This is a genomic window from Pedobacter africanus, assembly GCF_900176535.1.
GTDB lineage: Bacteria > Bacteroidota > Bacteroidia > Sphingobacteriales > Sphingobacteriaceae > Pedobacter > Pedobacter africanus.
On the sequence record NZ_FWXT01000003.1, the window covers coordinates 519043 to 634385 of the forward strand.

Consider the following 115343-nt stretch of genomic DNA (forward strand, 5'->3'; position numbering starts at 1 on the left):
TTCTAATTGGTATAGGGGCATTTTTCTTCTTTAAGAAAGAAAGGCCCAAAGACTATAACCAGCAATATTCAAAGTATATAGAAGCCTATACCTCTGGTACGGTCTCCAAAAAGAGTTTCATCAGGGTTCACCTGGCCAATGAAGTAAAAACAGTAAGTGATGTAGGGGTAGCCGATAGCCGCGACCTGTTCAGCTTCTCTCCTTCTGTAAAAGGAAAAACCTATTGGATAGACGCCCAGACCCTGGAATTCAGGCCAGAGGAAAACCTGAAATCAGGCGAAAATTACGAGGCCACCTTTAACCTGGGCAAATTACTGGAAACAGAGGCTGGTTTGGAAGAATTTGAATTTGATTTTAAGGTAATTGCACCCGGCATGCATTTAATGCAAAATGGACTGGTTTCCCAAAACAATACCTCGCTTGATTACATGAAGCTGAGCGGTGAGATCACCACCTCAGATCAGGAAGATACCAAGCAGATTGAAAAGGCCCTGGAAGTGGATTTCTCTGCACCGCTTAAGGTGAAATGGCAGCACGATCCGGCCAGGAATACCTCTGTTTTTACGGTCGACAGTATCAAAAAAACAGGTAAAGAAAACCAGCTGAAGTTGAACTGGTCGGGTAGTCCTATTGGTGCCGAAGGTAAAGGTACAGAGACGGTTACAGTACCAGCATTTGGTGTATTTAAAGTGCTGGACATCAGGGCTGTGCAGGACCTTGAAGATTTTGCCCTGGTACAGTTTTCAGAGCCGGTAGGTGTTGGGCAGGACCTGAACGGCCTGATATCCTTAGCTGCCCAGTCAGATTTGCGTTATACGATAGACGGCAGCCAGGTGAAAATCTACGCTCCTGTTACACTTGAGGGTAATTATACCCTAACTGTTAATGAAAGTGTAGAAAATATAAATGCCAAAAAGCTTCAGGCTGGCAAGACGGCCAATATCATTTTTGAAAATAAGCTGCCCTCTGTAGTTATAGCCGGCAGCGGTACCATCATCCCGAATTCAGGAAAACTGGTATTGCCTTTTGAAGCGGTAAATTTAAGGGCCGTGGATGTAACGATCATCAAGATCTACGAAAACAATATTCCTCAGTTTTTCCAGACCAATAATTATAAAGATGGAGGCGAACTTCGCCGTGTAGGTAAGCCTGTGATTCAGAAAACCATCCGGCTGGATGAAGATAAAGCACTTGATTTGCATAAAAAGCACCGTTTTACGCTTGATCTGGATAAGATCATCCGTACAGAACCTGGGGCGATGTACCGCGTTACCATCGGCTTCAGGCATACCTATAATGTATACAAATGCGCTGAAGTGGATGATGCTGCTGAAGGCGGTGGCGACGACTACGAACGTTATGGAGAGAAAATTGATGAAGACGATGAATTTTGGGAGCGTTACAACAGTTATTATCCGAACAATTACAGGTGGGAGGACAGAGATAACCCTTGTACCCCATCCTATTATACCAACGAGCGCTGGGCCAGTCGCAACCTGATGGCATCCAATATAGGATTGATTGCCAAGCGCGGAAACGACAACAGCATGTTAATCGTAGCTACAGATTTGCTGACAGCCAAGACGCTAAGCGGTGTAACCCTGGAACTGCTGGATTACCAGCGTCAGGTGATTCACACCGTAAAAACGGATGGCGACGGAATGGCTTCTTTTGAACTGAAAAGAAAACCTTTCCTGCTGGTGGCCAAAAATGGTGATGAGCGCGGCTACCTGAAACTGGACGATGGGAACTCCCTTCCGCTGAGCCGTTTTGATGTAGGCGGGGATGTGGTTCAGAATGGATTGAAGGGCTATATTTATGGAGAGCGTGGCGTATGGCGCCCCGGCGATTCGGTATTTCTTTCCTTTGTAATGGAAGACAAGCTGAAGAAACTTCCGGGAAATTACCCTGTTACATTTGAATTGTATAACCCTCAGGGGCAACTCATCAAAAGGACCATTAATGGTAAACCTTTAAATGGTTTCTATGCTTTTAGAACTGCTACAGAAAGCACATCCCCTACCGGCAACTGGCTGGCAAAAGTTAAGGCGGGCGGAGCTACTTTCTCTAAGACTCTAAAAATTGAAACCGTAATGCCGAACAGGCTGAAGATCAATTTTGATATCGGCAGCCGGACCTACCTGGGCTCTGGCGGGCCATCCACTGCTGCCCTATCAGCCAATTGGCTGTTTGGTGCCCCTGGCAAACATCTGAAAGCTAAAGTAGATGTGAACCTGAATACCATGCAAACCACCTTTAAAGGTTTTGAGGCTTATACTTTTGACAATCCGACAGTGGTGTTCCAGTCGCAGGTAAAAACCATTTTTGAAGGTTCGCTCAACGAGAATGGCATGGCAACGGTGAATACCAATTTAAATGAAAACAACAGTGCGCCTGGTATGCTGAAGGCCAATTTTACCACTAAGGTATTTGAGGCCGGGGGTAATTTTAGTATCGACAACTTCAGCATCCCTTATCATGTATACAGCAATTATTATGGCATAAAAACACCTGATGGTGACAAAATGAGCGGAATGCTGCTTACAGGGCAAGACCATAAGATTGATGTGGTGAATGTAGATCGTAATGGAAAATTGCTGGCGGGTAGTAAATCTGTTGAAGTGGAGCTGTATAAGGTACAATGGCGCTGGTGGTGGGAGCAGGATAACGAAAACTCCTATGCCAACTTTACCCAGAACTCCTACAATAAACTGATTAAAAAAGAATACATCAGCTTGTCTAACGGGAAAGGCAGCTGGAAAATAAGAATAGATGAACCTGAATGGGGCCGTTACCTCGTATTGGTAAGAGATATTAACGGCGGCCATGTAACGGGTAAATCTGTTTATATTGATTGGCCAGGATGGGCGCAGCGCGAGCAAGGCAGCAACCCTACCGAGGCTTCGATGCTTTCCTTCACTGCCAATAAAACCAAGTTCCAGGTGGGTGAAGAAGTCGTGCTGACCATACCTTCGGGCAATGGCGGCCGCGCCCTGATCTCGATCGAGAACGGCAGCAAGGTTTTGAAAACTTTCTGGACAGATACCAAAGCCGGGCAAACGCAGTTTAAGTTTAAGGCCGAAAAGGAAATGGCACCGAATGTTTTTGCCAACGTTACCCTGCTGCAGCCGCATGCGCAAACCGTAAACGATCTGCCGATCCGCATGTATGGGGCCATTCCATTATTGGTGGAAGACCCTCAGACGATCTTGAAACCCCTGATAAAGATGGCCGATAAACTGCGGCCTGAGACGGAGAGCAGCATTACCGTAAGCGAGCAGAACGGTAAGGCCATGACCTATACCATTGCCATAGTAGATGAAGGCTTACTGGACCTGACCAGATTTAAAACTCCTGACCCGCACAGCGTATTCTATGCCCGTGAAGGTTTGGGGGTTAAGACTTGGGATTTGTTTGATTATGTCCTTGGTGCCTGGGGTGGTAACCTGGAGCGCATTCTGAGTATTGGTGGTGATGGCAGCATCAATAAAAACCTGAACCCGGCTAAAGCCAACAGGTTTGTACCGGTAGTAAAATATATGGGGCCTTTTGCCTTGGGCAAGGGTGCTTCGCAAACGCATAAATTTAAACTGCCGCAATACATTGGCTCGGTCAGGGCAATGGTAGTGGCTGGTCAGGACGGTGCCTATGGTAAGGCTGAAAAGGCGGTTCAGGTGAAAAAGCCGCTGATGCTGCTGGCCACGGTACCAAGAGTGATTGGTCCGGGCGAAAGCTTTACCCTGCCTGCAACTGTGTTTGCTACTGAAAAGAACCTGAAAAACGTAACCCTGCAGTTACAGCCGCAGAATTTGCTGGTGCAGGGGCTCCGGACGCAGCAGCTGGTGTTTAAACAGCCAGGAGAGCAGATGGCTTATTTTGAGGTCAAGGCGCCTGAAATGACGGGTATTGCGAAAATTAGGTTGGTTGCCCAAAGCGGTACAGAGAAAACAGCCTATGATGTGGAACTGGATATCCGTAACCCTAATCCATTCGTAACCAATGTAACTTCGGCAGTGATAGAGCCCGGACGTAACTGGGGTACCACTTATGTTCCTGTAGGAATGGCGGGTACAAATTCTGGCAGTGTAGAGGTTTCGTCCATTCCGCCTATCAATCTTAAAAAGCGCCTCAGCTACCTGGTGCAGTATCCGCATGGTTGTGTAGAGCAGACTACCTCCGGAATCTTCCCGCAGTTGTTCCTAAGTAAGCTGACGCCGTTAACCGAGCAGCAGAAAGCCGGTGCTGAGCGAAATCTGAAAGCAGGGATCACCAGACTGCGTAATTTCCAGACCGCCGATGGCGGCCTGGGTTACTGGCCGGGAGCCGGTACATCCGACGAATGGGGAAGCACATATGCAGGTCATTTCCTGGTAGAGGCACAAAATGCAGGCTATACAATGCCGGTTGGAATGCTGGATGAACTGCTGCGTTACCTGAAATCGAAAGCAGCGAACTGGTCGCCCAACAGCAATAACTTCTACGGTGGTGACTTGTCACAGTCTTACCGCCTCTATGTATTGGCACTGGCAAAAAGGGCCGATATGGGCGCAATGAACAGGTTGCGTGGGTTTCAATATCTTTCAGTCAGTGCAAAATGGCGTTTGGCAGCGGCGTATAAACTGGCCGGACAAACGGATGCGGCAAATAACCTTATCCGTGGACTTGCCTTTGAAGTACAGCCATATAACCAACTTGGAGGCACTTATGGATCAGACATCAGGGATGAAGCCATGATCCTGGAAACCCTTACCTTGCTGGGCCGAAAGGCAGAAGCCGGAAAACTGGTGCAGTCGCTGGCCATAAAACTGGGTAAAGACGATTGGTACAGCACCCAGACAACGGCTTACAGCCTGCTGTCCATAGCCAAATTCTGCGGGGCAAATACTGCTTCCAGCAACCTGAAGTTCAATTACACCATAGAGGGTAAAAAAGGTAGTGTAAACTCCAATCAGTTCCTCAGCAGTACTGCTTTATCCTTTAAAGGAGGAAATGGCGTGGTGATCAGCAATGCGGGCGACAGGGTATTGTTTGTACGTTTGATACTGGAAGGGCAACCGGCGGCCGGACAAAATAACTTCCTGCCAAATAACCCTGAAGTGCTGGACATGAGCATCAGCTATAAATTGCTGAACGGCAAGCCGCTCAATCCGGCTTTACTGAAACAAGGCACAGATTTTTATGCGGAAGTGGTGCTTAAAAATCCAGGCCGTATGGGCTATTATGAACAGATGGCCTTAACACAGATTTTCCCTTCAGGCTGGGAGATCATCAATACCAGGGTAAACGACAATGAGAGCATTATTGCTTCTTCTCCTTATACTTACAGGGATATCAGGGATGACCGGGTATTTACCTATTTCAACCTGAGAGAGAACGAAACAGTAACCTATAAGGTATTGCTCAATGCCTCCTATATCGGCCGGTATTATTTGTCTGCCGTACAATGCGAGGCCATGTATAACAACAGCATTAGTGCTACCGAGGCTGGTCAGTGGGTTCAGGTTGTCAAATAATTTATAGCCTTGGCCAGACATTAATTAATAAGTATTTGACAAAGCCGGCAGAGAACCTTAAGAATGCAGTAACCTTTTCCATAATTATTGATTTATTACAGATCAATAATTATGGGAAAATGTTACCTGAAAAGATCACAATAAGCGTAAAGGAATGCTGAAAGCACATAAAACTATACTTTTTACAGATCTGTCCTTTCTGGCTTTGATACTGATATTCCTGTTTGCATTACCTTCGAAGCTGTTCAGGGCGCCTACTTCTTATGTGGTTGAAGCGATAAATGGCGAATTGCTGAGTGCTGCGATTGCCAGTGATGGGCAATGGCGCTTTCCTCTGGCTGATAGTGTTCCCGAAAAGTTTATGCGGTGCATTGTTGCTTTTGAAGATAAACGTTTTTACGATCATCCGGGCGTGGATGCCCTGGCCATGGCCAGGGCAATGCGGCAAAACCTGAAGGCTAAAGCTGTGGTTAGCGGGGGCAGTACGCTTACGATGCAGGTGATCCGTTTGTCGAGGCGTGAAAACCGGACGCTATTGCAGAAGCTGATTGAGCTGCTGCTGGCGCTGCGGCTGGAACTTACCAATTCCAAAACCGATATCCTGAAACTGTATGCCGCCAATGCACCCTTTGGCAGCAATGTGGTTGGACTGGAGGCCGCCTCCTGGCGTTATTTCGGGCGCAGACCCGAAAGTTTGTCCTGGGGCGAGATGGCCACGTTAGCGGTCTTGCCTAACAGCCCCTCTTTGGTTCATCCAGGCAAAAACTCGCCTCGCCTGATCCAGAAAAGAAATGATCTGCTCGACAAACTGGCCGTTCTGGGTTTTATAGACCAGGTTACCGCTAACCTGTCCAAACTGGAACCCATTCCGGGAAAACCCCAGGCCTTACCCCAATACGCCCCTCACCTGCTCAACCGCTTCAAAAAAGAGTATGCTTCACTGGCTAAACGTAAAACGGGGACCAGGGTTACTTCCACAATTGATTATGATCTGCAATTGAAGATAAACGCATTACTGAAAAGGTACAATAACCGGTACAGGGCCAACGACATCAATAACATTTCAACTCTGGTGCTGGATGTGAAAAATGGTTCCGTACGCAGTTATGTAGGCAATATTTATCAGCCAGAGAACAAGGAACTGGAAAGTCATGTAGATATGATTACAGCGGCACGTAGTCCGGGTAGTACCTTAAAACCGCTTTTATATGCCAGTATGCTGAACGATGGATTTATCCTGCCCCGCACCCTGATTCCCGATATCCCTACGCAGATAGGTGGTTATTCTCCACAAAATTATGACCTGGGTTACGATGGTGCCATTCCGGCAGATAAGGCGTTGAGCCGTTCGCTGAACATACCTGCAGTTAAGCTGTTGCAGAACTATAAATACCAGCGCTTTTATGATAAGCTAAAAAAAATGGGCTTCAGTACGTTGAACAAGCCTGCCGATCATTATGGCTTGTCACTGATCCTGGGCGGTAGTGAAGTGACCATGTGGGATCTGGCGCGCACCTACATGGGTATGGCACGTACCTTAAACCATTTTAATGATTACCGCGGAAAGTACAATCCACACGATTATGACAGTCCGGTGTATATTAACCAGAAGCGGGACACCCGTTTTGATGAATATGAACTGCAGTTAAATTCGGTACTCGACTTTGGCTCGATATGGAATACTTTTAATGCGATGGAAGAAGTAATGCGGCCTGGCGAGGAAGGTTTATGGGAACAGTTCTCTTCTTCGCAGCGGCTGGCCTGGAAAACCGGGACCAGTTTTGGGTTCAGGGATGCCTGGGCCATTGGATTGAATCCCGATTACGTAGTATGCGTATGGGTGGGCAATGCCGATGGCGAGGGTCGGCCTGGATTAACGGGGATCGATGTGGCTGCTCCGGTGATGTTCGATATTTTTAAGCTGCTGCCGAATAGCAAATGGTTTCAGGCTCCTAAAAATAAACTGAAGAAAATGCGGGTATGCCGGCAAAGCGGCTATAAGGCAGGCGAGTATTGTAAGGAGGTAATTGAGGAACTGGTTGCGCCTGCAGGAGAAAAAACAGCGCTTTGTCCCTACCACAAGCTGGTCCATCTTGACCGTACCGGAACCTATCGGGTAACGGATGCATGTGAGGCACCTGCCGATATGCAGCATATACCCTGGTTTATCCTGCCTCCGGCGATGGAGTATTATTATAAGATCAAGAATAGCGATTATAAATCGCTGCCCCCTTTTAAGCCTGGCTGCGAAAGCACTGAACAGCATTATGTGATGGATATGATCTATCCAAAGAACAACGCCAGTATTTACGTACCGGTCGAGTTTGATGGAACAAGAGGTAAAGTCGTGCTAAATGCTACCCATCGCAATGCGGATGCGAAAATTTACTGGCATATTGACGGTGAATACGTGGCTACCACCAAAACCTACCATCAACTGGCAGTAAGCCCTGCTCCGGGAAAACATACACTCACATTGGTAGACGAAAACGGGGAAAGGCTGGTTCAGACCTTCCTTATTCTGGATAAGAATTAGCGATTGTTGTGCAGCAATTTTCGTTCGGCCGCACCAAGGGTAACCAGGTATTGGGCAATCATATAGGTTGCCATGATCCAGGTACCTGCGTAATGGAATGGGGCAACAAATTTGTTGTAGGCCAGTAGGGCATCAGACAGCATAAAACATATGGCGCCAAAAAGGATGAGCCTGAAACTAAACGTGTTGACCCTTTGGTTACGGAAACAGGCCATCATCGCCATCATACTGATGGCCAGCACATAGATCATCACCGGGAGTTTCATGGCAGCCAGGTGTGGGCGAAGAAAAAAATAAAAGCTGATGCTGACAATAGCACAGCATAGAATGGCTATCCTGGCCCCTTTCTTGTCCAGTTCAGGCACAGATTTGAAGTCGAGATAAAAGGCGCTGGTATAAAAAACATGACAAAGCAGGAAAGCTACAAGTCCATATATAAAATAAGACTCCTGCTTTACAGCATACATGAGCAATACGTCGCCTGCCAGGGCAAAGATCAGTCCGGTAAAAATACGTTTATGGAAACGCCCTTTTAAGCGGGTGCTCCGGGCAAGCATCAGCAGCAGGGAAATTACGATGGCTGGCTTGCTAAGACAGGCCAGATATGGGCTGCTGATAAATCCTGAAGCGATCTGCAGGATAAAAATCAGTGCAAACAAGAGGTTAAAACCCAGGTATTTTTTTAGCATTTCACAAATCTATATAAAAAAACAGCAGTTACAACATGGTTATAACTGCTGCTCTATATAGATGGATACTATAGTATCTGTAGCTTAAAAAGCTTAGTAGCTTTTTTCCGTACGGTTGTTGCGTCTGAAGCCATTACCAGCACCAGCTCCGGTGTTTGGTTTTTCCTGCGCTTCAGCCACTTTAATACGGTTACCGTTGTAGTCGCCGCCGTTCATGCATCTGATGGCTTCTTTTGCTTCTTCCTCTACAGGCATTTCCACAAAACCAAATCCGCGACTTTGACCCGTCTCCCGATCTTTGATAATCCTGAGTGATTTTACCTGACCGAAATCACCAAATACGGCTGTCAATTCATCTTCCCCTACTTCTAAAGGAAGGCCTGTAATAAATATCTTCATTAATGTTTAAAAATTTGTACAAAAATAAGCATTTTTTTGGTTAAAATTTAATGTAAGTGTCAGCTATAAGTATAATTAGGATAATTTATCCCTGAAAAGGTCCATGCTTCTTTTCCACGCCAGCCTGGCTGCGGCCTCATTGTAGCGGGTTGGCGAAGTATCATTGTTGAACGCGTGGTTTACACCTTCGTATATAAATAATTTATAATCAATGTTGTGCTGCTTTAAAGCAGTTTCATAGGCAGGGATCCCTGCGTTGATCCTTTCATCCAGGCCGCCATAGTGGAGCATCAGGCTCGCTTTGATCTTGCCGGCGTCTTCAGCTTTGCCCTGTGCACCATAATAAGCAACAGCGGCCAGTAATTTTGGATCAGCAATGGCCAGTTTATTGGCCATACCCCCGCCCCAGCAAAATCCTATGCAACCTGTTTTACCATTTCCGTCTTTCCTGCTGCGTAAATAGTCGAGGCCCAGCAGATAATTCTGCAGGTTCTTTTCAGGATCCAGCTTACCGATCAGCTCGCGGCCTTTGTCCTCATCTGCCGGAGTGCCCCCAAAAGGTGATAGTGCATCAATCCCCAGGGCAATAAAACCTTCGGTAGCTACTCTTTTGGTCACTTCAATGATGTGCGGGTTTAATCCCCGGTTTTCATGTATAACTACTACACAACCCAATTGGGTTGTGTTTTTGGGTTTTGCCAGAAATGCTTTTATATCACCGTCAGCACCCTTATAGGTAATTGTGCCTGTTTCAAGCTCCTCTTCGTTAACACTGGCTGCTGCTGCTGCTGCGTAATTGTTCTCCAGTAAGGGCAAAACAGATAAAGCAAGGGCAGTGCTTCCGGTGAGGACAGCAAGTTTTTTCATGAAATCTTTTCTGCTGATACCACTATGTGTGTATTCGTCGTATAGGTTAATGATTTTCTGATCCATATACTGTGAGGTTATGCATTTTTAAACAAAAAAAGCTTTATTTGGTTTGCCCCTTGCAAAAAAAAATCTGTTAGAGGAAAAATGGCAAGCATTTTGGGTATGAAATATAGTTCCTGATTTTAAGGGGATAACACAGCTAAGATTTGCATTTAATTATAACAAAATTGTAAATTTTATTTTAAAAAGTAATATATTCAAACTTGGTTGACTTCAAGTTTTGTTTTCTGTGTTTATGATCTTAGCTTTGGGAACTTTTACGAATTGACAAAATTGTTAATTTAGTCAGTAAAAAATGATGGGAGTTTATTAAAGACAGAACAGGTAATTTCCCATGTTAAACAAAATATCAACTAAAAAGTTCTGTGATCTAAACATACAAGTACCAGCATGCGCAAAAAATTACACGATAGGATAGCAGCTTTTAAAGATGCTACGGCAATTAAGGAAAAAGGTTTATACCCATATTTCCGTGCAATAGAATCAGGTCAGGACACAGAAGTAATGATAGATGGGAAGAAGGTGCTGATGTTTGGCTCTAACTCCTATCTTGGGCTGACTAACCACCCTAAAATTAAAGAAGCCTCCAAAGCTGCAATTGATAAATATGGCACAGGATGTGCCGGTTCAAGATTTTTAAACGGTACACTCGACATTCATATTGAACTGGAGCGCAGACTTGCTACCTATGTAGGGAAAGAAGCTGCAGTATTGTTTAGCACCGGTTTCCAGGTAAACCTGGGCGTCATCTCCTGCTTGCTTGACAGGAACGATTACCTCATTCTGGATGAATATGACCATGCTTCTATCATCGATGGAAGCCGGCTATCCTTCTCGCGCTCCATAAAATATGCGCATAACGATATGGACGACCTGCGCAAAAAACTGAGCAGGCTCCCTGAAGATGCTGCAAAACTGATTGTTGCCGATGGAATATTCAGTATGGAGGGTGACCTCGTGAACTTACCTGAGATTGTAAGCATAGCAGATGAATTTGGCGCAAACATCATGATGGACGATGCCCATAGCTTAGGGGTGATCGGGCTGAACGGAGCAGGTACTGCTTCTCATTTCGGACTCACAGATAAGGTTGACCTGATTATGGGTACTTTTAGTAAATCGCTGGCCTCTTTGGGCGGTTTCATTGCAGGAACAGAAGAGACCATTGAATTTGTAAAACACCGGGCGCGCTCTTTAATGTTCAGTGCAAGTATGCCTCCTGGTGCTGTGGCTAGCGTAATTGCCGCGCTTGATATCATTGAAGCTGAACCTGAGCGTATCGATAAGCTTTGGGCCAATACCAATCATGCCAAGAAACTGCTTGTGGAAGCAGGATTTGATATCGGACATACAGACAGCCCGATTATTCCGGTTTATATCAGGGATAACGACAAGACTTTCCTGGTGACCAATATCCTGAACCAGAACGGCATTTTTGTAAACCCTGTGGTATCTCCTGCGGTGCCATCTGATTCTTCATTGATCAGGTTCTCGCTGATGGCCACCCATACTTTTGAACAGATTGAAGAAGCGGTAGAAAAACTGTCGGCCGCGGCCAAAGAAGTACAGGTAAAGTCGTTTCAGGAAACCATTTAAGTGCAATACCCTCAACCAAACCATAAACCAAATGAAGCACATTGTTGCCGTTAGCTCCAAAAAACAGCTAGCAACATTTATTGATTTTCCGCATGAGTTATACAAAGCAGATCCAAACTATGTTCCGGAGCTGTTCATTGCGCAGCGCGATCTTTTAAGCCCAACGCATCCCTTTCACAAACACTCTTCACTGCAGTGTTTTTTACTTTATGAGGGAGAACGGGTTATTGGCAGGATCGCGGCTATCCTGAACAACAGTCATAATACCATGAACAACGCCAGCGATGGTTTTTTTGGTTTTTTTGATTGTATAAATGATCAGGATTCGGCAAACCTTTTGCTGGATACAGCTGCTAAATGGCTGGAAGATAAAGGGGTTAAAGAAAAGATGATTGGTCCTGTAAACTTTTCTACCAATGAATCCTGTGGTTTATTGATACAAGGCTTTGATATGCCGCCAGTGGTGATGATGCCTTATAATGCCAGCTACTACCCTGCTTTACTGGAAGGTTGGGGCATGCGGAAGCAGGTAGACCTGATTGCCTGGAGATTTAACGGCGATAATTATGACGATCGTTCTGTACAACTTATGGGTCGTTTGGAAGACCGTCTGAAACGCAATAACATCGTGATACGCAAGATCAACCTGAAGAATTTTAAGCAGGAAGCGGCTGCCTTGCGGGAGGTGTACAATAAGGCCTGGGATAAGAACATGGGTTTTGTTCCTTTAAATGATGAGGAGTTTGATTACCAGGCCAAAGACCTGAAGCTGGTTTTAGACCCTGATTTTTGCCTGGTAGCCGAACAGGATGGCAAATTGGTAGGCTTCGGGGCTGCCATTCCGGATATGAACCAGATCCAGATCAAAATTAAGAAAGGAAGGCTTTTGCCTACCGGGATCTTTAAATTGCTGTTCGGAAAGAAAAAGGTAAAAGGCATCAGGATATTGCTGCTGGGCGTAATTGATGGTTACCGTAAAATGGGTATTGAAGCCTGCATTTACGGCAGGATCATTAAAGCCTATCGTGAAAAAGGCATGGAGTATGCCGAGGCTTCCTGGACCCTGGAACACAATGACCTGGTAAACAATGCCATCATTGCCATTAAGGGCGATCCTTATAAAAAATATAGAATTTACGAGAGAGCGCTTCGAGCGCCTGAAACGCTGAGCGCATAGCGCATGTACGCATAAAATAAATGAGCAAGAAAAAGGTATTGATTACTGGTGCAAGTGGATTTGTGGGATACCACCTGATTGAAGCTGCTTTGAATGCAGGCCTGGAGGTATATGCGGCTGTCCGCAAAAGCAGCGAGGTGTCACATCTCAAAGCATTTGATGTACATTACACAGATCTGGACTACAGTTCTGTAGCCAGCCTTAAACAGGAACTGGAAGAAAAGCAATACCATTATATCATCCACGCAGCAGGCATTACAAAGGCTAAAACAAAAGAGGTATATGACCAGATCAATGCCATGTATACCAAAAATCTGGCAATAGCGGCAAATACTGCAAATATCCTGCTCGAAAAATTCATCTTTGTAAGCAGTCTGGCTGCATTGGGCCCCTTGGAAGACTTATCTGCCGAAATACAGGACAGCAGCATTGCCCACCCGGTAACCCATTACGGCGCCAGTAAAAAGCTGGCTGAGCAATACCTCGCTGATTTTAAAAATCTCCCGCTACTTATTATCCGGCCTACAGCAGTTTACGGGCCAAGGGAAAAAGATCTCTTTATTCTTTTCGACAGCATAAATAAAGGACTTGAACCCCATATTGGTCGTTTTAAACAGCAATTGAGCTTTGTTTACGTGAAAGACCTGGCCAGAGTCATCATCAAGGCCTTGAGCCTCCCTATGGTTCAGCAGCAATACAATATTTCAGATGGTGCAGTTTACGACCGTTATGCACTTGCCAGCTGTACCAAAAAGGCCCTGAACAGGAAAACCTTTAAGTTTCATTTACCCGTAATGCTGGTTTCGGGAATGGCAGCTTTTATGGATTTTATTTATGCGGGAAGCAAAAACACCCCAACACTGAACAAGGAAAAAATGGCCGAACTCACTGCCGTCAACTGGGCCTGCAATATCGAAAGGGCGAAGGCTGATCTGGGTTACGAACCCGAATACGACCTGGAAAAAGGTGTCATGCAAACCGTTAAGTGGTATAAACTGAATAATTGGTTATAAAGTATTTTTTGCTTAAAATTGTTGAGCATATACCCTGTGATTAACAATTTTACTGTCTAAATGGCCAAAGAAATTAAGGTAATTAAATGCCCGCAATGTGGCAGCACTGCCAAAACTGAGCTTAAACCGGATTTTTATCGTTGCAATAACTGTCATACCGAGTATTTTCTGGACAATGATGATGTAACCATCAATTACAATCACAATTTTAACCACAACCTCAATTTACCCTTTAATAACGACAGCAGTAAAAAGGTTATCAAAGTAATTGCCCTTATTATTGGGGTATTTATTGTACTGACCATACTGATCAATGTGATCTCTGCCATCTTTAGTCCCAAATCTGTTGCCACCACCTCTTCCGTTTATTCTACCGGACCAGCCCCGGCCGAAGAAACCGGCTTTTCGGCCAGCAGATATAGTCCTGACCTTTTTATACAAGCAGGCAGCGATGCCGCAATAGCTATTGTAGCTGAAGACAGGCGTTACAAAGCAAAATCTGAAGTGCAAAAGGATGGTGTTTATATTGCATTTTATACGCCAGGCAAAGGGCTGGTTGCAGAACATAAAGTTGAGGGAACACATGTCTCTACATCAGATATTAAATTCCGTACCTTCAGTGATGGTAATCTGTATGTGATTGCCAATAAAAGCACCCTGTACGTGGTAGATAAAAGCACTTTAAAATTAACAGATGCCGGCAAAAAGTTTTTCAGCGCTAAAGAAGAACTCCAGGTAGGTGTAGCTACAATCGAGTTTGTTTACGAGGACAATGGTGATGGTCTGATACTGCTCACCAATGATGGAAAAAAATTGTACTACTATCCGTTGGTTCAAAAGCTCTATAATGAAAATAAGTATTATGAGGCCAGAAAAGGCTTCAGCTCGCTTTTGCCGGGCGCAAAAGAAAAGGTGATCCATGTTTTTACCCGAAAAAGCAGCGATTATCCGGAAGACAAGCTGCAGCTCATTAAGATCAGATATAAAGACAATGGCGCCGGGCCAAAAGATGTGGTCGACAACCTGAGCTGGGGCAAGGATTATGGTGGTTCGGGTATCTTTACCGACAGGGACCCTTATAAAAAGGTACTCTTTAGCGACTATACCAGGCAGGCCGACCGGATTTTGGACTGGAAGGACCTGACACCGGGCAGGCTGTATTTTGAGCCAGAGGTGATGTTTGATGATGGCAGCGCATTGCTCATCTCTTTTAAACCTGATGCCAATCCAAACAGCGGCTATAAACTCCAGCAGCTGAACAGCCAGACGGGAGCTGTAGAATGGACGGTCGATGAATCAAAGGGCTCGGAAATTAAAAGGATGATCAGGTATAAAAATGGTTTTATCGGAGTTACCAACGATGAAGAGCTCCTGCAGTTTGACGCTAAGGGTAAATTGACAAGCACTTATAAAATTGAATAGTTTATGGGATTAGGGGATTTTTTTAAAAAACAGCTCAGTACTGTTATCGAATGGAAAGACCAGCAGCCAGAGTTACTGCTCTATAAATTTCCTGCACCTACCGATGAGGTTAAAAATGCAAGTAAGTTGATTGTGGCACCGGGACAAGGTTGCATCCTGGTATATGAAGGTGAAATTAAAGGTTTTATTTCTGATGAAGGCCTGTTTGACCTGCAAACAGACAACCATCCTTTTATTACCAATCTGCTCAAATTGCGGCAACTGTTTGAAAGTGAGCACAAGCTGCGCATATATTTTTATCGGAAGGCTGATATTTTAAACCAGCCCTGGGGCACGCCATCGCCTGTAAAATACCTGGATGGTCAATATCACATTCCTGTTGAACTCGGCGCCTACGGAAATTATTCCATGCGGATTGCGGATCCTTTATTGTTATTCAGGGATATTATCGGTTCGAGGAATGAATATACCACTGCCGATACAAAAGCCTTGCTCCTTTCACGTCTGCCACAAACGCTGATCTCTTATTTGGCCCAGTCGAAATTATCGTATTTGGATATTGACGCACAGCTGGACCGGCTTTCTTCAGATTTAAAAGCGCAATTGAATGCTGGTTTTTCGGACTTGGGCCTGGAGTTAAAGGATTTTAGGATTCAGGGAACTTCCTTTGATAAGGAAACCCAGCAACGGATAGGTAAAATTGCAGACATTACCGCCGAAAGCCGTGCGGCTGCCGAAGGTGGGTTAAGCTACCTGGAAATAGAAAAATTAAAAGCATTACGCGATGCCGCAAGAAACGAAGCCGGCCTGGCGGGCGCAGGTTTACAACTGGGCTTTGGAATGGACCTCGGTAAAACGCTGAATGATAAAAAAGAAGAACTTACCGCGTACAGCACAACAACCGACCCTGTTGTGCAGTTACAGAAATTAAAATTACTCCTGGATGAAGATATCCTGACCCAGGAAGAATTTGACGCCAAAAAGAAAGAAATACTGAGTAAAATGTAGTGTTAGCCAGCTGGGTTTTCCATTTGTTTGATGATTTTGTTCACTTCAGTCTCTGTAGCCCTTAATTTGGTCTGGCAAAATTCTATCAGCTCTGATGCCCGCTTTACTTTTTCTGCAAGTATATCTACCGATACCGATTCGGTTTCTATCTCCAGCGCAATTGCGGTCAGCTCCTTATAGGCCAATTCATAGGTCAAATCCGTTGTCTTCATTTATAGCGGTTTTAGCTTTTACTATTGTTTTAATTTCTGATGCGGCCAGACGTACGGTAAGTTCGCTGCCTGGCTCAATCTGATCGGCATTGGCGGCAATCCTGCCGTTTACTTTAAGGACGGCAAATCCTTTGTTCAATATGTTTTGCGGGCTCATTAGCCTGACCACCGATTGAAAATGGCCAATATATCCTTTTTTATTGGCAAAATAGATCCTGTTGTAGGACTGTAGATTACTGATGATATTGCTGAGATCTTTTTGCCGGTTGGAAATGACAATCTTAGGATTGGTAAGCACCAGCCTGGATAAGTTCAAAATACTCCGGTGCTGTTCGTTCAGCAGTTCCTTGGTGGTATTGATGGTTTGCTGCTTAAATTTTACCAGCTGGTCTTTATGGTAATTGATGAGCTGGTAGGTTTTGATGAGCATCATTTTTTGCATGCTCAACAGGCTTTCTTCAAAAGCCCTGTTATGTGCAATGATCAGTTCTGCCGCTTTTGTAGGCGTTTTTGTTGCCGTATGTGCCATTAAATCTGCAATGGTCTCATTTTTCTGGTGTCCGATACCGGTAATGACCGGGATAGGAAATTTAGCGATGGCCCGGCTCAGGTCATAATTGTCGAAGATCAGGAAATCGGTTTGTGCCCCTCCGCCCCTGATGATGAATAAGGCATCGTAGGCTTTTCCGGACTGGAACACTTCTACTATTTTTGCCAGGAACTGCCTGGCATTGGCTTCTCCCTGTACCAGAGTAAAATAATCGTCTACCTGGAAGCGGTAACCAAAAGAATTGTTATCTAATGTATGTTTAAAGTCCTGATAACCTGCCGAAGTAGCTGAAGAAATTACCGCAATATGCTGGACCACCTTATTCAGGCTCAAGCTGTTGTTGCGGGTAAGGTACTGTTCTCCGGATTTTCGTATGAATTCTGGGTTTTCACGGAGCAGACGTTCCAGTGTTTCTTTACGTTGCTGCTCAAACAGCCCCAATGTGAAATTGGTATCAATATCCAGGAGGTTGAGCTGCAGACCAAATGCAGGGGTATACTGTACGGCAACCTGTACAAGTACATTGATATCGTTACGGAACCTCTGCCCTGTTACCCTTTCAAAATTGGCAATGTTAATGGAAGCATTGCCCCAGGCCCTGCCCATTATTTTTGTTATGATCCTGCTGGATGACCGGTCTTTTTCTACCAGCTCAAAGTAATGGTAGTTACGCTGCGCCTTATAGGTGTGACTGGTCACATCCGCTATTACCCAAAAGGTCCTGCCGCCGAAAGCGCCTTCAAGCGTTTGCCTGATCTGCTCAGTCAGCTCAGAAAGCCGGATAGCGGCGGGCTTAGATGGATACGAGTGAACTTCCATTGACATCAACATTAAGCACGTGTTTTGCTCCGCACTTCAATGCAAAGTTATTCTTTTGGTGACCTACCGGAAAATCAAAACATACCGGATACTCATATTCTCTTATTTTTTCGGAAATGAGTTCATATACTGTCTTTCCAAACTCATCACCGGTATCGTCAGGTTTAACTTTAAAGCCCCCTATGATCAGTCCCTTTAAATTGTCTAGTTTACCGCTGCGTTTCAGGTTCCAGAACATCCGGTCTATGCTGTACAGGTACTCGCCTGTATCTTCTACAAAAAGTATTTTGCCTCCGGTATGGATGTCCGATTTGCTTGCAGCGAGGGTTTCGATAATGCTGAGGTTGCCGCCGATTAGCGTAGCCTCTGCCCTGCCATATTTATTATAGGTTGATGGGGAGCCTGTGTACTTTACAGCCTGGCCGCTTAATACCTGTTTGATAGAGAGTATAGTTTCAATTTGTATGGGCTCTGCAAGGGTCCAGTCTGACGGAAAACTGTTGCACATTTTGGAATGTATGGAAGCCACATTGAGCTGGCGGTTTAAATGACAATGAAATACGGTAATGTCGCTAAAGCCGATGATCCATTTGGGGTTTTGTTTAAATCTGCTGAAATCAAGCCGGTCAATGATCCTGACAGCGCCATAGCCGCCACGGGCACACATGATTGCCTTAATGTCCGGATTGTCCAGCATTCCCTGAAAATCCGCCGCCCGTTCGTCGTCTGTGCCACCCAGACTGAAATCCCTTTTCCCTATGGTATTGCCGGTAAGCACTTTAAATCCCCAGCTTTCCATCAACTGTACTGAAGGCAGAATTTCCTCCGCTGTAATGTAACCTGCCGGTGAGGTAATGCCAATGGTATCGCCAGGCCTAAGGTATGGAGGGATCATAATCTCTTTTACAGATTCAGGCTCATTGCCCCAGGTATTAAAGGTACTGAGGCTTGCACCGGTTGTAAGAACGAATGATAGAAAGTGTTTACGGTTCATTTTTCTCGGACTGTTTGGACAGACAATTATAAGGCTTATTGCCGATAATTTTTGGAAATTTACTCAATCGTTTTCGTAATTTTTTTGGTGAAACGAGCAGTTTTTCAGGCAAATTGTATTTTAAGAAAGGTATATTTAGCTACAAACTTGGGTGGTCTTGACAGAAATGCGGTTACAGGCCCAATAATTATTTTAACCAGATATAATGACTAAAAGACTCATTTTTTTTTGCTGTTTTTTAAGTTTGCATTCGATTGCACAAACTCAAAAAGTAAGCTTTATAAACAATTCCAACCAGAAAAAAGTTGAGGTGCTGGTAGATGGCAGGCGCTTTACCAGTTTTCTTTATCCAGACAATCTGGAAAAGCCCATTCTTTATCCTTTACAAACAGCCAGCGGCCTTACCATAACCCGTGGCTTTCCTTTGGAAAAACGTGGCAACGAGCGCACGGATCACCCTCATCATGTGGGTTTGTGGCTGAATTATGAAAGTGTGAATGGCTTGGATTTCTGGAACAATTCGTACAATATTCCCGCAGATAAAAAAATAAAATATGGCTGGATCAGAAATGTGAAAATCGGGAAAATACAAAATGGAAATACCAGTGGGACTTTAAATTATACTGCCAATTGGGAAAGACAGGACAAAAAGATTTTGTTGAAAGAGGCCACTATTTTTGTGTTTAGCGGCACAGCCCAAACCCGGACCATCGACCGCACGACTACTTTAACTGCCCAAACGGATACGGTTTATTTTAAAGACATTAAAGATGGTATGCTGGGCTTAAGGGTAACCAAAGAACTGGAATTGCCATCCGATAAGGAGGAATCGTATACAGACAATAACGGAGTCGTTACTAAAGTCCCTTCCGCAAAAAACGGGGCAAATGGCAATTACCTGACCAGCGAAGGAAAAACAGGCAACGATGCCTGGGGAACCAGGGGCAAATGGTGCATGATGTATGGGCAGAAAGAAGGACAGCAGGTATCTGTTGCCATCATTGATCATCCTAAAAATCCCGGCTACCCTACTTACTGGCATGCCCGCGATTACGGCCTGTTTGCAGCCAACCCCTTGGGACAAGCCATTTTTAGCAAGGGAAAGGAAAGTCTGAACCTGACTTTAAAGCCGGGAGAGTCGGTTACTTTCCGTTACAGGATTGTAATCGCTTCAGGTAAAAAACAGACAGCACAAATGCTGGACCAGCAGGCAGCCGATTTTAGCAAATAGTATTTTAATTTTTTTAGCCGAATAAATAATTTAACCAAGAACAAATAACCACTAATGAAAACCACACAATTACTAATTTTAACCGGTTTGGTAATCGGCAGTACATTTAATGCTGTACAGGCCCAAAGCGGAAAATGGACCAGCCTTTTTAATGGCAAGGATTTGAAGGGATGGAAACAGCTGAACGGAAAGGCTAAATACGAGGTTGTAAATGGTGAGATTGTAGGTACTACAGTTCACGATACACCCAACTCCTTTTTGGCTACGGAAAAGAATTATGGCGATTTTATCTTTGAGGTAGAACTGCTGGTAGACAATTCCATGAACTCCGGCATACAGTTCAGGAGCTTGAGTAAAGCCGATTACAAAGAGGGCCGGGTGCATGGCTACCAGATGGAGGTAGATCCTTCTGACAGGGCCTATAGCGGAGGAATTTACGATGAGAGCCGTCGTGGCTGGTTATATCCCATGGATATCAATGCTAAAGGTAAAACAGCTTTTAAAAAGGGAGAGTGGAACAAATACCGCATTGAGTGTATTGGAAACTCCATCAGGACATTTGTAAACGGCATTCCAACTGCAAACCTGGTGGATGATGCAACTGCTTCCGGTTTTATTGCACTGCAGGTCCATGCCATTGGTAAAAACGATGAGGCGGGTAAACAGATCAGGTGGAGAAACATTCGCATCCAGACAGAAAACCTGAAACCAAGCAAGACAGACAATATTTTTGTAGTAAACATGATCCCTAATAACCTGTCGGCCGCCGAAAAGGCCAATGGTTATAGCTTGTTGTGGGACGGCAAGACCACAAAAGGTTGGATAGGCGCCTATAAAACTGCTTTTCCGGAAAAGGGCTGGGAAATTAAAGACGGTGTGCTGAGTGTGGTGAAGTCTGATGGTGCTGAATCTACCAATGGTGGCGACATTGTAACCGTAAAACAGTATGGTGCCTTTGAAATGAAGTTTGACTTCAAGCTTACCGAGGGTGCCAATAGCGGAGTGAAGTATTTTGTCACGCTTACCGAAGGGAATAAAGGTTCTGCAATAGGACCGGAGTACCAGATTCTTGATGATGAGCGCCATCCTGATGCCAAACTGGGTAAAAACGGAAACAGAACACTGGGCTCGTTATACGACCTCATCACCAGCAAAAAAATACCAAATGCCCAAAGGAAAATCGGGGAATGGAATAAAGGTGTGATCAGAGTCTATCCGGACAACACGATCCAGTATTTCCTGAACGGCTTTAAAATTCTGGAATATGTGCGCGGGTCGGATGAATTCAATGAATTGGTTGCGGGCAGTAAATATAAAAACTGGAAGGACTTTGGAATGGCGCCAAAAGGCCATATCCTGCTTCAAGATCATGGAGATAATGTTTCTTTCAGAAGTATCAAAATAAAGGAACTCTAAAACTATAACATCATGTTAGATTCAAGAAGAAAATTTATCAGGCAGTCGGCCATAGCCGCTGCCGGAACCTATCTGGGAACAATGGGTTTAAGTGCAAAGAGTTATGGAAATATCATCGGTGCTAACGACCGTGTAAGGGTGGGCATAGTGGGGTTTTCGGACCGTTTTAAGGATTCCCTGCTACCCTCCTTTTTAAACCACCATAAAGAGCTTAATTTTGATATTGTGGCGGTATCTGACCTATGGAATTACAGAAGAGATTTGGGTGTTGAGCATTTGAAATCGAAATTTGGGCACGACATTACAGCTTGTAGAAACAACGATGAGCTTTATGGCTTGAAAGACATTGATGCTGTAATCGTAAGTACGGCCGATTTTCAGCATGCCACCCATTGTGCTGAAGGTGTAAACAACAAATGCGATGTATATTGCGAAAAGCCATTTGCTGAAACAATGGAAGATGCACGCATGGCCCTGAAAGCAGTTAAAGCATCTAAGCAGATTGTTCAGATCGGCTCGCAGCGCAGAAGCGGTAACAATTATATGGCAGCTGAGCGGTTTATTAAGGAAGGTAAGTTCGGTAACATTACCATGGTAGAATTGAGCTGGAATGTTAACCAGCCAGGGCGTTGGCGCAGGCCCGAACTGGTAGCCAAACTAAAACAGGAAGATACAGACTGGAAGCGCTTTCTGATCAATCGACCGTTTGAGGAATGGGATCCACGCAAATACCTGGAGTACCGTTTATTCTGGCCCTATTCATCGGGAATGCCAGGTCAGTGGATGTCACACCAGATCGATACCGTACACTGGTTTACCGATTTAAAACACCCAAGAAGTGTAGTGGCCAATGGTGGTATTTACCAGTGGAAAGATGGACGCCGGAACTGGGATACGACTACAGCGGTATTTGATTATGGCAAGGCAAACGACCCTGATAATGGCTTCCAGGTAATATTTACTTCGAGAATGCATAATGGGGATGAAAGTCCTGCCGAGATTTATTATTCCAATGGTGGTGAGCTGAACCTGAACACCAATATGGTTTCGCCTAAAGGTGGCTTAAGTGCCAAAGCAGCAGCAGCAATGAACATGAAGCCTAACCTGTTGCCCGAAATGAAGCTTACCGATAATACAGAGAAAGTAGCTGCATCGGCCAATACGGGAGGTGATAAGCTGACATCTGCTCATATGCGTAACTGGATGGAATGTGTGAGGAGCCGCAAGCAAACCAACGCGCCGGTAGAGGCTGGTTATTACCATTCTATTGCCAATATCATGACGAATGCTGCGGTAAGGACCGGAAAGAAGGCAACTTTTGACGAGAAAACGCAGGAGGTTATGGTAGATGGGAAGGTATTTAAGTACTGATGTGTGAAATTTTTAATGACTCTTCAGCAGCTGCATAATTCCCGATGAAGAATCGGGAAAGACGCTAGGCTGCTTCTGAGCATTAGAAAATTTCAGGACAGTACTGAAATGAAGAGAGAAGTATATAATAAAGCGGGCTGTTCATTTTAAATGAACAGCCCGCTTTTATTTATTACCTAAATTTTATGATCAAAACTTCCCTCTTACCAGAAAGCGGAATATAATGCAACCAGCATCGCTATGATAATCAAGGAGCCAACAGCAAATGAAGTTGAAACACGGAACATTTTTGGATCTACTTCCAGTCCCTGAGGTACGATACCTTTTTTGTTTTCATAAATACTGATGAAATACATGCCGATTACACATACCGCAAATACGATCAGCATCCTGTCCATAAAAGGAATTTCAAATATACCGCTGGAATTGGCTACCGCCCAGCCATAATCGTGCAGCGGGGCAAGATCAACCCATCCCGGCAGGAATTTAAGGATTACCGAAACGATAAAGCCACCAACAGTTGCAAATAAAGCTGCGTTTGAGGTCGTTTTCTTCCAGAAGAAGCCCAATATAAACATGGCAAAGATACCTGGAGACACAAAGCCTGTATATTCCTGGATGTACTGGAATCCTTGTTTACCCTCTCCCATCAATGCATCACCTACAATTAATGAAAGCAATACAGCCATCAGCATAGATACCACTACTGTAACTTTACCAACGTTTACCAATGTTCCTTCGCTGGCTTGGGTGTTGAAAGCTTTTTTGTAGATATCAAGGGTAAATATGGTGGCAATACTATTGGCCTTTCCGGCAAGTGAGGCTACAATAGCAGCAGTTAGAGCCGCAAATGAAAGCCCTTTTAAACCTACTGGCAATAAGCCAAGCAATGCAGGGTATGCCTTGTTCGGATCCTGTATGCCTGAGGCCGTCATCAGGTTATCGGCGCTGATGCCTGGGATTTTTTCTTTAATGATGTAATAAACCGCAATACCAGGGATTACAACGATTACCGGCATCAGCATTTTCAGGAAGGCTGCAAACAATAGTCCGGATCTGGCAACAGGCAGGGATGCACCCAAGGCCCTTTGTGTGATGTACTGGTTACAGCCCCAATAGCTTAAGTTGGCAATCCACATACCCCCTATCAATACGCTCAGGCCTGGAAGGTCCATGTAGTTGGGGTCGTCCTTTTTAAAGATGAGATGGAAGTGTTCTGAAGCACCATCGGTAAGGATAGCAAAACCTTTTGCAATACCCTGTTGTCCGGAAATGAGATTTAAAGCGATATAAGTGGCTACCAATCCGCCCAGCACCAGGAAAAATACCTGTATCACATCTGTGTAACCAATTACCTTCATTCCGCCCAGGGTAATGATGATGGCGAAAACAGCCAGTCCGAGGATACATGCCGTGATGTTCAATCCGGATATACCACTGATGGCTAAAGCGCCAAGGTAAAGAATAGACATTAAGTTCACCACAATATACAGCGCAAGCCAGAATACAGCCATGATCATGGCTACTTTTTCATTGTAACGCTGACTCAAAAACTGGGGCATCGTGAAGATCTTGTTCTTCAGGTAAACGGGCATAAAGAACACGGCTACAATAATTAATGTAGCTGCCGCCATCCATTCATAGGCCGAAATGGCCAATCCAAGTTTAAAGCCGGAACCACTCATCCCGATCATCTGCTCTGCAGAAATGTTGGAAGCAATAAGTGAGGCGCCAATGGCCCACCAGGTTAATGAACCCTCTGCCAGAAAATAATCCTTTGAGTCGGCAGAAGCCGATTTCTTCTTGTAATAGATCCAGAAGCCGTAGCAGGATACGATTAAGAAGTAAACTAGAAATACGATGTAATCGTATTTGTGAAGTGTATTCATCCTTGTTTAATTGGTTTATGGTTTATATTGGTTAGTAATTTACGATATTTTATTTCTTCTTATCCTGAATAAGCCAATCTGGTAAAACACAATACCAAATTGACTTATTACTTTCTGTTGGCTATTTATTCAAAGAGTTGATATAGGCTGCTATTTTCAGTCCATCAGCCTTTGATACGTGTGGCATCGGCGGCATTTCGGTTGCATAGCCCGGCCAGTTTTCAGGCTTAGGATTATGGATCAGCTGCAGGATTTTTTCATTGCTGTATTTGCGTTTGGCAATATCGGTAAATGAAGGACCGATCTGTTTTTTGGTTGGATTATGGCAGGCCAGGCAGGTATAATTGGTTAGCAGGCCTTTTACCTCATTGTAGCCTGGTGCTTTAGCTGCTGTTTTTGTTACCGGCACCTCCTTTTTTTCTGCCTGAGCTGTTTTTCCTTTGGCTGTTACAATTGTCTTTTTTGCCGGACTAACACTGGCTACCGGATCTTTTGACGAATTTCGTGTACTCAGCTCACTTAGCGCCAGTTTGTCTCCTGCAGGGATGTTGTTCAGCGTATAATAGGCTACCGGATGTACTACTGAATAATAGTTCTGCTTTTCCCTGATGCCATTTACACTAATGGTGTGGATGTAATACCTGCGCAGGCCATCTACCACAATCCTGGCTTTTAAGCCATCGGCGCTTACTTTGACCCCTTTTACTTTCAGGGTCTCCTGATTTACCACAGGCGAACCATATACAGGCTGATATTTATAAGTAAAACAGTCTACACCGTAAGAAGCAATGTCCTGGGCCGATTTCAAGTCTGCCGGGCTGGTAAACTCAATTTCGAATCCATCTGGCATGGCCCTTACGGCTTTCATCTCAAAAGGTACTTTGTTGTTGTACACCAGACGTTCCAATCCTTCATTGGCATCTCCAGCCGAACCCCAGCCTCTATTGGTCTCGCCTACAAACAGGGAGCCATCTTTGGCCCAGGCCATTCGTAATACGCCCGAGCGGAAGCCGCTCCTGAACATAAATGCCGCACCTTGCTCCTCACCATTTACCTTTTCCAGAAATACCCTGGAGATGATGCTCATACCCTGATCGCCCACCAATAATTGGCCTTCAAATGGGCCAAAAGTACCTGCAGGTATTTTAAGCGGTTCAGAATTAGAAATACCAAGGATGCCATGCGGCAAGCGTACGGCTGGTAAACGCAGATCAGGGAAGTCCTTTTTCATATCGGCCAGCGTTTTGAATTCTTCATTTACCCTGTTCTCGGGTTTAATGTAGCGGCCATTTGCGTTTTTTATCCTCCTTTCATCCAGCTTGGAATAGAAAAAATCAGCGCTTAGCTTTAAAGGAGAATCGCTTCTGCCTGTCCAGGCCAGACTTGCAGGATGTCCCATAAAATCCCCTTTGTTTACTTTCCAAAGCCCACCGGTACCTACCCAATCCCCCTGGTTTTCGGTATAATACAATTGTCCATCGATCACATTCAGGCCTGCCGGAGAACGCATTCCTGCCGCCCAGGGAGTCATTTTGCCATCTTCGGTGATGTTCATTGCCCAGCCCCGCATCGGAACCCTGCTTTCGGCACGCCACCATTCTTCATCACCAAAGGCCACATTGCCAGTAACAAAGAAAGAGCCATCAGGTGCTATTTTAGGGCCAAAGCTGTATTCGTGATAATGACCGCTTAATGGCCAGGCGTATATGGTCTCATAAACATCAGCTTTACCGTCCATGTTTTTGTCCATCAGTTTGGTCAGCTCTCCCCGCTGTGCCACATATAAAGCCCCGTCTTTATAGGCCAGTCCCAGTATTTCATGGAGGCCGGTGGCAAACTTGCGAAAATAAGGGCGGTTGCTGGTTGGGTTTTCAACTATAAACACATCCCCCCTTCGGGTAGAGATACCCAGATCGCCATTGGGCAGGGTTACCAGCCCGCCTACTTCCAGTATCGGCCCTTCTGGTACACGTACCTTAACGATCTTAAAAAAGTCCTCCTCTTTTGGCGTTTCCTGTGCTGTGGCGATATTATAGGTAAGGCTTAGTATAGCCAGGGCATAAATTGAGAACGTGCTCAACGTTGATATCTTGTTAAATAATGTTGTCATCTTCAGGCCGGATTAGAATAAAATGGAATAGTTTAATTTACCGCGGAGCTGAATGATCAACTCTTTTTTACCGGCAGCATCACGGATGACAGGTTTATCCTGCGGGTTGCTGAATTTCAGGTACCAGGATTGCCCATCTACCAGGTAAATGCCCTTGCTCAGTTCCTGTATATCAGTTCCGCCAGTCAGCATCAGGTAAATGTTTTCTGCAGGTTTATCAACACTGATCTCCCTGCTTAAACCTTCCCCATTTTCCAGTGCCTTAATGGCATCGGTCACCTGCAGTCCATGCAGGTTGTACTTAAACTCAGGTCTGTCTTCATTGTCCATTACGTAGCCCCTGGTTTTGAAACCTGTTCCGGTGGTGTCCAGTGGCCATGCGGCCTGGGCAGTTTCGAGGCGCGCAAGGGCCGGTTGTAGTGTTGTAGTAAAAGCTGTTCTGGCACCACGTGGCCTGGAGGTACCATTGCCCCTGCCATCCCACATCGGGGTGGCATCTACAAAATCCCCGCGCCAGGCATAAACCAGCAGGCCGTTGTCGAGGTCATAACTGTAATGTACCCTTTGCGGACTGCCAACAGAAATGGCATGGACTACCCGGGTACGTGCTGCGAGGTCTACAAAGCTCCTGATCATGGTGTTTACGGGTGCATCAATGTAGATTGGGTCTGCACCGCCTCCACCTTTCTGGCCCCCATTGCGCAGCTCTTTGGGCAGGGCCGTGATTTTAATGTTCCTGAAAGCTACTGCACCATGGTCGCCCTGAAAACGCAACGCGCCGAAGGCTTTTTCCTTATTGGCCGCCCCTCTGGTAGGACCAAACAATTCCACATTGTCGTGGATCAGTACACCGTTCAGCTCAGCGCTAAGAATTCTCGCATTGGCAATTTTGTTTTCTGCGGCATCAAACTGTGGGGCTTGAAAAGCAATTTTAAGGTGCTGCCATAAACCCGGGGCTTTGCTGGCATTCTGACGTGGGGCATAACCACCAAAGCCTTGCTGACCTTCTGGTTTGCTGTCGTCCCAGCGTTCATAGATCCCGCCATTGTCTGAAGAAAGTGGTTTTGTGACTGTCCAGGAATCCAGCAGCTGGATTTCATAGTTACCCTGGAGGTAAATACCCGAATTGGAGCCTTTGGCCATCAGGTAATCCAGTTCAAGGATCATATCTCCATGAACTGCATTGGTAAACAGATCGCTGCCATGGCCTTTTTTTCCGGGATTATTGATCAGTGTCCCTGATCCTTTTACAGGTAGCAATTCATTTGCTGCACTCAGGCTTGCAGTTACCGAACCGGCTATGGTCCAGCTACTGCCCGGGTTTTTAAAACCAGAAAGGTCGTTGAGGCTGAACTCAGGCAGGTTGGTCAGGTCCTGCCCCGATACCACAACTGTTCCAAACAACCAGACCAATGCTGCTGTTCCGAACCTTAGATAGGTTAATTTCATTTGTGTGTTTATTTGGTTAATTGAATAAATGTAACAAATTCAATTATACACCAAAAATAATATTGTAAAAAATACACTAACTACCCTTTGGATTGTTTTTAGCCTTGTAAAAAAACTGCAGGTAGGCCAGTGCAATAAGGGTTACACCTGTACAGCAATAAAAGGTAACAGGGATCATCCGGATATCATCAATAAATAACCATCCGGCAAGCAAAGCCCCTAATCCTATGCCTGCTTCCAGGGCAATGTACATCGTTGCCATGGCTTTTCCCCTTTGTGTGGGTTCGCTCAGGTCTACTGTCCAGGCGGTGGCAGTTGGCGAGAGCATACCCGTGGCAATACCATAAAGTGCTGAAGCAAGCATTAAACTTAAAGAAGAACTGGCAAGCCCGATCCAAAGCAGTGAAGCGGCCAAAAGGCTAAGGGATATTTTTAAGATCAGTGTTCTTCCGTATTGGTCAGAGGCTTTCCCAGCCACAAACCTGATCAGCAAGGAGGTAAGCGTAAATACCATAAAAAACAGGCCTTTGTTGCTGGTGCCTAAATGGGCACTCCAATCGGAAATTACGGTTAGGATAGCCCCGTAACTGATATAACTTATAAAGATGATCACCACTGCCGGTATCACACGCCATTCAATGATGTCTTTCCGGTTAATCTTTAGATGAGATACCCTGAATTTCTGTTTTCCCGGCAGGGTTTCTTTCATATTGGCCAGAATGACAATGGAAAGCAAGGCGAATAAAGAGGAACAATAAAAAAGGACATTGATGGAATAATGATCGGTAATGGTACTGCCTATTGCCGGGCCAATGGCCAGTCCGGTGCTAAAACAAACCCCGTGTACACCCATAGCTTCTCCCCATTTACCAGCCGGTACCAGGTCAGCAACATAGGCAGCAGTAGCGGTAGGCTTAAATCCAGTAGAAAAGCCATGAATTAACCTCAGAAACAGAAAGCCGGCAATGGTAGTGAGTAAAGGGTAAAGGAAACCACATACAAAACAAACCAGCGAACCCACGGCCATCACTGGTACCCTGCCTATGGTATCAGTTAGTTTGCCGCTGAATGGCCTGGATATTCCGGCAGTGAGGGTAAACAGGGCAATGATGAGTCCCTTATATTCTGCACCTCCCATTGCAGTCAGATAAGCCGGAAGTTCTGGGATAAGCATGTTGAAACTGGCAGAGAAAAGAAAGGAACTTAAACAAACAAGGCCAAACTGAAGGGTATATATGGAATCGGAAGGTTGCTGCATGAACGGGATAAGGTGACGATTGTCCGGGCAAAGATAAGGTTTAAAAATAAAAGACCGGTACTTCATAAAAGTACCGGTCTGATTTAGGCTAATTTATTAAAGCACTACCTCTTGATTTCATTCTTCCTGAAAACTACTGCTATTTCCTCCAGTTCCTTATCATTTAGTCTAGAGCTTTTCTTTAAGGAAGCAATAAAGTGTGCAACTTCTTCTGGTTTTGCCGGACAGCCCACATTGTCACCTTTGGCGCTAAGTGCTGCACCCGCAGGTCTCATCTGCGAATCGGCAACCAGGTTCTGTTTGGCATCAAATACCAACCATGTAGGCAAGCCCTGATCGGCATTGTTGTATTTTTTCAACAGATCGGCAGCGCCCGGGTTTTCCAGGTTTTCTTTTCCCTTGCTCTCGTATACTGTAAAGTCGGCAATCACATAATTTTTGTCGAAATAAGGTTTGATGGCCGGATCGTTTAAGCTGGCCGTCATTTTATGGCACCAGCCGCACCAGGAGGCATGAAAAACAGCCAATACCTGTTTTTTTTCTTTTGCTGCCTTTTTAATGGCGGCGTTCAATACTTCTGTTGCCGGAGCTGGTGTACTTTGTGCAATTGCTGTTTGAATGGTTAAAGTTGCCACAAACGCGAATAATAATGTTTTTAATTTCATGATGTAAATAAGTTTGTATAAAGTTAACGGATTTCCGTCATTTGTTGTAATTGTCTTCGCAATAACTGTGTTCGAACTGACAACTATCTAGCTCCTTTCAACTTTCAATGTTATTCCTGTATTACAGGTTAGCCTCCAGGGACTTGTTTCGGTGCTGCCAGGGTGTTTTTTCGGCCAATGACGACCAAAGTGCGGACGAGGGACTAAGGTAGTCCGGCCGATAGGTGTTGCAGATAACCTACCATATAGGATCAGTATTGGAAGGAATAAGTTGTAGCCTATAGCCTGGTATGGTTAATTGCTGTTTAACATCTTTGTGATATTCCGCATAAACCTTTGCAATAATGAACTTTCTTCGGTAATGATCTCCGCATCTGCCTGCATACCGTTTTTCAATACGATCTTATGCTCAGGGTCTTTGTTCTCAAAGCGCTCGAAGCCGATCTTGGCAATAAACACACTGTCCTTAAAAGCCACATCAGAGATGTAATTCACCTTGCCCCTGATCAGCCCATACTGCTCAAAAGGGAAACTCCTCATCTTTACCAGCGTACGTTGCCCGGTCTTTACCTTGCCCATGTTGTACTGCGGGATGTAAACTTCGCCAAAAAAATCGGTATTGGCCGGGTTGATCATAAACACCTCCTGCCCTGCGTTCAGCGTCTGGTTTTCCTGCACTATCCCTGCATAACTCACCCTCCCGTCTACAGGGGCCCTTAAGATGTACTGGTTAATCCAGGCATCGGTTTCGGTAAGCATATTGCTGAGCGACTGAACAAATTTTGCCCTTTCGTCCTGTATGGTATGCTCCAGCTCCAGGATCTCCTTTTGTTTGGCTGCATAATTGGTATTGTTATTCAGCAGGGCGGTGGCACTTTGTTGCAAAGGGTACCTGCCGGCCAGGTATTTGTTCTCCTGCTGCTTAAATTCGCTGGTAGAGACCATGTTTTTCTGGTACAGCTTTTTGTAAGCCTCAAACTCGTGCTCCACATTGGCAAACTCCTTTTCCTGGATCTTTTGCTGGTCAATGATCTGGGCCTTTAATTTTTCAATCTCTTTCAGGTCGCGCTCCAGGAACTGTTTCCTGTTCAGGTAATAGCCCCCGTTCTGTGCCGATACATATTGCAGGTACTGCTGGTAAAAGTTCTGGTAAGCCCCCTGCAGCTCGCCCAGGTTTAGGCCTTTCAACAAAAGGTTCGGGGCAATGCCAGTAGCGCTCAGTTCGGCGGTGATCTTTGTCAGGATGTCGTGTAGTTTCAACACATCGCTGTGATTGGCGGTACTTTCCATAAAGGCCAGGGGCTGGTTCTGCTTCACGTTGCTGCCTTCAGGAGCCAGCAGGCTGAGCAGTTTTCCTGTCTGTTTTACAAATACGGCCTTTGGCGCATTCAGTGAATTGACCTTCAGACTGGTTTTCACCACATCCGGGTACTGGATAAAGGCAGAGATCAGCACGATGGCCAGCAGGATACCAAAGATCAGTGTGATGCCCCTGCGCAGGATCCAGGAAGGCACCGCAGTGATGATCTCCTGTACCTCCTCGCTGTTCACCTCCAGCCCGTTGATCCTTTTGTCTGTTTCCTGTACCTGTTCTGTTGTTGTTTCCATATGTTCTATGCCCCCAGTTCCAATTGGTTTTTTACCAGCTGATAATATTCCCCGTTTGCACTTACCAGTTCCTGGTGTGTGCCCTGCTCTATAATTACCCCTTTGTCCAGTACAATGATGTTGTCGGCATGTTTAACAGTACTCAGCCTGTGGGCCACAACCACTACCGTACGCCCTTTAAAGAAGGTTTCCAGGTTCTCCATAATCACTTTTTCGTTATTGGCATCCAGTGCATTGGTGGCCTCATCAAAAAAGATATAGTCCGGGTTTTTGTAAACCGCCCTGGCAATCAGCATCCTTTGTCTTTGCCCCTGGCTAATGCCATTTCCTGCTGCACCGATCTTGGTATTCAGTCCAAGCGGCAGCTCCTCAATAAACTCACGGATATTGGCCACCTGTATGGCATGCAAAAGTTTGGGCATGTCCGGGTATTCATCACCCACGGCAATGTTGCGGGCTATGGTATCCGAAAAGATAAATCCATCCTGCATCACAATGCCGCATTTGCCCCGCCAGTAGCGGTAACCGATCTGCTGCAGGTGGGTGCTGCCTACCCTGATCTCCCCTTTTTCAGGTTCATAGAACCTCAGCAACAGCTTTAAAATGGTAGTCTTGCCACTACCGCTCATCCCTACAATGGCGGTTGTTTTCCCTTCGGGGATGTTCAGGCTGATGTTTTGCAAAACAGGCTCATTTCCTGCACCGGGATAGGTAAAGGTAATGTTCTGCATGCTGATGCTTTTGTTTAGCGGCAGCTCCCTTAAGAATTGTCTTTCAACAGGTTCTTCATCTTCCAGCTCATGGATCTCGTTCAAACGTTCCAGACTGATCTTGGCGTCCTGGAAGGATTGCAGAAAACCCAATAGTTGTTCTATAGGGCTGTTCAGCTGGCCTACGATGTACTGTATGGCCATCATGGCACCCAGGGTAAGCTGCCCGTCTATCACCGATTTGGCCACCATAAAGGTGATCAGGATGTTTTTGCCTTCGTTGATGAAAAAGGCACCGAACTGCTGGTACTGCCCCAAAGCCAGGCTTTTCATGCTGAACTTGAACAGGCCTGCCTGTATCCGCTCCCATTCCCAGCGTTTCTGCTGCTCGCAGTTGTTCAGCTTGATCTCCTGCATCCCCCCGATCAGCTGTACAATATTGCTCTGGTTCTCGGATGAAATGTCGAAGCGCTTGAAATCCAGCTCCCGGCGCTTCTTGAGGAAAAAGATCACCCAGAGGCTGTATAGGATGCTGCTCACCAAAAAGATGATGAAGATATTGACATTATAATAGGCCAGCACAAAGGCAAACACCACCAGGTTGAACAGGGAAAATATGGTGCTGAGCGAAGAGCCTGTTAAAAAACTCTGGATACGGCCCTGGTCGCTCATGCGCTGCATGATGTCGCCGGTCATTTTGGTTTCAAAGAAACTCATGGGCAGCTTCATCAGCTTGATCAAAAAATCTGTAAGGATAGAGATATTGATCCGGGTGGTGATGTGCAGCAAGATCCAGGAACGGATAAAATCAACGCTCATCCTGCCCAGGAAAAGCATGGTTTGTGCAATCAGGATAATGTAAACGAAGTTCAAGTTGCGGGTATTGATCCCGATGTCGACTACCGACTGGGTCAGGAACGGCAGGATCAGTTGTAGTAAACTGCCCACGCCCAAACCTACGAACAGCTGAACAATGAGCTGTTTGTATTTGTACAGGTAGCGGAGCATATAACTCAGGTCGAGCCCTTTATTAGGGTCTCCTCCCTGGGCGTAAAATTCTGGTGCTGCCGATAGCGTTAAGGCAATCCCTTCTGAATGCCCGTTGTTTTGGGTACTGAGCCAGCACCTTAAAAACTCTGCTTCTTTATATTCAATCAGGCCCCTTGCCGGGTCGGAGATGTGGTAAGTTCTTTTGGAAGATGATTTGGAGCTGATCTTGTACAGCACCACAAAATGTTTTTGCTGCCAGTGCAGGATACAGGGCAGGTCTATTTCCTGCAGCTTTTCCAGGCTTAGCCTGATGCCAGTGGTACGGAAACCGATCTTTTCGGCAGCCTCGCTAATGCCCAGCAGGGAGACCCCTTCGCGGTTGATGCCGGAGATCTCGCGCAGGCGCTGCAGGCTGTAATTGCGGCCATAGTGTTTGGCAATGATGCGCAAACAGGTCGGACCGCAGTCCATCTGATCGGGTTGTTTATAGTGGGGGAATTTTTTAATAGATTTCAAATGTATTTGTAATTTATGACCTAGGCTACTCTTTGTGTACTAATCTCGAAATGTAATTATCTAAAGCTTTTTCAGATGGTCGTGGGCCAAACATTTCTGCAATTTTAAAATCTTTGTCAATTATTATCGTTCTTGGTAGATTCATTATCCTATAATCTGAGGTTGCCCCTTTTGCCGCAAATAACTGAATACCATTAATGTTTCTACTTTTTACATTTTTAATCCAATTACTTTTTTCGTCGTTTACACATAACGATATAAATGTAATTTGATCATTATTTTTGTATTTATCTTTTAATAGATCAAAATAAGGCATCTCCTCCAAACATGGGCCGCACCAGGTGGCCCAAAGATCAATTATAATCGTTTTTCCTTTAAAACTACTTAAATAAACGTTATTCCCATCCAAGTTGAACATGTTAAAATCTATTGCTGTATCTCCTTTCCCGAATTTACTTAACAGCTTATAGGTTTCATCAAGAGCAAAGCGATAATTCTCATTTGATATTTTAGCTATTAAAGGTTTGAAAGAGATTAATTTTTCTTTCTCGACAACTGAATTTAATGCGTTGTAAATCCGGTTGGCTTCTATCCAATCGTTTATTTTTTTTGCCGATATGCTGCTATCTGTTTTTATCCCATGTAAACCGTAAACATTTTTGCGATAGACTTCTATTTTAAGAAAATCAGAATCTATAAAGTCACTGGTGTACTTTTTTAAATGAGATTGAACTAAAGCATCAAATTCCTTATAAATCTGGTCTTCTTTTTCTTGTGGAATCTTATATTTTGCTATAAAATATCCAGGTAAATATCTAAAAGTATTAATAATATCTGCACGAATTCGTGCAGCTTCTAATTTTTTAAACGATTTTGATGCTCCTTTAACTTTACTGAGCTTAAGAGTTCTTTCATTAGCCAGTAGTAGAACGGTATCTATACTCTTTTTAAGGGTGTTTTTTAGGTTGCGTCCTCCATCTAGATAAGATGCAGATTTTGGCCAAGGAACGTTCACAAGGTATTTATTTACTTTGCTTCCCTTTCCCTCAAACCGAGCTTTTGAAAAATCCAGATAATCAACTTCAATTGTTAAATTGTCTCCAGGGCTCAAGTAAAGAAGATTCCGTCCAATTAAGAAGTAGTTAGGGACAGATAATGGAAATTGCATAGAAAAATACCCTGTACTGTCAACCTTAATTTCTCTGTCAGGTACAGGTAATCTAAGCTCCACCATTTCAGAAAAATCGCGTACCCACTCTCTATTGGTAAAATTTTTGAGATGCCCTTTTAGGGTTACAAGTTTATTCTTTTGAGCATTAGCCTGGAAACAGACCAATACCAGTATCAGTTTTAATAAAAGCTTCATTAAGACAAGTAAATAGAGTCCCGAACTTGTTAAGTTATTAAATTAACCTATCATACAACTACGTACAATAACACGTATTCCTTGCGAGGTTGTACAAGTTGCAGTTTTGCAAACCTCATCACTTCTGGGACAGGAACCTAACTCACCTCCACAGTTATCGCGACACTCACCATCTAGTGTACTACATATTCCATCAATGCATAAGCTAGAAGGGCAATCTGCATCGACCATACATGGGTCTCCGGTTCCACCAGCAATTTTCCTCATTTCAGCTTTGCTGAGCATTTTAAAATTCTTCATAATTTTTTATGGTTTTAAGATTTATAACTCATTTCTTCCCTCGAGTTACATGAGAGGCATCAATTTTATAACTTCATGCTGGTTATCTGAACTGTATCGTTGCAACTCAACAGCTCATTTATTGTGCACAAAATCTTTAACTCAATAAATATTTGATATCATCTAATCGATATGGATCTGGCAGCTTGTAACCATTTACCAAGATGGTTGGGGTAAAGGTTACTTCTGTCAGTTCACACCACTCCTTTTGCCTTTGGGTAACTACTTCCATTTCGCCATTCACCTGCACCGGGTAGTTCTTTGCCCAGGTATCGTAATCTTTCTTGGTGCTCTCGTACCAGTCGTTTAAGGCTTGTTCTACTTTCTTCTTGTCACCCAGCAAACTCAGGGCAGTCAGATGCCTGGCAACTTTGGTTTTTGGGTCATCATCATGGTTGGCTGTAGTAAAGACTATCTTTACTTGGATGTCGTCACGGGTGTTCAGCCACTGGTCTAATGTACGGTGCGTACTTGCACATGGCCCGCAAAATGGGTTGCTCACCATAGTGATGATATTTTCTGCTTCTGCATTGCCTAATACAATCGGCATGATGTCATTAGGCACCGAAAAACGGGGCTGGTTGGTTAAAACCTGGTTGAACAGATCACTATTGTATTTGAATTTTTTTAGCTGTTGTTTTAAAGGAGCCTGTTGCTCTGCTTTCAGCATAAAGGGCTTTACAAATGCCCATATCACAACCGGGATTGCAAAGCTGAAGAGCATTGCTGCAATTGTAGTTATTTCCAATGCAGGTACTGCGTATCCTGTGCCTGTGGCGAAAACAGTAAATTGCAGCCATAACAAGGCCTGCACGCTGCAGCAGAGCACACACCAGTTTTTGGCTTTATACTGGTACCAGAGCGACCAGAAGGTATAGGGCAGGCAGCATAAATTTAAAATGGCCAGGTAAGGAATCGCCTTATTTACCAGCAACAGGCTCAACAAGGAGCCTGCAAAGTAAAAAAAGCCGACTTCGCTCCAACTTAGCCAGTCGGTAACTTTTGCCTCTTTTGATTTTAAAATCGCATTACAGTCGTTCTTGTTCCCCAGGCTGCAAAGGTTTTGTACAAAAGGGTTACTGGCGTTTACGCTATAAATCAGTAATAAAGTACTTACTGTAAGTCCTGCGAAGCTAAGTAAAGTTAAAGCCGTAAACGCCCAGCTAAAGCTGTACTGGAAAAAAAAATAGACGAAGCAACTTAATAGGGCAATAACCAATGCAGGAATGCGCAATCCGTTTAAAAACCCTTTAAAAGACTGGGCTTTATAGTCAGTTTCGCCGCTTTCTGCAGTTGCTTCGGCATATAAGACCACCCCAGCCCATTGGGAAAGAAAATCCTGCTCAGACATGCTGGTGTTACTTTTTTTTTCGTCGGTATAATTTACAGATCCGTTGCTGATGTTATTGATCAGGATAAACTGCCCTGTTTTCTGAAGGTGTGCAATCAGCGGAAAGGACAGATCGGCCGCATTGTAATTGGCTTTATCAATCTGGTAGGCGTTGTTGGGGATTTTCCATTCCGTCAGGCAATCACTGAGTGCCAGCAGACTTGGGTAATCAGGATGTTCATGCAATGCCGATTTAATGGTTTCATAACTTACACGGACATTTAATTTTTTTACCAGCGCATGAAGTATGGCAACGGCATTTTCTTTTTTTGAAAAGGGAGATAAGAGCATAGTTTGAATGTTTGGTTAGTTATTTAAAAGTAGAAAATATAATTTGAATGTCAATGACACAATTGATTATAATGAATCAAAAATTTCTTTTAATCGGGGGTCACTTGGTCTTGGCGCATCTGTGTTCAGCAGATTACCGTTTGCATCTACTAAAATGTATCTCGGGATAGTGTTTAGTTTAAAAAAAGTCGCAAAATCGGATTCGAAATTATCAGGCATATGGTAGGTAGATTGCAAATTCAATTCTTTTGCTTTTGAAAGCCATGCAGCTGTACTCTTGTCGAAGGATAAATAAATTAGATTTATTTTATTGCCATAGCTTTTTTCCAGTTCCTTTGAAAATGGGAACTCGTCAATACAAGGCCTGCACCAGGAAGCCCAGCAATCTATCAGGGTTGGCTTTTTTGCAATGACATCTTTTAATGGCTGTGATTTACCTTTTAAGTCTGTAATCTGGCTATTCATCACATCAATGAAATTCAGGTTTGCTTTTTCCTGCTTTGTTTTGAGCAATGAATCTATATAAGAGACAAATTTGGGATTCTTGCAGTCTGAGTTAAAGCGTGCAACTATTTCCGGGCTGATTATCCTATGATCGCCATAGGTGATGTATTGTTTCATATGCCTTGATAGCAGATCGTCCCTCATCTCGTCATTGAAGTCTTTTTGAATCAGGTTGTAAGTCGTATTGAAGCGATTTTTATTGAAAAAATCAGTCGATTTGAAGGGAGAAGTCATTACCAGTAGATACTGGTAAACCACATGGGCTGCAGTTACTACTTTTGAAAATTGGGTGGATTTAAGTCTGTTGTAGTCAATTTTCGGATTTAGTATGGCGGTGATGTCAGCTGAATTGTCATCCGATTTCAGGGTGGACTGCAGGAAAACCAGGTCCCTTACATAAGCTGCATAAACCTCATTATACACCATTTCCCTGATATGTAAAGGGATATGGTGTCTGATACTATAATCTTTCAGGTAATTTTCGCGACTACGAAATCTCGTTTCTGCAATCCGGATAAATTCATCAACCGTTTTCCCTTTTGGATTGATCATGTCCGATTTTACGTCGGTTGTGCTGAGCGCTATAGAATCCAGGATGCTATATATGTATTTGTTTTTACCTGAATAAGTTAGACTATAATACCATGGCAGCAGTATATCCTTAGGTTTTTCCAGTTGGCCAATAGTGACTTTCATCGTATCTCCCGGAATTAAAATCACTTCATGACCAAAAAGATCTTCAAATATGGCAAGGCTGGTATCTTTGAGGGCATAGCTGACAATTGTGCTGTTCATCTCACCGGATTTAATTCCCTGGATATTTATAGGTTTATGAGTTGGGATTTTTCCGGTGCAAAGTGCGTATAGTTTTTGATTTAAAACAAAGTGAAATGCGTCTTTATTAAAGCCAGGTTGGTTTGGATTATAAGAAAGAGCTATGGTTGTTTGCTGGGCATTTGCATAGAGTTTTAGCAAAAGCAAGGGCAACAGGAGGAGCTTTAATTTCATTCCATATAGTTTTTGTGTCAAGGTATGCATTTTCATGCATACCTTGAAAATCGAATTAGCAGGAAATGCTTGCACAGCATGGTTGTGAATTACACCACGCATATGGATCTTGCGAAACAGGCATTGTAATGCTAGCCCCTGTTCCACAACCACCCCCACTGCCTGTTATCTCACAGGTCATGTAACCGCTGCCATCGTCATGAAAACAGGCATGGGTTGAGGCGCTGCATACCTGATTTGGTAAACAATCAGAATCTGTCATACAGTAGGCACCTCCTACTACTTTTTTCATCTCAGCCTTGCTGAGGGGTGTGAAATTTTTCATAATTTATTTTAGTTTGGTTACATAGCCCGATTTCACCAGGGCTACTTTGGTGATATAAATTCAATTGCAATTTATATTCCTTATCATTTACAGATACAAAGCAAGTGTGCGCTGAAACAGCGATAACACCTTAACGGAACCTCTTCTGCTTTATTTAAAAATTTCATCTAATCTTTTGTAGATTGAATCGTCTTCGCCAACGTATCTCCCAACAATGTTCCCCTGAGGGTCGACAATAATTTTTGTTGGAAAACCGGCTACACTATATTTAAGGACATAATCTTCGTCATTTCTGTTTAATACCTGGTGCCAGTGGTAATCTTTATTCTTGTCAAGAAAATCCCGCCATTTATCGCCATTGTCGGATTCATTGGCAACGCCTACCATTTCCATCTTGCCCTTGTATTTATCCAGATATTCTTTCATCTTGGGCATTCCGGAAACACACGGGCCGCACCAGGTACCCCAAAAATCTATAACTACATATTTGCCTTTCAAAGCAGCCAGGTCAAACCTTTTTTTATTATAAGTATGGGGCGAGTTGATCGCTGGAGCAGGCTTCCCTATTGTGGTGGCCCTAAGCCCTTCTATTCTTTTTACAACTTCTATGTAGAAGGGGTTCGTTTTTAGCTTCTGCTGGTCCATTTTCTGATATAAGGCCATTGCTTCCTCGTTCCTGACCTGGCTTCTTAGCATCATATCACCAAGCAGCCAGGCTGCCGCCGCTGATGAAGGGTGATTCCTTATAAATGTTGTTTTGATATTAACCACTTCATTGTCCAGCTTTTCAATCTGTTCTTTCGCTTTTTTTATAGCTAAAGAATCCGTAATTGTATTTTTACCGATTTTAACTGCCAGATTAACACTCTGGTTCATTAATGGATAGATAACCTTGTTTAAACTACCCAGGTCGTTATTTGCCGGATCTCCAGATGGGTAAGCATCAACGAAATCAGCAATTTTTCCGCTGAATTTTACATTTGCTCCCGGAAAGGCAATGAATTGAAATGTAGAGGATTTAGCGGGATAAAATCCTCTATCTACCCTTTTCATCACACTTTCATTAGGAGGATAAAAGCTAATTGATTCCATACCTTCAATTTTACTATTATAATTGAAGTATCCATCACTAACTTTGACAGAATCGACCACCCTACTGCCATTTTTGTCCTTGGTATAAATGCGGATTATTTTTGATTCAAGGCCATCTATTTTGCCCGATACAGTGAATTTTCCTTCCTGGGCAAATACAGATGGAGAAAAGAACAACAAGGGAATTAACAATTTTTTTCTCATTTTATTACATTTTTCGGCTTTTAATGTTTTTCAGATTATATCTGAATTTCATATGATTTATTAACTGGTGGAAAGCAGATATGCGTATCGCAGCATTGATACGAAATTGCGCAGGTTACGGCTCCTTTTCCACTACCACTGATCTCCTGGGTAAACGTGATCTCATCCTCATAAATGGTGGTTCCGCTATCGCTGAAGTACTTAAATGATGGCTTTTTTAAATCACCAACCTTGGTGAAGCCTTCTGGAAGATCGATTTTTAAAGCGGTTTGCGTATAAGGGTCAACATCAGCCACATATGCATAGATGTGGTAGCCAGGATGAATCCTGACTTTAACCACAACTTCTTTATTTGCTCCCTTATTTACTATACCGGTAGCTACGCTTACCGCATTGTTGTCATCTGTTTCTGCAGGTTTGATGTTGTTATAGGATACCTCGGTTTGTTTTTTCTTATAATTGTTGCCCTCAGTATCTTTATCGTAACTGTTTACCATAAAATAATAACCACCTGTTTCCGTAAAGAAGATCTTGCTCTTATTTTTTTCATACCAGTTTCTCCACTCTCCTGCTGTTTTGTAATTCAATAAAGTGTAACGGTCAAGGATGCGTTTTGCTTTTTCAGTATCCTGCCCCTTTTCCAGCATGGCAATGCATTTCTCCAGTAAATGCTTGTCGGTATTGGGTATACCCAGACTTTTCACATCTTCATCCACAGTGATCACATAGCTGGCATCTTCTGAATAGAAGTAATCTTTATTTTCATCATAATACTTCAGGTAGGCTGCTGTATTGGTGCCAAATTTAGCGAACAGCTCTTTCTGGTTCTTCTTCAGAAAATCCTCGAAAGACTGCTTTGGTGGAGTCTGGTAACTTAAACTCTGTTCTTCGCGTTCTGCCAGTTTTTCGTTTCTGGCTTTCTTTTCCTCTATCTTCTTCTTTTCTGCGAGCATTTGCTGATCAAACTTGCTGTTCATTTCAGCATAGCTATCAAACGCTTCTTTTGTTGCCAGGTATTTTCTTTCTTTCAGGTACTCTTTAGTGGCGCGCCTATCCAGGTACTTACGGGCAATAACTCCCTTGTCCTTAAATTTTGAGATGTAAACAATGGCATTTGCCAATACATTCTGCGCTTCTGTCGTCATGTACTCAGGTGAGGCCGCAAAGCCCCAATGAAAGAAATTACCATGCCTGCCTATGGCTACAGCGTCAAGTGTTTTGGCGCATACCCCACTCGAAATAGATTCTGCATCAGGCGAATCTTCAAAGCCCCATGGCCGGGCTACCATGCCAATCCTGAAGCCTTTGTCGGAAACATACCCTTTGGTTTGCACCCTCCACATGGGTAACGATTTGGGCGTAGGTTTGCCCAGAAAGTATTCATAATGAAAAGCATCTTCAGGTGTAGGTTTTTGCTCAATGGTCATTTTTACCGGAAAAGGCCCTTTAAAAATGGGGTGTTCTTTACGGAAACTATGGGCATAGGCATCCAGGCACAAGCAATACCAATCCAGTTTCAGACCAATGCTACGGCCCAGTTTTTCACCTGTTTCCCCTATAAAAACAACAGGTCTGTTAAAGCTTTCTGTAAGATAAGCCGGGGGGATATATTTGGTTACATTACCTTTAGCATCTTTGATCATCTGTCTTTCTGCTATAGGCTTAGGCGTTCCGTCTATTACTGTAACGTCATAAGCATCAGACATATCCTGGCTATAGTTTTTGGCATCGATGGCTTTTACTTCGGTAAAGTGTTTTTTCAGCATCTGTTCAAATGAAGCCGACCGCCGTTGTACATCTTTTTCCTTTTCTTCGGGTGTTTTAAAGGCATCGTTTTCCCAGTTGGCAGAACCACCTACATACAGTACACGCAGTTTGTTTAAATCACCGTTTTTTTGTCCCCATGCAGGAACAATGGCATATACCATTAAAATAAATAGTATAAGACCAGAAATTTTTCTTTTCATACTATGCTTGTTTAGGGTTAAGCAATAAGTTGATCATCAGTTCCAGATCGTCCTCATTGTCACCATCTGTACGGAAGTAAGAGAAGATTACTCTGCCTTCCTTATCGATCAGAAAGTTCATTGGGGCCCCGCCCCGGTTATCCAGATTTCCTTTTGCACGTCCTTTCACCTCTTCCAAAGGGGTAAAACTATAACCACTACTTTTCATAAAAGGAACTACATAATCGTTTTGTTCGGATACGATATTGATACCCAAATATTCGAGGTCTTTGCCTTTAAACTTTTTAACCACATTCTCAAAATGAGGGAATTCTCCGCGGCATGGGCCGCAACCAGGGAACCAGTAAGTTAGTAGTACCACTTTGCCTTTATAATCAGAAAGTGAGGCTTCTCCAGGTGTCATATAACGCTTCAGACCATTAAATGGCGTAGCCATTTGGGCATTGGCATTCAAGCGCGACCATATATCTGTCTCTACTTGTCCTGCATTTTTGTTCAGTTTATTGCCATAGCCTGTTATTGCAGCTTTTAAAGCTGTAGACGGACTTTTAGCAAAAGTTACCATTAAACTGTCGTACGCTGCGCCGGTATTTCCGGCTACATCAGCTGCCTGCGCTTTTAAAACCTCCAGATCGGTTTTGAACCCAGAATATCTTGACAATTTTAACTGCTTCAATATGGCCAGGGCTTCGCTTCCCTTTTTCTGATCCAGGAGCATCTTTGCTTTGGCTATGGTTTGGGCCTGCAATACCAGATCTGGCCAGGTTTTTTTCTCCTCTTTTTCGGTTTTAGCCATCTCCTGTGCAAGAGTAACAGCTTTTTGAGGGTTTTCTGAAAGCAAAATGTTAAAGTATGAGGACATGCCGCTTGCCGACCAGTTGAATTTATCTGGCGCGTAACTATCGTGCAGTAATTCAAAATACTTCATTTTATCAGCAGTCTTCTTTGACCTGGCTGCCAGCCAGTACAATGCCTGTGCACCACGTTCATGATTGGGGAAACGTTTAGCTACATCAAGGCTCATTTGTTTCCACTTCCCTTCATCAATACCGCCGAATGAAGAAGCATAATAAAACGCATAGTTTGGATTGGAAGGATCTGATGCTGTAGCTTTGGCCAGGTAACTTCTTGATACCGTAAAATCGCCCCAGCGTTCCCCGTCAATCCACAATCCGCCCCAGGCTTCTGTAAATTTGGGGTCAATCTCTGTTGCTTTTAGCAGATAAGGTTTTGCTTTTGGGCTTTCTTCATTCAGGTAGGCTTTTGCAATGCCGTATGGAACCATTGCCGATTTAGGGTATTTCTTCATCCAGACGGCATACTGTTTTTCCAGTTCCGGGTTTTCGGTACCCATAGCCTTTGTATAAGCGGTGTGTACGCTTAAACTATCTGGGCTTGCTTCTACTGCTGCTTTCAGTTTAGCCAGTTGTACCTTGTCGGTAACCACCTCATTTTTACCGTGCTGGGCAAATCCTTCAAATGAATTGAAGAATAGCATTCCAGTAAGCAGCATTGCAGCTGCATTTACTTTGTTCAATATCATAGTTGTATGTTTTAAGGATAAACAGGCCCTTATGACTGTTCAAAAGGGCCTGAAATATTTAATTAATAGGTGTTTTGCTCAATAGCGCCATTGCTCGATATGATCTCGGTGCGTGGGATTGGTGCAGCAAAGCGTCTGGAGTTTTTGGGTAAGGTATAGGTTTTAACCGGTTCATTAAACAACACACTCGATGCATTGTAAGGATAAAATGTCCTGGTTAAAAGCACATCATCATTTGGATCATCGTTGTTGTTATACCTGCGGATATCAAACCAGCGCTGTACAAAAGGCATTTCACGTCTTCTTTCTTCCAGTACTTTTTTAATAGCATCATCTTTACCTGTTGCAACAAGGTTAACCCATGCACCGGGTTTCATACGTTTTGCCCTTAATGTATTAATGGTTGTCATTGCACCTCCCGGATCGTTAGACCTGGCCTGGGCTTCTGCCTTGATCAGCAATACTTCAGCAACTGTCGGGCCTGAAGGCAGCCTGTCTTTAAAAAAGAAAATATAGCCAGGGTAATTGTATGAAGGTTTGGTCATGCCTCTATCGTAGGAGTAACCTTCAACCATATGATATTCGTACCTCAGGTCATTCGTTTTATCATAAAGATTCAGCAGATCAAGACTTGGAATGTACCACCAGGAGGTGTAATTCAACATTCTGTAATATAAGAATTCTTTCCAGCCAATCATGTCAATCATGTCTGTCTGGTTATCATGTGTATAAGGGTATTTCAAGACCACTGTCTGGGCATTTGGTGTTCCAGAGTTAATGGTGATAGACTGGGTCTTGTCGCTGTACTTCATTTCTGTATTGTAATCAACCAGCGTGCTGTAATCTGCGAGTGCAGCATTCGCATGCTCAATCGCTTTTGCATTGTTGTTCCTGTTCAGGTAATAACGTGCAGCAAAAGCGTTTACCCCGGCTTTGCTTGCCCTCCAATGCCTTGGCCTGCCGCTTTGCATAAGGCCTACCGGTGTTTTCAAGGCCTCGGCCAGGTCTGCTTCTATTTGCAGGTAAACCTTTTCAAGAGATTGTCTTTGCATCGGCTCTTCAAAACTAACGCTCAGTTTAATGGGCAGGCCCATCTCATTTTTATTTTGCTCAGTATAGGGTAAACAGTAGGTGTTGGCCAGTACCCAGTAGCTATAGGCCCTGATAAAATGCGCATCGGCTTTAATGATTGCTTTTTCTGCTTCGGTCCCTGTAACACCATCTACGGAATTTAAAGCAAGATTGGCAGTGAATATCTTTTTATACTCATTGGTCCAGAAAAGGTCACTCAGATCTGGTATATATTGGGTATCCCAGGTTAAGAATTCAAAAGCAGCCATATTGGAAAATACACCCCTACCGCCATTATACACATCCGTTGTTAAGCCGTAGTCGTCGGTACTAAAAATCTGACTACTATTGTTTTCAGTATAGAAAGTATTTGGGTTATCCAGCAGTGCATTAATCTGTGCTGTTGTTTTTACCACTAGTGAGGTTGTTTTATTGGGTGCCTCCTCCAAAAATTTTTTACAGGATGTAAATATGCAAGTCACTGCCATTACAGGCAGAAGTTTGATGAAGAATCTATATTTAATGTTCATGATCTTATTTTTTAAAATTCACATTTAAAGCCCAATGAAATTCTTGGCTGAGGTTTTAAAGTTCCCAGCCTGTATTCCGGATCCTCTCCTGCATTGTTTGCTACAAGGGTAAACAGGTCGTTCCCTTGTGCAAAGACCTGGATACGGCTCATTTTAAGTTTTGATAAAACGCTCTGCGGCACATTGTAACTCAGGTTTACTTCCTGCATCCGGATGTGTGAGGCACTTTCGATCAGGTAACTTAGATTTTGATGAAACCTGTCCCAGAAGTAATACCTTGGCTCTATCAGATTTTGTGGTAGTGGTACGATCTTCGATGGATCACCATTGATAACTTCAGATATCATTTTGTTAGGTAACACCCTTGTGGTCCATGTTGGCGGATAATTGAAGCCCATTCGCTGAAACTTATGGCCAAACTTACCGGTTACGATAAATGAAAAATCAAAATCGTATACTTTAAATGAATTTACAAATCCAAGTGTATATGGCGCAACAGCGGTACCCATGTTTAATAAATAATCCCTGCCATCGCCCGGTGTAAATGCACCAAAGTCGTATAAAGTACCATTAGCACCTACAACCATTGGCTGGGTATTTTGCATTCCACCATACTGAAAGCGCCATAAGGTATTGGCATCAACACCTTCAACATAGGCATTACTGCCCCCGCCAACAAGTGTAGAGGCGGCATAGTTGGCTATAAATAATTTGGTGATCTTGTTTTTGTTGTAAGAGAAATTCAGGTTACCGCGCCAAACAATATCATTATCTTTAATTCCTACTCTACTACCCAGTTCAAGTTCAATACCTCTGTTGGTCATTTCAGCATTGTTTAATTTCTGACTGGTCGTTCCGTTTATTGCAGGTATAGATAAAGTGGCTATCAAATCTTTTCCTGATTTGTTGTATACATCTATCTTTCCATACAGGTTTCCACGGAACAAAGAATAATCTATTCCTAAATTCCATGTGCCGGTTTTTTCCCATCTAAGGCTTGGGTTACCAAAGCTGCTGACAGTTGCATTAAAATCTCCTGTAGTTGTGTTCGGGATTCCATTCATGGCAATAAGTGGCCTGAATGAAGTACTACGGTCTACATTTCCGTTATATCCATAGGTCGCTCTCACAGTCAGTCTGTCAACCCAGTTAACGGCTTTCATAAAAGCTTCGTTACGTAATTGCCAGCCTAAACCTACCGACCAGAAAGGCGCATACCGATAAGAAGGATCGTCGGTAATCAGGTTGGAAGCATCTGTACGTACACTTCCAGAGAGGGTGTATTTATTGTCATAGGTATAGGATGCGTTGCCGAATAGTGAAAAATAACGTTCAGTTGCGTAGGAATATGCATTGGAATAACCAAAAGTTTGGTTGGTGCCCAGCCAGTTTTTAATAGGGAAAAACGTTCCTCCGGGACCGTTAGGGAAAGTACCTACACTCAGCGTCTGATCATTGTAGCCATACGTTACAGGTGATACATAATTTTCAACAACAATATTGTTGATCTCCGATCCGGCAACTACATTGATCTCATGTTTTTCGTTAAACCTCCGATCGAAGTTCAGCATGTTCCTGAAATTATAGGTTTCTGCCTTGCTCCTGCCCGGGGTAGTAATGATACCTTGAGAATTTACAGCACCTTGTTTCAGCATCCCACCTTTTGGCAGGTTAAGTGTAATTTTGTTGGTCGCCTGGTCCCAGGTAACGGCCTGATTAACGGCTCTTCTGACAGCAAAAGTATTTTCATTGTTGTATTCTTTGTTCGTAGTATTGAACAACTCATACTGAATTTTACTGTCGAAAGTTAGACCTTTGATAACCTTGAATCTTAATCCTGCCTGCAAACGCGTGTTCAACTGCTCTAAAGTGATTTTCCGGTTCGCAATTTCCTGTATCGGGTTATAGGTCCAATCTGAATATGGGAATAGGTTGGTTGGCACAAAGCGTTGTATAATAGGTGTATAGTACTGTGCAATGTTTGTCAGCGACCCATCTTCGTTCTTTAGCATCTCGTAAGGTGAAAGACCCTGGATATCAGATAAAGTAACCCCGCTGCTGTTGATCTTGTTGTAATTGCCCATAGCTGAAAAACTAAGTTCCAGCCATTTAAACAGATCCGCATTGCCCCTGTAGTTGAAAATGTATTTTTTATCGTTGGTCCTTTTGAAATTTGATTTGTTATCCTCAAACAAAAGAGACAGGTTATTGCTCATTTTTTCTGTTGAACCTGAAAGGTTTAAATTGTACTGCTGAGTAGAAGGGTTGGTTAAAAGTTCATCTTTTATCTGCTCTTTGTTACTCATTGTTTTGTATTTGTTCAATAATGCATCACGCTGTGCCAGTGTAATAAAACCTAAATTGTGTTCACTCATTGCAGTCGTACCGGGCGACCATGCAAATCCGACACCTGACATCAGTGAACCTGAATTTATCTGAGCGCTCCAGTTTCCAAAGGATTTCATTTCGTAATCTATTGTTTCAGCAGAAGAAGCCAGGGGATTTACATAATCCAAATCCAGTTTACTTGACATTCTGGTAAAAGCTGAAAAACCGACTTTTAAAGGAGTTCCACGTTTTCCGCTTTTTGTAACCACTACAATTACACCATTGGCAGAGCGTGCACCCCATATGGAAGCTGCAGCTGCATCTTTTAAAATGGTAACGCTTTCCACATCATTGGGGTTGATGGTATTGAAGTCTCCCTGGATAGCAAATCCGTCTACTACTACTAAAGGATAAGCATTTGGTGTTAAATTTCCATTGTTGTCACGGATATTTAAAGCCGTTTGCCCTCTGATTTCGAAGCGCGGGTTGCCGTTTGCATCAAGTGTTGCCTGCATACCCGCGGTAGTACCAATCAGCCTTTGCGCAATATTGGTAGTGGGTTTGTCCAATTGATCGCCGGTAACAACATTAAACGACCCCGTGGCCCGTTCCTTAGACAAGGTCTGGTAACCTGTGCTTACCACCGTCACCGATGCCAGCTCTGATGATGATTCATCAAGAACGATGTTCATAAAACCAGACTTAGCCGTGACTTCTTTAGGTTTATATCCTATGTACGAAACAACAAGCACAGCACCTTCGTCAACATCCCTCAACTGAAAGTTACCCTGCGCATTGGTAATGGCAGCCCTGACCGAGTTTTTCACCCTTACCGTCGCCCCTGGAAGAGGGTTCCCCTTCTCATCAGTTATCTTTCCTGTGATGTTGATTTTTTTGAAGAAATCGCTTATGGTATCGAATAAAGATCTTTCTTTTCTTCTGACCACAATGGTATTCTGGTCTATGATATATGTAAGTGGCTGATGATTAAAAGCCTCATCCAGGACATTTTTGAGCTGGGCACCATTGACATTGATACTGATGCGTTTGGCGCTTCTCAGCTCCTGTGGTTCATATAAAAAATCATATCCGCTTTGTGCCTTGATTTCCCTGAACAGTTGTTCCAGGGTAATGTTTTTTCTGGATAAGGTCAGTCTTTGGGCAAAACCAGATGCAGACACTTGCATCAAGGTCATTAAGAGCAGAATACAGGTTAGGTTTATCCGCATTACTGTTTGTTTTGATAGTATACCTTTGGTTGAAGTGCAAAGCAGTAGCTTACGCTTCAATTGAATGTAAAATTTCATACATTTGAATTGTTTAGGTTAGTTGATATGGTTGTGAGAAGACAATTTTAAAAGGTAACCTAAATTTACCGGGAGTGGCTCCAATCACTCCTGGTTTGTTCAGTTACCGTTATAGGGTATAGTTATGGCATAACGGTAATCCTCCTTCCTTCTACTTTAAAATGAACACCTTCTGTTAATTCAAATTTTCTTAATAGTTCTGATACGTTTTTAAACCTTGAAATGGTACCCTCATAACTTTTATCCGGAACATTCCCTGCATAGGTTACATCTACATCATACCAGCGCGAGATCTTGCGCATAATGCTCCGCAGGCTCTCATCCTTAAATATAAAATAACCATTTTTCCAGGCCATTACAGCTTCCAGGTCAACCGCCCGAACACTGAGTACGCCTGCCATAAGTACAGATTGCTGCCCTGGTACCAAAGTTAAGGATTGTTGCTGATCTTTATCCTGTTTTTTTATGACTTTAACAGCACCTTCAAGTAAGGTAGTCATGGTCTCATTTTCTTCGGTATAACTGTTGATGTTGAAATGGGTTCCCAGAACTTCCACATCCTGTTTGTCGGTTTTTACCACAAAGGGCTGCTTTTTATTGTGTGCCACTTCAAAATAAGCTTCTCCTGTTAACTCTACCATCCTTTTATGCTGCCCGGCAAAGCCTTCAGGGTATTTAAGCCTGGAAGCATTATTTAACCATACTTTGGTCCCATCAGGAAGTATAACCTGATATTGCCCTCCCCTAGGGGTTTCAATTGTATTGTAGCGTAAACTGGCCATTTTAACTGAATGTCCATATACCAGCTGTCCATCAGCGGCTTTAGTGATATGGTCAGAATTTTTCATTAAGGAATCATTCCCGGCCTGGCTCAGCTCTACCCTGCTGCCATCACCTAAAGTTAATATAGCTTTTGGGCTGCCGGGAGGAATGTCGTTTTTAATGACATTTTTAGATAACAGAGCTTCTTCTTCTTTAAAAAATCCTTTATAATTGTATACTAGCGTAGCGGCAATTGTTAGCAGGACAAGACTTGCAGCAATGCCATACCACATTTTATAAACAGGTACTTTATTTTTAGGTTTTTCCTTGAAACGTTTATCGCTTAAGATCTGCTGGTACAAAACTTTTGATTCCAGGTCGGTAAAAGGTTGCAAAACCGGCTGGGCATTCCAAACCTGTTCCATAAACACATACAATTCTGCATCGTGTTTAGCTTCCTGTATATAATCCATTAACTCGTTATAATCGGCGTACGGAATATTATTGCCGGTGTATGCAAGCAGCAATCCACGTACTCTTGATTTATCGAAGTTCTTTTTTGATGTCATATTATATTCTGATAATACTGGTAATACACGCCAGCCGTAAAGTATAACTAGTTAAAACGTAATTTTTTTTATTTTTTTATCTGAACGCAAATTGCCGAGTTATTTTTACCTTGCAGGGATGAAATAACCGGGGCATGGAAGGGCAAATACATAGTGAAACTAAACTTATTATAGGGCTTCGTAATAATGAAGAACCTGTATTTGCTATTGTTTATGATACTTACAAAACCAAACTTTACAGTTTTGCCTGGCGCTTTCTGAAAAACAAGGAACTGAGCCAGGAAATTGTACAGGAAACATTGATCAGTTTGTGGACAAACCGGCAACAGCTTGATATCAACCTGCCTCTAGGTCCTTATCTTTACACCATTGCCAGGCGGCTAACGCTAAATGCCCTCCGAAATGCTGCAACCGCCATCGCCGCACGCGAAAAACTTTGGCTGGACCTTAACGAGGCCCACAACGAAACAGAAGAAGCTGTATTACTGGCCGACCTGCAGGAGTTTACAGACCAGTCTGTAGCCAAATTGCCCAAACAGCAGCAGCTTGTTTTTAAGCTAAGCCGCTATGAAGGGCTTAGTCATGAAGAAATTGCCGAGCGGTTAAACATTTCTAAAAATACCGTGAACAACCACCTGGTTGAGGCCTTAAAGAACCTGCGGCAGCAATTCAAAGAATCTGGTATTTCTTACGGTATTTTACTGGCCTGGCTGCTCTTAAAATAAGTTTGTACAACTGTTTGGTGGTAAACAACAAGGTGTAAAAAACGTGTTTTAAACGTATTAGAAAGGTGTTTTGTAGCTTTATACAGGTAGCAAACACCTATCATTAGTAAGCGAAATGCCCGCAAATAAACTCAATCAAAGCATTAAATTGTCTGTTTTTTTATTGCTAAAATAAACTACATTTATTTTTATTAAAACTAAAAATATTAGTATTATTGCCCTGTGAATATTCAATCTATTTTTAGCCCAACTGATGATGATACAGGTAAATGATATACTTTATGGAAATGTAGAACTGCCAGCTGTTTTTGCCGACCTTTTGAATACAAAAGCACTCAAACGCCTGGGCGGAATTCACCAGAGCGGTGCAATTTTTCTGGTGAACCCCGATCTGGGCCATTCCCGCCTGGAACATTCTATTGGGGTAGCCCTGCTCATCAGGATGCTTGGAGGCTCCGAATTGGAACAGATTGCCGGCCTGCTCCACGACGTGTCTCATACCGCTTTTTCCCATGTTGGCGATTACGTATTCGAAAATAGTGAAGAGAATTATCATGAACAGGTATTTACTACAGTATTGATGGATTCAGAAATACCAGATATTTTGGTAAAACATGGCTACAGTGCAGAGCAGATACTGAATGGGGAATTTAATATACTGGAACGGCCCCTGCCCGATCTTTGTGCCGACCGGCTGGATTATACCCTGCGCGATTCGCTTCACGCGCGTTTGATCAGCTGGAATAACGCACGGCTATTTTTGAAGCACATACGCCTGCAAAACGGGCAGATGTTGGTTACCGATGAAAAGCAGGCCGACTGGATCAATGAAGTATTTAAGCAGCTGAACCAGGAAGTATTTAATGCACCTTTATACGTCTATGCCAATCATCAGCTGGCTTTGATCATCCGGGAATTTTTAAAAACGGGTTTTTTAAAAGAAGCAGACCTTTTTAAAGATGACACCTACCTACTCAATAAAATAAGAAGCTCAAGCGCCGGGTATGATGCTATAAAAGCCATCAAATTACATAAAGGTTATACAGAGTTCCTGAGAAAAGGATCTGCCTTAAAGATAAAGACACGTCGCTTAAAGGCACTCCTGGTTTAGATAATCTCCTGTTTTTTAATTTATTACTTGCGGTCCTGATTATTTAGTAATAGATTAGTGTATAAAACACACACAAACTAACCATGAAAATATTATCTGCTTTAATGCTCTCCGGCATAAGCTATTTGCCATTGCTCTTTTTTAGTAATCCCGGAACTGAAAAAAAATACAATTCACAAAATGATACTCCAGACCAGCGCCGGTTTGTGAAAACAAGCCTGGTGAAGGGACAGTTTACAGAACCGACAGAAATGGCTGTTCTTCCAAATCTGGATATCCTTGTTGCACAGCGCAGAGGCGAGGTTATGCTCTACAAGAACAAGACTAAAGCTTTGAAAGAGGCGCTCAGGCTAGATGTTTACTTTAAAACCGGTGTGCCCAATGTAAATGCCGAAGAAGGGTTACTGGGTATTGCCCCGGATCCTGATTTTGCTACCAACCAATATGTGTTTATATTTTACAGTCCGCTAAAAGCTTCTGTAAACCGCCTCTCCCGTTTTAAGCTGGTCAATGATAAGATCAGCCCGGCATCTGAAAAAGTAGTTCTTGAGTTTTACTCGCAGAGAGACATCTGCTGCCATACCGGGGGTTCGATAGCTTTTGGCCCGGATAAATTGCTGTATGTGTCTACGGGCGACAACTCCACTCCTTTTGATGTACCTAAAAATGAATATGTAAATAAAGGTTATGCCCCTTTAGATAACAGACCGGGCCTGCATCAGTACGATGCCAGAAGATCCTCAGGTAACACCAATGATCTTAGAGGTAAAATATTAAGAATCAGAATGAAACCAGATGGCACTTATAGTATTCCTGATGGTAACTTATTCCCTAAAAATGAGCCGAAGAGTAAGCCCGAAATTTATGTTATGGGCAACAGAAACCCCTACCGGATATCAGTAGACCAGAAAACAGGCTTTTTGTACTGGGGTGAGGTTGGCCCTGATGCAAATGCCGATGATGAATTGAGAGGACCGCGTGGTTATGATGAAATTAACCAGGCCCGTAAAGCAGGGAATTTTGGCTGGCCATTATTTGTTGGCAACAACTATGCTTATAAGGCTTATGACTATACCAACGGGCAAAACGGGCCGGCTTTTAATCCGGTTGAACCCATTAACAATTCGCCAAATAATACAGGTTTAACTACGCTGCCTGCTGCAGAACCCGCCTATATCTGGTATCCTTACGGAGTTTCAAAGGAATTTCCTGATGTAGGTTCTGGTGGCCGTACTGCTATGGCAGGACCAGTTTACCATACAAAACCGGGCATAGCACCCTATCCGGCTTATTATAACGGCAAACTGATCATTTATGAATGGGTACGTGGCTGGGTAAAGGCTGTTACGATGTCCCCGGAAGGAGATTACCTGAGCATGGAGCCTTTTTTGACAAATATTCCTTTAGCGGCACCTATTGATATGGAACTTGGCCCTGATGGTAAATTGTATATCCTCGAATATGGAAAAGGCTGGTTTTCTAAAAATCCAGATGCAGGAATTGCAAGGATTGACTATCTGAAAGCGGGTAAACTTCCGCTGTATGTCTCAAATACCCAAAAACCAGGTGCCGTGTCTGCACCAATCGGACACCAGAAGGCAACGCAGGCAGCTACAGGAAAATCGATAATGCTTAAGTCAGATTGCAGTACCTGTCATAAGGTAAATGAAACATCTATAGGGCCTTCTTTTACCAGGATTGCCGCCAAATACAAATCAAACAAGAATGCTGTGGCTTATCTTACCGGTAAAATCATGAAAGGCAGCACTGGTGTATGGGGCGAAGTTCCTATGCCTGCCCATCCGGCCATGAAGGAAGCTGAGGTAAAACAGATTGCCAGCTGGATTATGACTTTAAAAGCAAAATAACCGGTTCAGGGTTATTTTGCTTTTTTTCCGTTTAGGTTAAATACCGCGCCAAGTGTAAATATGGAATTGCCGGCATTCATGAATTTTCTGCTGTTGATGCCAAAAGTTCCGCTGGTGGTGTATTGCAGCTGAACCAATTCGCTCAGACGCATCCTGGTAAAGAAAACCGGTTCAAAAAATACATTTCCTTCCCGTTGCTGCCCCATTGAGTTGCGCATAAAAGTTTTCATGTTCACATCGCTGATGCGCAGGGCCGTGCCATAGTTTAAAGGGAAATCTTTGCCAAACAAACGCAGGTTGTTGTTTTTCTTTGAGCTGTAGTTTACCTGTAAAAAGGTTTTACTGTAGGTTACTTCCTCTATATCTGTTGCGGTTAAGACATCATTGTCGTCAAAAGTTCTGAATGTCCGGTCGGTCCTGCCGCCACCATAGCCTACATAGATCTCAATGATGCGGTTATTGTCCGGTCCGAAAGTATCAAACCAGCCCCCGCCAACTTCTACCAGCTTATGCCGGTAATCTTTGCTTTCTTTTTCCCTGTTCATATAAGACCCGCTAAACAATACCCCTATATGATCGGAAACGGCATAGGCTCCATTAATGCTGGTGTTGAACCGGGGCGAAATGTGTAGCCCTCCGCTAAACTCTCCCTTCTGGCTCAGCATAGGAGTGTTCGGAACATTGGGCATATACATGGAAGAGCAGGAACTCAGAAAGATAAGGGCAATGAGCGGCAGGAACTTATAGTTTTTGACCATAAAATAGATATACGTTGCTTTGATTACATTAACGACGGATCGGTTAATTTATGCGCAAGTTATTATTTTTTTATGGATAAGTTTACCAGTTATCCGTCCGGAACGGTGCTGCGGGCAATCCTTCTACATTGTATAGGTTACCTTCTGACCTGTCTTTAAAGGCGTACCTTACTGCTGCAGGGGTTTTCACGTCTTTGCTTTGTACCACCACTGTTTTGCCGCTGATGACAGCTGTTGCCGGATAAAAGATCTTATCTGCTCCGGCTATTTCGAATGAGATCAGCGGCTTATCGTATGCGGTTAAACCGATGGCTACCTCATCAAAACTAACAATAGCTTTGGCGCCTTCTACCTTTAAAGATTTATAAACCGGTCCCATATAGGCAACCCCTTTTTTGCCATAGGTTCTGGCCAGCGCCCAGTACAATAATCTTTTGGCAATGATGGTTTTATCTGGTGGGTGTATGGTGGTCTGGCTGCCCGCGTCTACGCTTACCACCATTCCTGAATTCGGGATCAGGCTCATCGCCCTGGCCTGGGATTCATAAATCACCGGTACCTGGTCTTCGCTGCCCTTATAAACATTTGGAGCCAGCTGTACATAATAGAAAGGAAACTCGCCACAGCCCCATATGCTGCGCCATTCTTTTACCATAGCTTCCATTTTTTTATCATAAGTACCGGCATTGAACCTATTGTTTTCGCCCTGGTACCATAGCGCTCCTTTGATGTTAAAACCAACTATCGGATTGATCATCGCATTAAAAAGTACAAAGGGTTCGTTTTTAATGATTTTGGCCGTATCAGCCGGGATTTTAAAATCGGTAACGCCTTCAAAAGCTTTTTTGTCCATCCAGGCTTCTATTACTGTGCCGCCATAGGCCGATTGGATAATACCTACAGGGACTTTAAGACGCTGCTGCAGCATGCGGGCAAACTGGTAACCTACTGCACTGAACTGGCCAACGGTCTCGGAATTGGTATGTTCCCATTTGGCATTCAGTTCTGTTAAAGGAGTTCTCGACATGTTTCTTTCTACCCTGAAAAGCCTTACCCCCGGTTCCTCTGCTTCAGTCAATATATCGTTGCTGTGCAGTATCGGCTGGTTGCTGTGGCCTTTCACCTGCATCTCCATGTTAGATTGGCCCGAACAGAGCCATACTTCGCCAATCAGGATATCGTCTAGCACCAGCTTTTCGCCGTCATTAAACGTGATTTTATAAGGGCCACCAGCTTTGGGTGTCTGTACGGACAATTTCCAGCTGCCGTCTTTAGCAGCACTGGCAGTATATGTTTTTTGGTTCCAGGACGTAATGACGGTGAGCTTTGCACCGCTTTTTGCCTTACCCCATAAGGCAGCGTTGCTTTGCTGCTGCAATACCATTCCATTGGAAATGATGGCGGGCAGCGTAACTTTTGAATAGGAATTAAAGGAAAAGAGCAGCGCTGCTGCCAAAGGTAATAATTTCAAGGCTTTCATTTGTTGAGTTTGGTTTATGGCTTAATAATGTACAAGATAAGAAACTCGTGTACGTAAACAAAATTGTAATTTAAAATGTCAGGTATTGTTCTTTTTTAACTTCACTGCAAATAAAAGCCAGGTGGCCAGGAGCATGACCACAGCAGAAACCTGGTAGACGATAGAAAGATCTACCTGGGCATCTTTTAAGGCACCGCCTACATAAACCATTAGCCCGCCTACAATGGTGCTCAGGAAGTTAAGAAAGCCATATCCGGTGGCAATGTACCTGCTATCTGCCACCTGTCGGAGTATAGGCATCATATTCGCATCATTAAAGCCCCTGGCCAATCCAAAAATAAGCATAGCGATAATAGCGATACTAAAGATGCTGGTGGAGGCCATCAGGAACAGGAACGGTGCACCCAGTGTAAATCCGATAATGAGTATATACAGACGGCCCCTGTTGTTTTTACGTGTCCACCTGTCAGCCAGTATTCCTCCTGCTATTACACCAATGAAAGAGCCGATCTGGATATAGCCTGTAGCGGAGATCCCGGCTTCGCCCAGGTTTAGGTGAAAATGATCTTTAAGGAATGTGGGCAGCCAGCCGTACACCAGCCAGTTTACGATGCCCAGAATAGCAAAATAGATCAGCAGAATATAGAAAGAAGTCTCACTGAACAGTACTTTTAATGCTCCTGTTAAACTGATCTTTTCTGTGTCTTCGCTAGTAACAGGGGCCTCTAAGGCTGTTTCAACTGAGGCTTTGTGGTCTTTCAGGACGTACAAAAGCAGTAATGAATAAACAATCCCTACGGCACCAAAAATGTGAAAGCCAAAACGCCAGCCCCACAGTTCGGCGATGTAGCCGCCCATACCGCCCAGGGCCAGTCCGGCGTAAAGGCCGCTCATGTGCAGCCCGGTTGCCAGCGAGCGCGTGCGGCCTTTATGGTAATCGGTAATTAATGCCAGCGCTGCCGGTATATAGCAGGCTTCACTCACCCCCATTAAAAAGCGTGCAATCAGCATTTCCTGAAATGAGGCTGCAAAGCCGGTCCACAGCGTTACGGCCGACCATACCATTACACTGAACACAATCACTTTTTTGCGACTGTACCGATCGGCAAAGAAGCCGCCAAAAGGACTCAAAATACCATACGACCAGAGAAATACAGAAGTGAGCAGGCCAAATTGCGCATCTGATAAATGGAAGTCGGCCACTATGGGGTCGCGCATAGAAGTAATCAAAATGCGGTCCAGGTAATTTAAAAAGGCTACAACCCACAGCATGGCCACAATGATCCAGGCGTAAAGAGTGCTGCTTTGTACGGAATTTTTCATGTATCTGGTTTTGATCGGATTAAGGTTTCTATTTTTTTAATGATTTGTAAATAAGAACTTTTGGTGTTCTTACCGCAGGCCTGACTTCACCTCCCGGAATTACAACATTCCCATTCCATACGGTCAGGCTTGTGGTAACCGGGGCTGGTGCAGGTATTTTTGTAACTACAGACCAGCCATCTGTAAAGGTATTGTAATTCAATATCTGTGTGGAGAATCCGGGATGTTTTTCTTTCAATACCGCGGCATCGGCAGCAAGTTTGCCATCATCACCGCCAAACACCAGCAGGTTTTGGTTTAGCGCAAAGGCCGGATTTGGTGCTGCACCCACAGAAACCGGCAGATCAGCAATCTTTTTCCATCCTGTTTGGGGGTTATAGCTATAGGCATCTTTAAGGTAGTTCCTGCTGCCATTGATCAGTTCGATGCCGCTAAACAGGTAGCAATCATTTCCAATTGCCCCGGTAACGGCAAACATGCGGCCGCCACCTGGCCATGACTTTAATATTTTCCACTCCCTTTTTTTGGCCTGCAGGTCAAGCGACCAGAAATTCTGGCCGGCATTTCGGGCATCCGGACGCTCAATTCCGCCTGCAATATAGATGACATCCCCCACCAGTACTCCCGAAGTATTGGCTATGGCAGTTGGTAAGGGCGGTAAATCTGTCTTTTCTATACGGCCTTTATTGTATTTTAGCTGGAAAACATCTGCATAATGCCCTTTTTCGTTGCTTCCGCCAATAATGATCAGTGTTCCTTTCCAGCTGATGGATGCTCCGTAGCCTAAGGGCTGGGGTAACTTCCCTGCCAGTTTCCAGGTATCATTCGGTTTTTCAAGTACAAAAATATGATCATGCCAGGCTTTTTTGGAACCCGTCCAGGGTGCTCCGCCATCCGGAAAATTTGCACCGCCTGCTACCAGTAACGTGCCATTTGAAATGCCTGCAAAAGAACCTGCAAAGCCAATTTGATCGGGTATTGGACTGAGCTCCGACCAGCCCGGCTTGGTACCGGATTGGGCAAGCCCTTCAGTTAAAACTGTTGTCATAGCTAAGATTAGAAGTAAATAAATGGGCCTCATATGAGTTGGCAAGCCTGCTTAACGATATTAAAGAAATCGATTTCCAGCAGTGCATTTCTGAAGTCACTTGATTCTTTAGCCGACAGTGGTTCAAGTGGTAGGCGGCATTTGCCTAAATTAAAACCTTCCATTTCCATAATGGCGCGCTGTGCGGGTATCGGCGGATATTTTACCAGCTCCCTTACCATATTTACTGCATGCAGCTGCGTGGCGGCAGCCTCAGCATTGAAACCTTCTTCGTACAGTTTCATTACCTTCAGGTACAAAGGGGCTGCAAAGGTATAAGTACTGCCAATGGCTCCTTTAGCGCCTACAGCCAGTGCTGGTAACAGCATTTCATCGTAGCCAAAAAGAATGTCAAATTTTCCGTTCCGGTAATTTAAACAGGCCTGGTACTCGTGCAAGGTAGCCGCGGTATATTTAATGCCGGCCAGATTGGGGATCACCGCTTCGGCCTCTTTTAAAAAGCTGATCATATCCATGCCTACGCCGGTAAGGGCTGGAATGCTGTAATAGTAGAAGGGTGTATTTGGTGCTGCCGAGGCAATCTGGGCCATACTTTTTACCAGGTTAGCTACTGAGGTTGGCTTGAAATAAAAGGCAGCTACGGATGAGATGGCATCCGCACCGATTTGCTCGGCATGGGCAGCCAGTTTACGGCATTCGGCAATAGAGCTGTGCCCTACGTGCACCAGTACCAGGATTCTTTTATCAGCAGCTTTCACATAAGCTTCAGCAATGGCCATCCGTTCTTCGATAGTCAGATTTGGTCCTTCCCCGTTGGTACCGCAAATAAATACGCCCGATAAGCCATCATTCACCATTTTATCTACAATGGATGGAATGAGCTCTAAATTTATAGTTCCATCTTCACGATAAGCAGCAAATGTTGCTGCTATTAACCCGGTTATCTTATTCATATATCATTGTTTTTAGTAGTTGTTTTGTTTCATTTTAAAGCAGTTCATGCAGTTTGATGCGCTGAAACACCAGGTCGGCCTGACTGCTTTCGTATAATATACCTATCGTATTGTTGTCTATACTCGTTAGGCAGGAATAGCCCCTGCTGTTCTCCTGGTCTAACAGGATTTTTTTTGCTGATGGCCAGGTTTTGCCGTCGTCGAAGCTGATCTTAATGGTCATGTGGTTACGTGCAGTCTTTGAATCAGGATTGGAAAACAGCAGAACCGACCTTTTCTTCCCTTTGTGCTCAAAATCATGACGGATGATGCTGGCCATACAGGTAGGTTCGGGCAAGGCATTGTGCGAGCTGGAATGTAGATCCCAGTCCTTTCCAAGATTCCGGGTTACCGCCACTGCCCTGCCATTTGTACTGCTGGTGTCGGTTCTGTTCTTATTGGAGCGCATATTTAGCATAATGGTGCCATCAGAGAGTTCTACAGCCATATTCTCAGTGGTCGATTCACTGGTAGCTGCATGGCTTACTTGCCAGCTAAGACCAGCATCTTTGCTATAGGTAAGGTTAGAAAAGGCTTTACCTTTTGCATCACGGCCCTGGGTCGGAAATACAATTGTTCCATCTTTAAGTGTAATGCCCTGACCCGGAGCGGGTGCCCATAACCACCAGTCTTCCTGCTTGCACATTTTGGTCAGGTTGACCGGCTTGTCCCAGGTTTTACCATTGTCGGTGCTTTTTACCACCAGGAACTGCGCGGTTTGTTTTACGTCAAAACCTGGTTGCGAACCTTTGGTTTTCCACTGGTGGTTCCATTCCTTACTTCCTTCATTCAAACCTTCAATCCATTTGCCCTGATCGTTGATTACCCCATACATCCAGAGTCCTGCTATAAATATATGGCCGGTCTTTTTGTCGACCAGGATGTTGGCATCAGAAACGCCGTTAAATTTTTCGGGTAAATTGCCCCAGGTACCCATATCCAACACAATTTGCATGGGCAGCCAGGTTTTGCCTTTATCCGTGCTTCTGGATAAACCGATGTCGATATTGCCTTGCAAGTCCCGTCCGCTATCCCTGCGGATATCGTAGATGGCCAATAGTGTGCCATCGTTTGCCGTTGCGAGTCCGGGTATCCTGTAAGTATGCACATTGTCTTGATTGTGCTGCCGCAATGCGATGCCTGTTCTGTGCGCATAATTATCGCCTTTGATTTTTAAAATGCCGCTTTTCAGCTTTATTTCCGGAACGTTGACCATTAAAAACGCCGCAGGATCAGCGCCAGCTGCCAGCGTTACAGCAAGCCAGATATAGTTTTTACCCTTTTGCAAAGGGATGTTGCCTGTTAAGGTGGTCATTTCCTTCAAAGGATGCTTTGACTCCGAGAATGGTGTTTTGCCGGCCAGCTTTTCTGCTTTTTGAAAAGTAGAGTCGGTTCCGGCAGCAAATAACTTCAGTTGAAGTACCTGCCCCGATGGCACGCTTGTTTTCGTAAGGATACTGACCGATTGCAGTACCTCATCCTCAGCTGTAGCATGAATGGTTATGCGGAGTATAGGGTTAAGCTCCTTTCCTTTTAATACAGGTACCTTATATTTTGTTTGGCTGGCACCCGGCATAGCTATGTGCTGTGCGGGAGCAATAAGGGGCAGCAAGCAGATCAAAAGCCAGCTACCGAAAATTCTGGTCATTATATTCATATTAAAAAAATCATTTTTTATAAATCACTATTCCTTCAGCCGGGCTTTCAACTCCCCCTTCAGCAGCTATAACAAGCTTTCCATCGTCTGTTACCACGCCATCCATTAGCCCTATGGGCGCATTGTATCCGAAATATGCTTCTCTGGTAAAAAGTGGCCCCAGATTGCTGTAGGCCTGTCCGTTATTACCGCTTTTGAATACCTGTGCTGCAACAGCGTAAGTCGGACTGTTTTTAACTTCAGCATCTGATTCCCTGTTTGTCGGGTTCACAAACAGAAGCTCTCCATCCCTGCTTTTCAGTACAATTCCAGCAAAAAGATGCCCGTAATCGCCGGTTTTAACATCGGATGCAATGTTTGCGGCTGCAGTCCAGTTTTCTCCCCCGTCGCTGCTGTAGGATACCAGTTTGTTTTTAGGGCTGGTATTGGTATGCCCTACAACCATCATGAGCCTGCCATCGGCCAGTTCTGCTACTGTACCTTGTTTTAATCTGGATCCGCCTACTACTTTGCTTAAGCGCCAGCTGCTTCCCCCATCATCGGAAAGCGCTACCCTGACTACATTGGTGCTGTAAGTTAAAGGCATGACCAGTCTTTTATTGTAATTTACGGATTTCAGCGCAATGCCGTGACCTGCGCCACCCATGATATAGCCTGCAGCAGTATTTTTGAAAACAGTAAGCTCTACAGGAGCGCTCCAGGAATTGCCGTTATCAACCGATTCTATCTGGAAAACGCGCTGGGAACTGGCGTCATAGTTATAGGTATTTGTAGTAAAAGAACCGCCGATACTGCTGTACTGCAAAATGATCTTTCCATTATCGGCCGTAAGCACCTGAGGAAAACAATAGGTTGCGTTGCTGCCCGCACCGGCCAGCACCTGTATCTGGCTGCTCCATGTTGTGCCGCCATCAGAAGACCTTTTCATAATGATATCGGTATTGCCTACAGGCATGGTATTTTGTGCAACCCGTTCTTTTGAAGAAGCAGGGGTTCCCCGGCCCTCGGCAAAGAGCAGTAAGTCTCCGTTGGCGGCTTTTGCCAGCGCAGGTGCCTGGATCTTGTTATAGTTGCCTTCATATTCGTGCATGGCATAATCAAGGGTGTACATTTCCCGGCTTTCGATATACATGTCGTGCACCGCCACAAAATTGCGCCATGGCCTGATCTGAGGTGTGTAGAAATATGCCCTTTCTGCGGCCATTTTAAAGGTAAAAACCAGGGTGCCGTTTACCTTTACGTAAAAAATCCCGTTCGCAATTACCACTTCCATATCGGCAGGTACACCGGGGGTCATTACCTGTGTTACCGTTGGCCAGCCCAATGCAGGGTTAACTGTAATGCCGTTTTTTCCGTACAGATCAAGAAAAAAGCCCGGCTCACCGGTAGAGGTATTGCCGTCCAGTCCAAATGTAAAGGGACCGCCGGTATCCCAGTTCTTGCCCAAAGAAAGACCGGCCGCTGTACTGTTGAAGGTACCGAAGGTAACTTTGGCGTACATGTAAAAACTTTTTCCTGAGCCCACAGGTACAAAATATTTGGAATATACCCAGTTAAATTTGTAGCTGTTGGGGTCGCCTGCAAAATGATCGGCATTGGACAGCGGATAAAAGCTAAAGTGGGGCAGCATATGCAAGCCATCGGAGGCTTTTACCCAGGAAAGCGTATCTCCCTTTGGATAATAATCTGTATAACCTTTAAACAAAACCTTTCCGTAATCAGGAACACCATTTTTTACCAGCCACATTCCGGCCTGCCTGCTCTTGTCAAACGGAAAAGGAAGTGAATCCGGGTTAACTGTATTGGCTTCTTCATAAGGGCCGGGAAAATCAAAATGTTCTTCTTTATAACAGCCTGTGAGTAAAAGGCCGATCCACAGGGTAAAAAAGAAGTATGCTGCAGGTCTGTAAGTTTTCATTTGTATATAATTAACCATTTGTATTGCCTCTGTTTGATTCATGATTATTCCCATAATTTTGGGTTAACGGGGATGTACCAGTTTTTCTCGTCCATCAGCCTTGTCCGGATGGAAGTCCGGTCCTTTAGGGGATATTTTAGTGCAACAGCATCTGCCAGTATATTTTTGCCGTTTAATTTCGACTGCAGCATCAGATCATACCAGCGCCTGCCCTCGAAGGCAAACTCCCTGGCCCTTTCGTCGAAGATCAGTTTGTCCATTACCACCTTGTCTGTATAATTAAAAGTTGCTTTATCCAGTATTACCAATCCACGGGCTGTTCTAACCATATTGATGAAATTGAAGGCGGATGCATAATTGTTTAACTGCAGATCGGCAATGGCTTTTAACAGCCAGGCATCTGCGCTGCGGATTACCGACCAGCTGGCATTGCTTTGGTAACCGGCGCGCATAGAAAGCACATTGTCGAGCCCAATATACTTCCATATCACCGTGTCGCCGTTAACCGTTTTATAACTGGCCTGGGCCCTGATATCGGCATCTGTTAAAGAAACATTATCGGTAAACAGTGCGTTCACCACAGAAGAAACCGGTTTCAGGTAATATTTGCCCCCATCTTTTCTAACCGAAGAAGTGAATTCCTGAAGTCTGTTGGTTTCAAAGCTGTTTTCATATTGGTAACCCATCAGAAACATAGAATGTCCGCTTGCATACCCAGCAGAAAACTGGTTAAACCAGGTTCCTGCCGTTCCAAGGCTTTGGTTGGAGTTTTTAATGGGCAGGTCGCAAAGTGAAGATGCGGTCTGGTATTCGCCCAGCCAGATGGCGATTTCGGCAGCGAGCGTAGCGGCCAGGGGCTGGGAAACCCTTCCGTACCTTTCTTTTGCACTCAGGCTCTGATCATTCCATCTGTAGTTTACCGGGAGCATCCCCAAAGCGGCCAATACATCATTATAGATCAGCTTCCATACTTCCTGCTGATTTTTGGGCATCCTGTAAATGGCGCTGATCTGCTCGGGTGTCAGGCTCAATGTCGGTTTGGTTGCCGTCTGTCCATCGGCGTCGACATAGGTTATGGTTTCTGCATAATCGGATGTGATGATCGGAAACTTGTCGTAAGTACGCACCAGTTCATAGTAACAGATGGCACGGAGCAGTAAAGCCTCTCCGTAGAAGGCGCCCGCATCGCGGTTGTCAATTTTTGAATCCAGCTTCTGCACATCATATACCTTTTCCATCTGTCTGTTGCAGCGGGCAATGGTGCGGTAAAGCCCCGCATAATTGGTGTATGGATTGTTGGAAGTAACATTGTTGACCACAAATTCATTGATATAGGGATCAGGCTCTGCCTGGCCGGTAGTTACCATATCAGCCCTGGCATCACCCCATAACAGAAATTTGTGGGTTTCCTGCGCCAGCGCTTCATACATCCCAATTGCCGATGCATTCAGATCTTCCCTGTTTTTATAGAAGTTTTCTTCCTTAATGGTATCTGTTGGTGCAAGGTCAAAGAAATCTTTGCAGGAAATGATACACAAACTCATCAATGTGAGCATGGAAGTTATCGTTATTGATTTTCTTACTTTCATTGTCTTCAATTTGGCTAAAATGATACTTTAAGACCCAGTATATATGATTTTGACAAGGGCGATGCACCAAAATCGATGCCCCTCAGCATAGGATCACTGCCGCTGACTACTTCAGGATCAAAGCCCGTATATTTTGTAAATGTGGCCAGGTTTTCAGCGCTGAGGTATACATTGAGCGCCCGGAAAAAACGCATCCCTGCGGGTAAGGGAACGTCGTAGCTAACTGTAATATTTTTCAGGCGGAGGTAGCTGCCTTTTTCTACCCACAAATCAGATGCAGCACCATTCATAGAAGGATCGTCGAAAGCAGTGCGACTTAACCCCTTTCCTGGGTTTGAGGCCGAGATCCACCTGTTTTCAACCTCAGGAGATTGGTTGGAATAGTCTTTCATGACATGCATCTGCTGGTTAAAGCTATTGTAGATGTCGTTACCAACAGCATAGGTGAATAGCGTATGGAAAGAAACCCTTTTGTAACCAAGTGCAGTACCGAAATTCCCGAATGCTTTTGGGAGCGCCGAGCCGATAATTTGTCTGTCCTGTTCGTTGATTCTGGAATCTTTGTTAACATCGTCAATGATGTAATCGCCTGCCTTAAAATTGGTTCCGTCTGCTTTTTGAAGGTTTACATCAGCCGAATTTGCAAAAACGCCCAATACCTTGTAACCATAAAAGGATCCCAGTGCCTCATTTTCTTTGGCTACCGTATAAATGCCGCCTATAGAACGGATGATATTGCCGTTATCGAGTTCTTTAACCCTGTTTTTTAAGGTAGATATGTTGCCATAAACTAACCATGAGAGTTCTTTTTTACTGATCAGTTTAGCGTCTATGCTAAGTTCCATACCTTGTGAGGCTATTTTACCGCTGTTTTCAAATTGCTGGTCAAGCCCCAGTTCTATAGACACTGCCCGTCGGGTAATGAGATCTGAGGTGGCTTTATAGTAATAACCTGCGTCGAGCGTTACCCTCTTGTTAAACAGGTTGATGGTCAGCCCACCATCGTAAGTGTCGGTTACTTCCGGTTTAATTGATTTATTGGCCACATTTCCCAGGTAAGCACCACCGTATCCAAAGTAATTGGCTGCATAATAAAGATTATAGTGGTAGTAACCCCTCAGGTCATTGTTCCCCGTACGGCCCCAGCCTGCACGAAAGGCAAACTGGTTTGATTGGGTCCTTTCAAACAGGTCGACCACAGCTTTAACGCCCGGATAGATGCCCCATCGCCCTTTATTTCCAAAATTACTGGAACCCTCAACATTCAGGTTAGCCGATAGCTTCATCCGTTTAAAGAGGTCAACATCGCCCCTTACATAAAATGTAAGCAGTTTAGACTTATACTTTAAATTGGAAGCAGAATCTACCGTTCCCTGCGCCAGGGTTTCATAATCATCAGAGCCGGCATTAATCTTACGTACAAATATAGATTTCTCTTCATAAGCCTCTACAGAAAGCCCGGCTTTAGCGGAATAGTGGTTGTTTGCACCTAGTTTCCCTGTTCTGTGCAGCCAGCTGCTCCACAAGAGCATAGATTCACTGGAGTTCCTTTTTAAGTTTTGCCTGATCCTGTTTAAATCCTGTACTATACCCAATTTAGGGCGGTATTGTTTCTCTGTTAAGCTCATGTAATTGAATACAAATGAAGAGTGAAGGAAGGTTTGCGGGCCCATTAGCCAATGGATACTGATGTTTCCATCTACGCGGTTGTCTTCATTGTTATTGTACATGTTGTCCACAAGGGCTAGCGGATTGCTCTTTCCCAGGGTATCTACGTCTGCCAGCTGCTTTGTGATGGCCCCTGAGGTAGAAAATAGATAGGGGTTTAAGAAAGGTGCTTTTGTTGCGGCAATAAACGTGGGATGGATGCTGTAATCGGCACCCTGCTCTGCGTAGTCAGATGAGGCATGGGTATAGGCCAGATTATTGGAGATCTCAATTTTCGGCGAAAGTTTATAATCCAGGTTAAACCTCAGGTTTACCTGGTTTTGGTCAGAGCCTTTAAGGGTACCTTTTTTATCTATATAGCCTACACTGAACATATAATGGGCATCGCCGTCGCCCCCCTTTAATTTCAAGTGGTAGTCGCTCAACATGCCGTTCCTGGTAATAAGACGGATCCAATCGGTATTGCTGTTGTACATAGATTTGGCCGGATCAAAAACAGGGTTCTGGTTTACTTCTGCATCGGTATGGTCATTTTCCAGTAAATAATTGCGCAAGTAATTTTTAAACTGCTCTGCCCCCATTCTGTTTACATCATAAGTCCCGGTCAGTAATCCGAACTTTGCAGAAAAGTCAATTTTAGTTCCACCCAGTTCGCCACGGTCGGTGTCGATATATATGGCGCCATTTGTTCCCCTTCCGCCATTTTCGGATAAGTCGACCCCCTCTTTTGCTACCTTAACGCTGCTGATGTCGTTGGGATTGATAAAGCTAAAACGTGAAGGTTGGTAAATGGACAGAAATGATGGCAAGGCCCGCGAATACCTTACCGGGATGCCATCCACATAGATATAGGGAGCAGCATTCAGGTTGATGGAGCCCAATCCACGGATCATGATTTGGGATGCGGCACCAATGGTACCCGACTGGCTCAACTGAACAGCCGGTTTATCAACCAGGAGTTCGGTAAAGGTAGTTGCTCCTGCCCTTGTGTTTACTTTTTGTGCCAGTGAGTCTGCTATGCCCTTGTTTTCCTGTCCAAATGCGCTCATGCACATCATGCTCAAAGCAAAAAGCAATGTCTTATTCATCTTGTTTTCCAATGTATTTTTCATCAGCATGTATTAGGATACGGGGATCAGTTCAATAATGTCCATCAATACGTCACAGCAGTAATTCCCGGCTTTTCCTGCGGCAAAGGCTGTAAGTGCAAAGGTTATTTTTACATCAGAGCGGTTTTCGACATTGATGATGCCGCAGTTGTTATAGATGTAGTAGTTGTACTCGGCCCAGGTGCCATCTGTTTTTGCGAGATCGATGTCGTTTTTAACGATGACATCATTGTAGATGGTCAGAAATTTGCCGCGCGTCCCGCTGCGGTGAACGATGCGGATATTGTATTTCCCTACAGGGACATCCGGCACGGTAAAATAGAAGTAATCGCCCACCTGCTGGGCATCAAAAGCAACAATTTTCAGTTCCTTGTTTTGGTGGTAGCTTTGCGTTCCGGTATTCAGCACGATTTGCGCAGGGGCAACTGTGAATACATTCTGTGCACCATAGGGGCTTCCCGGTGGATAAAGATTAAGGCGTATGGTTGCAGGAAGAGCTGTCTCTATGGCAACAACCATGTCCATTGAATGATAAACACCATTTGAACAGATGCGGTCGATACCAAATTCAATCGACTGATCAAACCTATATTTTTCATTCATGAAATACTGTCCGCGATCATTCACATTAAAACTCAGGGCCTCTTTCTTGTGCACTGGATAAATCCGCTGTTTGGTGAGCTGGTTCAGGAAATAACCGGAATCCGGAATGATGTGATAAGCCGCCCATTCCGTTAAGTTCTTAATGGAGCTTTTATTGAAATTGTTTCGCTGTAAAACTTCATCTCGTTCTATGATCAGGGTAACGGTACTGTCCTTCAAATAGCGGGTCAATCCTGTTTCCTCAAAAATCCCCAGCATAATGCTGTATTTTCCGGTTTTTTGAAGTGTTGTTAAAATCGTTTCTACAGGTGGTGAAAGTACTTCATTGAGGATGTTTACATAGCCATTGCTCATTTCAATATTTGATTCTGTAATGGTGGCAAAATTGTTCAGCTTTATGGCTGCATAGGAATCGCGGATATCTGCAATCAGAAATTTGCCGTTCAAAGCAGTTGGAGCCGATAAGGGCCCCTGCTCCAGGGCATTGGTATTGATCTTCTTATCCAGCAGGTGGTAACCGAAATAGCTGATCCAGAATTCCGGACTTTTATCTTTTACAGCGCCTACTTTTTCTCCATTGGCAGACAAGCGGGCAAACAAGTTATGGAAAGCTTCATTTGTAGGTGCAAAAACGGTATAGGCACCGGCCGTCTTCAGGAGGTCACGCTTTTTTACGTAGTCTATCATTTCACGATAGGTACTCAGGTCGGGCCGGTTGTCTACATAATCCATGATCTGAAGTTCATCATTAGCATCGTACCTGGCACCCGAGAAATCTCTTTTGCAGCCATGAAGCACAAACAGCAGCAAGGCAGCGGTAAGCATGTAATTTATATACTTTTTCATTTTCATTGATTTAGTTTGGCAATCCTGTTATTTATTTCTGTAAAATTCTTTTTGTACCAGCAACGGGTTGTTTTCGACCTCGCCTCGGTAGTAAGGCAGAAACCAGCTTTCGGGATTGAGCAGTCTGGCCCTGACAACCTGGTAGGCCAATTTCATGGAATGATTGGTAGCGGCCTTCTCTATCAGCACATTTTCATACCCGGCCCTTCTGGAAACCCTTACTGCGGCAAACCATTCCTTGCCTTCAAAACCAAGCTCAAACTCTCTTTCCAGCAGCAGCCTTGTAAAAAATTCAGTTCCCTCACCTCCCTCTCCGGGCGTAAGTTCCGGTATGTCACAGTGTTTACGTATGATATTGATGTTCTTCTCCGCTTCGTCATACTGTCCCAGCATGGCATAGGCTTCCGCTTTCATCAGCAGAATTTCCCGGTAACGGTAAAATATATAATTGGATGTCCGGTCGTTTTGCCTTCTGTAGGCCAGCTGATAAGGTGCCTGTCCCAAAAATTTATAAACCTCTGTTGCTGCAGCATAACCGTTGGCGGCGGTGGTCATGGTAAAAGCGCTCAGCGGTTTCAGGCGAATGGTATCTGAGGTTGCATGTTCGGGAACTGTGCTGGGATACAGGAATTCACCCGAATTTACCGTTATGTTTTTTGAATTGGCCAGGTATATTTCCTTGCCCGCATCGTGGAACGAAAACCAGTTGTATAGCGGCGAGGCCGGACCTTGCAAACCATACTGGAATTCAAAGATTGATTCGGCAGAATTACCTGGATAAAAGATAGTGTACCAGTCCAATGGCCGTACCAATGAATTCGCATAGCTTGCGTCAATGGCTTTGCACAGGTCAATACAGGCCGCGTATTGATTTCTCCAGAGTTTAACATCTGCAAAAATGGCCCTTACAGCGTTCCTGGTGATACGACCGTGCTTTTCTTTAGCATCCGTGAATGTTTCTGGTGCATTTTTTAAAGCATAATCCAGGTCTTCCTCTATAAAATCGAGCACCTCTGTTTCGGGCGAAACCGCGGTGTTTACGGTTTGGGCATCCGATTCGTAGGGCACTTTAATAATAGGTATCTCTTTGAAAGTACGTACCAGGTAAAAATAAAACAAAGCACGTAAGGCATAAGCTTCTCCCATCATTGCGGAGAGTTCTTCCGGTCTGAATGTAGGATCATTTTTGAGTCCGTCTGGTGCATTTTTAATAAAAGCATTGGCCCAGCCAATTGCTTTATATACCTGTGCCCAGGACGTAAGGCTGTTTGTGGTATACAGGTCGTGTGAAAGAAATTGTGCGTGGTTACTGGTAAATTCAGTACCAATACCGGGGGCGTACAGACTTGAACGGCTATCGCCCCAAACCTGGAAGGAACTGATGCAGCTGCTTGTGGCTGTGTATAATCCTATCAGTGAGGAATAGACCTGGTCCCTGTTTTTCCAGAAATTATCTTTGACCAGGTTATCTGGTGTGGCCACGTCTAAAAATTTGGTACAGCCGGCAGTAAAAAAGATCAATCCGAGCAGCCCGTATTTTATGTGATTCCATGTTTTCATTGTCTTCATGTTTTATTAAAGTGATAGCCTGATACCCAGTGTATATTGTTTGGCTGGTGCTGTGGTATTGTTGTCGATACCGAACATATTTACACTGCCTGTTATGGGCACTTCCGGATCAATACCGAGATACCTGGTCCAGGTATACAGGTTATAGGCAGTCAAAAATGCACTCATGCTCCTGATGCCTATTTTCAACCTTCCCACTGTTTTTTTATCAAAGTCATAGGAAAGGGAAACAGTTTTCAAACGCAGATAAGACGCATCTTCTACCCACCTGGTAGAGGCTGCATAATTCCACTCTGCCAGACGGTCGGCTTTTGGTATGTTGCTGATGTCGCCCTGTTTTCGCCAGCGGTCTGTTACAGAACGGGCCTGGTTTTTAGAATCGGCCATCTTTTCGAGCGATTTACGGGTCAGGTTGATGACATCATTGCCATACTGGTATTGGAAGTTTACCTGCAGCGACCAGTTTTGCAGGTTAAAGGAATTGTTCCAGCCCCCGTAAAAGCTGGGGTTTGCATCCCCAATCTGTACCCTGTCCAGCTCATTGATGATCCCATCGCCGTTTATATCGTCATACCTCATCTCGCCCCCGCTAAACTGGTGACCGGTATTTGAACCATAGCGCATATACTTAGGCCTGATCCCATCGGCCTCGTAAATAGTGTTCCCGTCCTTATCTTTCAGAATAGCGTCCTGATCAGTCGGGTAAACGCCCAGGGCCCGGTAGCCATAAAAACCACCAATCACATCTCCGGCCTGAAGTTTAGAGGTAAAGCCATCCCTGGTTTGTGTAAAAGCTGCATTGTCCAGCTTTTCAGGTAAACTCAATAATTTATTCTGATTTTGTGCGATGTTGAAGAAGGTTCTCCAGCGAAGCTTCTTTTTATCTCCTTTCAGGAGGAGTGCTGAAATGCCAAATTCAAAACCACTGTTGCGTACCGAACCAAAATTGACATATTGTGTAGCGTATCCCAATGTAGAGGATAATGTTTCCTGTAACAGCAGATCGGTGGTGGTTCTGGTGTAATAATCAATCTGTCCCGAGATGCTGTTGTCGAAGATGCTCCAATCGATCCCCATATTGTATTCCGTGGTACTCTCCTGCCTGATGTTATCGTAAGCGAATTTTGAAGGATAAGTATAAGTTTGTCCCATATAGCCTGTTCCTGTTGAATAAGCGACATCATAAAGGTTAAGTACATTGGGCAGGTTACCGGTAATCCCAAATGCAAAACGGGGCTTGATATTGGTGATCCATTTTGCATCCGAAAGAAATTTCTCTTTGGATAGTTCCCACCCGATACCAATTGCCGGGTAAATGGTATAAAGGTTGTCGCGGCCATACCGCGAATCCCCCTCCATTTTTCCCGTAGCGGTTAAAAAGTACCGGTCTTTAAAAACATAATGGCCCTGGACAAACATGCCTATGTTCCGGCGCTCCCCAAATGATCCATCTGCTGCAGAAACAACAGCAGAAGCGTCGGAGGCACGCAATTGAGGGGAAGCACCATTGCTGTAGCTTACCGATGTGGAGTTGTCGCTGTCCGTGGTCAGGTTCATTACTCCGGTAACCGTTAATCTGTGGTTGGCTTTGCTAATGGCCGACCAGGTAAGGCGGTTGTTGTTGTTGATCATCAGCTGATGACCTTCTGTCTGCCTTCCTGCGTTAAATAAAGATTCACCCGCAATTGAAGCCGTGGCATAACCGGGAATGAAATATTCATCAGCAGATTCACGGAAGTCGACCCCGATCTGCGATCTGAATTCCAGGTTTTTAAGGATTCTGTATTCGAGGACAGTGGAAGCCATAAAGCGGTTTGATTTGGTCAGATAAGTAGAATAGTCGATGATGGCCAGCGGATTATATCTCGAGGTAATCGAAACCGGATCATTACGGTCTACAAAATAATCGAGCCCGTTTTGGGAGTAAACGGGATAATAAGCACCCATTTCCCTTGCATAGCGCATGGGTGAAATATCGCTTGTTGAACTGGATGACTCATCTATAGGATGGGTCTGCCCTCTTTTATCAGTGAGTGAATTGATGAAGGAAAGATCCGCAGATACCCTTAATTTATCGGAAACCTTATAATTCAGGTTAAAGCGGTTGTTGAAACGGTCGTACCCGGTGCCCTTTGTGGTACCGTACTGATTGGTATAGCCTACACCCCAGTAATAGGTTACACGTTCTCCGCCACCGCTTAAAGAGGTGTTGTATTGCTGGTAATAACCTTTCCGTGTAATCACATCTATCCAGTCGGTATTGTTGTTGTATTTCCAGGCATCTGCCCTGGTCAAGTCTCCGCGCAGTTCCTTTAAAAAGCTGCCATCATCTGTTCCATTTCCGTAACTTTCTATAGAAAATATACGGTGGTCATCGCCTGACATCATGGGGATGGTTTTTGGAACTTCGGTATAGGTGAATTTAGAAGTAAAACTGAATTCTGGTTTGCCCTGCTTTCCACGTTTGGTTTTGATCACAATTACCCCGTTTGCCCCTTTTGATCCGTATAGGGCGGTTGCAGAGGCGTCTTTTAAGATATCAATAGACTCAATATCGGAGGGGTCTATGTCTCCAATCGGACTAAAGCCGAAATCGGTGATGCTCTGCACCTTGTAGTCGTTGCCAATCACTTCGGTGCCATCTACTACCCATAGGGGATCATTTATGCCCGATATACTGGAGATTCCGCGGATGCGGATGGTGGCAGCAGCCCCCGGATCACCGCTGGCGGCCACCACTTGTAAGCCCGGGGCTGCACCCTGTATCAATTGTTCAACTGAAGTAACGGGCAGATTTCTCAAATCTTCCAGATTGACTGATGCCACGGCACTGCTGAGCTCTTTTTTATCGATAGACAAGAAGCCCATATCTGCTTTTGGATGCTTCTGGGCTACAATCTTTAGCTCATCCATCGTATTGTAGCCATTCTGCAGGATAACTTCAAAGCTCTTTCTGCTGCCAATTGTAAACTCCTGCTTTTTGTAGCCTACGTAGGAGAAGATGATCTTTTCTGCGTTATCCGTCTTCTTTAACCGGAACCTGCCGCTATTGTCGGTGGTAACACCGGTTAAAACCAGGTTATTGCGGTTAACCAGCATTACGGTCACACCCGGGAAGGTTACACTTTTAGATTCATCATATACCACTCCGGTTATGACATCTGCCTGTGCAAAAGTATCGGTGCTTAAATAGAGTAAGCCTATAAGCATGCAAATCTTTTGTAGTATTTTATTCATTTTAAAAATGGGTTACCGCTTAAAAAACCTGGTTAATTTTATGTATTACCCCGTTGCTGCCCTGCAGATTGGCCGCTACCGGTTTTGCCGTTTTTCCGGTACTGCTGGTCACAGAAAAGCCTTCCCATGCCCCGTTGACAGTTAAGTAATTCCCGGCTTTATTTGGCATGCTTCCCTGCGAAACCCCATCCGTGAATACATAGCGGTTGGGAATGACATGGGCATTTACAAAGTTCTTCAGGGCATCAACAGTCATCGTATTGATTTGCAGTCCTGCACTTTGAATGGCAGAATTAGTTGGGGCCAATACGGTATAACTAAAGAAGCCCGTTAAATTCAACTCGGCCATCAACCCGGATTTGGTACAGGCTGTTGCGAAGGATGAAAGCTCCGGATCTTTCAAAACCAGGGCATAGACCGTTCTGCTGAGATCGGCCTTGTCCATGGGTGTAAGGAATCCATCAATCTCGTAAATTGCCCCGTTTCCGCGTTCCCAGGTGGGCCCAGTTTTCAATAGCGGCACGGCGTTGCCGGTATAGTCTACGAATTTCTTGTTGTCATACAGGATATAGCCAAACTCGGTTGGATAGAAACGTTTTCTGAAACCGCCATCTGCTCTGACGTCAATATTTAAAATACCTGTTCTGCAGGCATTTTGCCTGATCAGTAATGTTGCTGCATCCATGTCTTCTGCAAGCGGGAATCCCCAAACTTCGTCAGGCTGGAGCAGTATGGTTCTGGAGCCATGCTGGAAATACAGACCATCTGTCAAGCCCGATTCGAGATTGGTATGCTGAAACATCCAGTCCCACTGTCCATAGATTCTTTTCTTCATATAAACCCCACCTTCCACACTGTTCAGTTTGGGTGGTTCCAGCATTTTGTTAACCTTATAAATGATGCTGTTGCTGGAGGAAACCGCACCAACGATGGTAGGTGCGATCTTATGGATCATCTGCGGGTAGTTGTTGGTCCTGAGTTCAGGATTGTTTCTTGCGATGTCGCTTTTAAACCAGGTGTCGGCCAGGATGCTGCTCCTGAGCACTTCAGAAATGATCAGCTTTGGAACAGAATCTATATTGTTGTACAGGTCAGGTAAATAAGGCTTAAAATAATTCATCAAAGCCTCGTTGGTAGGCACAAAAATGGTGGTTAAAACATTTTCATCAGCCAGGTTCCTGCCTATAGAATAGGATTTGATTAGTGTGGTATCTACCCAGCCGAATTCATCTTTCTCGCCCAGGGAATAGGTTACTGTAGTTTCCAGCCATTTGTTGTACATGGATATCTCCGGGTCTTTTGCGATTGCGGCATCCGTTCTTGGCATTACTTCGAGGGGCGACTGCAACACATGGATTACCCCGTTGCTGGCATCGATATCGTATTTGCTGTCCGATATTCTGGCTGTGCCGATCATAAATCCGCTGCCTGCAATATTGTATAAGGTCTTGAAATCTTCCTGCTGCGCTGCAAAGAAAGAAGGGGTAAAAATCATGACAGATTTTGCCGGTAAGGCTGCCTCGCTGCGCGTCTTGTAAAAAACTGCCTTTGTAGGGTTCAACCCATTTACCGCATCTTTATACCGCTTTTCAATATCATATTTATAGTACATCCCGTTTATAAAGTGGTTGTTGACGTACTGGCGCAGGACTAAAGCCGGAACAACATCAATAGCGGTATAACCCCTGGCTTTAAAATAGGCATCTACCTGTTCATTTGTAGGTGCAAAACAAGTATAAATGGCCGCTTCGCCCAGTGTTTTACGGAGTTCAAGTTTGTCAATGATCTTTACAAATTCGCTCAGGTCAGGATCTTCACTGAGTATTTGGACAATGTTCTTGTCAATTCTTCTTTCTGGATTGTAATGTTCTTCAAACTCCTTTGAACAGGAGGTTCCTATAACCATCAGGATGGCATAAAGCAGGATAAAGTAGTTTTTATTTTGCATGGACAGACCCTTTCATGTTAACCCAACTTAATTTAAAGCGTTTAAGGACGAGGCTGTAATTCCAGCTCTTACCATCATTTGTTTCATAGAGACAGTAAACGGTTCCATCATCTGCAACCGCAACATCGGAATAGCCGGAAGGGCCGGAACTGATTACTTTTTTTATCGGCCAGCTCTGTCCTTCATCATTGCTGATCCTAGCGGTAAGGTTCTGGCGTGGATGTTTCCCGATATCCCTGCTATCCGGGTTGATGAACAATATCCCTCCTCCCTGTTTCTCCGGAATGCGGATGATTGTCGCCATGCAAATTGGTTCAAACAGCTCTTCACTAAATACCGGCTTGCTCCAGTTGCTTATTCCATCTTTACTATAACTCAGTCCCCTGCGTCTTTTTTCGGTTACATTGCGAATGTTGACCATGGTACTGCCGTCTTTTAGCTGGATGGCCATAGTTTCGCTCGGGTTTTTAAAATCAGCAGTATTGTCTGCAATGATCTCCCCCCTCTTCCATGTCTTCCCAAGATCATCGCTATAAATGCTGGCGATGCAGGATGGCGCATGGCTTCTTCTTGGTTTTAACTTCGAAGAATTGCTTAACCATACGGGAACCAGCAAACGACCATTGTTCAGTTGTATGCTGTGGCCCGGTCCGGGAGCAAGTACTTTCCAATCGTATTCAGGTTTGAAAGCTTCAAACGCATAGGTGATATCTACCGGTGCTGCCCAGCTCTGACCATCGTCTTTTGAAAAAGTATAATAGGCCCTGGCATAGTCACGCTGGTAAAGCAAATGAATGGTTCCGTCCTTATCTACAATAGGTGTGGCATTGCTGGTAGGTTCTCCGCTTTTTTTTGCTGCAATGACGACATTTGGGCCCCATGTTTTTCCGCCATCAAGGCTCCTGCGCATCAAAAGATCCATATCTGCCCAGTCGCTTGCTGTACCTATTCTACCCTCGCAAAAAGCAAGTAAGGTGCCTTTTTTACTAAGTACCAATGCCGGGATGCGCATGGAAGTATAATTACCTCCAGGGCTAAAAACCTGAGTGCTGTCTGGACCGGCCCCCGATGCAAATTGCTTTGCAGTACCACAGCCGGTTGCAGCACAAAGCGCGATACCGAGTGTAATTGTTAAAATGAGCAATGTTTTAATGTGGTGGTGTTTGTTAAAAAAGAACATTGGTTTGGTTTTACTTGTTTAACGGATCTGTTTATTGGAAAACTTCAGGTAGTATATTTTTGCATTTTTCGCGAATGGGTAAAATGTGTTCAGCGGGGATTCCCCTGTAGGGCCAGCGCAGTTGGGTATCGATACTTGTCCAACCCCCTACTGCTGCCATAAATTTGTCAACAGCCTGGTTGGAATAACCCTCATTAACAATATATGGCACTATACATTCGCTCATAAACTGCTGTATTCTTTTTTCCAGTTCAAAAGCAGCAGCTTCAGCTTTCCGGATGCTGTCATACCATTTTTGTGCAAAAGCAGGGTTTAAGCAGGCCACATTCGAATAGGCCCCATGTGCACCCAGGGAAATGCCGGTTGCCAGCTGATGTCCGGGAACAAATACGGAAAAAGGCTGAGGGAGATGCTTCATTTCCTCGTACCATTGGGTATCGCCCCCGGCAACTTTGCAGCCAACCAAAGGTATGCCCGAATTGAGGATTGCAGCAAAATCGGCTGGTAGAAGTTTCTTCTTTGCATGAGGTGGATTATAGAGCACCAGGCCAACAGGAGCAGCCGCATCTGCTATCATTTGCAAATAATCTGTAAGTTCTGTTTTGGAAGGGACAAACCAATCGGGTAGGATGATCTGAATGGCAGATGGCCGCAATAACCTGGCCCTTCTAACCCTTTCCAGGGAGATCTTTGGGCTCATGTGTGAGCAACCAATCTGAAAAGGCATGCCGGCATCATTGCATTTTTCTGCAAACAGCTCATTTATACCATCAAATTCTGCTTCAGTCTGGTTGTAAAACTCACCCGCAGTTCCGTTGGAATAGATACCATCAACCCCAAAGGTAATCAGTGTATCGATTTCCTGCTCCAGTTGTACATAATTGATGCTGTCATCAGCATTAAGCGGTAACAGTAAAGTTGCCCAATTGCCATTGATCTCGTTTGCCGACAGGGGTGTCATGTTCTTGCTGGTTTATAAATGGTTTATAGTAGTTATGTACTACATATCAAATATGAGAAGTATTTATTATAAAACCAAATATTGTATTCCGCTTAGCGCGGATTTTAATTAAAAAAGGCCTGCAGGAATCAGTTGCAGGCCTTTTTTTAAAAGAAATAAATAGATAATTATTTTAACCGGTCAAAGTGGGGCTTCAGGTGAGCTTCCATTCCTTTCTTAAAATCTTCTTTCGTACCGGTCTTTAAGATCTGTACCAGGTCCATATGGTTTACCTTGCCTTTGGTAGGTTTTTTTTCTAGCGTAACCACGTAATCGAAGATAGGCAGCAGCATGATCTGGAATCTTTTTAAAGTGTCATTGCCCGACATTTCATAAAGTTTACCGTGAAATGCAATCTCATTTTTAATCCTGAAGGAATTGTCGTGGTTTACTTCTTTTTTTGCAATGTTTTCCAGTTCAGCAATATCCTTGTCCGTCTTTCTGATATAGATGAGCTCTGCGAGTCCCGTTTCCAATACCAGTCGCAATTCAAAAATATCCTGCAGGGTTTCTGTGTCGATGATCAGGGGATCCAATACGCGTTCAAAGGTGCCCAGTATATCTGGCCTGGCCAGTACCATACCTCTCTTTTTCTTGGTCTCTATCATGCCCAGCATGCGCAACCTGCTCAGCGCTTCACGCAAAACGTTTCTGCTTACCCCAAGTGCTTCAGCAAGTTCCAGTTCTTTAGGAAGGGCGTCGCCCGGACGGAAGGATTTCTTTTTAAGGTATTCCCTTAACCTGACCTCTACAATATCTGCCATCGTATTTGAAGCGATTGGCATCAGGTCTTTACTTAAATCGTTTATTGCCATAATTTAATAATCCTTCAAAAATGAGATATTTTTTTGTTAATATGTACTACAATATAAAAATATTTTCCTTAGAAATCCAGACATATTTAGCGGGCTTATCCTCAGTAATTTATTGATAAAAAGCAATAAATTCAAACAAAAAATGCAAATAACGGTTGTTTTAAGTAATAATGATAACAGACAGTAAAACCATCATCGTTTCGAACCGGCTACCCGTAAAAATTACAGAAGAAAATGGAGTATATATCCTTAGTCCGAGTGAAGGCGGCCTTGCGACCGGCTTAGGCTCTATATATAAAAATGGCAACAACATCTGGATCGGCTGGCCCGGACTGGAGATCCCTCTGGAAAGGCAGGATGAGGTAAGGGAAAAACTGGCCGGACTTAACCTGGTACCTGTTTTCCTGAGCAATGAAGAAATCAGCCTGTATTATGAAGGTTTTTCTAATGAAGTGTTATGGCCCGTATTCCATTACCTGGTTACTTATGCCAATTTTGAACAGCTGGCATGGGACTATTATAAAGTAGTAAATGATAAGTTTAAGGCCGAAGTATTGAAACACCTGTCGGCCGACGATGTAGTCTGGATACACGATTACCAGCTCCTGTTGTTGCCCTGCCTCATCAGGACCACACAACCGGAAATTACCATTGGCTTCTTCCAGCACATTCCCTTCCCTTCATTTGAAATTTTCAGGCTCATCCCCTGGAGGGAAGAACTGATTGCCGGAATGCTGGGGGCCGATCTGCTCGGTTTTCATACCTTTGATGATGCCCGTCATTTTTTAAGCGCCGCTTCCCGGCTTTCCTCCAGCAACCTGCTGGATAATGTCCTGATCTATAAGAACAGGCAGGTGGTTGTTGAGGCCTTTCCTATGGGAATTGACTCAGATAAATTTGACAGTTTAACCCGACACGAAAAGGTAGCCAAATACACCAACTCATTTAAAGCAAGCTTAAAGAATGTAAAAACCATACTGACTATAGACAGGCTGGATTACAGTAAAGGCATCTTACAGCGCTTGCAGGCATTTGAGCTGCTGCTGGAACAACATCCAGAATACATAGGCAAACTGGCCTTATATATGGTTGTAGTGCCATCGAGAGATACTGTTCCAAAGTATAAAGAGCTGAAAGACCAGATAGATCAGTTTGTGGGCAATATCAATGCGCGTTTCCGGACCATAAACTGGGTGCCCATACATTATTTCTACAGGTCATTTTCCATAGAATTTCTTTCGGCCATATACAGCACCGCAGACATATGCCTGGTTACGCCCATGCGCGATGGCATGAACCTGGTCAGCAAAGAATATGTCGCATCACGTACAACAGATGATGGGGTACTGATACTGAGTGAAATGGCAGGGGCATCCAGGGAATTAACTGATGCCCTGATCGTTAACCCCAATAACATTGGTGACATTAAAGAAGCTATTGTAAAGGCGGTAAATATGCCCCCGGAAGAACAAAACAGGAGAATGCGCAGCATGCGTGCAATAGTCAGCAAGTTTAACATCCATCTTTGGGTTAAGAATTTTATGGACAAGCTAAATGAAGTAAAAACCATGCAGGAATCTTTGCATACCAAACATGCTGTTGCGGCAGTACGGGCGCGGATATCGGCTGATTATGACCAGGCCAGAGACCGGTATATTTTTCTGGATTACGATGGAACCCTGGTTGGGTTTAAAGGTGATATTGACGATGCAGCACCTGACGAAGAATTGTACTCCATTTTAAAGGAGCTTAGCCTGGATTCTGCCAATAAGGTTATACTGATTAGCGGAAGACGGTACCAGACCCTGGAAAAATGGTTCGGTCACCTTGACCTGGACATGATTGCCGAGCATGGGGCCTGGCAAAAGATCAGGAAGGCAGAGTGGAAAGCCCTGCCCCTGCTTACCGATAAATGGAAGCAGGAGATCAGGACCGTATTAGATACTTACACAGACCGTACCCCCGGTTCTTTTATTGAGGAGAAAAGTTATTCCCTGGTATGGCATTACCGCAAAGCTGAAGAAGGTTTGGGCGAACTGCGTGCCAATGAAATTATTAACCATTTAAGGATGATCATTGCCGATAAAGGCCTGCAGATGATGCCCGGAAATAAGGTTATCGAGTTTAAGAATATAGAAGTGAACAAGGGCAAAGCCGCACAAAACTGGCTGTATGACAACTATCCTGATTTTATACTCGCCCTTGGGGATGACCATACGGATGAAGATATTTTTAAAGCTTTATCACCGGAAGCTTATACCATTAAAGTGGGCAGCAATATTTCAGCTGCCCGGTACTATCTTAAAGATTACCATGAGGTGAGGGAATTGCTGAAAGAACTGATTAAATAGTCCCTAAAGGAAGACAGGCCTATCCAGTTTTATCGCAATGCGGTGTGCAGCATTCATTAAGCCAACATGGCTGTAGGCCTGGGGGAAATTGCCCCACTGACTGCCGTTTGTTTCATCAACATCTTCACTAAAAAGCATCAGGTGGTTTGCATATTTAATGATAGACTCGAATTCCTTTATCGCATCATCTATTCTTCCAACACAGGCCAAAGCCTCTACATACCAGAAAGCACAGATCAGAAAAGTGGTTTTCGGTTTACCAAAATCATCTTTATGCACATACCTGTAAAATAAGCCATTTTCTGCTTTTAGTTCCTGCTCCAAAGCAATTAAGTGGTCTTTTGCCCTTTGCGAGGCCGGATCCAGATAATTCATTAAGATCAGCTGCAGGGTGCTCGCATCCAGGTGTTTGCTGCCCACAGCATGATTGTAAACTTTCCTTTCCGGATCATAGCAGTCCTCTATATGCTTTGCGGCTTTGTCAATCAGGATCTGTGCCCGTTCCTGGTAAGGCTGGTTACCTATGGTTCTGGCCATCTTCAACGCCGCATTTGCACCGGCCCATTGAAAAAGGTTAGTATAGCAATGGGTGTTTGCAATGTTCCGGAATTCCCATATACCCGCATCCTTTTCGTCGATGGTGCGTTCGATCTTTTTGAGCAGGTAATCCAGCCATTGTTCTGAATCCTTTCTTTCTGAGTAAATAAAGCGATGGTCAGTATACAAAGGCAGCATCGAGACCAGTACCTGTCCGTAAATGTCATTTTGAATGTGCTCAAAAGCCTGGTTTCCTATCCGGATGGGCTTGTTGCCCAGATATCCTTTCAGATGCCTGAGTTTACGTTCGGTAAGTACCCTTTCTCCGGCAATACCAAACAAAGGCTGGTAGCGCTCGTCATCCCTGAAAGAAATATCAGTAATATAGTTAAAATAACGTTCCATTTCTTCAAAATGCCCGATGTGGTTTAAAGAAGTGATCACGTAATAGGTGTCCCGCATCCAGCAATACCGGTAGTCCCAGTTCCTGCCAGAGCCATCAGATTCAGGTAAACTGGTGGTACTTGCCGCAATAATGGCCCCGGTATCTTCATACTGGTGTATTTTTAAAGTGAGTGCGGATCGGATGACGTAGGATTGGTAAAAGCCGGCTATAGTCGAATGTTTGATCCACAACCGCCAGTATTTAATGGTTTCCCTTAGAAAGCGCTCGGCAGTACTGATGATCGGCGCGTCGAGGTCATGGGCGTAGGTAAGGATCAGGTACTTGGATTCATTCAAAGCAAAATATTTTCCGTCTTCTATGTAGCTCAATGAGATATTGGTACTCAGCTGCATGTCTTCATCATTACCGGTAAAACTAATGTGGTTACTGCCCCTGCTGCTTTTTTGCTTGGCTTTACCGTATTCAAATACCGGTTTGCAGCTTACTTTAATCCTGGGATTGCCCTCCAGAGGCTCAATTTTCCGGATCAGCATTAAAGGCTTATAATAACGTTCGTATTGGTAAAATCGAGGTGCAAAATCAAAAATCCGGTATTTCCCTTCCGGATTGCTGATTTCGGTACAAAGTACATTGGTATTGTCAAGGTAATATTGTCTGGACAGGTATTCACCAGCGGGTAAGATGGAGAACTCCCCTCCTTTTTCTTTATCCAGCAAACCACCAAACACAAAACTGCTGTCAAATCTTGGCCAGCAGAGCCAGTCTATATTCGTGTTCTTGTTTACATGGGCCAGATAAGCGCAATTGCCGATAATTCCTGTTTGATAAGTGTGTCTTTCCGTCATACGATTCATTCCGTTGTTCCGTATTAACAACAGGATTGGTACAGAATTGTTGACGATTAATGGAATTTCCTACCTAAAAGGGGATTAAAGCTATTTTATTGGATGAAATCCTGGTACAGCTGGTTAATGGCTGCTTTCAAAAGGCCGTTAAAAGCATCGGTGTATTCCGGCCGGCAGCCATTGGTAATCACTACAATCCCGAATTTCTCCCTGGGCTGGAAGAACATGGCGCTGTATAGCCCATAAGCAGAACCTGTATGCCCTGTCATAATTTTTCCAGGGACCAGTTTATCTGTTTGCAGCAAGGCAAGACCATAATTTTCAGGTTCCGATACTTTGGTCTGCATCAGCCGGGCGCTTTTTTTTGAGATGATCCTTCCCCCATTGTATTTTCCATAGTTCATGTGCATGGTCATGTAGCGGGCCAGGTCTGCTGCCGAGATCTTCATTCCACCGGTTGGGGAAAACAGAGGTGTACTGTAGCCCATGACATAACTCCTGATCTCATCGCTGCGCGGATTATAGGCTGAAGCTGCAGGATTGAATTTTCTGGAAACAGAATCATATTCATACAAGGTAACAAAGCGGTTCTTGTCCAGGGAGTCTACACAATAACCTCCATAGAGTCCCAGCCGGTCCAGAATATGGTGTTTGATGTACTGGTCAAAACGTTCTCCTGAAAGCTTTTCTATAACAGCCCCTACCATGTTAAAATTCAGGTTGCAGTATTGGTACCCTTTTCCAGGTTCATAACTGTTGTAACACTTTGTCCAGTTTTTATTCCTGTCCGGATTGATGACATCGAGATTGAAGTACCCCTCACTATCGTTGATACTTGAGGTATGCGACAACACCATTTTTAAGGTGATTACGGTTTCAGGGAATTTTGGGTTCCTCACCTTAAAACCAACCAGATCACTGAAATCATCATTCAATGACGCTTTACCGGCTTCCAGCAACTGCATCATGGCTGTTGCAGAAAAAGACTTCGAAATAGAGGCGATCCTGAAGATATCCTGATCTTTAAGTTCCGTATTGCTTTCCATATTTTTGAACCCAAAGGACCGGGTATATACCATTTTGTTTCCCTTTACTACAGCCACCGAAAGTCCCACTGCATCGAATTTTTTCATGATGCGCTGTAAGTTGACAGCAACACTGTCCGGGCCAGGCTGACTAAAGCCTTGTAATGAAATAAAAAGAAAGCATACTAAAGTGCGGAAGTAAAGTCTTAAAGCGTTTGGTCTGGTCATCTTATTTAAAAAGAAATCAATGGGTTATGAATTAAAAAGCCCCTTGTTTTACAAGCGGCTTTTACCTGTTCTTATGCTGTGCCTGCCCTACGCGGATCACCCACTCACAGGACTTTTTTGTCGGTATATTTATTCAATTATTACTTATAACAAGTTAAGAAATTACCGGTTTGCATTTTTATAAATTTTATTAACAAATTCACAATTCCTGACATTTGACAAGGCTTTATCAAATTCTAAAACTATATTTGTTGCATTAAAAGTTATTTTAAAATATAATTATATGACATCTTTATCTGCAATCAGTTTAGTTGCTTTAGCAGTGATCATTATCATTTCTGCGTTTTATTTAACCTTCAGGAAAAAGAAAGAAACCAGCGGACATCATTAAGGATGCCCATCAGCTGCTTCTCTTACCCTTGATCAGCATGTTCATGGCATGATCCATTGTGCCTGCTTTAATTACTTCGCCTGAGTTCACAAAGTAAATCTCATCTGCGTTCTCTATGGTATTTAAGCGATGCGCAATAATGACCAGTGTGGTTTCCTGAGGTAGTTTATTCAGAATATCACTAAGCAGCTGTTCCGTAACTGTATCAATGTTTGCAGTAGCCTCATCAAGGATAAGCAGTTTTGGATTACGTAACACTGCCCTCATAAAAGCAATGAGCTGTTTTTGGCCCAGACTGATGTTATCGGCACCCGATGACACCTCGGTTTCCAGGCCCTTGTCGAACAATAACAGCAAGTCCTCAAGATGGGCAGCTTGAATCACTGCCTCCAGTTGCGCGTTGGTATAGTCCTTATAAGCCGTATTACTGTATAAAATATTGTCTCTGACTGTACCGCTAAACAAAAAAGGCTCCTGCAGTATAAATCCGATCCTATTGGTCCGTTCCTCGGCAGTAAAAGAGCGGATGTCTTTCCCGTCTAATAAAACGGTTCCGCTTGTCGCATCGTATAGGCGCGCCATCAGCGATGCAGTAGTGGTTTTACCGCCGCCGGTTGGCCCAATCAGCGCGTAGGTTTTGCCCTTCTGCAGGTCAAAGCTGATGTTGTGCAGGATTTCTTGTCCACCAGCATAAGCAAAATGCACATTTCTAAAACTAAGTAGCGCATCAGAACGATGTCTGGTATCATCCCTTACTGTACGAAGATCATTTTCGAGTGAAAGGATCTGTGAAATCCTGTCCCATGCAGCTAAGGCTACCTGGAGGCTGCTCCATAAGGCAGCGAGTTGCCTTAGAGGGTTGTAGAAAGTTACAGCATAAGACAAGTAGCTGATCAGCAATCCGATGGTGAATTCTCCGGCGGCAATCAGCTGAATACCGTACAACAATACCACCAGCTGTGCGATACTCGAAAATAAACCAAAAACAGGAACAAATATGTTATTGGCTATTCCTGCACCAATTGCGGTATGGTAATTTTGCTGATTGGTTTCGTCGAACCGTTTTCTGAAATAATCGCGGCGGTTAAAGGCAATGATCACTTTAAAATTGTTCAGGCTTTCCTGAATCCCTGCACTTAGGCTGCCTACACTTTTAAGGTTAACTGCATTTTTCCTTTTTACCCATGCCGATGCCAATACAGTAAACAGCAGTATAAGTACAGCCGGGCCCAGTGTGGCGGTACCCAGTTTGAAATTGATGAGTAACAGAAACACTCCAGAGCCCAGCATGGTGAACAAGCTACTCAGAAACTGCATCAGCGATTGCGAAAAGAACTGATTTACTTTATCTGTATCGTTGTTTACCCTGGAGATCAGGTCGCCTGCTTTATTCTGACTGAAAAATGAAACCGGCAGTTCCTGTAATTTATTAAAAATGGCATTTCTAAGGGTGTAAAGCATTCGCTGTCCAACTCCGCCCATAAGTTTGGTCTGCAGGTATCCGGTAAACAGCGTGATCAGGAACATGACCAGTAAAATACCTGAGTACAGCAATACCCCATCAAATTGTTTGGTGGTCATGTAATTGTCTATGGTATGACCTATAATTAAAGGCGATAGCAGCAGTAAAGCCGAATTGATGACCATTGCAATAAATGCGAACAAAAGCCTCCGCCGTTCATGGGCGATCAGCAGCAGCAATTTTTTAAGTACCGCAAATGTCGACTTCTTTTCGTCCTTACCGCTGAGCTGGCTAAGATTGTAGTTCATAATTGCTGGTACTTTGCTGTGAATTATAAATCTGGACATACTCAGGACTGCTTTTCATGAGTTCCTGATGCCTGCCCTGTGCAATAATTTCGCCCTGCATCAGCAGGATCACTTTGTCGTAATGCTGAACAGCGGCAATTTTTTGCGTTACAGACAATAAGGTGAGTCCGGGGTAGTTTTGCTGTACATTGGCCAGGATGCGCTGTTCAGTATTGCTATCCACTCTTGCCGTAAAGTCATCCAGCAGTAAAACCCTGGGGTTTAAGGCCAGGGCCCTGGCCAGCATAATCCTTTGCTTTTGTCCGCCCGACAAATCAGATCCCCTTTCAGATACGATCGTATTTAATTTCTCAGGAAGTCCATCAATAAAATCCTTTAATTCGGCTGTTTCAATTGCTTTTTCTAAGAATTCATCTGTAACAAGATCACTAAACGCAATATTTTCACGGATGCTCATATTGAACAGGATGCTGTCCTGAAAAACAAAGCCGATCTGGTTGTGAAAGGATTCCGGCTGATAAGCGTCAATCGAGTTTCCATCAAACAGGACCTCACCTTCATCGGGCTTAATCAAACCCGTAAGCAGGTATAGCAACTGTGTTTTTCCGGCTGCTGTAGGTCCAATGATGGCCGTCTTTGAACCCGGTTGTAAATTAAAGGAAATGGCTTTCAGTACTGGTTTTTGTCCGTAGCGTACATTTACCCCTTTCATTTCCACTTGCCCTTTTAAAGCATCAGTAAGATTGCCGGACGGAACAGCATCGTCCTGGTTCAGCACCTGTGCAATGCGCCCGTATGATGCCTTCGCCTGCGCAATTACATTGCTCATAAAACCGATCACGATGATTGGGAAAATAAGCATGGCAAGGTAGCTTTTGAAGGCGGCGAAATCGCCAAGGGTCATGCTTCCGCTAATCACATAATGTCCGCCCAGTACCAGGATCGTAAGACTGGCCAGGTTGGCTACAAAAGTAATGACGGGGATGAGGCCGGCGAAAAGATTTAAAATACCGATTCCCAGTTCCTTTGCCTTTGTACTGGCCGACAAAAATTTCACATATTCCAATTGCTGTGAATTGACAACCCTGATCAATGCAGATCCCAGAATACTTTCGTTGATTACCTTATTCAGCCAGTCTATTACTTCCCTGGCCTGCTTGAAAAGTACGGTCACTTTTTTAATCACCACGAAAAACGTAATTCCAATAATCGGGATGATGGCCAGGATGGCCAGTGCAAGTTTCCAGTTTATGGTAAGCAGTAAAACGGTAGCCCCTATGATGATAAATACAGAAGAGGTTATGGAAACAATAGCCTGTGCGATGAAGGTTTTAATAGAATCTGCATCAGCGGTAAGGTTGGTCAGCAGTTTGGATGGATTTGCTTTTTCAATATAAGCATTGCTTTGCCTTGAAATCTTATCTGCGAGTTTTGTTCTTAAATCTTTGGCAACCTTTTCGGAAGCATAGGTTTGTACGATGCCCTGCAGAAAGGTAAAAAGGAACACAAACAGGATCGCTATTGAAAATTTAACCAGGATGCCATGGATATCAAAAGTACCGGCAGTATAAGCGTCTATTCCATCGGCAACAATCCTGGGCAGCAACAGGTTGATGCCATTACCAGCCAATGTAAAAAGCAGCAATACAGCGATAAGACCTTTATAAGGTTTGAGTAAGCTAAACATCCCTGCAGGTAAAACTGTCCATCAACTGCATACACAGCATGGCATCCTGTGCCGAACAGGGGTTTTCGCCCCTGCCCGAGAAATAGTTCACTACTTGTTCTATCATCGGCTGCTGCACATGCTGCAGCGGATCAAATATAAAATCCTGATCTATGCCGTTTTTACGTAAAGTTACTTTATGCCCAAACATCGGAAAGGTTATTTTACCCTCAGTTCCGATAATCTCACAGCTGTCTGTTTTTTCTGCTGCATTAAAACACCAGGAGCCGTTAAAGAGCACCCCATTTTTAAAGAGCACCTGCCCGCTTACAATGTCATCCGCTGGATACAGACCTGCCTGGTTTAAAGAAAGGCCCATGGATTTCAAAGGATGGCCAAAAAAATAAATCATCAGGTCCAGCTGATGCGGGGAAAGATCATGAAATAATCCACCACCGGAAATTGCCGGATCAAAGCGCCAGTTGCTGCCGCTCCCCCCGGCCGTACTGGCGATCAGGTCAGAATTGTGTGGCTGGTGCATCTGCAATTGCACCAGGCTGATATCGCCTATCGCTTTCTGATCAATAAGCGCTTTAACTTTCAGGAACATGGGTTGCTGCCTTCTGTAATGTGCTACTGTTAGTTTCACATTGTATTTTTCTGCAGCTTCTTTCATCCTTAAAGCCGACACGGCATTCAATGTCATGGGCTTTTCTACGTATACCGGTTTGCCGGCAGCCAAAGCCAACAGGGCATATTCCTCATGTTGTAAAGGTGGTGTGGCAATGTAAATGGCATTTATTTCCGGATCGTTGATCAGCCGCGCCGCATTGTCGTACCATTTTGGCACATTGTGCCGGTAGGCATAATCCTGCGCCTTGGCCCCGCTCCTGCGCATAACCGCAACCAGGGATGAACCAGGTATTTTATTAAAGGCCGGGCCACTTTTAACTTCAGTAACGTCACCACAACCAATAATTCCCCATTTTAGTTCCGCGGACCTGTCGTTTCCCAACATGTTCCGCACTTTTTCCATGAAATAGTTGGGCTTACCATTCATCCTGCCATTTAATGATATTTCCATTCTAGCTATCCGCTTTCAGTTTTAATTCCAGTGTATCAATTTGATGATATGTATCAAACCCCCTGCCAATGTTTAGTTAAATCATTGGATTACAAAGTAAAATTCTATCGTAAATGTCTCGAAATAAAATCTTATAAACAAAAAAGGAACGAAATTTGTTAATTAAATAGCTGAAACCCTTAAAACAAATCTACAAATTATGAAAAAGCTAATTTTTACTATTATTTTAGGAAGTACCCTGGCATTTGCAGCAAATGCACAGATACAAAAAGGAAATGTCATGATTGGGGCAAATTTATCCAACATTAAATTTGGTTTGGATAAACCCAATGCTTTTACCTTTAACATTAGCCCGAAAGCTGCCTGGTTTGTTCAGGATGGACTGGCCTTCGGTGGGGAGGTTAATTTAGGCCTGGCTACCCAAAAAGGTTCCGGGACAGACATTAGTTACGGTATAAGTGCCTTGGGCAGGTATTATGGCGAGACCGGTGCGAATGAGGTGGTTAAAAGTTCCAGGTTTTTTGGAGAGGCTACTGTTGGTGTACAAGGTTACAATCCATCTGCTGGCGGCAGCACAAACGGACTCGGATTCAGCTTTGGCCCTGGTTTTACTTATTTCGTAACCCCCTCTATTGGTCTTGAAGCATTGCTGAAATACAATGGTGTGGTAGGTTTCGGATCCAGCGCCTATGCCCACAATCTGGGTTTGGGGGTTGGCTTCCAGATTTATCTTCCGGGAAAAAGCACAGCCAGGAAAGTTCAAAAAGACATGAACTGATCCTGTTGACTAACAGCATAGAAGCCTGAAGTAAAACGCCCCCTGATTCCTAAATCCGGGGGCGTTTTTATTTATCCTGTCTGCGCTTTACGCTTTGAAGCCCTCCAGGGAATTATGGAGCCAAGCATGATGGCAATAGCAATTACAACTACCAGTGTAGTTGCTTTCGAAGTTATGAAAGCCAGCAGTAACAACAACACTGACATAAACAACAGGGAGAAGCTGATCATTTTCAGACCAAATACATTCTGTCTTTTGATGGCCTCCTGCTCCTCTGCATCAATATTTGTGGCGGCCTGTTTCTTTTCTGCTTTGTAAACCCTGTATCCTTCATAGTCGCTGCTAACGCTGATCTTTTTTCTCATGATCAACTCATAGACCAGTAACATAAAGAACGGGAGCAGCACACCCAATAGCATTTCATTGGCCCTTGATAATTTATCTTCGCCAGTTAAAGGCAGAATGATCTTGAATACCAGGTTTACCGAAAGCGATATCAATGTGATGTAAATGGTAGCCTTTCCGGAAAGGCGTTTGGAGAACAAAGACCAGATTGGCGGCAGCAATAATGGCCCACCCGTTATCGCCCCTACACTAAGGGTAAATTCAACTATTCCACCTATATAAGGAACGCCCAGCGCAATCAGGATCATCAGCAAGCCAAAGAACCAGGATGAGGCGCGTGCCACAAACATGAGCTTTTTATCATCAGCACCGGGGTTTACGGATTCTTTGTAGATGTCGTTGGTAAAAACTGCCGATACTACATTGAGCGCTGTATTGGCCGATGCCGAAGTGGAAAAATACATCCCTGTGAGCATTAAGCCCAGTAGTCCGGCAGGCAGCACCTGTTTACAAACCATAATATAGGCATTCTCTGCATCCAGTCCGGTCAGCGATGGATTCATCATTCTGTAGGCCATAGGTGGCAGCATCCACAACACCGGGCTTAAGATGTACAGTCCGGCAAAAAGGTAGGCTACTTTTGAAGCGCTTTTAGGCGCGTCTACGCTGGTATATCGTTGTACAAATGTCCAGTTGCCACCGATATAAAAGATGTGATAAATGGCAAAGGCAAAGATGAAGCCCCAGGTATATTCACCATGAACCAGGTTAAAGAAATCCTCAGGGGCCTTGTCTATAAAAGCCTGAACGCCGCCTACCTCCTGAAACACCAGAGGCAGGATAATAAGCACGGCTGCAGTGAGTACCACAAATTGTAAGATATCGGTCACCATCACGGCCCATAAGCCGCCTACAGCTGTATAGGAAATCATTAAGATCCCTAAAACAATGGTAACAGGTACCAATGGATAACCCAATGAAGCTGAAACCAGTATGGCTACAGAGTATAACACCGAGCCCTTGATGAACAGGGATACCAATGTAAAAATATAGATATAGCTTTTCTGAACTTTACTGCCCAGCCTTGCTTTTATAAATTCTGCCGCAGTAAGGTTACCCGTAGCCTTCCATCGGGGTGCCAGGTAAAGCCCTGTAATGATGGCACCAATGCACATGGTCCATTGAATGGTAATGGCTACCCATCCATGCTGATAGGCTATAGCCCCCCAGACTACAAAAGTCCCTGCAGAAAAGAAACTCATGAATAAGGACAGCCCTCCAATGAACCAGGGAACAGATTCACCACCAGCGAAAAACGATTTCAGGTTTCTTCCCGTCTTGGAAAAGCTGATGCCTACCAGCATAATGAAAACAGAAAAAATGACTACTACTGCGGTATCTATCATGATTTAGTGTGATTTAAATGAATAACATCTCAATGAAAACAAGGAGGCTGGTACATCGTCTGATGGATGTTCCAATATAACTTTTAGTTTTTTAGTTTCTACAGGAGATTCGAACAGAATTTCATTGCGGGTATGGTAATTGTCCTTTTTCTGGTAAACTACCCGCCCCTGTTCATCCTCAATATGGTAATTTCTTACACAAAATGGCATTACCGTTTCGGGGTGTGTCATTAGTACAGATTCCATCGGATGATCTGTATCTGTATCGAATACCAGGTCAATTCTGTCGATAGACCGGAACTCTTCCCATGATACTTCAATAACGGGTGCCCGATCAGCCAGCTCCGCTACCCAGGCATTGGGTTGCAGGGTCGGTCGGTCTGCCCCGTTGCTAAGCTGATCTGCGGTGAAGGCATGGACTACTTCCCGAAACTGTAAGGCAATGTTCTGACCTTCAGGCCTTCTTTGCGGGCACCAGAATTCAAAACTCTCTACCCCGGAGCCTTCAGGTGCTACCTGTTTTCCATTATTGGAAACAGCCTTGTTTACCCCATTAAAGACCGAAAGTATTCCTGTAACCCTTTCATGGGAATAGGCCAGCTGTACTTTCTCATTGATCAGAAAGCATACGAAAACATACTGTTGTTTGTCAATAACAACATCAAAATCAATATTTACCTCCTGCTCTCCGGGCTGCAGCTCAACCTGTTTTACAGCAACTATGGTATCGGGAGTGAAGCCTCCGTATTTGCTGCTGATCCGCAGCTCTACATTTACCTTTGTTGCCGCATCGGCTTTGAGTAAAGCAGTAAAGGAAGGGAAACGGCCAGGCTGGACCGGCAGCATCTGGCCCGCAGCAATGGACAGCCGTTTTAACAGGTAATTGTCCCTGCTGAAACCTCTAAAAGCCAGATTTGAACTAGACTGGATATGGGCATCCCTTACCAGGTCATCTTTATCTTCAAAATTTACATCAGGTATGTATTGCCCTGTTTTTAGCAGTTCTTTTTGCAAAACAGGTATGTAATTTTCGCTGTACAATTCGGCAGGCATTTTTTTGTATTTCAGGCATAGCGCTGCTGCTACCGCAGTCGCCTGCGCCACATAGGCACAGGTGGCCATCACCCTGGTACCGCCAAAAGCCACATGGCTCACACTGATGATCCGGCCGGCCAGGAAGAGGTTTTTGATGTTCCTGCTGTAAAGTGATCGGTAAGGAATCTGGAAGATACCTTTGCTATGCCACTGGTTACATGGCGAGCGATCGCTGAACACACCGTCGGCCGGATGGAGGTCTATAGACCAGCCCCCGTAAGCCACTCCATCTTCATGTATTTTCTGTTCAATCAGATCCGATTGCGAAAGGATATAATCCCCCTCAAACCGGCGGCTTTCCCGTTTGCCTGGAACCATGCCAACCCATTCCAAAGTATAGTTTTCGGCCTCGGGAAATTTACCCGAGTTTTTAATGTAATCCCATACCCCATAAATCACTTTCCATAACTCCCATTTGATCTGCTCGGTATCGTGCACAGTATCCATGCGTCCGCCATGTTCTACCCACCATAATTTACAGCCATGCTCTTTTGCATTAAAATTCCTGTACCGTGGTATTTCCTTCTGTACATCCATTGCAAATTCGGGAGCGGTAAAGCGTACCGGTTTTCCCGTATCTTTGGTATAAAAGTAAAGCGAATGTCCCAGCAGTTCACCATAGCTGGCATCCGGCGCCATCGGTTCGTTAAATTCCCCGGCGGGTTCTGCCCCCATTCTGAATGCCGCACCAGAAAGAAAGCCCACAATGCCATCACCAGATGCATCACAGAATAAAGGAGCTTTAATTACATATTCAGTAGAATTCTGGCTGCAGAAAGCTTTAATACCATCTATCTCATCGCCTTTACTTTTAATCACTTCATACACCGCTGTGTTGAGCAGTAAGGTAATGTTAGGTTCCTGTTTCACCTTATTCAACAGGATCATGTCCAGTATTACAGGGTTCCCTTCAGGGTTCCGATAGGTATTCTCGACCAGGAGTTCATCTATTAAGCCGCCTTCCCTGCTCCAGCGGTTGTTATTGCCCATATGCGAGGTGGCACCCAATATCCATAGCCTTACCTCGCTGGAAGCGTTGCCGCCCAGTACAGGCCGGTCTTGCACCAGTGTTACTTTTAATCCTTGTCTGGCTGCTGTAATGGCAGCACATACGCCCGACATACCGCCACCAATTATGGCAAAATCTGTATTACATGTTTCAATCTTTAAACTACGGCTCCCCCGCTCTGCGTCTATTCGTATCATTACTTTATTTTTTTAGTTATCTGCCTATTTCTGTTTCTCCGGATTTCACCAGTTTTCCATTCTTGTCCATTAGCTCCAGGTAAAAACGAACCGGCTTATCCTGATCAACCGGAACGGTAAATTCAAAGGGGTATTCATTTTTGTCCGCTGCAACTTCAGTTTTTCCATCTATCTTGTATATTAGTCTGGCTTTCTTCCATTTGGTGTCATCTTCCTGAAGAAATACATATAGCTTTTGTGCATAGGCACCCAGCTTAAACAACAAGGCTTTGGCATCTCCTTCCGGGATATCCGCATAGTCGCTTCTTTTATCCTTTCTTACATTCAGTATCCGGTCCTGAAAGCTGCTGCTGATTTTTACACCCGTGATGGCCAGGGCGGTCATTCCGCCTGCGGGAACACTGACCTGAAAGCAGCCGTCTTTTAAAGAGGAGGGCTTTTCTGCTGAAGAAAGCATGCGGACCGTGCTGCCTGTAGAAATACCAACCCTGGAGGCATCTACAGCAACTTGTGTATTTATAGTATTTTGCGATTGGTTCATAAAGGCAAGTAACAAGGTGTCGCCTTTTTTTGCACTGATATAGTTTAATGCGATGTTGTCTATGCGAAGCAAACGTGAGGGCATCCATAGCTGTACATTTTCAAAGGGAAAGAACTTCCCTTTTTTTGCCCCATAGAACTTATTCTGCAGGTAAGCATAACCTTCAATATAATCGCTGGGGAAGTCTATCCTGCCCTTGCTTTTTACATAGGCATCGGAAACCAGGTAGTCTACAAACATAGAGGCCATCGGCAGGATATGGTTGTAATGAAAGGAGTTTACGCTCTGTTCTTTGTGTTCATGAAGCGGAAAATCGGCTTTTTCGTAAGCGGTAGTCCGCTCGGTATTCATATGGTAACCCGGAAAGCTTTCAGAGCGCCCAACAATAGATGCTTTGGCCACATTCATCAGAAAAAGGTCGTTGGTATAGTAGCCTATCCTTAACAGCCAGGGTGCGTAGGTCGACATAAAAATCCCCCTGTGCCCGGTTGAAGTACCGGAAGATTCGGACGTAAGCCCCATTTCAGAAAGTCTCCATGCCGGAACTTTTTCTTCCGGATAATACATCTGCTGGTGCCCTTTTGATTTGAGGTACCAGTACATCGGCGCCTTTCCACCCTTATTTACCCTAACCAGGTCATCCGGTATCTGTGGGGCCATCCAGGTAAACAAGGTATAATGCCGGGCCCCGTCCTGGGCGGCATTGAGGTAACGGCGCTCACCTGTGAGTTCGTATAATTCCAGTAAGGCCGACCAGTTATTGGTAAATGTTGGCCAGAAAAAGTTGAAGCTGAACAGCGGATCCCCAAACTGGCTGATCCTGGTATCCACCCTTTCTTTGAGGTATTGGTCGGCCAGCGACTTGGTTAAACTCAAATAGGAAGAGTCGGAGGTCAGTTTAAACATAAACATGGCATTTACCCAGTTCCGTCCTTTCTGCTCCTCATCCAGGTTCCTGATGCGCGCGGTTCCGAATTCTTTTTCGGCCATTGCGGTATAGAAAGAATTGTTTCGGCCAAAAACGGCCGACAAAACCTGGAGTTCTGATAGCGGGGCAATAGGCCCTCTCAGTTTTCTGGATGGAGATTGAATTTTCTGGTTACTGTCAATCGCAAACAGGAATTTCTCTCGCGACAGCATAAATTCCATTAAAGGGTATGCCCGTTTGTCGAACATTTCCTGATCGTCCCTTACAATAGACAGCTCCAGGGGGTTCAGGCTCGAAACATTTTTTACAGCCCCTGGTACATCTGTTGAGTAGGCAAAGCCTTTCAGGCTGTCTACAAACCAGGCATATCTTGTTTTCGAGTAATCAATCAGATTGTCCAGCGTGGTATTCATAGAAACGGTGGCATTACTCCGGTAATCCTTAAAACCAAATACAGCCGTCGCGATCCGTTCATAAGTTTTGGTAATACTTAATGGCTCCACAATCAGGTTCATCGAAAATTCAAAAACCTGGCCCGCTTTCATTTGTGAATGGATACCACCCGGCATAGGTGCAAAGACCTGGGGCTGCAGTTCGGATTTACGGTTTAACAAGGCAATGCCAAACTGGCTGTTGTTCAATAAGGGTAAAGGCTGGAAAGGCAGGTGCCTGGACCCAGCCAGCACACCTATGGAATTGTAGCCATCGTTTACCAGCGTGGTTGGGCTTGTGGCCATAAAGGCCGGTGTAAGATAAGGCTGTAAAGGGGCCCGCCTTTCGGTCCAGATGAGCGGCTGCCATAGTTCTTTCGCTTCATCGTTTTTAAAAGAGGGAGCGCCAATATAACCCACACTAAAAAAGCCGGCTTTTTTGGCTACGAATGAAAATTCAATTTTAGGATAGGGTTTACTGCTTTTAACAATCCATGCGCTTAGTGTAAAATAGGCATGTTCCGGAAATATAAAGTATGTAGTATCTCTGCTGTTAACCGTTTTAATGGCACTCAAAAAATAGTTTGTTCCAGCCTGATAGATATTGGCTGTGCGGTTCTGCGTGGCACTTCTTAATATTTTATCGTCAAATCCATCTCCGGCAACACTGATGTTTACGTTTTGCTGTTGATAATCGGCTAGTTTTGGATCCGCAGTTGTCCAGGTAGGGATATTGTAGGATACCTTTTTTAGCCCTGACGGCTTTAAGGCCAGTTCGGGATCTTTGTCATTATAAACCACTACAAAATCGGGTTTAAATAAATAAGTTTTACCCTTAGAGGTCACTTTAAAACCTTTAATGTCCGGGGCCTTTTGTCCGCTTACCTGCGCACAGAAACAGCAGCTAATGGATAAGCAAAGGACTTTAATATATATCGCTGTTTTCATATCACATTATTTTTTTGGTGTCAACCTGATCACAAGTCCTCCCGCGGCAGGAATGCTTACTTTCTTTTTGTTGAGCAGGGCAGGAATGGCCAGGGCAGAAGAAAATGCCCCTCCTGTATCGCTGATAACCATTGCGGTATAGGCCGAAAGATCTTCGATAAAGGATAAATCCAGTCCAATGTCCTGTGCTTTATCAAGTCCGTTGATGGCGGCTATATACCAATCAGTCCCTTTCTTTTTAGCCAGAATAGCACAACGGCCTATATCACTTCCATCCAAAACCTGTGTTTTGTCCCATGTGGTAGGTAAATCCCGCAACAGCGGAAGGATAGGCCGGTACAGACTGTCTTCCAGAAGCCTTACCGGATTTTCGGCAACACACTGAAAGGGTGAATCGAACAGGTAAAGCAAGGCCAGCTGATGCGTAAGTGTAGTGGACGCCCTTTTGGAAAAAAGGGCAGGTGTATAGTCTGCATGACCCATAATGAACCTGGTAAAAGGCAATGCCGCATTGTGCCATGCCGGTATGGGCTCGTTCATGATGTTCAGTTCCATACCCCTGATCCCCTCTCTGGTCATCTCATTCGGATAGGTACGGTACTCACCGCTGGATGTCTGGCAGCCATGAAAGTTGACCATCAGCTTTTTCTTTGCGGTGGCTTTTAGAAAGGCAATCTCAAAGTCGATCAGCTCTTTTGCCTCACTGTTCATGAAATCTATTTTAATTCCTGCAACCCCTAACCGGCTTAATGTATCCAGAAAGGCATCCCTGTACGCTTCATCCCGCAAAAACTTCGAATCCTTCCATACCCATACCCCTATCTTCTGTTTATGCCCATAATGTATCAGGTCTTTTAGTACCTCCCATTTTTGTTTCCATTTAGCTTCCCATCCGTCATCAATCAGGGTATAAGTATAATTGAGCTGTGCAGCAGCATCGATAATTTTCTTTTCTGCTGCAGGTTCGAGGTAATTTTCATCCCTGCTGATCCAGCTCCAGGCACTCTTACCCGGTTTGATATAATCCGTATTTTTAAATAGCAGACTGTCTGGTTTTGCATTTAAGGCCTCAACAATGGTTTGATTGACCAATGCATTCAGGTCTTTTGCCCAGCCAATGATGCGCCAGGGTGTAAAGGAAAGCTGACCTGCCGATACATCAAATCCTTTATTTCCTTCGGTAAAGTCTACAGTTAGTTTGTTCTTATTTGCCTTCAGCCGCATGCCGCTGTAGCTTTGCAACGCTGCCTCTGTTATGAAAAGGTAGCTTTGGTCTGTCAGCCTGGCTACGAGTGGCTTGCCTTGAACCGGGCCGGTAGGACTGATCTTATCCAGGCTGTCAAGCCGGGTCTGGGTCCATAAACCAGCATAGGATTTGAGTTTCCAGTTATTTGTCCGCTCAAAGAACCATACCCGTGCATTTCCATCCAATACAAAGCTCGTTTGTTCAGCGTTGATATGTGCTTGACCGGTAGGTAGTTGGTAGCGAATGGCATAGCCCTCGTCAAATACGGCAAGCTCGATCAGGCTTTTCCCAATCCCGATACGGTATTTCTTGTATATCGTATTCCTGGCCTGATGGTTATGCCGTAGCAGCGAAAAAGATTCATTTACGGTACTGCTGTCAATCAGCAGCGGCTTAGCTGCAGGGTCTAATAAAGGTTTGCCAGCTATGGTTAAGCCCAATCGGGATGGATATACCAGTACCTGATTTTTTGAAGAGAACGTATAATAGAAGCCCTTACCCCCATTCCCGTAAATGCTTACAATTAAGGCAGAAGAGGGACTTTTAAGCACCAATGGTTTTTCCGCGGCCCGGCTCAAATCCGCTGTATAAGTGATTAAACTCAATGCAGCTAAAATATAACTCCCTGTTTTCCTGATCAGCTGTTTCATTTCAGTAATGTTCCCCTTAATAAAATCCGTCCGATATAGGCGACTGTCTGATCGTATTTTTCCGGATGCGCGATGATATCCGCCCTTTTGTCTTCAGGTAAGATCATGCGCTTATCGGCTTTCTGTCCAGACAGTAGCACTTCTACCAAATGGTTGCCCCTGGATACTTCAATTACTTCGAACTGCCCCCGGTAGCGGTTATTACAAAAGCCGTTGAACCTGTTCATCAGTTTTACCGGTTTTCCATCTACAATCCATTCCAGCTGTCCGGCTTCAGGTCCGCCAATGTCAAAAACCCCCAGCATATCGCCATTGAAACGAAACCTGAACCTGGCTCCAGGTTTACTTGCACTAAGTACCTCTGAAAACCAGGAAGAGAACTTCTTAAGGTTTGGGTCTTCTGCTGTTGGAACCAATTGCCAGCCCTGGTTCTCAGCAGCAAAAACGGATGGATCTATCATCGTTGCCTCATCCCAATTGGTGGTAATCAATGGGTCGGGTAATTCTTTCTTTTTCGGCTGCTGTACGGTTTCTATTTTTTTGAATGCCCGGGCAATAGCTGCCGCATATAGTTTTCCTCCAGCTGTTGAAGGGTGTATGCCATCCTCAGAAAACAGGATTTTATCCTGATCAGCCTGGCTTCCCTTCCAGATCAGCTTTCCGGCAGCTTCCAGATCAGCCGCCTCCATACCCAGATTTATAGAAGGAAGGCCGTAATGTGTAGCAACCTTTTCAAGCCCCTTTATATTTGGAGGGAGTTCATTTCGCTGATAAAAGACAGTCTGCCCATTTAAAATGGTATAGAGCAAACAAATTGCCGTATTGGGGTTTGCTTTGATCGTTTGGCGCACCATCCCTTCCATGCCGGGAGCATAGGCCCCGTTGACCGCAAATTCTATGAAAATTAAGTCGGGCTGATGTCTGAGTACCTGTTCCTTTATCCGGAAAGCCCCCAAATCTGTTCCTGTACCCGACACTCCGGCATTGATCCACTGAAAGCTGACCTGAGGATAAGCCTGCTCCAGGTACTGGGCGGTTTGCAGACGGTAACCCAAATTTGCCTGGGTGATGCTACCCCCAATGAAGGCCACCAGGACCTTCTTGCCCTTATTTAGTTTTTCAAAGAAAGCCGGAAAGCCCTCTCTTACTTTACATTCAAGGCTGTTGTTAAAATTTCCAGGCTCAACTGAAGGGATTCCGGAAACAGCAGTATCAAAAAAGATGGGTGAAGCACCGGCCTGCGAAGCCGCAATTTTTGTACGCTCATCAGCATTTTGGGCAAATGCCATTGCCGGTAGCAGCAGGCAACCCAGCAATGCAGTTTTAAACCCGCTTAGGGAAGTTTTATTCGTTACCATTGAGTACAACTTTTTTTGATTTTGTTTTTCCATTCTCGCTCCTGAAAATCAGTTCAAGTGCTGCATGCGCTCCCATTGGCAGTTTATGGAAACTCCATTCGTAAGGGTACTGCTTTATTTCCTGAACCTTGCCATTACAGCTTACGCTTATTGAACTGCCCTTTAACGGAGCGGTTTCGGCGAAACCATAGCAGGTATCCCAGCCAAAAGGAGAACGGATGCGAAACAGGAATACCCGCCCCCATGGCGCCCCCATATCGATGACCTTCATCCCCTCTTTTAGCGGCTGATAGTTCTTGCTGATAGGTGCCACTGCTAAAGGAACAGCAATTGCCCTGAAGCCCTTTTCAGGAATCACCACATCAATTTTAGCGCCTTTAAAATCCAGTACTGCCGACTCCGCAGTTGGCGTATAACAAATGGCTTTTCCCGCTTTCGATGCCGCTGTTGCATCGCTCCATTGTACGGTCAGTAGCTGTTCGGTATCCGCTTCCGAGGAAAGCAGGATCCAGAAATGCTTATCGGAAACAGCGGTAACGTAGTTGATGGCCGGGTTCAGGATCGTTATCAGGCCTTTATGCATGCGCAGACTAACCCCCTGATCGCCAAATATTTTCCCTTTTACGCCGCCGTACACCCGGTTATTGAACCAGACAAAGCCTTCTTGTTTGCTGTAAGGGAACATTACATTGCCTTTGGAGCGCTGTATGCTTTCTGTGATCAGGTAATCAAGGCTGAAGGCAAGGTGTGGCGGAATATGGTGATAATAAACTGAACTCACATCCGGACCTTTGTAAGGAAAACCGGCCTGCATAGGTACATCAGTAAAACCGGCAGCATAATAACCCGGATAATTTGCGTAACGGCCTATTACCGCATTGCGGGCATAAGTTTCAAAAATAGGTTTGCTTGAGTACTGGAACAGCCGTAACAAATGCGGTGCCCAGCTACTCATAAAAACCGGATGCACCGTTTGCCCTTTTACCCGGGTGAAATAAGTACTGGGCTGTTCCAGTCCAAGGCCTACAGGTGATACCAGCCATTCCGGGACTTTCTTTTCCTGTACATCACCATTTTTTCGTGGAAAACCCAGGCGGTAAGGCGCATTGCCTTTCCACCAGATGTGCGTAATGCCATCATAACGGTTTCCCGGATGAATGGTTTGCAGGCTGTCCTGTACTTTGGGATAACTGCGGATTCCGGCAATGGTAAAGTAGGAACCATAGCTGGCGGCGTCCAGGTATTTCTTATCTTTTGTAGCCTCATAGAGGTCCAGCAGGTCCCACCATGGTGCGTAAAAACTGGCATTATAAAAAGGGATATGGCTAAGCAGCTTATTGCTGTTGTTGTATATTTTATGCTGGATAAAAATATCGGCTTCCCTTTTGGCCTGCTGTAACCATTTTACCTGTCCGGTAAGCTGGTAGGCCCAAAGCGCCTGGTTCCAGGAATGGAAATCGGTTGAATAGCCTTTTACAGCCCTCAGGCTATCGCCAGGGATGGCTATATTTTTGAGCCATGGGTTTAGTCCGCCTAGTAAACGGTCTAAACCTACATAGTAAGAGGTAGTAAACTGAGAAGTAAAGGGATTAAATTCCAGTGTTTTTCTTGTGGCGTTATAGGCCGTAGGAACAATATCTGTAGCCCAGCGGTACCCGCTTCTGGAAAGGGTAAATTCTATGGTTGGCAGCGACCTGGTCAGGTAAAAATCCTCATCATTTTGTAGTACAGAAAGTGCAATATTGGCAAGCGGGGTGGCATTTACTACCGTAGGTGCTGTTTTAGGATCACCCTCGATGTCATAAAAACCCTTTAAGGCCGGGGCCCATCCGGCTGCCTCGTCATTTTTAACCAGGTCTATCATGTTGAAAACAGCATCGGTAAGTGATGACTGCTCCTGTTTACGGTAGTCTTTTACTTCAAATATTTCTTTAGATACTTCATCTAAAGCTTTGTCCCAGTTGCCCTGGCTTATTCCAATGGTAAAATGCCTGTCAATCAGCTCTCCGGTATTGTACCTGGAATCGCTCATGCCCAGTACAGGCGCAAACATCACGGGCTGTACCTGATTATTGTCGTTTTTAAGCGTAAAGCCTGCCGGTGCATAATCTACTGAACCCCAGTCCTTCCTGAATAGTTCCGGGCTGGCTGCAACATAGCTCGATGCCATGCCCTGTGAGGCTTTGGAAGAGACAATGGCCAGGGGTTGCTGCATCATGGAAGTGATCATCATTTGCGGTCCTTCAGAAAGCCGTTTGTACTGAAACATGGGGGCCATCATTACATTTTCCAGGTTTTGTTCTTCAACAGGCTGGAAAGCGGCAACACCCATGCTATAATAACCTTTCTGGGCCACTTTGCAGATCAGGCGCAGGTCTATATGCTGCTGTCCGGAACGTAGCGACCAGAATCCGGTAATACCTGAGCCATTGCGGGTTATGTATTGTACTTTTATGGTCTGTTTATCTACAGTCTCTGCTGCAATGGGAATGGCTTCACTCAAATTTCCTGCAACAAAAGGATTCAGGTCATCCCCGGGCTTTTGTACCGGATATTTCTGTCCGTTGAGTAAAAAATAAGCTGCAGGCTCCTGTGCATCCCAGGTTGGGTAATATTTGTTAAACCGGATAGCAGTAGCTGCGGTGCTCACAAGATAGACCCTGTGGTCTTCCATATTCGATGTACCAAACTGCTGCCAGCTGCCCTCCTTTTTAAAACTGGTTCTGCAGGCAATGGCACTATGGCCTGATCCGGTCCTTACAAATTCTATGCGTAGAGCCCCGTTGTCAATTTCCGCTATCGGCTTATCTGTTTTGCTGAGCTGCAACAGTGGAGTGATGTTCTTTTTGTCCTCAGCAACGATTTCCTGTTCAACCGGAAGTGTTTTCCAGGACAGCAGCGTTTTCTTATCTGTATGATTTGGGTTAAAGTTCTCATCCTGCGCTAAGAATAGGGCATCGCACCTGCCATAGTTGAGGTTGTGCAGTCGCAGTAGTACACCGCCTTCTTTCAGGTCCGTAACCCCCAATTTTTCCCAGATATAGCCAGGAGTGCCGTGCCCGCCTGCTTTTTTAAACCTGGTATGGCCTACCGATAACTGGAAAAACCTGCTGCGCGGCTGCGTTTCAAAATCAGGCGTCCTGGCCCAAATGGTATAGTGTCCTTGTTTTTTGATATGGATTACCGTAAGCGCATCTGAGGTACTGTCCAGCTCTCCTTCCAGGAACCTTAAAATACTGCCTGAGGTGGCATCTTTACTGGTTTCAGCTAACCATTTCCCCTTAAACTGGAAGTCTGTTCCAAGCAGCAGGTATTTTTCCTGCTGGGCATTGGCTGCCGAGGCTAATAAAAACAGGAATAACGTGAACAATAAACAAAAACTGGTTTTCTGGTACATGGTTTTCACAGCTTATTTGTATTTAAATACGTATACCTGCAGTCCGTAAGGCTTTATCTTGATTTTTCCGCCCGCAGAAAAAGGCACTTTCAGGCCTGAAGCAGAAAAGCACTCCACAGATTTCTGGTCCAGGCTATGTCCGGGGATGAAATGCGAAGGGGCTAACTGCAGGTCAGCTTCCTGCAACTCGTCATCATTGTTCAATACAAACAGGTAAAATGCCTTCGCTTCTTTATTCAGTGCACATACATAATCCATATTGGGATTGCTTAAGGAAACCAGTTTTTCCATTAAGGCAAGATTACCCTGCTGGTCAAATATTTTTCCTTCCTGAAACCCGAACGTTTTGTGCGGACCAACCTTCGGCGCAAGAAATCCTGAAGGAAAATCAATCCGCCCTTCAGAACGCAGGGAAATCTCTGCCATCAGATAGTCGGTAATCCAGCCGATCTGCCACCAGGCATGATGAGGAAAAGGTCCTGCGCCCTTGTTCATGGCACTCCAGTAATAGGAGGCTACCCCCGTGGCCGGATCTACAAAAGCATCCTTGCTCAAAGCCGCAGTTCTGGCCATCTTGAGGTATAAAGAGTCCTTTGTCAGCTGAAACAACCTTACAAACATGCCGGCATGACTGGCCAGTAAAATTGGTCCGCTTGGATTGGCTGAGCCTAAAGTCCCGCCATGTTCAAAGCTTAAGCCCACCTGGCTCAACTGCCAGTCCTTAAGCAGCCTGGCTCCGTTTTTTTTCTCTTTCAGGTTAGGGATTGGATGGGAATAAACAGAGGTGGTATAGAATTGCGCAGTTTTAACAGCAGCCTGTTTAAACCTTGGTTCCTTTGTGAGCTCATAAAGGTCCAGCATTGCCTGTGCACTTTGTCCGGTTGCAAAATCAGGTGCAAACCTGGCATCTCCGCAAACCCCTAAAAAGTAGCCCCTTTCTACGGCATTTTTGATAAACCAGTCGGCCGCCTTTACAGCTGCATCCAGGTATTTTTTATCACCCAGGCTCCGGTAGGCAACAAGCAATCCATAAAAAGTAGGCCTGTAATCTTTCAGGTCTTCAAACATTGGCTGTTGCGTATTGTTGTTATAGGCTACCTCCCAATAACCTTCAGGCTTCATTTTGTCCAGCAGCCAGTCGGCCGCCAAACGGATTCCCGATTTGAGTTCCTTATTGTCCGGCTCAAACAGGTGTACATTACCCATGTCCAGCAGCATGTAATAGGTAGTTGCTATCGGCTCGGTATAAGGCCCCCATTCTTCGGTAAAGCGTTTAGAACGGTAGAGGTAATATTGCCCTGCAGCGGCCCCATTAAAGAACCCGCCTGTGGTATGCTGCTGGGCCAGTTTGAAATTCATTGCATCTTTAAGCCTTTTATGTACAAGGATTGGGTCCTGGGTCATATTGGCCAGCATCCACATGGCTCCATAGTCTGCATTTTTTACCGCATCTTTTTCCGATTCATAGACTCCGCCCAGGTACTCCTGTGCGCCAATGGTGCGTCCCTTATAGTCGAAAGTGCGCCAGCGCGATGTGCTGTCCTTTTTCACATAATCTAAAAGCTGCTCCAGGCGGGCAGATAAGGACTGGCTGGTCTGTTTCAAGTGCAGCAGCTCATCAAAGCGGTATACATTATTTACAACGTGCTGGTATACCGGGTACCAGTCTGAATTATTAATGGTGTACCGGAAAGCAAAAGAGATGCGCTCCCCCTTTTTCAGGTAAGATTTTTGCTGCCCCAGTACCGGATGGTACAAAGTAGGGCTCAGTTGGTTTTGCCTGTTGATGAGCGACAGGCCGAGCAGCCAGTTCGATTGCGTAGATTTATCATATTCCCAGGGGTCTCTTGCTGTTCCGGGTTCTGCCGTTACTGCCAATGTAATCCCTTCTTTATTGGTCAGCATAGCTGTAAGCGCAGCAGCCGTTCTTTCTCTAACCACCACAGGTTGATCCGGAATGCCATGGCCGTAGGCATAAGCATCCGTAAAATTGCTATTGATGCTGTTGCCCTGAAATACTCCGGGAATACAGCCCCATTCAAAGCGGCTTTTGTCGTTTGTGTTTAGTGCCGGACTGGCCAGTGAATAATAACCTTCCTTAGTGGCTGTTAAATTGATGGAAACCCGAAGGTCATTTTTATATACCGGATCCAGTTGCCATGTGGCCTCTATAGTGGCCACATCTGTTTTTTGCTGAAAGACCAGGGCCTTGCCAGCCTTTTTATATCCCTGAGGGTAAAATGAAATGGCCTGTCCCTCTTTGTTCATGGAAACCGCAGAAGTATTGGCTTTCCAGGTCGGAATGATGTAGCGGTACTCCGTTTCGGGGAAGTTCAGTGCTTTCCCGTTTTTATCCTTCAGTTCCGAATCCATTTTAGGCTGCGTGGCACTGTAGAGTAAGGTGTATTGTCCGAGCACGCCAGGCAAGGCCTGCCATCCTTTCTGTCCTTTCACCGATAGCTGCTTGATTTGATAGCCCTTACCGGTATCTTCCCAGTTCAGGCGTAATGCCTGATTGGTCAGTGCCGCATGCTGGCCAAAACTACTTCCTGCAAAAGCAAGCAGCATCATTATTACACAGTTCAGTCTCATTGGGTAATGTTTAATTCTATTTCTTTTACAACAGTTGCCGATCGCTCCAGGTTGGCATTGCTGGCCACAAACGTGATCTTGTAAACACCAGCCTTGGTGTATACCCGACTGTATTCTGTCAGTTTTTGCGAGATATTTTTGATCGGTTCACCCACATCCGGTGTGGTACTGTTGGGGTTAAACTGCCTGGTTACCACCCAGTCGTCATCCAGCTCAGTACTGTTCCTTACGGTAAGCAGCTGGGCAGAAGTAATGCTCCAGTTGGTGGCCGGGCCGCTAAAGTTAAAGGCTGTCCAGCCCGCATTGGCCATATTGGCCAGTACTGATTCTTCGCCCTGCTGGTTGGTGCTCTTCAGGTCAAAAGAACGGATTACCCAGCGGTTTTGCTGGGCTTCGGGCTTAATCACACTGGTCTTATACACTAAAGCCAGCGCCATACTTTTATTGCGGGCCGCGAAACTGCTCAGGTCAATATTCCCTGATGAGGTCTGGTCCAGGCCCGAAGAAAGTACCGCTTTACTGGTAAGGTCTTCCCAGGTTGCCGCCTTTACATTTGTTGCATCGTATTTTCCATTGAAGTCTGTCGATATATAAAGTTTGATGACCGATTGATCGATGGGCGTTAACCCAAATTGGGCAAAAGTCTTAAAATTAAGGGAAATTGCATTTCCCTCTATTGCGGTTCTTGTCCGGAACTCATATTTACGGCCTGCTTCGCCCGACCAGAAAACGAGGTGCTCTGGTTTTCCCTTGATGGTAAAGCGAACAGACTCGCCAACTTTATAACTGGCTTTTTCCAGTTCTACAGAAAAATCATCCGGAGCTGTCAGTTCATAGGTTTTCTGGCAGGAAGCCATAAAAAATAATACACCAGCCGCAATTAATAGCTTTTTCATTTGATACAATTTTAGGGTTACCATCCTGTGTTTTGTTTGATATTAGGGTTAACGGCCAGTTCACTGTTTGGAATCGGGAACAGCACAGCACGATCTGTTACGCGTTGTGCCTGTGCTATAGCAGCGTCTTTTAGGGCTGCAGGCATATTGGCCTGGTACTCTCTTACCTGGGCCTGCATCACAGTTGGGTAAATCCCCCACCTCACCAGGTCGTGCTTACGGAGGCCTTCAAAAGCCAGTTCGCGCAGCCGCTCGTTCCTGATCAGGTCCAGAAAATCGGGCTGAGATAAATTTGCTGGCGCATCGGCCTGCACATCAGGTACCAGTACGTCCTTGCCATAGCCCCTCCGTCTTACGGCATTGATGGCTTTGTAGGCTTCGGCCGAAGGGCCGCTGTTTACATAATTATCGGCTTCGGCATACATCAGCAATACATCAGCATATCTTAATAATGGCCAGTTGGTAGCATTGTAACTTTGGTCTCTTGGCAAATTCAACTCATATTCTCGTCTCCATTTCCCGTTACTTCTGTCGTAGATCTGGTCTGCTGCCCAATTGGTCTTTACCGCTGTGGTACCTGTAGTTACATACCTGAACGGGGCAACCGTCCAGTCCTTTCTCTGGTCGCCATTTGCATAGGCATTGTAAAGCTTGGCGGTAGCATGCACATAATCGTAGCCATAGCCAATATCAATGATTCCGCAGGTGATGCCGTTATAGCTGCCAATCATGCCGCCTTCCTGTATTTCGCCTTTGTTCTGGCCCTTAAATTCTACTTCCCACAGATTCTCTCTGGTGTCAAATATTTCCTGAACGTGGTTAATGTAAATCTGCTTGAAATCGGGATTTAGCCCGTGTAAACCAGATTGCATTACCTTTTCTGCATAGGCTTTTGCATCGGCATATTTTGCCACATCATTCAGGGGGAAGCCTGCCATGGTCAGGTAAACCCTTGCCAATACACCCTGTACCGTTGTTTTTGTAATGCGTGTATTGTAACCATAGTCGGCAACCGATTTCACCATCCCTTCAGCCAGTTTCATATCGGCTACAATGCGCTCGTAAATATCCTTTACAGGTGTGGCAGGAAGCGGTGGCTCTTCCGGTGTTTTGGTAGATTCCAGTTTCAAAGGAACCGCACCGAACTCATCCGTAAGCAAAAAGTAGTAATAAGCTCTTAAGAAAAGCGCCTGGCCCTTTATTTCGTTGCGTTTTTCCTCACTTACCTTAACCGCTTTATCCATGTTGTCCAGTAACATATTTGCACGCTCAATGCCGGTATAAATAGATTCCCAGTGCCGGTTTACTTCGAGAGTGGAAGCATCCACAATGTTGGCGTTAATTCCTGAAGTCTGGTTTTTCATGAAAAACTCGTCACTAAAAACCATGTAGCAGGACATGCCCTGCCCATACACCCTGTTGTCGCCCAAACGGTCGTATACTCCGGCCAATGCAGATTGAAGGTCACTTTCTGTATTGTAATAATTTACTGGTGATACAAAGTCCTGCGGAGTGGTATCCAGGATCTTTGAACATGAGCTGACAAGTAATGCGAGTACTATACCGATATAAAATAAAGTCGTTTTCATTTTTAAAAACATTTATCGTTAAAAAGTTAGGTTCATACCAAAGGTGATGGTGCGCGCCCTTGGATATGGGCTCCAGTCGAAACCAGGTGTAAGCGCAGAATGCCGTACCGAAACCTCCGGATCCAGCCCCGAATAATTCGTCCAGGTTGCCAGGTTTTGTGCCGAAACATGAATGCGGGCCGAGGTTATCTTCAGTCTCTTTATCAGTTCCGGAGCAATATTATAGCCGAGTGAAACTGTTTTCAAACGCAGAAAAGATCCATCTTCAATATTCCTGTCCGAGAAGACGTTGGGGCCATAACCACCAGCTACCGGTAAATCGGTATGCTGATTTTCCATGGACCATCTGTTCTCGTAGGTTTTAAACATATTCAGGCTTTGCCTGGCTTCTGCACCTTCAAACACAATGCGGTTCGCATTTAAGATCTCATTGCCATACGACCACTGTAAAAAAACATTGAGGTCGAACTGGCCGTACCTGATATTATTGCTGAAACCCCCAATGTGTTTTGGGTTAGGGTTACCAACTATGGTCTGGTCATTTGCATCTACCACCCCGTCGCCATTGATGTCTTTATATTTAATAAAGCCCGGTTTAATTAAAGAGCGTGCACTACCATTATTTGGAACATCAGCTTTCAGTTCATAGCTGCCATTAGCCAATACATTGAAATCACTTAAAGGATATACGCCGTCAAAAACATAGCCATAGAACAAGGCCACCTGGCGCCCCGGTAAGGCAATATAAGGTAAGGAGTTGTTAAAATTACCATTCCAGTTCGAAACACGCGTAATCAGGCTGGGCTGATCGCCATTCAATTCTTCGATTCTATTGTTATTAAACGCAATGTTAAAATTAGAGGTCCAGTTGAAGTTTTTGGTAGTCAGGTTGACGGTATTCAATGTCAACTCAAGCCCCTTGTTAACCACAACCCCTATATTTTTAAATGCAGTAAGATACCCGGTTGAAGTAGGTAATGAAGCGTTTAGCAATAAATCTGTGGTTCTTTTGTAATAATAATCGGTAGTTAAGCTGATGCGTTGATTAAAGAAACTCAGGTCTAGGCCAAGGTCAAGGTTTCCGGTCCGCTCCCATTTAAGGTTCTCATTTCCTACACCAACAGGCACAGTACCTTTAATGTATTGCCCGTTAAAATAATAACCGCTTTTGGTATTACCGGTATTGGCACCTACTTCCTGATCTAAAACACTCAGGTAGGCAAAATCATTTACACGGTTGTTCCCGGTAATGCCATAAGAAGTCCGCAGTTTAGCCGAAGAAATGGCTTTAATGGATTTCATAAATTTTTCTTCCCCGATATTCCAGGCAAAAGCACCAGAAGGGAAATAGCCTATCCGCTTGCCAGGGGCAAACTTTGAAGACCCATCGCTGCGAAAGGAAGCGGTAAACAGGTAGCGCGAATTAAATGTATAATTTACCCTGCCCAGCAACGATACCAGGGTAGCGTAAGAAGCCGAAGTTGTTTTGGAAAGGATAGTTCCCTGGTCGAGCCCTTTTACACCCAATACTTCATTTGGCAAAAGAATAGACACAAAACCATCCCCCTCCATGCTATTTCTCTGCATGGTAAAACCGCCCACCACGTCTAACCGGTGCTTTTTGTTAAATGTCCTGTTAAACGTAAGCAGGTTCTCGTTCAGTAAGCTGCGGATATTCTGATTTTCAAGAGAACCATTGAGCCCGTAGGTAGCCCCATAAACCGTCCGTGGATTCCCTGCCGCTGTATTGGAGTTGTTGAAACGCTCGAAAGTCAGACGGGTATCCGTCAGGCCGCCACTCATCCTGAATTTGAAATACTTCAGGAAAGCATACTCTACAAAGGCATTGGCAGTAAGCGACTTGTTAAACGCGTACATATACATGTTATTGGAGTTTACGATCGGGTTGATCCTTAAGTCAGTATTACCGGCCACGTCGTCGTCAAACGGCTGGTCAATGAAATCTTCATCATTTACATTGCCCGTTACCGGTCTGTATCCCCAGGTACTGTACAACAAATACGAGCTGGCATTTCCGGCCGAACTGCTGTTCAGATTATCGCTGGTTAAATTGGCGATCTGGCCTCTTTTAATACCATAGGTATAATTGGTATTCAGGCCTACCCTGAAATTTTTCCCCAAACGCTGATCTATCTGGAACCGCCCCTGGTACCTTTTGTATCCGCCATTGATTACAATTCCATTCTGATCTAAATAGGAGCTGCTTACCGAATACTTTGTGGCAGCGCTTCCTCCCCTCATTGAGAAATTGTGACTTTGCATAAATGCATTCTGCATTACGCGGTCCTGCCAGTTGATTCCCTGCTCATCGCGGTAGGCATCCAGAGTTTTGCCATCTTTAAGGTACAAAGCAGTAGCCGAATTTTTGTTCAGTTCCAGCTGGTACTTTACAAACTCATAAGGGCTCATTACCGCTATCTGTTTCACCGGGTACTGGTAACCCAGCCAGTTGTTATAGCTAACCACCGGCGGACCGGCCTTACCTTCCTTGGTTTTGATCATGATGACCCCATTGGCTCCTCTTGCGCCATAAATTGCGGTAGAGGAGGCGTCTTTCAGGATATCTATGGATTCGATGTCCTCCGGATTAATGGTGTTGTTATCTGGATTTTCTACAGGAAAGCCATCAATCACATACAGTGGCGAGTTGGATTGGGTAATTGAATTTCCGCCCCGGATGGTAATGTTGCTGATGCTACCCGGCTGCCCGTCTGCGGACCCCACCTGAACGCCCGCTACCCTTCCAGCTAAAGCATCTTCAAAGGAAACCACAGGAGCCTTTTCCATATCTTTAATACTAACCGAACCTACCGAACCGGTAAGATCCTTTCGCCTAACTTCACCATAGCCAATGATGACAACATCATTCAAGGTCTGGTTGCTTGCTTCCAGCTGTATTTTATATTGATTCTGACTGGTGATCACTACCGTCTTGCTGGTATAGCCGATCATAGCGCATATCAGCAGATCACTTTCCTTTGCATTGGAAAGGCTAAAACGTCCTTGTCCATCTGTTACTCCCGAGGCCGTTTTCCCCCGGATGCTCACGACTACACCTGGCAGCGGCTTCCCGTTTTCTTCTGTAACCGTTCCGGTAATGGTTTTTACCACCTGGGCCAGACTGGCCAGCGGGACAAGCAATACCAATAACATCGTTAAGTGTAAGTTTGGTTTCATATTTATTTATATTTGGTTGTATTGTTTCGAGTGTTATTCCCACTGCTCAAACCTTGTCCAGAATTTAACACATTCTTCCTGTAAACCGGAACTGGCGCATTAAACTACCTGCTTCTGTTCCTGCAAGAATTGAACGTTTTTGTTTTTAGTCTGGTCTGTACTGGTTTGCTTAGCAAATATAAAGCAATTTATTTCTATTAAAAAAATAAAAAATGATAAAAAGGCCATAATCATTAAAATAGGGGGATTAATCGAAAAATATTGGTAGGCTGGTTTGGTTTGTATGGTCTAATAATTACATTTGCTGAAACATTATAACTAATGAGCTCCGAAAATACACAGCAAAAAGGTATTCAGGGTAAGATGAAATACCAGCAGCTTGCCGATCACATCATGTCGCTGATTGAAATTGACCAGCTCCATATCGGAGACCAGCTGCCATCTTTAAAGCAATTGCAGCAACAGTTAAAAATGAGCAAGGAAACTTTGCTTAAAGGCTTGAATGAACTTGTAGAAAAAGGTATTGTCGAGTCAGTTTACAGGAAAGGCTATTATGTACGTAAAAAGGCCATACACCATTCTTTTCGTGTCTTCCTGCTGCTCGACAAAATGAACATTTTGCGTGAACAGTTCTACCGTACCCTTTTTAACCAACTCGAAAACCGGGCCGATATCGATATTTATTTCCATCACCATAACTACCAGGTATTCGAAAAGCTGATCAAAGAAAACCTGGGAGCATATACCCATTATGTTGTGGCAACTTTCTTAAAAGAAAATGTAGCACCCCTGCTGAACCTGATCCCTGATAAAAAAAGAATCATTATTGATTTAAACGAGCAGGGCCTTTCCGGTAATTACAGCAGCATTTATCAGGATTATGGGCACGATATATACCATAGTCTGCATAAGCTAAAAGACGAACTTAAAAAATATGACCGCCTTATATTGGTAGCGCATCCTGAAGCCGTACATGCCAGGCTGGTGATCGAAGGCTTCCTGCATTATTGTACCGAAATTGAACATCCTTACCTTATCCAGTCTGAAATTGATGAAAAAACCTTTCAGAAAGGCAATGCCTATGTAACCTTCAGCAGGTACGATACCGATGATGTGATGCTGATTAAGCTGGCCCGCAAAAAAAAGCTTAAGCTGGGGAAGGATGTAGGGCTCATTTCCTATAATGACACTTTGGTAAAAGAGGTGCTGGAAGATGGCATTACTGTGATTTCAACAGATTTTGAAGCCATGGGCAAAACAGTGGCCCAGGCCATTCTGGAAGAAAAGACCGTTACCAGAAGAAATCCTACAAAAGTGATCAAACGGCATTCGCTTTAATTCCTGCAAGCACCTTAAGCCTGTTTTTGTGCCGGCCACTAGGGCTGATTTGGGCATAATGTGGATTTTTTCTACACTTATGTATTTGTTTTTTATAATTAAAATGCTGATTTCTAGTTGTTAATGATTTTTCTTTTGTTTTGGCATTGTTATGAAACCTATACCAAACACAATTAACTAGAATTATCAATTGAAATTAAGATTATGAAGAAGATCATTTTATCAGCAGCCTTTTTAGCAGTAGCAGGATTAACCACATTAAAAGCAAGTGAAGTAAAACAGCCCGTTCAGATGGTGGCTTACCAGGACAGTACGACCAAAGCCCCGGTTGAATTGAAAGATCTTCCTGAGGCAGTGCAGAAAACATTACAATCTGATCCGGTAAAAGCGTGGACACCTACAGCAGCATTTCTGGTAACCAATGCCGACAAAACCTCGTATTACCTGATCAATGTTAAAAAAGAAGCGGAAACAGGTTCTATTAAAATAGATAAAGAAGGAAAGATAGTGCAATAAAATTTAAGATTTATTTGCACAATTCAAATTAATCTGTACATTTGTACTCGAGAGCGTTAATTTAACGGGGGTAAGCTTTAGGGCCTATCCCCGTTTCTTTTTTTAAGATCATTAATTATACCTTGTATAGGTCCGCGTTTTCTTCCTCTATTCTTTCTTTTAGGTTAAACCTGTGCTTTACCAGCGTTCGTACTGAGCCCACAGTGAACCCATAGTGAACCCACAGTGAGCCCACGTTTTTTCAGTAGAAACGTGGGCTCACTGTGGGTTAATTGTAAGTTAAAGGTAGGACTACCTGCCTCAAGGGTAAAACACAGTTTAATGACTTGCTGGTATTAGACTAAGCCTCCAGCTCCGACGCGTATTGTTTTAACACATCGGCAGGTACACCTGTCCATTTATTTGGTGTATTGCCTGCATAACCCAGGTCTTTTACCCCCATCTCACTGGTAAAGAAGCCTGAGGCAGTCAGACTGCGCATTAGCGTAAAGAAGGCTACCCCCTGCTCCATTCCCGGTTTTACTTTTTTAGGATACGCTATCTGCTCTACCATTTCTATCTGCTGCGCTGCGCTTGCATCTTTAAATGGTTTCTGAAAACGGTTCAGGCATTGCAGATCGAGCCATTTCAATCCACCCCGCATAGGCAGTTGGTGTTCCGGCATGTCCTTTACTATAAATTCTATAAATTCCGGGACTTTTGCTTCAGAAGCACTGCCCGATTTATCGTCTTTAGGAATAATGATATCTGCCAGTACGGTTATGGTAGCCATTTCATGTGCGCTGAAAAACTTTTCCGCTTTTAATTTTTTATCCCTGGAAATTTCAAATTCCTGCCGCCCTGGTTCTGCAGCTGTTTCTGTAGTTGCGCCCGGCTGACTGGTACCCGGCTTACAGGCATCCAGTAATACTGCTGTGCTTAAGGTGGTTAAGCCTAGTATTTTGAGTGATTCGCGTCTGTTCATCTTTAAATGTTTTGCTTTTTTTTCTGATCTAAAATATATTCGGCAGTCCGCATAGACAAAGCCAGGATTGTCCAGGTTGCATTTTTATCTCCCTGCTGCACAAAGGGAGCTGCATCGACCACAAATAGGTTTTTGCATTCATGTGCCTGGCACCATTTATTGAGGGCCGAAGTTTTAGGGTCGTCTCCCATCCTTACTGTGCCTACCTCGTGAATGATTTTACCCGGTGCTTCGAGCCCGTAATTGGTTTCGGGTCCCGGTATATCCGAGGTGATGATAGCGCCCATAGCATGCATCATTGACTGAAATGTTTCCTGCATATGTTTGGCCTGTTTAATTTCCTCGTTGGCCCATTTGTAATGAAATCTCAATACGGGAATACCATATTTATCTACCACTTTAGGGTCAATTTCGCAGTAGTTACTTGCTTTGGCAATCGCTGTTCCTCTTCCAGCCATGCCCACACCGGTTCCATAGAAACGACGGTAGTCATCCTTCAGACTGGTA

The 115343-nt window shown here is 44.4% G+C and carries 73 protein-coding genes (2 of these 73 only partly in view); 18 read left to right on the forward strand and 55 right to left on the reverse strand.

All coding sequences use genetic code 11. The features are described 5' to 3' along the window. Nucleotides 1-5513, forward strand: partial view of an alpha-2-macroglobulin family protein gene (locus B9A91_RS19460; RefSeq protein ID WP_084240684.1) — the 3' portion only. The gene continues 46 nt to the left of window position 1, outside the view; 5513 of the gene's 5559 nt are visible here — the last part of the coding sequence; its start codon lies off the left edge, out of view; the stop codon is at nucleotides 5511-5513. Nucleotides 5514-5667: 154 nt separating this feature from the next. Further along, entirely contained in the window at nucleotides 5668-8049 is a 2382-nt protein-coding gene (gene pbpC, locus B9A91_RS19465; RefSeq protein WP_084240685.1) for a penicillin-binding protein 1C, read from the forward strand. Here pbpC and B9A91_RS19470 read toward each other — a convergent pair. The 3 genes from B9A91_RS19470 to B9A91_RS19480 form a co-directional block, all read right to left on the reverse strand. Further along, complete coding sequence (locus B9A91_RS19470) at nucleotides 8046-8738, reverse strand: lysoplasmalogenase (RefSeq protein ID WP_084240686.1); 693 nt, start codon at nucleotides 8736-8738, stop codon at nucleotides 8046-8048. The genes pbpC and B9A91_RS19470 overlap by 4 nt on opposite strands. Before the next feature lie 93 nt (nucleotides 8739-8831). Beyond that, nucleotides 8832-9137 carry an RNA recognition motif domain-containing protein gene (locus B9A91_RS19475; protein ID WP_084240687.1) on the reverse strand — a complete coding sequence of 102 codons (306 nt, stop codon included), beginning with the start codon at nucleotides 9135-9137 and terminating at the stop codon, nucleotides 8832-8834. Nucleotides 9138-9212: 75 nt separating this feature from the next. Then, nucleotides 9213-10070, reverse strand: a complete 858-nt coding sequence (locus B9A91_RS19480; RefSeq protein WP_084240688.1) for a dienelactone hydrolase family protein — start codon at nucleotides 10068-10070, stop codon at nucleotides 9213-9215. Nucleotides 10071-10457: 387 nt separating this feature from the next. On the opposite strand from B9A91_RS19480, the gene spt reads away from it, so the two are divergent. From spt to B9A91_RS19505, 5 genes are read left to right on the forward strand one after another with little or no spacing between them, the layout of a single operon-like run. Beyond that, complete coding sequence (gene spt / locus B9A91_RS19485) at nucleotides 10458-11663, forward strand: serine palmitoyltransferase (RefSeq protein ID WP_084240689.1); 1206 nt, start codon at nucleotides 10458-10460, stop codon at nucleotides 11661-11663. 31 nt (nucleotides 11664-11694) lie between these two features. Then, a complete protein-coding gene (locus tag B9A91_RS19490; RefSeq protein WP_084240690.1) occupies nucleotides 11695-12840 on the forward strand; it encodes a GNAT family N-acetyltransferase in 1146 nt (381 codons plus the stop codon). A gap of 20 nt (nucleotides 12841-12860) precedes the next feature. Then, nucleotides 12861-13853, forward strand: coding sequence for an NAD-dependent epimerase/dehydratase family protein (locus tag B9A91_RS19495; protein WP_084240691.1), 993 nt, complete (start codon nucleotides 12861-12863; stop codon nucleotides 13851-13853). A 60-nt stretch (nucleotides 13854-13913) separates the two neighbouring features. Continuing rightward, the gene (locus tag B9A91_RS19500) at nucleotides 13914-15275 is read left to right on the forward strand and encodes a hypothetical protein (protein ID WP_084240692.1); all 1362 of its coding nucleotides are present in this window, start codon (nucleotides 13914-13916) and stop codon (nucleotides 15273-15275) included. Between the two features lie 3 nt (nucleotides 15276-15278). Next, the gene (locus B9A91_RS19505) at nucleotides 15279-16283 is read left to right on the forward strand and encodes an SPFH domain-containing protein (protein ID WP_084240693.1); all 1005 of its coding nucleotides are present in this window, start codon (nucleotides 15279-15281) and stop codon (nucleotides 16281-16283) included. A 2-nt stretch (nucleotides 16284-16285) separates the two neighbouring features. Here B9A91_RS19505 and xseB read toward each other — a convergent pair whose 3' ends face one another. The 3 genes from xseB to B9A91_RS19520 are packed head-to-tail and all read right to left on the reverse strand — an operon-like array spanning nucleotide 16286 to nucleotide 18858. Continuing rightward, nucleotides 16286-16495, reverse strand: a complete 210-nt coding sequence (gene xseB / locus B9A91_RS19510; protein WP_084240694.1) for an exodeoxyribonuclease VII small subunit — start codon at nucleotides 16493-16495, stop codon at nucleotides 16286-16288. Then, complete coding sequence (gene xseA / locus B9A91_RS19515; protein WP_084240783.1) at nucleotides 16470-17864, reverse strand: exodeoxyribonuclease VII large subunit; 1395 nt, start codon at nucleotides 17862-17864, stop codon at nucleotides 16470-16472. The genes xseB and xseA overlap by 26 nt, the downstream gene beginning before the upstream one ends. Then, nucleotides 17839-18858, reverse strand: coding sequence for a S66 peptidase family protein (locus B9A91_RS19520; RefSeq protein WP_084240695.1), 1020 nt, complete (start codon nucleotides 18856-18858; stop codon nucleotides 17839-17841). The genes xseA and B9A91_RS19520 overlap by 26 nt, the downstream gene beginning before the upstream one ends. Before the next feature lie 205 nt (nucleotides 18859-19063). On the opposite strand from B9A91_RS19520, the gene B9A91_RS19525 reads away from it, so the two are divergent. From B9A91_RS19525 to B9A91_RS19535, 3 genes are read left to right on the forward strand one after another with little or no spacing between them, the layout of a single operon-like run. Then, complete coding sequence (locus tag B9A91_RS19525; protein ID WP_084240696.1) at nucleotides 19064-20089, forward strand: DUF6807 domain-containing protein; 1026 nt, start codon at nucleotides 19064-19066, stop codon at nucleotides 20087-20089. A gap of 54 nt (nucleotides 20090-20143) precedes the next feature. After that, nucleotides 20144-21505, forward strand: a complete 1362-nt coding sequence (locus B9A91_RS19530) for a 3-keto-disaccharide hydrolase (RefSeq protein WP_084240697.1) — start codon at nucleotides 20144-20146, stop codon at nucleotides 21503-21505. A gap of 12 nt (nucleotides 21506-21517) precedes the next feature. Next, the gene (locus B9A91_RS19535; RefSeq protein WP_084240698.1) at nucleotides 21518-22876 is read left to right on the forward strand and encodes a Gfo/Idh/MocA family protein; all 1359 of its coding nucleotides are present in this window, start codon (nucleotides 21518-21520) and stop codon (nucleotides 22874-22876) included. A gap of 203 nt (nucleotides 22877-23079) precedes the next feature. On the opposite strand, the gene B9A91_RS19540 is transcribed toward B9A91_RS19535, so the two are convergent. From B9A91_RS19540 to B9A91_RS19615, 16 genes are all read right to left on the reverse strand, one after another. After that, nucleotides 23080-24765 carry a sodium:solute symporter family transporter gene (locus B9A91_RS19540; protein WP_084240699.1) on the reverse strand — a complete coding sequence of 562 codons (1686 nt, stop codon included), beginning with the start codon at nucleotides 24763-24765 and terminating at the stop codon, nucleotides 23080-23082. 121 nt (nucleotides 24766-24886) lie between these two features. Then, entirely contained in the window at nucleotides 24887-26875 is a 1989-nt protein-coding gene (locus tag B9A91_RS19545) for a hypothetical protein (RefSeq protein ID WP_084240700.1), read from the reverse strand. 12 nt (nucleotides 26876-26887) lie between these two features. Continuing rightward, the gene (locus tag B9A91_RS19550) at nucleotides 26888-28324 is read right to left on the reverse strand and encodes a 3-keto-disaccharide hydrolase (RefSeq protein ID WP_084240701.1); all 1437 of its coding nucleotides are present in this window, start codon (nucleotides 28322-28324) and stop codon (nucleotides 26888-26890) included. Between the two features lie 76 nt (nucleotides 28325-28400). Continuing rightward, on the reverse strand, nucleotides 28401-29582 hold the full coding sequence (locus B9A91_RS19555) for an MFS transporter (RefSeq protein ID WP_084240702.1): 1182 nt from the start codon (nucleotides 29580-29582) through the stop codon (nucleotides 28401-28403). Between the two features lie 104 nt (nucleotides 29583-29686). After that, complete coding sequence (locus B9A91_RS19560) at nucleotides 29687-30247, reverse strand: thioredoxin family protein (RefSeq protein ID WP_084240703.1); 561 nt, start codon at nucleotides 30245-30247, stop codon at nucleotides 29687-29689. Nucleotides 30248-30541: 294 nt separating this feature from the next. Continuing rightward, a complete protein-coding gene (locus B9A91_RS19565) occupies nucleotides 30542-31855 on the reverse strand; it encodes an HlyD family secretion protein (protein ID WP_084240704.1) in 1314 nt (437 codons plus the stop codon). Nucleotides 31856-31860: 5 nt separating this feature from the next. Next, nucleotides 31861-34071, reverse strand: a complete 2211-nt coding sequence (locus B9A91_RS19570; RefSeq protein ID WP_317043349.1) for a peptidase domain-containing ABC transporter — start codon at nucleotides 34069-34071, stop codon at nucleotides 31861-31863. 25 nt (nucleotides 34072-34096) lie between these two features. Then, complete coding sequence (locus tag B9A91_RS19575; protein WP_084240705.1) at nucleotides 34097-35437, reverse strand: TlpA family protein disulfide reductase; 1341 nt, start codon at nucleotides 35435-35437, stop codon at nucleotides 34097-34099. A gap of 436 nt (nucleotides 35438-35873) precedes the next feature. Then, the gene (locus B9A91_RS19580; RefSeq protein ID WP_084240706.1) at nucleotides 35874-37457 is read right to left on the reverse strand and encodes a cysteine peptidase family C39 domain-containing protein; all 1584 of its coding nucleotides are present in this window, start codon (nucleotides 37455-37457) and stop codon (nucleotides 35874-35876) included. A 66-nt stretch (nucleotides 37458-37523) separates the two neighbouring features. Next, complete coding sequence (locus B9A91_RS19585) at nucleotides 37524-38969, reverse strand: TlpA family protein disulfide reductase (protein ID WP_159451745.1); 1446 nt, start codon at nucleotides 38967-38969, stop codon at nucleotides 37524-37526. Nucleotides 38970-39444: 475 nt separating this feature from the next. Next, entirely contained in the window at nucleotides 39445-40590 is a 1146-nt protein-coding gene (locus B9A91_RS19590) for a TlpA disulfide reductase family protein (protein WP_084240708.1), read from the reverse strand. Between the two features lie 35 nt (nucleotides 40591-40625). After that, the gene (locus tag B9A91_RS19595) at nucleotides 40626-42557 is read right to left on the reverse strand and encodes a protein-disulfide reductase DsbD domain-containing protein (protein ID WP_084240709.1); all 1932 of its coding nucleotides are present in this window, start codon (nucleotides 42555-42557) and stop codon (nucleotides 40626-40628) included. A gap of 1 nt (nucleotide 42558) precedes the next feature. After that, nucleotides 42559-44100 carry a redoxin domain-containing protein gene (locus B9A91_RS19600; protein WP_084240710.1) on the reverse strand — a complete coding sequence of 514 codons (1542 nt, stop codon included), beginning with the start codon at nucleotides 44098-44100 and terminating at the stop codon, nucleotides 42559-42561. 62 nt (nucleotides 44101-44162) lie between these two features. Then, the gene (locus B9A91_RS19605) at nucleotides 44163-45701 is read right to left on the reverse strand and encodes a RagB/SusD family nutrient uptake outer membrane protein (protein ID WP_084240711.1); all 1539 of its coding nucleotides are present in this window, start codon (nucleotides 45699-45701) and stop codon (nucleotides 44163-44165) included. A gap of 11 nt (nucleotides 45702-45712) precedes the next feature. Beyond that, on the reverse strand, nucleotides 45713-49336 hold the full coding sequence (locus B9A91_RS19610; RefSeq protein WP_084240712.1) for a SusC/RagA family TonB-linked outer membrane protein: 3624 nt from the start codon (nucleotides 49334-49336) through the stop codon (nucleotides 45713-45715). Between the two features lie 122 nt (nucleotides 49337-49458). Next, nucleotides 49459-50667, reverse strand: a complete 1209-nt coding sequence (locus B9A91_RS19615; RefSeq protein ID WP_084240713.1) for a FecR family protein — start codon at nucleotides 50665-50667, stop codon at nucleotides 49459-49461. A 134-nt stretch (nucleotides 50668-50801) separates the two neighbouring features. Between B9A91_RS19615 and B9A91_RS19620 the strand changes: the two genes are divergently transcribed. The 3 genes from B9A91_RS19620 to B9A91_RS19630 all read left to right on the forward strand — a co-directional run bounded on the left by B9A91_RS19620 (nucleotide 50802) and on the right by B9A91_RS19630 (nucleotide 54371). Beyond that, a complete protein-coding gene (locus B9A91_RS19620; RefSeq protein ID WP_084240714.1) occupies nucleotides 50802-51392 on the forward strand; it encodes an RNA polymerase sigma factor in 591 nt (196 codons plus the stop codon). Nucleotides 51393-51645: 253 nt separating this feature from the next. Continuing rightward, complete coding sequence (locus B9A91_RS19625) at nucleotides 51646-52503, forward strand: HD domain-containing protein (protein WP_235012609.1); 858 nt, start codon at nucleotides 51646-51648, stop codon at nucleotides 52501-52503. A gap of 83 nt (nucleotides 52504-52586) precedes the next feature. Next, on the forward strand, nucleotides 52587-54371 hold the full coding sequence (locus B9A91_RS19630) for a PQQ-dependent sugar dehydrogenase (RefSeq protein WP_084240715.1): 1785 nt from the start codon (nucleotides 52587-52589) through the stop codon (nucleotides 54369-54371). A gap of 11 nt (nucleotides 54372-54382) precedes the next feature. Here the strand turns inward: B9A91_RS19630 and B9A91_RS19635 are convergent, their stop codons facing one another. The 16 genes from B9A91_RS19635 to B9A91_RS19710 form a co-directional block, all read right to left on the reverse strand. Continuing rightward, nucleotides 54383-55129 carry a hypothetical protein gene (locus B9A91_RS19635; RefSeq protein WP_084240716.1) on the reverse strand — a complete coding sequence of 249 codons (747 nt, stop codon included), beginning with the start codon at nucleotides 55127-55129 and terminating at the stop codon, nucleotides 54383-54385. An 82-nt stretch (nucleotides 55130-55211) separates the two neighbouring features. After that, entirely contained in the window at nucleotides 55212-56609 is a 1398-nt protein-coding gene (locus tag B9A91_RS19640; protein ID WP_084240717.1) for a sialate O-acetylesterase, read from the reverse strand. Nucleotides 56610-56687: 78 nt separating this feature from the next. Continuing rightward, nucleotides 56688-57932 carry an MFS transporter gene (locus tag B9A91_RS19645; RefSeq protein WP_084240718.1) on the reverse strand — a complete coding sequence of 415 codons (1245 nt, stop codon included), beginning with the start codon at nucleotides 57930-57932 and terminating at the stop codon, nucleotides 56688-56690. Nucleotides 57933-57960: 28 nt separating this feature from the next. Further along, nucleotides 57961-58980: a tRNA wybutosine-synthesizing protein 4 beta-propeller domain-containing protein gene (locus B9A91_RS19650; protein WP_235012610.1), complete on the reverse strand. Its 1020-nt coding sequence runs from the start codon at nucleotides 58978-58980 to the stop codon at nucleotides 57961-57963. 29 nt (nucleotides 58981-59009) lie between these two features. Continuing rightward, complete coding sequence (locus tag B9A91_RS19655) at nucleotides 59010-59933, reverse strand: dihydrodipicolinate synthase family protein (RefSeq protein ID WP_084240720.1); 924 nt, start codon at nucleotides 59931-59933, stop codon at nucleotides 59010-59012. A gap of 34 nt (nucleotides 59934-59967) precedes the next feature. After that, the gene (locus B9A91_RS19660; protein WP_235012611.1) at nucleotides 59968-61620 is read right to left on the reverse strand and encodes a sialidase family protein; all 1653 of its coding nucleotides are present in this window, start codon (nucleotides 61618-61620) and stop codon (nucleotides 59968-59970) included. 19 nt (nucleotides 61621-61639) lie between these two features. Next, nucleotides 61640-63547: a sialidase family protein gene (locus B9A91_RS19665; RefSeq protein WP_235012612.1), complete on the reverse strand. Its 1908-nt coding sequence runs from the start codon at nucleotides 63545-63547 to the stop codon at nucleotides 61640-61642. A 44-nt stretch (nucleotides 63548-63591) separates the two neighbouring features. Further along, a complete protein-coding gene (locus B9A91_RS19670; protein ID WP_084240723.1) occupies nucleotides 63592-65136 on the reverse strand; it encodes a RagB/SusD family nutrient uptake outer membrane protein in 1545 nt (514 codons plus the stop codon). Nucleotides 65137-65150: 14 nt separating this feature from the next. Then, entirely contained in the window at nucleotides 65151-67916 is a 2766-nt protein-coding gene (locus tag B9A91_RS19675; RefSeq protein ID WP_084240786.1) for a SusC/RagA family TonB-linked outer membrane protein, read from the reverse strand. A 9-nt stretch (nucleotides 67917-67925) separates the two neighbouring features. Then, on the reverse strand, nucleotides 67926-69362 hold the full coding sequence (locus B9A91_RS19680; RefSeq protein ID WP_235012613.1) for a fasciclin domain-containing protein: 1437 nt from the start codon (nucleotides 69360-69362) through the stop codon (nucleotides 67926-67928). Between the two features lie 27 nt (nucleotides 69363-69389). Then, nucleotides 69390-70922: a RagB/SusD family nutrient uptake outer membrane protein gene (locus B9A91_RS19685; RefSeq protein WP_084240725.1), complete on the reverse strand. Its 1533-nt coding sequence runs from the start codon at nucleotides 70920-70922 to the stop codon at nucleotides 69390-69392. A gap of 15 nt (nucleotides 70923-70937) precedes the next feature. Beyond that, complete coding sequence (locus B9A91_RS19690; protein WP_084240726.1) at nucleotides 70938-74168, reverse strand: SusC/RagA family TonB-linked outer membrane protein; 3231 nt, start codon at nucleotides 74166-74168, stop codon at nucleotides 70938-70940. A gap of 19 nt (nucleotides 74169-74187) precedes the next feature. Then, a complete protein-coding gene (locus tag B9A91_RS19695; RefSeq protein ID WP_084240727.1) occupies nucleotides 74188-76116 on the reverse strand; it encodes a fasciclin domain-containing protein in 1929 nt (642 codons plus the stop codon). Then, complete coding sequence (locus B9A91_RS19700; RefSeq protein ID WP_084240728.1) at nucleotides 76106-77296, reverse strand: sialidase family protein; 1191 nt, start codon at nucleotides 77294-77296, stop codon at nucleotides 76106-76108. The genes B9A91_RS19695 and B9A91_RS19700 overlap by 11 nt, the downstream gene beginning before the upstream one ends. A 31-nt stretch (nucleotides 77297-77327) precedes the next feature. After that, on the reverse strand, nucleotides 77328-78257 hold the full coding sequence (locus tag B9A91_RS19705) for a dihydrodipicolinate synthase family protein (RefSeq protein WP_084240729.1): 930 nt from the start codon (nucleotides 78255-78257) through the stop codon (nucleotides 77328-77330). A 167-nt stretch (nucleotides 78258-78424) separates the two neighbouring features. Beyond that, nucleotides 78425-79111: a FadR/GntR family transcriptional regulator gene (locus B9A91_RS19710; protein WP_084240730.1), complete on the reverse strand. Its 687-nt coding sequence runs from the start codon at nucleotides 79109-79111 to the stop codon at nucleotides 78425-78427. 170 nt (nucleotides 79112-79281) lie between these two features. Between B9A91_RS19710 and B9A91_RS19715 the strand changes: the two genes are divergently transcribed. After that, nucleotides 79282-81462: a bifunctional alpha,alpha-trehalose-phosphate synthase (UDP-forming)/trehalose-phosphatase gene (locus B9A91_RS19715; protein WP_084240731.1), complete on the forward strand. Its 2181-nt coding sequence runs from the start codon at nucleotides 79282-79284 to the stop codon at nucleotides 81460-81462. 3 nt (nucleotides 81463-81465) lie between these two features. Here the strand turns inward: B9A91_RS19715 and B9A91_RS19720 are convergent, their stop codons facing one another. Together B9A91_RS19720 and B9A91_RS19725 are read right to left on the reverse strand one after the other, a co-directional pair. Beyond that, a complete protein-coding gene (locus tag B9A91_RS19720; RefSeq protein ID WP_200815698.1) occupies nucleotides 81466-83250 on the reverse strand; it encodes a glycoside hydrolase family 15 protein in 1785 nt (594 codons plus the stop codon). Nucleotides 83251-83345: 95 nt separating this feature from the next. Next, nucleotides 83346-84383 (reverse strand): serine hydrolase domain-containing protein, encoded by a 1038-nt coding sequence (locus B9A91_RS19725; protein ID WP_235012614.1) that lies wholly within the window; start codon nucleotides 84381-84383, stop codon nucleotides 83346-83348. Between the two features lie 403 nt (nucleotides 84384-84786). Between B9A91_RS19725 and B9A91_RS24035 the strand changes: the two genes are divergently transcribed. Next, nucleotides 84787-84894: an LPXTG cell wall anchor domain-containing protein gene (locus tag B9A91_RS24035; protein WP_144008999.1), complete on the forward strand. Its 108-nt coding sequence runs from the start codon at nucleotides 84787-84789 to the stop codon at nucleotides 84892-84894. A 9-nt stretch (nucleotides 84895-84903) separates the two neighbouring features. Here B9A91_RS24035 and B9A91_RS19730 read toward each other — a convergent pair whose 3' ends face one another. Genes B9A91_RS19730 through B9A91_RS19740 form a run of 3 tightly spaced genes read right to left on the reverse strand, consistent with a single transcriptional unit; the run spans nucleotide 84904 to nucleotide 89414 of the window. Continuing rightward, nucleotides 84904-86664 (reverse strand): ABC transporter ATP-binding protein, encoded by a 1761-nt coding sequence (locus B9A91_RS19730; protein WP_084240734.1) that lies wholly within the window; start codon nucleotides 86662-86664, stop codon nucleotides 84904-84906. After that, nucleotides 86648-88351 (reverse strand): ABC transporter ATP-binding protein, encoded by a 1704-nt coding sequence (locus B9A91_RS19735; RefSeq protein WP_084240735.1) that lies wholly within the window; start codon nucleotides 88349-88351, stop codon nucleotides 86648-86650. Before B9A91_RS19735 ends, B9A91_RS19730 begins: the two co-directional genes overlap by 17 nt. Further along, nucleotides 88344-89414, reverse strand: coding sequence for a Gfo/Idh/MocA family protein (locus tag B9A91_RS19740; protein ID WP_084240736.1), 1071 nt, complete (start codon nucleotides 89412-89414; stop codon nucleotides 88344-88346). The genes B9A91_RS19735 and B9A91_RS19740 overlap by 8 nt, the downstream gene beginning before the upstream one ends. 199 nt (nucleotides 89415-89613) lie before the next feature. Between B9A91_RS19740 and B9A91_RS19745 the strand changes: the two genes are divergently transcribed. Then, on the forward strand, nucleotides 89614-90192 hold the full coding sequence (locus B9A91_RS19745; protein ID WP_084240737.1) for a hypothetical protein: 579 nt from the start codon (nucleotides 89614-89616) through the stop codon (nucleotides 90190-90192). Nucleotides 90193-90263: 71 nt separating this feature from the next. Here B9A91_RS19745 and B9A91_RS19750 read toward each other — a convergent pair whose 3' ends face one another. The 10 genes from B9A91_RS19750 to B9A91_RS19795 are packed head-to-tail and all read right to left on the reverse strand — an operon-like array spanning nucleotide 90264 to nucleotide 112018. Continuing rightward, on the reverse strand, nucleotides 90264-91943 hold the full coding sequence (locus tag B9A91_RS19750; RefSeq protein WP_084240738.1) for a sodium:solute symporter family protein: 1680 nt from the start codon (nucleotides 91941-91943) through the stop codon (nucleotides 90264-90266). 3 nt (nucleotides 91944-91946) lie between these two features. Next, nucleotides 91947-94244 (reverse strand): FAD-dependent oxidoreductase, encoded by a 2298-nt coding sequence (locus B9A91_RS19755; protein WP_084240739.1) that lies wholly within the window; start codon nucleotides 94242-94244, stop codon nucleotides 91947-91949. A gap of 16 nt (nucleotides 94245-94260) precedes the next feature. Further along, nucleotides 94261-97092 (reverse strand): hypothetical protein, encoded by a 2832-nt coding sequence (locus tag B9A91_RS19760; protein ID WP_084240740.1) that lies wholly within the window; start codon nucleotides 97090-97092, stop codon nucleotides 94261-94263. A gap of 6 nt (nucleotides 97093-97098) precedes the next feature. Further along, nucleotides 97099-98988 (reverse strand): glycoside hydrolase family 97 protein, encoded by a 1890-nt coding sequence (locus B9A91_RS19765; protein ID WP_144009000.1) that lies wholly within the window; start codon nucleotides 98986-98988, stop codon nucleotides 97099-97101. Then, nucleotides 98985-100346 carry an SGNH/GDSL hydrolase family protein gene (locus B9A91_RS19770; RefSeq protein ID WP_084240787.1) on the reverse strand — a complete coding sequence of 454 codons (1362 nt, stop codon included), beginning with the start codon at nucleotides 100344-100346 and terminating at the stop codon, nucleotides 98985-98987. Before B9A91_RS19770 ends, B9A91_RS19765 begins: the two co-directional genes overlap by 4 nt. Next, on the reverse strand, nucleotides 100333-103743 hold the full coding sequence (locus B9A91_RS19775; protein ID WP_084240742.1) for a hypothetical protein: 3411 nt from the start codon (nucleotides 103741-103743) through the stop codon (nucleotides 100333-100335). Before B9A91_RS19775 ends, B9A91_RS19770 begins: the two co-directional genes overlap by 14 nt. Nucleotides 103744-103755: 12 nt before the next feature. Beyond that, on the reverse strand, nucleotides 103756-106335 hold the full coding sequence (locus B9A91_RS19780; RefSeq protein ID WP_084240743.1) for a glycoside hydrolase family protein: 2580 nt from the start codon (nucleotides 106333-106335) through the stop codon (nucleotides 103756-103758). Then, entirely contained in the window at nucleotides 106332-107231 is a 900-nt protein-coding gene (locus B9A91_RS19785) for a DUF5017 domain-containing protein (protein ID WP_235012615.1), read from the reverse strand. Before B9A91_RS19785 ends, B9A91_RS19780 begins: the two co-directional genes overlap by 4 nt. A gap of 17 nt (nucleotides 107232-107248) precedes the next feature. After that, nucleotides 107249-108820 (reverse strand): RagB/SusD family nutrient uptake outer membrane protein, encoded by a 1572-nt coding sequence (locus tag B9A91_RS19790; protein WP_235012616.1) that lies wholly within the window; start codon nucleotides 108818-108820, stop codon nucleotides 107249-107251. Nucleotides 108821-108838: 18 nt separating this feature from the next. Continuing rightward, nucleotides 108839-112018, reverse strand: coding sequence for a SusC/RagA family TonB-linked outer membrane protein (locus B9A91_RS19795; RefSeq protein WP_084240746.1), 3180 nt, complete (start codon nucleotides 112016-112018; stop codon nucleotides 108839-108841). Nucleotides 112019-112339: 321 nt separating this feature from the next. Here B9A91_RS19795 and B9A91_RS19800 point away from each other — a divergent pair, with 321 nt between their 5' ends. Together B9A91_RS19800 and B9A91_RS19805 are read left to right on the forward strand one after the other, a co-directional pair. Continuing rightward, the gene (locus B9A91_RS19800) at nucleotides 112340-113356 is read left to right on the forward strand and encodes a GntR family transcriptional regulator (RefSeq protein ID WP_200815699.1); all 1017 of its coding nucleotides are present in this window, start codon (nucleotides 112340-112342) and stop codon (nucleotides 113354-113356) included. A 204-nt stretch (nucleotides 113357-113560) separates the two neighbouring features. Beyond that, nucleotides 113561-113872 (forward strand): hypothetical protein, encoded by a 312-nt coding sequence (locus tag B9A91_RS19805; RefSeq protein ID WP_084240747.1) that lies wholly within the window; start codon nucleotides 113561-113563, stop codon nucleotides 113870-113872. 340 nt (nucleotides 113873-114212) lie between these two features. Here B9A91_RS19805 and B9A91_RS19810 read toward each other — a convergent pair whose 3' ends face one another. Next, nucleotides 114213-114836 carry a gluconate 2-dehydrogenase subunit 3 family protein gene (locus B9A91_RS19810; protein WP_084240748.1) on the reverse strand — a complete coding sequence of 208 codons (624 nt, stop codon included), beginning with the start codon at nucleotides 114834-114836 and terminating at the stop codon, nucleotides 114213-114215. Nucleotides 114837-114838: 2 nt separating this feature from the next. Next, nucleotides 114839-115343, reverse strand: the end of a protein-coding gene (locus tag B9A91_RS19815; RefSeq protein ID WP_084240749.1) for a GMC family oxidoreductase. It continues 1232 nt past the right edge of the window; the window shows 505 of its 1737 coding nt (coding positions 1233-1737); its start codon lies off the right edge, out of view; its stop codon occupies nucleotides 114839-114841.

Excerpts from the sequence above, each read along its gene's own strand:
- B9A91_RS19705 (WP_084240729.1), bottom strand. The coding sequence starts at position 78,257 with ATGACACCCCTGTCGGCAAACGAGATCAATGGCAATTGGGCAACTTTA.
- B9A91_RS19795 (WP_084240746.1), bottom strand. The coding sequence starts at position 112,018 with ATGAAACCAAACTTACACTTAACGATGTTATTGGTATTGCTTGTCCCG.
- B9A91_RS19755 (WP_084240739.1), bottom strand. The coding sequence starts at position 94,244 with ATGATACGAATAGACGCAGAGCGGGGGAGCCGTAGTTTAAAGATTGAA.
- B9A91_RS19760 (WP_084240740.1), bottom strand. The coding sequence starts at position 97,092 with ATGAAAACAGCGATATATATTAAAGTCCTTTGCTTATCCATTAGCTGC.
- B9A91_RS19695 (WP_084240727.1), bottom strand. The coding sequence starts at position 76,116 with ATGCAAAATAAAAACTACTTTATCCTGCTTTATGCCATCCTGATGGTT.
- B9A91_RS19490 (WP_084240690.1), top strand. The coding sequence starts at position 11,695 with ATGAAGCACATTGTTGCCGTTAGCTCCAAAAAACAGCTAGCAACATTT.
- B9A91_RS19595 (WP_084240709.1), bottom strand. The coding sequence starts at position 42,557 with ATGAAAAGAAAAATTTCTGGTCTTATACTATTTATTTTAATGGTATAT.
- B9A91_RS19525 (WP_084240696.1), top strand. The coding sequence starts at position 19,064 with ATGACTAAAAGACTCATTTTTTTTTGCTGTTTTTTAAGTTTGCATTCG.
- B9A91_RS19520 (WP_084240695.1), bottom strand. The coding sequence starts at position 18,858 with ATGAACCGTAAACACTTTCTATCATTCGTTCTTACAACCGGTGCAAGC.
- B9A91_RS19470 (WP_084240686.1), bottom strand. The coding sequence starts at position 8,738 with ATGCTAAAAAAATACCTGGGTTTTAACCTCTTGTTTGCACTGATTTTT.
- B9A91_RS19505 (WP_084240693.1), top strand. The coding sequence starts at position 15,279 with ATGGGATTAGGGGATTTTTTTAAAAAACAGCTCAGTACTGTTATCGAA.
- B9A91_RS19585 (WP_159451745.1), bottom strand. The coding sequence starts at position 38,969 with ATGAAATTAAAGCTCCTCCTGTTGCCCTTGCTTTTGCTAAAACTCTAT.
- B9A91_RS19715 (WP_084240731.1), top strand. The coding sequence starts at position 79,282 with ATGATAACAGACAGTAAAACCATCATCGTTTCGAACCGGCTACCCGTA.
- B9A91_RS19575 (WP_084240705.1), bottom strand. The coding sequence starts at position 35,437 with ATGAAGCTTTTATTAAAACTGATACTGGTATTGGTCTGTTTCCAGGCT.
- B9A91_RS19645 (WP_084240718.1), bottom strand. The coding sequence starts at position 57,932 with ATGAAAAATTCCGTACAAAGCAGCACTCTTTACGCCTGGATCATTGTG.
- B9A91_RS19605 (WP_084240711.1), bottom strand. The coding sequence starts at position 45,701 with ATGAACATTAAATATAGATTCTTCATCAAACTTCTGCCTGTAATGGCA.
- B9A91_RS19600 (WP_084240710.1), bottom strand. The coding sequence starts at position 44,100 with ATGATATTGAACAAAGTAAATGCAGCTGCAATGCTGCTTACTGGAATG.
- B9A91_RS19800 (WP_200815699.1), top strand. The coding sequence starts at position 112,340 with ATGAGCTCCGAAAATACACAGCAAAAAGGTATTCAGGGTAAGATGAAA.
- B9A91_RS19675 (WP_084240786.1), bottom strand. The coding sequence starts at position 67,916 with ATGAAAAATACATTGGAAAACAAGATGAATAAGACATTGCTTTTTGCT.
- B9A91_RS19545 (WP_084240700.1), bottom strand. The coding sequence starts at position 26,875 with ATGACAACATTATTTAACAAGATATCAACGTTGAGCACGTTCTCAATT.
- B9A91_RS19745 (WP_084240737.1), top strand. The coding sequence starts at position 89,614 with ATGAAAAAGCTAATTTTTACTATTATTTTAGGAAGTACCCTGGCATTT.
- B9A91_RS19655 (WP_084240720.1), bottom strand. The coding sequence starts at position 59,933 with ATGAATAAGATAACCGGGTTAATAGCAGCAACATTTGCTGCTTATCGT.
- pbpC (WP_084240685.1), top strand. The coding sequence starts at position 5,668 with ATGCTGAAAGCACATAAAACTATACTTTTTACAGATCTGTCCTTTCTG.
- B9A91_RS19710 (WP_084240730.1), bottom strand. The coding sequence starts at position 79,111 with ATGGCAATAAACGATTTAAGTAAAGACCTGATGCCAATCGCTTCAAAT.
- B9A91_RS19555 (WP_084240702.1), bottom strand. The coding sequence starts at position 29,582 with ATGCAGCAACCTTCCGATTCCATATATACCCTTCAGTTTGGCCTTGTT.
- B9A91_RS19750 (WP_084240738.1), bottom strand. The coding sequence starts at position 91,943 with ATGATAGATACCGCAGTAGTAGTCATTTTTTCTGTTTTCATTATGCTG.
- B9A91_RS19780 (WP_084240743.1), bottom strand. The coding sequence starts at position 106,335 with ATGAGACTGAACTGTGTAATAATGATGCTGCTTGCTTTTGCAGGAAGT.
- B9A91_RS19630 (WP_084240715.1), top strand. The coding sequence starts at position 52,587 with ATGAAAATATTATCTGCTTTAATGCTCTCCGGCATAAGCTATTTGCCA.
- B9A91_RS19540 (WP_084240699.1), bottom strand. The coding sequence starts at position 24,765 with ATGAATACACTTCACAAATACGATTACATCGTATTTCTAGTTTACTTC.
- B9A91_RS19640 (WP_084240717.1), bottom strand. The coding sequence starts at position 56,609 with ATGAAAGCCTTGAAATTATTACCTTTGGCAGCAGCGCTGCTCTTTTCC.
- B9A91_RS19740 (WP_084240736.1), bottom strand. The coding sequence starts at position 89,414 with ATGGAAATATCATTAAATGGCAGGATGAATGGTAAGCCCAACTATTTC.
- B9A91_RS19735 (WP_084240735.1), bottom strand. The coding sequence starts at position 88,351 with ATGTTTAGCTTACTCAAACCTTATAAAGGTCTTATCGCTGTATTGCTG.
- B9A91_RS19625 (WP_235012609.1), top strand. The coding sequence starts at position 51,646 with ATGATGATACAGGTAAATGATATACTTTATGGAAATGTAGAACTGCCA.
- B9A91_RS19665 (WP_235012612.1), bottom strand. The coding sequence starts at position 63,547 with ATGAAAACTTACAGACCTGCAGCATACTTCTTTTTTACCCTGTGGATC.
- xseA (WP_084240783.1), bottom strand. The coding sequence starts at position 17,864 with ATGGAAGTTCACTCGTATCCATCTAAGCCCGCCGCTATCCGGCTTTCT.
- B9A91_RS19765 (WP_144009000.1), bottom strand. The coding sequence starts at position 98,988 with ATGAAACAGCTGATCAGGAAAACAGGGAGTTATATTTTAGCTGCATTG.
- xseB (WP_084240694.1), bottom strand. The coding sequence starts at position 16,495 with ATGAAGACAACGGATTTGACCTATGAATTGGCCTATAAGGAGCTGACC.
- B9A91_RS19660 (WP_235012611.1), bottom strand. The coding sequence starts at position 61,620 with ATGACCAGAATTTTCGGTAGCTGGCTTTTGATCTGCTTGCTGCCCCTT.
- B9A91_RS19530 (WP_084240697.1), top strand. The coding sequence starts at position 20,144 with ATGAAAACCACACAATTACTAATTTTAACCGGTTTGGTAATCGGCAGT.
- B9A91_RS19590 (WP_084240708.1), bottom strand. The coding sequence starts at position 40,590 with ATGAGAAAAAAATTGTTAATTCCCTTGTTGTTCTTTTCTCCATCTGTA.
- B9A91_RS19495 (WP_084240691.1), top strand. The coding sequence starts at position 12,861 with ATGAGCAAGAAAAAGGTATTGATTACTGGTGCAAGTGGATTTGTGGGA.
- B9A91_RS19650 (WP_235012610.1), bottom strand. The coding sequence starts at position 58,980 with ATGACAACAGTTTTAACTGAAGGGCTTGCCCAATCCGGTACCAAGCCG.
- B9A91_RS19560 (WP_084240703.1), bottom strand. The coding sequence starts at position 30,247 with ATGAAATTAAAAACATTATTATTCGCGTTTGTGGCAACTTTAACCATT.
- spt (WP_084240689.1), top strand. The coding sequence starts at position 10,458 with ATGCGCAAAAAATTACACGATAGGATAGCAGCTTTTAAAGATGCTACG.
- B9A91_RS19680 (WP_235012613.1), bottom strand. The coding sequence starts at position 69,362 with ATGAAAAAGTATATAAATTACATGCTTACCGCTGCCTTGCTGCTGTTT.
- B9A91_RS19690 (WP_084240726.1), bottom strand. The coding sequence starts at position 74,168 with ATGAATAAAATACTACAAAAGATTTGCATGCTTATAGGCTTACTCTAT.
- B9A91_RS19565 (WP_084240704.1), bottom strand. The coding sequence starts at position 31,855 with ATGGAAACAACAACAGAACAGGTACAGGAAACAGACAAAAGGATCAAC.
- B9A91_RS19670 (WP_084240723.1), bottom strand. The coding sequence starts at position 65,136 with ATGAAAGTAAGAAAATCAATAACGATAACTTCCATGCTCACATTGATG.
- B9A91_RS19535 (WP_084240698.1), top strand. The coding sequence starts at position 21,518 with ATGTTAGATTCAAGAAGAAAATTTATCAGGCAGTCGGCCATAGCCGCT.
- B9A91_RS19790 (WP_235012616.1), bottom strand. The coding sequence starts at position 108,820 with ATGAAAACGACTTTATTTTATATCGGTATAGTACTCGCATTACTTGTC.
- B9A91_RS19730 (WP_084240734.1), bottom strand. The coding sequence starts at position 86,664 with ATGAACTACAATCTTAGCCAGCTCAGCGGTAAGGACGAAAAGAAGTCG.
- B9A91_RS19685 (WP_084240725.1), bottom strand. The coding sequence starts at position 70,922 with ATGAAAACATGGAATCACATAAAATACGGGCTGCTCGGATTGATCTTT.
- B9A91_RS19805 (WP_084240747.1), top strand. The coding sequence starts at position 113,561 with ATGAAGAAGATCATTTTATCAGCAGCCTTTTTAGCAGTAGCAGGATTA.
- B9A91_RS19635 (WP_084240716.1), bottom strand. The coding sequence starts at position 55,129 with ATGGTCAAAAACTATAAGTTCCTGCCGCTCATTGCCCTTATCTTTCTG.
- B9A91_RS19725 (WP_235012614.1), bottom strand. The coding sequence starts at position 84,383 with ATGAAAAAATTCGATGCAGTGGGACTTTCGGTGGCTGTAGTAAAGGGA.
- B9A91_RS19700 (WP_084240728.1), bottom strand. The coding sequence starts at position 77,296 with ATGTTCTTTTTTAACAAACACCACCACATTAAAACATTGCTCATTTTA.
- B9A91_RS24035 (WP_144008999.1), top strand. The coding sequence starts at position 84,787 with ATGACATCTTTATCTGCAATCAGTTTAGTTGCTTTAGCAGTGATCATT.
- B9A91_RS19480 (WP_084240688.1), bottom strand. The coding sequence starts at position 10,070 with ATGGATCAGAAAATCATTAACCTATACGACGAATACACACATAGTGGT.
- B9A91_RS19770 (WP_084240787.1), bottom strand. The coding sequence starts at position 100,346 with ATGGTAACGAATAAAACTTCCCTAAGCGGGTTTAAAACTGCATTGCTG.
- B9A91_RS19580 (WP_084240706.1), bottom strand. The coding sequence starts at position 37,457 with ATGCTCTTATCTCCCTTTTCAAAAAAAGAAAATGCCGTTGCCATACTT.
- B9A91_RS19500 (WP_084240692.1), top strand. The coding sequence starts at position 13,914 with ATGGCCAAAGAAATTAAGGTAATTAAATGCCCGCAATGTGGCAGCACT.
- B9A91_RS19550 (WP_084240701.1), bottom strand. The coding sequence starts at position 28,324 with ATGAAATTAACCTATCTAAGGTTCGGAACAGCAGCATTGGTCTGGTTG.
- B9A91_RS19615 (WP_084240713.1), bottom strand. The coding sequence starts at position 50,667 with ATGACATCAAAAAAGAACTTCGATAAATCAAGAGTACGTGGATTGCTG.
- B9A91_RS19810 (WP_084240748.1), bottom strand. The coding sequence starts at position 114,836 with ATGAACAGACGCGAATCACTCAAAATACTAGGCTTAACCACCTTAAGC.
- B9A91_RS19475 (WP_084240687.1), bottom strand. The coding sequence starts at position 9,137 with ATGAAGATATTTATTACAGGCCTTCCTTTAGAAGTAGGGGAAGATGAA.
- B9A91_RS19785 (WP_235012615.1), bottom strand. The coding sequence starts at position 107,231 with ATGAAAAAGCTATTAATTGCGGCTGGTGTATTATTTTTTATGGCTTCC.
- B9A91_RS19620 (WP_084240714.1), top strand. The coding sequence starts at position 50,802 with ATGGAAGGGCAAATACATAGTGAAACTAAACTTATTATAGGGCTTCGT.
- B9A91_RS19775 (WP_084240742.1), bottom strand. The coding sequence starts at position 103,743 with ATGTACCAGAAAACCAGTTTTTGTTTATTGTTCACGTTATTCCTGTTT.
- B9A91_RS19610 (WP_084240712.1), bottom strand. The coding sequence starts at position 49,336 with ATGAAATTTTACATTCAATTGAAGCGTAAGCTACTGCTTTGCACTTCA.
- B9A91_RS19720 (WP_200815698.1), bottom strand. The coding sequence starts at position 83,250 with ATGACGGAAAGACACACTTATCAAACAGGAATTATCGGCAATTGCGCT.